The sequence below is a fragment of the Bradyrhizobium sp. USDA 4503 genome (genome assembly GCF_054055815.1).
This window is the reverse complement of sequence record NZ_JBSRXS010000001.1, coordinates 4473081-4581381: the sequence shown is the minus strand read 5'-3', so window position 1 is coordinate 4581381 and position 108301 is coordinate 4473081. Positions and strand designations below refer to the sequence as shown.

The window sequence follows — 108301 nt, the reverse complement described above, 5'->3', positions numbered from 1 at the left end:
GTAGGGGATACCCGTGATTGATGCAGGTCAAGGGGGTTTTGGCTAAACGCCGCCCGTGAGATCGAACGCTATGGCGCCACGATCTCCGTCGTGTTCGCCTCGCTGGTCTACGCCGCGATCACACCATGGCTCGGCGCGATTTCCGCGGCGGTTCGCGCACGCCTACGCGCCGGTGTTCTTCGACGCGAGTCTCACGGTCGCCGAGAAGATCGCGCGGTGGCGGAGACAGCCTAGTGTTTCGCTGTAGCTCGTGACCACGATGATCACAATGTCACTGCTGGCGGTCGCGGTGGTGAGCGTGGGGTAGGTATCTTGTGCGCGCTGTTGAGGCGTCGTGAAGTTGGCGCCTCAAAGCGATCTGTTTTTGCGCCATGTCGGGCCTAGTCGGAGGCAGTCGAGGACAGAAATTCTTCCGCCTGTGCGCGCGTTGGAAACCGACCAAGTTCGCGATAGTCCGGACTGTGCTCGGCCGAGTCCGGTGACCGAATAGCAACGAATTCGTCACCTTCCTGCGCGACAAGCTCAGTCAAGTCTTCGCTGTTGAATGGCGACATATGCCGTGCGCCGCAATGCGGGCAATCGTCATCGCAAGTGCAAGACCACTCATCAGTCCAGATGTCCCCACAGCGCGCACATCGGTAGAGATTCAGAAACCAGGCCATGTCGACGCCTCACGATTTTAGTCGGTAATTGCCTCGCGACAAGAACTCGATGAATCCACGATCACGCAAATACTGGAGCTGCTGGCGTATCTTCGGCCGGACGTTCTGATTGCCCGGATACAGGTCGCCAAGATGACGCTCGAAGGCATAGACGTCGTCAAGCGTGAAATCGCGCTTGCCTGGATTCAAAGAATTCATCGTCAGTTAAAAGCGCGCCTTCTTGTCTTGCATGTTGACGAAGAAAGCCACCTCGAAAAGCAATTGCTAGTCTTCTTTAAGGAGGAAGACGTTCGTCGTATCAATGATCTGCTTTCTGAAGTCAGAACACTCGTGAGAGACAACGCCGATTTGTCGGGCGACCACAAGCGGCGACTCCTTAGGATTGTAAACAAATTTCAAGCAGAGCTTGAGAAGTCAAAAAGCAGCTTTCGAGTGATTCTTGACGGGTTTGTGGAAGCTAGCGAGGCCCTCGGAGAGGCGGGACAAAAGGTCAAGCCCGCCTTTGATCGAATTCGTGAGATACTGGGTATTGCGGAAAAGAGTTTTGGTGAGAATCCTCAAATTGAGGGGCCTTCAGAACCGAAGCAGCTTCCTGCTCCCAACGAGGTAGTTCCTGGCGAGGACGAATAGAAAAGGTTGCTCTACCGCTTCTTCCACCCGCCCCGCTTGCCTGGCGCGCCGCCGCTCGACCGCGGCGACGGGCCGAACTCCGGCCCCGACTGCCGCGAGTCGGTCGGCTGGATGATGCGGCTCGTGGTGCCGAACGGCTTGGCGGGCAGCGCGCCGCTGGGGCGGAAGGGCAGCGATTCCGGGCCGTGCATCTCGTCGAGATCGGGCTTGTGGATGCGTGAGCCGGACTTGCCGCCGCGGCTCGCCTTGAGCGAGGTCTGCGCCGACTTGTTCTTCAATGCGCTGACCGGCAGGTTGGCGGCATCGCCGTATTTTCTTGTGCCGGCATAGGCGCCGGCCTGCTTCTGCACGTTGCGCTGCTTGGCGGTGGGGTCGTCGACCACGGCCATCTCGGTGGCGCGCAGCCGCTTGACCTCGTCGCGCAGTCGCGCGGCCTCCTCGAAGTTCAAATCGGCCGCGGCCTCGCGCATCCGCGTTTCGAGATCGCTCAGCACGGCCTCGAAATTATGCCCGATACTGATGACGTCGTCGGCGATGCCGCCGTCGCCGATCTCGACCAGCACGTGGTCGCGCTCGTAGACGGAGTTGAGGATGTCGCCGATCGACTTCTTCACGCTCTCCGGCGTGATGCCGTTGGCCTCGTTGTACTCGACCTGCTTCTCGCGGCGCCGCGTGGTCTCGGCCATCGCGCGCTCCATCGAGCCGGTCATGCTGTCGGCATAGAGGATGACCTTGCCGTCGACGTTGCGCGCGGCGCGGCCGATGGTCTGGATCAGCGAGGTTTCGCTGCGCAGGAAACCTTCCTTGTCGGCGTCGAGGATCGCGACCAGCGCGCATTCGGGAATGTCGAGGCCCTCGCGCAACAGGTTGATGCCGACCAGCGCGTCGAATGCGCCGAGTCTGAGGTCCCTGATGATCTCGATGCGCTCGATGGTGTCGATATCCGAGTGCATGTAGCGGACGCGGATGCCCTGCTCGTGCAGATATTCGGTGAGGTCCTCCGCCATGCGCTTGGTGAGCACCGTGATCAGCGAGCGATAGCCGGCCGCCGCGGTGGCGCGCACCTCGCCGACGAGATCGTCGACCTGGGTGCGGGCAGGGCGGATGTCCACGGGAGGATCGATGAGGCCGGTCGGACGGATCACCTGCTCGACGAACACGCCGCCGCTTTCGTTCAGCTCCCAGCCGCTCGGCGTCGCCGACACCGCAACCGTCTGCGGCCGCATCATGTCCCACTCCTCGAAGCGGAGCGGCCGGTTGTCCATGCAGGAGGGCAGGCGGAAGCCGTATTCGGCGAGCGTCGCCTTGCGGCGGAAGTCGCCGCGGAACATGGCGCCGATCTGCGGCACGGTGACGTGGCTCTCGTCGGCGAAGATCAGCGCGTTGTCCGGTACATATTCGAACAGCGTCGGCGGCGGTTCGCCGGGGCGGCGCCCGGTGAGATAGCGCGAATAGTTCTCGATGCCGGCGCAGCTTCCGGTCGCCTCCATCATCTCGAGATCGAAGGTGGTGCGCTGCTCGAGTCGCTGTGCCTCCAAGAGGCGGCCCTGGTCGTTGAGCTGGTCGAGGCGCTGCTTCAACTCCGATTTGATCGACTTGATCGCCTGCACCAGCGTCGGGCGCGGCGTCACATAGTGCGAGTTGGCGTACATCTTGATGAATTCGAGCTCGTCCTGCTTGTGGCCGGTGAGCGGATCGAACTCCTCGATCGTCTCGATGGTGTCGCCGAACAGGTTCACCCGCCAGGCGCGGTCCTCATAGTGCGCCGGGAAGATGTCGATGACGTCGCCGCGGACGCGGAAGGTGCCGCGGGTGAAGTCGGCCTGGGTGCGCTTGTACTGGAGAGCAACGAGGTCGGCGATGAGCTGCCGCTGATCGATGCGCTCGCCCTTCTTCAAGGCGAAGGTCATCGCGGTGTAGGTCTCGACCGAGCCGATACCGTAGATGCAGGACACGGAAGCGACGATGATGACGTCGTCGCGCTCGAGCAGCGCGCGCGTCGCCGAGTGACGCATGCGGTCGATCTGTTCGTTGATCGAGGAATCCTTCTCGATATAGGTGTCGGTGCGCGGGACGTAGGCTTCCGGCTGGTAGTAGTCGTAATAGCTGACGAAATACTCGACGGCGTTGTCGGGGAAGAAGTTCTTGAACTCGCCATAGAGCTGGGCGGCCAGCGTCTTGTTCGGCGCCAGGATCAGCGCCGGGCGCTGCGTCGCCTCGATCACCTTGGCCATGGTGTAGGTCTTGCCCGAGCCGGTGACGCCGAGCAGCACCTGGGTGCGGTCGTTGCGGTCGATGCCCTCGACCAGCTCGGCGATCGCGGTCGGCTGGTCGCCTTTCGGCTGGTAGTCGGACTTGATCTCGAAGCGCACGCCGCCTTCGGATTTTTCCGGGCGCGGCGGGCGGTGCGGGGTCCACACCCGCATCGAGCCGTCGTCCTTGCGGAATTCCGGGCGGCCGTCGCGGATCAGGTTCTCCAGCGCGTCGGCAGTCGCCTTGACGCCGAGCGCCTCCATCTTGCTGCGCGGCGGCCGCGCCAGGGCTTCGTCGTCGTCCTCGGCGGTCGGCAGGCCGAGCTGCCGCGCCAGTTCCGGATCGAGGGTCGGGATCGTGGCCGAGGTTCCGTAATTGGCCTGCGGGGCCTCCTCGAGCCCGGAAGCATCGCGCTTCGCGACGCCCTCGCTGGTCTCGCGCGTCGACGCCCGCGCGCGATGCGCGGCGGCCTCGCCGCCGGCGCGACGGTCCCAGGAATTGTCCGGCGGCGGCTGCAGGCCGGTGCCCGAACCCATGCCGGCATCGCCGCGGTTGATCGCCGGATTGAGCAATTCGGCAAGCGCGGGCCCGATCGGGAGGACCTCGGGCCGGTGTGCTTTGGATTTGGGGGTTTTGCCGGGCTTTTTCGGAGTGTTCGGTGTCTTCGCCATGCCCCGAATATGGGACGAGTCCGGCAGCGAGAAAAGGGCAAACGGCGGCCGGATCGCTGCTCGGGCAAGGCTGCTGACAGCAGGGTGTCAGCAGGCGGCGGCTTCGCGGCCTTTACGCCCGCGGCAGGTCGACGATGTCGAGATGGATCCCGCCGCAGCCGTCGCAGCGCATGGTCCAGTATTCGGCGGCGCGGCCGGGGATCACGCGCAGCAGCGAAAGCGATGCGGCACATTCCGGGCAGCTGGTGCGGACCTGCGCCGGCCAGACCGGATCCGGCTCGCATTGCGGGACGGCGGCGACCACGACGTTACCGGTCACGCCGACGCTTCGGCCGCCGGCATTGTCATGCCATAGCGTTGCGGGAACCGGTCGATAGCCCGCTTCGCGTCGGCGATCGCCGCATCCGGATCGGACCACGCAAAGCCGATGTCGAGCGTCGGAAACAGCATGCCATCGATGACGACCGGCCTTTGATCGACCCGTTGAACCCTGGCGTGCCATTGCCCCTTCCCCACTTCGAACGACTTGATCTCAAAACCGCTGTAAATCATGTGCGACCTCGAAATGCCCTTCTCAAAGGAAGCACGAGCGCGTTGCGCTAAATGTGAAGCAGTTCACAACTCGCCGGGTTTATTTCCGCGCAGCAAAGGAACCCGGAGCTAGCCGCGGCCGGCGATGTGGTCGGCGAGCACCGCGGCATCGTCGCCGACGCCTGACAGGAACGAGGATTTCATCTTCGACAGCCATTGCAGGCCGAGGAAATAGAGGCCCGGCACTTCGGAGACGCCATGGCGGTGGCGCGGGGCCCCGGCGGCATCCAGCACCGGTATGTCGATCCAGTTCAGATCGAGACCGTAGCCGGTGGCCCAGATCACGCTCCTGATCCGCGCGGCGCGCAGGTCGATCGCGTCGAGCGGCGCGGTAAGGCACGGCGGATTGGGCAGGCGGAGGCGCGCCAAGGGATCATCGGGATGATCGAGGCCGCGCGCCGCGACGAAGTCGTCGACGATCCCGAGGAACGTCGCGTAATAGGCGTCGCCATTGGCGATGTTGGCGGCGAGATCGGGCGCGATCTCGAGCACGCCGTCGCGCGCCGCCGTCACGCGGCCGAGCAGGGTCACGCCGCCGGCGGCGAAGCGGCGGAAATCGACGGTGTGGCCGCCATGGGCGCCGGAAATCACCGGCAGCAGCCGCGACGGGCCGCGCTGCTCGACCGGCGTCCGGTCGATGCCCATCTCGGCCAGCCACCAGATCAGATCGCGGCCGCGATAGCGGCGCGGCAGGCGGTTGTGATGTCCGACCGAGAGGAAGACCTCGCGGCCGGCGCGCATCAGCTCTTCGGCGATCTGCGCGCCCGAGGCGCCGGCACCGACCACCAGCACCGCGCCGTCAGGCAATTGCGCCGGATTTTTGTAGCCGGCGGCATCGATCTGGAACAGGCCGGGATGCTTGCGCAGCAGCGCGGGCCGCAGCGGCCGTTGATAGGGACCGGTGGCGATGACGACGTTGCGGGCTGCAATGCTGCCGCCGGCAAATTCGGCGAGGAAACCGCCGGCGTCGTGGCGCAGCCTGGTGACCGCGACACCGCAGCGGATCGGCGGCGCGACGAACGCGGCGTAGTCCTCGATGAAGGCGATGATGGCGGCGGTGTCCGAGAAGCCGTCGGGATCGCTGTGCGGAAACGCGAAATCCGGCAGCCGCACCGACCAGTTCGGAAACTGGAACATGAGGCCGTCCCAGCGTTCGCTGCGCCAGCGCTCGGCGATGCGCCCCCGCTCCAGCACCAGATGGGCTATGCCGCGCTGCTTCAGCCGATGGCTCATGGTGAGCCCGGCCTGGCCGCCGCCGATCACCAGCGTATCGACGGTCTCGTCAGGCACTGCGCGATCCCTTGCGGCGGGCCGCGGGCTCCGCCGCGGCGCGGATGATCCAGCGCCGGAACGCGGCGAAATCGCGCTGTTCGGCGTGGAAGCCGCGATAGACCAGATACCAGCGCATGCCCTTCGGCACGCTGAGCGCAAACGGCGCCACCAGCCGGCCGGCGGCGAGATCGTCGTCGATATAGGGCCGGATGCCCATCGCGATGCCGAGCCCGTCGCTAGCTGCCTGCAGCGCCTGGCCGTAAAACTGGAATTCCGGCCCGCGCGCGGTCAGGCGCGGCACGCCCGCGGCCTTCAGCCAGGACGGCCAGTCGTCGGGCGAATGCGCGACGCGGATCAGGCTCGGGCCCTTGAGGTCGGCGGGGCGCTTCAGGGTGTTGGCGAGCCGCGCCGTGCACACCGGCATCAGATCGGCGGCGAACAGCGGCTCGGCGACGAGGCCCGGCCACTGGCCGTCGCCGAGCTGGATGCCGCAGCTCCAGTCGTCGGCGAACGGCACCGCCATGCCGCCGGTCGTGATCCGCACCTCGATGTCGGGCTCCGCTTTGCGGAACTCGGCGAGGTGCGGGATCATCCATTTCAGCGCAAAGGTCGGTCCGACGCCGACGGTCAGCACCCGCGCGCTCGCGGATGCCGTGACCTGCGCGGTGAGGCTCGCGAGCGCGTCGAAGATCGGCGTCAGCCCGCCCTGATAGGCGCGGCCCGCCGGCGTGGTGACGAGGCGGTTGGCCTTGCGCTCGAACAGCGCGACGCCGAGCCGCTCCTCGAGCAGATGCACCATCCGGCTGATCGCGGCGGCCGAGACATTGAGCTCGCTGCCCGCCGCCGCGAAGCTGCCGGTCCGCGCCGCGGCTTCGAACGCCTTGATGCCGTTGAGAAAGAGCAGCCGCCGCATGAACCCTCAGGAAAACTGATGCAAGGTCAAGATAACTCAGTTTGCCGGAAGAGGCCAAGCGGCGCAGAAATACCGGAGACAATGAATCCCTGCTGATCCCGGCGAGGACCACATGACAGAGACCACAGACGCCCTGGTGCTCGATCTCGTGGAATGGGTGGCGCGCGGGCCGCGGCGCTATACCGAGGTGCTCGAAGTCTGGCGCACCTCATGCCCGCGGCTGACGATCTGGGAGGACGCCGTTGACCGCGGCTATGTCGCGCGCCGTCCCTCGGTTGAGGGCATGCGGGTAACGGTGACGGAAACCGGTGAGACATTCTTGCGCGCGCATGGGCGGATACATTGAGTCCGGCGATTTGTCCGATCCGCCTGCCGAACTGCTTTCTTCACCTCACCCGCAAGCGGGAGAGGGGGCGCAGTATTGACGCGGCTGGAATTGCCAATCTCTGATGTCAGCGTACCGGTTCGGCGAGCCGTGGCCGGATGATCTCGACCATCCGGTCGGCTGATGTCCCCGGCGGAAAGAAGCCGAGATAATTGCCCTCGCGGTCCATCAAATAGATGTAGGCGGTGTGATCGACGGTATAGTCGCCGGCATCCTTCAGCGGCACCCGCGCGAAGTAGACCTTGTAGGCATCAGCGAGCTTGCGGATCGCATCACCGCTGCCGGTCAGTCCGATCAGGCGCGGGTGGAACATCGGCACATACTCCGCGAGGTGGGCCGCGGTGTCGCGCTCGGGATCGACCGTGATGAAGATCGGTTGCACCTGGTCGCCGTCGCGGCCGAGCTTGTCGAGCGCCAGGGCGATCGCCTGCAGATCGGTAGGGCAGATGTCGGGGCAGGTGGTGAAGCCGAAATAGATCAGCATCAGCTTGCCGCGAAACTCCTTGTCGGTGCGTTCATGGCCGGCCTGATCGGTCAGCGCGAACGGGCCGCCGACCGGCTCCCTGTTCCACATCAGGATGTCCATGATCTCGGCGGCCGAGCGCGCCGATTGCGGCGGCGCATCGGCGGCCAGCACCGGCGCCAGCGTCAGCCACAGGCCGGCGCCGGCGAATGCCAGGCCCGCGCCAGCGAATGCCAAGCCCGCGCCAGCGAATGCAATGACGCGCAGGATCGGCGCGATCATATGCCGAAGGAGAGGCGGCTGCCCGTCGTCGTGACCAGCACCTTGTCGCCCATCTGCGCGGTCGCCTCCTGCACGAAGTTGAGCCCGGAGCAGTGCATCGGGATCAGCACGTCGGGGTCGAGCTTCCTGATCTCGGCGACCACCTCGGTGAGGTAATCCTTCGGCGCCGGCCCGAGATGGAAACCGCCGACGATGGCGTGCACCTTCTGGATACCGGAGACCTCCTGCGCCTGCTTCACCGAATTGACGATGCCGACATGGCCGCAGGACGAGATCACGACGAGGCCGAAGTCCCGAACGTTGAAGCAGGTGGCGTGCTCATGGATGTGCTCGTCGGGCACGATCTTGCCGTCCATCTCGGCCGGCAGATAGTGGCTGGCGTTGCAGCCGAGCCCGTCCTTGATGCCGAACTCGACCCAGGTCTGCGGCAGCACGCGCTCGATGCTGCGGCGGGTGATCTTGCCGGTGGTGAAGGCGTGGCCGGCGATCACGGTCGGGGTCTCGCACAGCACCGTGGTGACGCGCTGCGCCGCGAGCTGGCGGCGATCGAGCGTGCCGAAATCGTTGAACTGGCCCTTGGTCGGCGTTGCGCTGACGCGGTGGCAGAAATTGTCCTCGCCGCCGGCATAGAGCTTCACGTCGGCCGGCAGCTTGTCGCGGAACTTGTCGAGGAAGCCGTTGAGGCCGCCGAAATGGTCGTAATGCCCGTGGCTCACGATCAGCCCATCGAGCTTCGCCGGATCGACGCCGACCAGCGCCATGTTGTTGAGCAGCACCTCCGGCGTGTAGCCGTAGTCGAGCATCAGCGTGCGCCGTGCGCCCTTGGCTTCCGACTCGAGCCACAGCGACAGGCCCCATTCATTGTGCAGCGACTTCTGGTAGTCGGCGGAGCGCGGCGGCGGCGCGATGGTGACGCCGCCGGCCTGCTTCGGCTTGAAGAACAAATCGAAGCTGGAATCGACCAGCACGCGGATCGAGAGCTTGTCGACGGTCGGCACCTCGATCGGTGCGGCGCTCGCGATCTCGACGCAGGAGAAGGCGCCCGCGGCTGCGGCGCCGGCGAGCGCCGCCGAACCTTTCAGGAAATCACGTCGTGCCAAATCCCGCGTCATCGCAATCCCCCGTGTTTTGAAAACTTTTCAATACCAAACACGTTGAGCCTAGGAGCAATCGGGACGCGGCTCAATCGGGCACTTGCGCTGCTTGCAGATCACATTCGCGCGCGGTGCAATGCGGGCGCCATTGACTTGGGTGCGGTTATGCGTCCAACTCCATGCATTCGCATCTTTCTCGCCGATGCACGACATCGGCAGTCCCTGGCAATGCAGGATCACGCCCATGATCGACCTTCACTACTGGTCCACGCCGAACGGTCACAAGATAACGATGTTCCTTGAGGAAACCGGATTGGAGTACAGGATTTTCCCGGTGAACATCGGCAAGGGCGATCAGTTCAAGCCGGATTTTTTGCAGATCGCGCCGAACAACCGCATCCCCGCAATCCTCGATCACGCGCCGAAGGGCGGCGGCAAGCCGCTACAGCTGTTCGAGTCCGGCGCGATCCTGCTCTATCTCGCCGAGAAGACCGGACAATTCCTGCCGGCCGATATCCATGGCCGCTATGACGCGATCCAGTGGACGTTCTGGCAGATGGGCGGGCTCGGGCCGATGGCCGGGCAGAACCACCATTTCCGCAACTACGCCGTCGAGAAGCTGCCTTACGCGATCGACCGCTATGTCAACGAGACCAACCGGCTCTACGGCGTGCTCAACAAGCGGCTCGCCGACCGCGAATTCGTCGCCGGCGACTACTCGATCGCCGACATGGCGAGCTATCCCTGGGTCGTGCCCTACAAGAACCAGGGCCAGGAGATCGACGATTTCCCGCATCTGAAGCGCTGGCTGGAGACGATCGGCAAGCGCCCGGCGACCGTGCGCGCCTATGCCAAGGCGAAGGAGGTCAATCCGAATTTCGGCCAGCCCGCGATCCGCACCGAGGAAGAGCGCAAGTTGCTGTTCGGGCAGACCGCGGCGGTGGTGCGGTAGGGCGAACTCCTCCGTCATTGCGAGGAGCGAAGCGACGAAGCAATCCATCTTTCCGCGTATGCGGGTCGATGGATTGCTTCGCTTCGCTCGCAATGACGGATGTAGCACGCGCGGGTTTTCAAGCCCCGACATACCTCGCCAGCCGCCGTTCCTTCCACGCCGCGAGCCCCTCGGCGAGATCGCGGCCCGGCACCAGCGCGGCGAACTGCTCGCTCTCGACCAAAAGGCCCTCGGCAATCGGCATGTTGAGCCCGCGCGTCACAGCGGTGATGGTGCCGGCGACGGCGCCGGGCGAATGCCTGGTGATGCGGCCGGCGAGCTCGCGCGCGGCCGTCAGCAATTGATCGTGCGGCACGATCTGATTGACCAGCCCGATCTCACGCGCATGCTCGGGCGGAAACGGATCGCCTGCGAGGAGCAGCTCCAGGGCGCGCTTGCGTCCGGCCAGCCGCGGCAGCCGCTGCGTGCCGCCGAAGGTCGGGGGCATGCCGAGCTTGATCTCGGGTTTTGCAAATAGCGCGCGGTCGCTGGCGACAGCGAGATGCACCGCCTCGGTGATCTCGCAGCCGCCGCCGAAGGCGAGCCCGTTGATCGCGGCGATCACGGGCTTCTTGAATGCCTCGAGCCGCGCGGTCATGGCCTGGCCGCGGCGGACGAAGTCGCGCACCGCGACGGCGGAGCCCTGCTTGACGCTCTCGGAAAACTGCTTGATGTCGGCGCCGGCCGAGAAGGCCCGCTCGCCGGCCCCGGTCAAAATCACGGCGCGCACCTCAGCGTCGCCCTCGATGCGGTCGAGCGCGGCCATCAGCTGATCGATCAGCGCGTAGTTCAGCGCGTTGAGCTGCTCCGGACGGTTCAGGGTGATCAGGGCGATCGTGTCGGTGATCTCGAGCAGGATGGGGGCGGGCATGATGCAGTCTCCAGTGTCGGGCCGAATGTAGGGCCAGCCGCAATTTGTGTATATTCACTGGTTAGTATACATACGCGCCATGCCCAGACCCTCCGAGCCCACCCGCGAGCGCATCGTCCAGGCGGCGAGCGCGCTGTTCTACAATGAAGGCATTCGCCGCGTCAGCGTCGACGAGGTCGCCGCCAAGGCCGGCCTCACCAAGCGCACGCTGTACTATCACTTCAAGAGCAAGGACGATCTGGTCGCTGCCTATCTCGCCGCGCGCGACCAGCCCAATCTCGCGCTGTTCCGAAAGTGGTTCGCGGAGGCCGAGGGTGGCCTGCCGGTGAAGGTCGAGGCGATCTTCAGGAACCTCGCGCGCTCGGCGCGGCATCCGAAGTGGAAGGGCTGCGGCTTCCTGCGCACCTCCGCCGAACTCGCCAACATGCCCGGGCATCCCGCGATCAGGATCGGCGCCGCGCACAAGAAGAAGTTCGAGGACTGGCTGCGCGCGACCTTCGCGGAGCAGGGCATCGCCGATCCGCTCAAACTGGCGCGGCAGATCCTCTTGCTGCTGGACGGATCGTTCGCCGTGGTGCTGCTGCATCGCGACCCGAGCTACATGGAGACCGCCGGCGAGGCCGCGCGCACACTGATCGAGACGGCGCTGGGGAAGCAGGGCGTAAGCGGGGTTAGGACATGACGAGAGTAGGTTGAATGGTAGTCGCGAAGGCGGTGCGCTCCCTGCCCCGCAAGCGGGAGAGGTGCAGCAGCCTGCGGCGAGACCGTCTCGCAATGACGGCTAAAGCGCGCCGCGCTCCTGCAGCAGCGCCAGCACGGCGTTGAGATCCGGCAGCACGGCCGCGCATTTCGCGTGGGTCTCATCTGTCGGCGGCGCCATGTCCGGCACCATCAGCGTGATGGCGCCGGCGGCGTGGGCGGCGGCGACGCCGTGGTTGGAGTCTTCCACCGCGATGCAGGACGCCGGCCTCACGCCGAGCCGCGCGGCGGCCTTGAGATAGAGCTCGGGATCCGGCTTGCCCTGCGCGACATCGTCAAGCGTCAGCAGCGTGTCGAAGCGCGCGCGGATGCCGGCGAGGGTGAGGTTGCGTTCGGCCGAACGGCGCGATGACGAGGTGACGATCGCCATCGGGCGCTCCGCAAGCGCGAGCGCATCGAGCAGAGCGAGCGTGCCTGATTTGAGCGGCAGGCCCGACCGCATCATCCGATCGCGATGTTCGAGAAACGCTTGGTTGACGTCCGCGAGCGGAAACGCCGCGCCGTAATGGTCGCGCAGCATCGCCTCGCAGACCGGGCCGGGAAGCCCGACCATGGAGTGGCACAGCGCGACGACGTCGTCGGTGTAGCCGCACACGTTCAGCGCCGCGACCAGGCTGTCGAAGTAAACCTTCTCGGTGTCGAGCAGCGTGCCGTCCATGTCGAGCAGGACGGCGTCGACGGTCCAGCGTGCGTTCACGTGGCGCTCACCGCTGCTTGCTGTTCCGCGAGCTTCCGCAAGCATGCGGGGCACAGGCAGTCGCCGCCGTCGGTCGGCATCGGCAGGCGAAAACTCTCATCGCAGCACCAGCATGCTCCGGTGAGCGAGCAGGAAAATTCGCTGCCGCATGCCGTGCAGGCAAGCTGGCGCGGAGATGCTGGTTTGGAACGATCGTTTGACGAGAGGTCCATTCTAACCGCGATTTAATGCGCGAATTAATCTCGGGTTCATCCCGGACCGCGCTATGATGCCAGGCAACTGATATAGCCGGGATAGGCCGTTAAGGGAATTCTGATGGCCCGTGATTCGCAAGCCGCGCTGGTTGCCCTCAACCGGTTTGGATTCGGTGCCCGCGGCGGGGCGTCCGGCGACTTCATCAACGCCGCCTCCGATCCGCGCGGTTTCGTGCTGGCGGAACTGGCGCGTCCGAACGGCGCGCTGCTCGAAGTGCCGGGCCTGCTCTCGACGCCGGAGCTCGGCAAGCAGGTGTTCGACTATCAGTTCGAGATCCAGCAGGCGCGCAATGCCGCGAAGGTCGCGCAGCAAGGCGCGAGCGAGACACCGCCGCAAGGGTCCGACGCAAAGCCGGCGCAGCGGCGCAATCTGTCGCTGTCCACGGCCGCCAAGGAGATCGCCGGCAAGGATCCGGCGATGCAGGCGCAGGGCGCCGATGGCGCCAACGCGGCGATGACGCCGTCGGCTCCGATGCAGCCTCCGACGATGCAGACGGTGGCTGGTCCGCCCAAGCCGCCGGCGCAACCGCTCAACATCATCCAGAAGACGTTCCGCGCCGAGGCGCTGGCGCGCCTGCAGCGCGGCGTGGTCGCCGATTGCGGCTTCGTCGAACGGCTCGTGGTGTTCTGGTCCAACCACTTCTGCGTCTCCGCCAACAAGGGCGCGCTGGCGCGGATGTGGGCCGGCTCGTTCGAGCGCGAGGCGATCCGTCCGCATGTGCTCGGCCGTTTCCCGGACATGCTGAAGGCCGTCGAGCAGCATCCGGCGATGCTGTTCTTTCTCGACAACCAGCAATCGCTCGGCCCGGAGTCGCGCGCCGGCATCAACCGCAATCGCGGCCTGAACGAGAATCTCGCGCGCGAGATCATGGAGCTGCATACGCTCGGCGTCGGCGGCGGCTACACCCAGGACGATGTGACGGCGCTGGCGCGCGTCATCACCGGCTGGACCTTTGCCGGCCGCCGTGGGCAGTTAGGTGTGCCCGGCAGCTTCGTGTTCAACGCCAATGCGCACCAGCCCGGACCGCAGCAGGTGCTCGGCAAGAGCTACGCGCAGGCGGGCGTCGCGCAGGGCGAGGCGGTGCTGGCGGACATCGCGCGGCATCCCTCGACCGCAAAATTCATCGCGACCAAGTTCGCGCGCCACTTCGTCGCCGACGATCCGCCGCCGGCGCTGGTGGCGAGGCTGCAGGATATGTTCACGAAAACGGACGGCGATCTCAGGGCGCTGGCCACCGCGCTCGTCCAGTCCAGCGAGGCCTGGCAGGCGCCGCTGACAAAGATGCGTTCGCCTTACGAATTCCTGGTCGCCTCCGGCCGCCTGCTGGCGCGCAATCCCGAGGATCCGAGCCGCTATCTCAATGGCCTCAATGTGCTCGGCCAGCCGCTGTGGTCGCCGGCCGGGCCGAACGGATTTTCGGACACCGCCGCGGCCTGGGCGGCGCCTGAAGGCATCAAGCTCAGGCTCGACATTTCGGCGCAAGTCGCCTCCCAGCTCGCCGACCGGTTCGACCCGCGCGACCTGCTCGAGCTCATTGCCGCCGATGCAGCCTCGCCCGAGACGCGGCGCACCATCGAGCGCGCGGAATCGCGGCAGCAGGCGCTGGCGCTGCTGTTGATGTCGCCCGAGTTCCAGAGGAGATGACGATGGAATGCTCCGAGAGCCTGATGCTGCAGGCGACGTCGCGGCGCGCGCTGCTGCTCGGCGGCGCCTCCTTTGCGGCCTGGGCCTACCTCCCGAAATTCGCGCGCGCCGCCGATGGCCGCGATCCGCGCTTCGTCACCATCATCCTGCGCGGTGCACTCGACGGCCTCGCCACGGTCGCACCGGTCGGCGATCCTGATTATGCCGGCTTGCACGGCGCGATCGCGCTGCGCCCCGATGGCCCGAACGCGGCGGTGATGCTGGATCAGTTCTTCGCCCTGCATCCGGCGATGCCGGAATTTTCGCGGATGTATCGCGCCAAGCAGGCCGCGGTGGTTCATGCGGTGGCGACCTCCTATCGCGATCGCTCGCATTTCGACGGTCAGGACGTGCTGGAAAGCGGCTTCCCCGGTCCGGGCCGCGTGCAGTCCGGCTGGCTCAATCGCGCGCTGGAAGCCTTGCCGAAAGGCGAGCGGGTGACGAGCGCGCTCGCGGTCGGCCCGACCACGCCGCTGGTGCTGCGCGGCGCGGCGCCGACCGTCGGCTGGGCCCCGAGCGCGCTACCGCAAGCCGCCGACGACACCGCGATGCGGCTGCTCGATCTCTATCAGCACCGCGATCCGGCGCTGGCGAGCGCGCTGACGCAAGGCTTGCAGCTCGAGAAGCAGGCGCAGGGCGAGGAGATGAAGCCGAAGCCCGGGGCGGGCGGCGTGGCGGCGATGCGCCTCGTGGCGCGGGGCGCCGCGAAATTGATGGCGGCCGATGACGGCCCGAGGATCGGCGCGCTCGCCTTCGACGGCTGGGATACCCATGCCAATGAAGGCGGGCCGGTCGGCCGCCTCGCGCAACTGCTCGGCGGCCTCGACGGCGCGCTGGCGGAATTCCAGAGCGGCCTCGGCGCGCGCTGGCGCGACACCGTGATCGTGGTCGCGACCGAGTTCGGCCGCACCGCGCGCATCAACGGCACCGAGGGCACCGACCACGGCACCGGCACCATCGCGCTGCTCGCCGGCGGCGCGGTGAATGGCGGCCGCATGATCACCGACTGGCCCGGCCTCAAGCCCGCCAATCTCTACCAGGCCCGCGACCTCGCCCCGACCACCGACCTGCGCGCCGTGATCAAGGGCGTGCTGCACGACCAGTTCGGCCTCGGCGAGCGCGTGCTGGCCGATGCCGTGTTTCCGGACAGCGCCCCGGTAAAGCCGATGAAGGGGCTGGTGGCTTGACTTCCTCGACCTCTCCCCGCTCTTTGCGGGGAGAGGTCGGAAGCGACGCATCGCGTTGCTTCCGGGTGAGGGGCAGGGCAATGCGTGGCCGCAAGGAAACACCTATCCGACTCGCGAAAGGGCTGCGCGCCAATCAAACGGACGCGGAGACCGTGCTTTGGAATCGCATCCGCAATCGCCAGATTGATGGCCATAAGTTCGCACGGCAGGTGCCGGTCGGGAGTTACATTTGCGACTTCGTCTGCCGCGAGCGACGGCTCGTGATCGAAGTGGATGGCGGTCAGCACGCGGACTCAGCTGCAGACGTGGTCCGGGACTGGTATCTCACCGGGGAGGGCTATCGCGTGCTTCGCTTCTGGAACAACGATGTGCTCGGCAACGTCGAGGGTGTGTTGATTACAATTCAGACTGAGTTGCGCGGATAGATGCCCCTCACCCCGACCCTCTCCCCGTGAAGGACGGGGACAGGGAGCGGAGAGAGTGCCGTTCGCTTCACGCCTTCGTTATCCCATCGATCTCCGCCATCTCCTCCGCGGAGAGCTTCCAGCTGATCGCCTTGACGTTCTGCTCGATCTGCTCGGGACGCGTCGCCCCGGCGATGACGCTTGCGACTTGCGGGCGGGCGGCGAGCCAGGAGAAGGCGAGCTCGAGCATGGCGTGGCCGCGCTCCCTGGCAAACGCCTGCAGCTTCTCGACGATGTCCTCGTTGCGCGGCGTGACGTAGCGATCCTTCAGGGCCGGCGCCTTGGCGAAGCGGGTATCGGCGGGTGCAGCGGCGCCGCGCTGGTACTTGCCGGTCAACAGGCCGCTGGCGAGCGGGAAGAACGGCAGCAGGCCGAGATTGTATTGCTGCGCCGCCGGCAGCAGGTCCTTCTCGATGCCGCGCACCAGGAGGCTGTATTCGTCCTGGCAGGACACGAAGCGGTTCATGTTCATCTGGCGCGCGACGTACTCGGCTTCGGCGATCCGCCAGGCCGGGAAGTTGGAGTTGCCGATGTAGCGCACCTTGCCCTGGCGGACGAGATCGTCGAGCGCGCGCAGCGTCTCGTCGATCGGGGTGAGCGGATCGTAGTCGTGCTGCTGGTAGAGATCGATATAGTCGGTCTTCAGGCGAGTGAGGCTCGCTTCGACCGCCGACATGATGTAGCGCCGCGAGGCGCCCTGCTTGGTGCCGTCGGTCGCCATCGGCTTGGAGAATTTGGTGGCGAGCACGATGTCCTTGCGGCGGTCGCCCAGCACGGTGCCGAGCACGGTCTCCGAGCCGCCCATGCCGGCATAGATGTCGGCGGTGTCGAACAGCGTGATGCCGAGATCGATCGCCTTGTGGATCACCTTGCGCGAGGTCTCGAGGTCGGTGCGCTGGCCGAAATTGTTGCAGCCGAGGCCGACCGCGGACACGCGCAGCCCAGAGCCGCCGAGATTACGAATTTCCATGAGACAATCCTGTGGGATAGGCGAGCGGTGCCGCGTATTGTGACAAGCACACTAGGGCCCGGCAAGGTGCCGTCCTACCGCCGATGACGCATGACGATGTCGCAAAATGAGATGCCGCAAAAAAAAGCGGTCCCGGTCAGACGCGGCGACTGACGGGGACCGCTTGGCGAAGATCTGAGACGGGGGGCCTGATCTGCGCGAGCGGAAGCCTAGCCGGGCTTTGTAACGTGCCGGTGACACCTCTGTTCAATCCACAGGCCGCGAAGATCCGCTCAGACAATCTTGCGATAGATGACGAAGCCCGGCTTGTCTGCGACCTTGTCATAAAGCTGCATCGCGGTGTGGTTGGTCTCATGCGTCTGCCAGTAGACGCGTGGCGATCCCGCGAGCCTGGCCTGCGCGTAAACCCCGTTGATCAACGCGCGGCCAACGCCCTTGCCGCGTGCGGCTTCGCTGGTGAACAGATCCTGCAAATAGCAGGTTGGCGCGATCGCGGTGGTCGAGCGGTGAAACAGATAATGCGTCAGCCCGAGCAATCTGCCGCCGGCGTCGGCGACCAGCGCGTGCACCGGCTCATAGGCATCGAAGAAGCGTTCCCACGTCATCGCGGTGATCTCGGGCGCGAGCGCGGTCGGCCCGGATCGCTCATAGAAAGCATTGTAGCCGTCCCACAGAGGAAGCCACTGGGCGTAGTCGTCGCGGGTGATGAAGCGGATGGTGACGTCGTCGGCCATGGACATCCCTGGATGATCCTGCGGTTGCGGGCGATGCCTCGGCACCGCTCGCAAGGTTCTACCGTCGCTATCTCGCAGGATCAATTGCGGACGAGGTCGCGCCTCACTCGGCGGCGCGCAGCAGCCGCGCCAGACGGCGCTCGCGCCCGGCGCGCTGGGCCCGATATTCATCGGCCTTGGCGGGATCGTCGGTGTGCCGCACGAGGTCGGTGACCGGCGTGTAGCTCAGCATGCGGCCGCCGTCCGGCAGTGCGGTGCAGCTGAAGCGCAGCACCTGGCCGTCGGCGAGGTTGAGATTGATCGGCGTGGAGTCGCCGGCGCGCATCATCGCGATGCGCTCGGCGATGAATGCGCTCAGCTCGTCTTCCGGCAGTTCATAGGCGCCGGTGTCGCGGCCGTGATACATCAGCGCGACGAAGGGCGGCTTGCTCTCGGCCTGCGCATCCGACAGCGCGAAATAGTCGCGGAAGGCGCGGTTGATGAATTCGGCGCGGGTGTCGGCGTCGAGCAGCACGATGCCGATGTCGACCTGGTCGAGCGCGGCTGCGAGCCGCTCCGCGGTGGCGTGATGCTGCTGGTCCGCGGCAAAGGCGTCGATCCATTTCTGCCGTAGCATTCCGGTGATCACGGCGGTGCCGGCCGCGGTCGCCGCCAGCATCAGCATCCGCGCGACGTCGGCGGTGTCGTAACCGGGCAGCGCGCGATGATTGAGGAAGAACAGCGCCGAGGCGGCCACCGCGATCGCGGCGGAGATCAGCCCGGAGGTGATGCCGCTGATCGAGCTCGCAAGCGCCACGATGCAGACGAACAGCGGCGCGGGATTGGGGACGGCGACAACGAGGCGATCGAGCAGGAAGGCGGCGGATGCCGTGATCGCCGTCAGGGCCGGACCTGAAATTGCACGCCAGTCGAACCGCATGCGCGTTCTCGCTATCTATCAAACGAACGATAAAGCCGCAGTTTGACGACAGGGCCGCAACCGCGCCGGCATTTCCTTCCCGACCGTTAAGCGGGCGTTGCGGGGGCCGAACCAGCTTTCGCTGCTTTCAAATCAAATGATATGCAGATCGGCACGGAACCCGGTTCCGTGCCTGCGGGTTACCGCGTGCTTTGCTTGCAAGAGGACATTCGATGCCCGCCATTTCGCCGTCGCTGCTGCCGATCCTGATGCTGTTCGCCTCGAACGTCTTCATGACCTTCGCCTGGTACGGCCATCTCAAGTTCAAGGATCACTCGCTCCCCATCGTGATCCTGGTGAGCTGGGGCATCGCCTTCTTCGAATACTGGCTGGCGGTGCCGGCCAATCGCTGGGGCAGCGCGGTCTACTCGGCGGCGCAGCTCAAGACCATGCAGGAGGTGATCACGCTGGTCGTGTTCGCCGCCTTCTCGGTGTTGTACCTGAAGGAGCCGCTGGGCTGGAATCACGCGCTCGGATTTGCCTTCATCGCCGCCGGCGCGTTTCTGATCTTCCACAAATGGGGCTAATGCTTCACCTCGCCCCGTGTGCGGGGAGAGGTCGGAACGCATCGTTAGATGCGTTCCGGGTGAGGGGGACTCTCCGCAAATGCAGCGATCTCCGAATACGCGGAAAGAGCCCTCACCCCAACCCTCTCCCCGTAAGAACGGGGCGAGGGAGCACACTGCCGCCGCGGTTCGACCTGATCTCATTGCGCTTTAGTGGTGCGGGGCCGGCTTGGCGGTCGGCGTCGTGACATGCGCGGGGCGTGCGCGGTCTTCGCCTTGCGTGCCGGTCACGATCAGGAGCGATGCCGCCAGCAGGATCGCCGCCGACAGCGTCACGGTCACCAGTCCGACGGGGGTCTTCATCATGTCGCGCCGCTGTCTCTCCCGCGCCTTGCCGCGGATCAGGTGCCAACCGGAAATTGCTTGATTACGCCGGGATCGCCGTTGCCATGGTGATGTTGCTCGACAGCACCGTCACGGCGACGACCAGGCACAGCGTCAGCGCGCCGAGCGCGAGCGACGCGGCGATCGCGTTCGTCAGCCGGGTTGATGCCACCGGGGCAGGGCGGCCATCGAAGCCTGCCGTGCCGGACCACCGTTTCATGGTCTAAATCCCTCAGGCCGCGAGCGAATCACTCGCGACATCCGCGCGAATCTGCCGGTTGTCACCGGCAACATTGCGGCGGCGGCGCCGTCCAAAAATGGCTAAAATACGGCGGTGGCGCGAGTTTTGCCCGTTATTTGGGCAGTTTCCCCGTTATTCCCTGGATTCACACCCGGCCGTTCAGACGCCGGCCGCGAGGCGAGGCTCAGGCTCGGCCTCGGTACCAGGCTGCCAGTCCATCGAGACAAATCCGGGGGTCTGCTCGACCCGCTTGAGCCAGGCGCGGATCGACGGAAAGGTCGCCAGGTCGAAGTCGCAGCGGTCGGCGACGTGGGTGTAGCCGTAAAGGGCGATGTCGGCGACGGTGAGCTGTCCGGCGGCGAAATAGGCGTGTTCCTTGAGGTGATTTTCCATCACCTGCAGCGCCGCATAGCCGCGCTCCATCCAGTCCTCCAGCGCGTGCGTCTGCAGGTCGCGTCCGCCCTTGACCAGCGACAGCCAGAAATAGGCGGCGCCGATGTTCGGCTCCAGCGCGTGCTGCTCGAAGAACATCCACTGCAGCGCCTCGGCGCGCTCGATCCGCGACTCCGGCGCCAGCGGCGTGCCGATCGCGACATACCAGAGGATGGCATTGGACTCGGCGAGATGGCGGCCCTCGGCGACCTCGAGCAGCGGCACCTGGCCGCTCGGATTCTTGGCCAGGAATTCCGGGGTGCGGCTCTCGCCGCGCAGGATGTCGATCTCGATCGCCTCGTACGGCGTGTTCAGCACGGCAAGCGCCAGCCGGACCTTGTAGCTGTTGCCGGAGCGCTGCATCGAATAGAGCTTGTACATTGCGTCGTGGTTCATTCGGTCAGGGAGACGGTACGCTTAAAAATTGCGCGGCCTGTCACACCGCAACGCCGCTAAACAATGATGCTGACGGGGGTGCGTCGCAAGCCCTGCAGTGTGGAAAAAGTCGAAACGTCTACTGCACTGCACACGTGCAGAACGATTCCATCCACACGGCAGAACAACTCGGATCACGCCTGCGCGACGCTCTGCACGGTGCCGGTCGATCGCCAAGGTCGCGACCATGGCCGGCGCGCTGAAATTCACAAACCTTAACGCGCGTCCTTGGCGGCACGACGCGCGCCGGTCTGCGTTGACGACCCGCCGTTAGCGCTGTCAGGCAGGTTGCCGCGCGGCATTGTCCTCGGAGCAATCCGCGCTGGCGCATGCCGCCGATAGGCCCCGCCGGCAAGACCCGAGCGGGCTTGCCGGATATGAGTCATCCGGTGCCGGAACTTGCGGAAAATTGCGCGTGCCGCGAGCCATGCGCGAAAGTTTTCGTGCTTTACCGCCAAGCTTCTTGCGGTGCAGCGGCGACAGGCCTAGGGTGCCGCGATCCCATTCAAATCAAGTCGTGGCCCTACGGCTCACGACGTTTGCCAGGAGATGATAATGGCCTTCCTGTCCGCTGCGCTCGACCGTGTGAAGCCGTCCGCGACGATCGCGGTCACGGACAAAGCACGCGCGCTGAAAGCCGCGGGCCGCAACGTCATCGGCCTCGGCGCCGGCGAGCCTGACTTCGATACGCCCGCCAACATCAAGCTCGCGGCGATCCACGCGATCGAGGCCGGCAAGACCAAGTACACCGATGTCGGCGGCATTCCGGAGCTCAAGGAAGCCATCATCAACAAGTTCGCGCGCGAGAACGGCCTGACCTACAAGCCGAACCAGGTCATCGTCGGCACCGGCGGCAAGCAGGTGCTCTACAACGCGCTGATGGCGACCATCAATCCGGGCGATGAGGTGATCATCCCGGCGCCGTACTGGGTCAGCTATCCCGAGATGGTGGCGCTCGCCGGCGGCGAGTCGGTGCCGGTGGTTTGCCCGGCCTCGACCGGCTTCAAGCTGCGTCCGGAAGATCTCGAGAAGGCGATCACGCCGAAGACCAAGTGGGTGATCCTGTGCTCGCCGTCGAACCCGACCGGCTCGGCCTATACGAAGAGCGAGCTCAAGGCGATCACCGACGTGCTGGTCAAGCATCCGCATGTCTGGGTGATGACCGACGACATGTACGAGCACCTCGTCTATGACGACTTCGTCTTCACCACGGCGGCGCAGGTCGAGCCGAGCCTGTACGACCGCACGCTGACCGTGAACGGCGTGTCGAAGGCCTACTGCATGACCGGCTGGCGCATCGGCTATGCCGGCGGCCCGGCGCAGCTGATCAAGGCGATGGCGACGATCCAGTCGCAGTCGACCTCGAACCCGTCATCGATCGCGCAGTGGGCGTCGGTCGAGGCGCTCAACGGTCCGCAGGACTTCATCGCCGCGAACAACAAGGTGTTCAAGGAACGTCGCGACCTCGTGGTGTCGATGCTCAACCAGGCGAGCGGCATCGAGTGCCCGCGGCCGGAAGGTGCGTTCTACGTCTATCCGTCCTGCGCCGGCACGATCGGCAAGAAGGCGCCGTCGGGCAAGCTGATCGACAACGACGAGGCGTTCGTCACCGAATTGCTCGAGAGCGAAGGCGTCGCCGTGGTGCAGGGATCGGCATTCGGGCTCGGACCCGCGTTCCGCATCTCCTACGCGACCAAGACCTCCGATCTCGAGGATGCCTGCAAGCGCATCCAGCGCTTCTGCGGTAATCTGCGGTAGTTCGATCCGAACTTAAAGAAACGCTCCCGCACCTGGTGCGGGAGCGTTTTTGTTTGTGCGCCGAAATCGCGCCAGTAGATTCGACGAGTCAAATCACATCCAGCTCACCTCACGCGCGTGTGTGCGAACATCGATGCCACACGCGGGAAGTTTTTACGGCCGCTTTGCGCACTGCCTTGTTTTGGACACGAGCCTTCCTTCCTGTCCGCCGCGCGAATTCAGTTCAGTTCACCTTGCGGAGACAGATAATGCGACTTTCGACCCTCACCCTTGCAGCGCTTGCGTTGCTGGCGCCGTTCGCCACCGCCAACGCGGCGCCTCAGGTTCAAGCCGGGGTCCTGCAATGCCAGGGCGGCGAGAATGTCGGCTTCGTTGTCGGCTCTGTCGCGCGCCTCGAATGCGTGTTCCAGAGCGGCGGCCGTCGGCCCGAGCCCTATGTTGCGACCGTGAAGCGGATCGGCGTCGACCTCGGCGTCACCGCGACGACCCAGCTCGCCTGGGCCGTGAGCGCGCCGACCACCCAGCTCCCGCGCGGTGCGCTGGCCGGCAGCTACGGCGGCGTCGGCGTCAACGCCTCGGTCGGCCTCGGCGCCGGCGGTAACTTCCTGTTCGGCGGCCCGAACAATGCCTATGCGCTGCAGCCGGTCAGCGTGCAGGGCCAGACCGGCCTCAACGTTGCGGCCGGCATCGCCGGGATCGATCTCGAGCCGGTCGCCTACGGCGGTCCGCGCCGTCATCATCGTCACCACCGTCATCATCACCACCACTAGATTTTGTTTTGACGCGTTTTCTTCACGCGAACCGGTATCCACTTCGCTCGAAAACGCTCTAAGCTGGTCGGTGTCCGATCAAAGAGGCCCGCGAAAGCGGGCCTCTTTTTTTGTTGTCTGTTGTTTGCTGTCCGTTGCTCGATCAATCGGCAGACCCTGAGGAACATAGCAGCGCCGCAACATCTCCTGACAATCGGTGGCGGGCACCGCAAATTCTGGCTGGACGTTCGATGTTGTGGCATAGGATGCGAACGGCGCCGCAGACACGGCGCCGTTCGGTTCTCTGCTCGCGTCATGCCTCTCAGCCGGAGACTTCCCAACATGCGTCGCTTCACTCGCCTCGCCGGTGCTGCCATTGCCACGCTGACCGCAATCGTTGGCGCCAGCGCCCAACAGCCGATCCAGCGCGTGCAGGTCGGCGTCCTTGAATGCCGCGGCGGCGCGAGCGTTGGCTTCATCGTCGGTTCCGTGACCCATCTCGGTTGCGTGCTCCGCGCCAATGGTCTGCCTGAGGATCGCTACATCGCGACCATCCAGAAGGTCGGCATCGATCTCGGCATCACCCAGGAATCGGCGCTGGCCTGGGGCGTCTATGCGCCGGTGGAGCGGCTCGGGCCGGGTGCGCTCTCCGGCAACTATGCCGGCGCGCAGGGCAGCGCGACGCTCGGTGTCGGCGTCGGCGGCAACGTGCTGGTCGGCGGCTCCGACAACACGATCGCCCTGCAGCCGCTCAGCGTGCAGGGCCAGGTCGGCATCAACATCGCCGCCGGCCTCGAGAGCCTGGAGCTGCGTCCGGGCCGCTAACGCGCGCCCGTGCGGTTGATCAGCTTGCCGAAGAAGCCGCTTGCTTCTTCGGCAACGATCCCGGGCGCCTCGGCGTGAACATAGTGCCCGGTCTCGACGAACCTGATCGAAGGTTCGCTCCAATAGTCTCCCAACCTGTCCGACCATTCGGGCGCGATCAACGGATCGCGGCGGCCCCAGAGAAAGCGCGACGGCACGTCGATGCGCGGCTGCGCCGGCAGCTTGCCTTCCAGCCAGAGCCGGCGATTGGGCGCGGACGAGAGATACCAGTCGAAGCCGCCCTGGATGTTGCCCGGCTTCATGAAGTTGTCGACATAGGCTTCCAGCAGGTCGCCGAACACCGCGGGATCGTCGCCCGACCAGTGGTCGAGGAAATGCCGGAAGTAGAGCCGGCATGACTCGCGCGAGCTTCCGACCAATTGCGCGGCCCATGGCAGCTGCTGGAAGTATTGATACCAGACCTCGATCAGGTGGCCGGGCTGGCCGTAGCGATGGCCGAGGCCCGGATAGGGCGTGCAGAGATAGAGCGTGCCGATCAGCCGCTGCGGATGTCGATGCGACATCGCCTGCATGACGTAGGCGCCGAGATCGCCGCCGATGACGCCGAAGCGCTGATAGTCGAGCGCGTCCATGACGGCAAACATATCCAGCGCGTGGCGCTCCGCGGTGGCGGACGCATCGGGCCCCGTTGTCGGCTTGCCGGTGTCGCCGCAGCCGCGCAAGTCGGGCGCGATCAGTTCAAAACTGTCGCCGAGGCGCAGCATCAGCGGGCGCCACACCAGCCAGAACTCCGGCCAGCCGTGAAGCAGGAGCAGCGGCGGCCCTTTGCCGAAGCGCGCGACATTGACGCGCAAATCGCCGATATCGATCTTCTGTTGCGTAATGCCTGCCGCGGCTGCTTCTGCGAAGGCTTTTTCCAGCGCCGTCATGGGGACTCCCTTTGCTTTGTCGCAGGCTGTCCGCGTTCGCGCGTCCGGTCCAATACTCGTTCGATACGGTTGCAGAGCTATTGCGTATGACTGACGGCACCCGCCGCCGTGCTATACCGACGGCATGGAATTGCGACATCTCAGATATTTCGTGGCGCTCGGCGAGGAATTGAACTTCACCCGCGCGGCCGAGCGGCTGCACATCGCGCAACCGCCGCTAAGCCAGCAGATCCGTCAGCTCGAGGACGAACTCGGCGTGACGTTGCTGCAGCGGAATAGCCGTCCTGTCAGGCTCACCGAGGCGGGCGAGCTGCTGCTTGCGCGCGCCCGCTCCCTGCTCGCAAATTTCGAGGCCGCGGTTGCGGACACGCGGCGCGTCGGGCGCGGCCAGGCCGGCAAGCTCGCGATCGGATTCGTCGGCTCCGCGATGTTCGCCGGTCTGCCCGATATCATAGGCAGCTATCGCGACGCCTGTCCCGACGTCGAGCTCGTGCTTGACGAGATGCTGGCGGCCGAGATTGCCGAAGCGCTGCGGCGACGCCGGATCGATGTCGGCTTCGCACGCCCGGCGCTATTGCCGGAGGCGGGTCTTGCCCAGCGCCTGATCCTGGAGGAGCCCTATGTCGCGGCGTTGCCGCGCGCGCATCCGCTTGCCGAGAGGGACGACATTGCGCTTGCCGAATTGTCCGATGATGCCTTCGTGCTCTATCCGGCGCGGCCGGAGCCATCGGTCACCGGCCTGATCGTCGCCGCGTGCCAGGCCGCCGGATTCACGCCGCGACTCGCGCAGGAGGTGCTGCATCTGCAAACCGCGATTGGCCTGATCGCCGCCGGCGTCGGTGTATCGCTCGTCCCGGAGGCCGCGGCACGCGCGCAGACCGGTCGCGGCGTGGCGTATGTCCGCTTGGCCGCGCCGGCGGTTACGGCGCCGCTCACGATTGCGTGGCGTGAAGAAGATGTCTCGCCCGCCGTGCAACGCCTGCTCGACCTTGCGATACGCTGGCGCGAGATTTCTCCGGGACTTGCGCGAAGGAACTGACGCAGCGGATGCAATTGTCCGGACGATGGCTCGGAATTGCAAACCTCCGCGACGCCGCACCGCAGCGACGTTTTCCCGCTTGCCAAATGTCAAGCGCAGGCAGAGCATAAACGGTCGCCGACCCAATCATGGGCCGAGCTCCAAAACGAGGAGGCGGCAATGGGACAAGACGTCAGAAGTCCCCGAGGTCCACGGTGCATCGCATTGGTGGGCCCTTTCCAAAGCGGTAAAACCACACTTCTGGAAGCGATCCTGGCGCGCACTGGCGCCATTAAAACTGCCGGCAGCGTCGATGCCGGAACCTCCGTCGGCGATGCCAGCCCCGAGGCGCGTCAGCACAAGATGGGCGTAGGCCTGACCGCCGCCACCACCACCTTTATGGGGGACAGCTACACCTTTATCGATTGTCCCGGCTCGATCGAATTCGCGCACGATATGCGTGCAGCGTTGCCGGCGGTCGATGCCGCGGTCGTGGTCTGCGAAGCCGACGAGAAAAAGCTGCCGCAGCTGCAGATCATCCTGCGCGAGCTCGAGGAGCTCGGAATTCCCCGTTTCCTGTTCCTGAACAAGATCGACCGCGCCAACAAGCGCGTCCGCGAGACGCTTGCGACGCTGCAGCCGGCCTCGCGCGTGCCGCTGGTGCTGCGCCAGATCCCGATCTGGAACGGCGATCTGATCGAAGGCTTTGTCGATCTCGCGCTGGAGCGCGCCTTCGTCTATCGCGAGCACAAGCCGTCGGAGGTGATGGCGCTCGAGGGCGGCAATCTCGATCGCGAGAAGGAAGCCCGCTTCTCGATGCTGGAGAAGCTTGCCGACCATGACGACGCGCTGATGGAGCAGTTGCTGGAGGATATCCAGCCGCCGCGCGATGCCGTGTTCGACGATCTCGCCCGCGAACTGCGCGATGGGCAGATCTGTCCGGTGCTGCTCGGCGCTGCGAGCCGCGAGAACGGCGTGCTGCGCCTGATGAAGGCGCTGCGCCATGAGGCGCCCGGCGTTGCCGAGACCGCCGATCGGCTCGGCATCAAGGATCAGAAGGATGCGCTGGCCTACGTGTTCAAGACCGTGCACTTGCAGCACGGCGGCAAGCTGTCGCTGGCGCGCGTGCTTGCGGGCCGGCTCGACGACGGCGCGACGCTGCAATCCTCAAGCGGCGAGAGCGGACGCGTCTCAGGCATCCTCGCGGTCTCGGGCGGGCATGACAGCAAGCGGCCGCAGGCCGAGGCCGGCGACACCGTCGCGCTCGGCAAGCTCGATGCGATCAAGACCGGCGATACGGTCTCGAGCGGCAAGACGGCGCCGGCCTCGCTGGTCAAGGTCGAGCCGGCCGCGGCCGTGCTGTCGATCTCGATTGCCGCGACCGACCGCAAGGACGATGTCAAGCTCGGCCAGGCGCTGCTGCGGCTGAACGAGGAAGATCCCTCGCTGACAATGATCCAGAACCCGCGCACCCACGACACCGTGCTGTGGGGGCAGGGCGAGATGCATCTGCGCGTGGCGCAGGAGCGGCTGAAGGACCGCTACGGCGTCAACGTCAAATCGCATCCGCCGGCGATCGGCTATCAGGAGACCATCCGCAAGCCGATCACCCAGCGCGGCCGGCACAAGAAGCAGTCCGGCGGCCATGGCCAGTTCGGCGACGTCGTGCTCGACATCAAGCCGAAGCCGCGCGGGTCAGGCTTCGAATTCCACGAGAAAGTGGTCGGGGGCGCGGTGCCGCGCAACTATATCGGCGCGGTGGAAGAGGGCGTTGTCGACGCGCTGGCGCGCGGCCCGCTCGGCTTCCCCGTGATCGACGTCGACGTCACGCTGACCGACGGCTCCTATCACAGCGTCGACTCGTCCGATCTCGCGTTCCGTACCGCGGCGCGGATCGGGGTCAGCGAAGGGTTGCCGCAGTGCCAGCCGGTGCTGCTGGAGCCGATCCATATGGTCGAGATCGTCTGTCCGACCGACGCCACCGCCAAGATCAACGCGATCCTGTCGGCGCGCCGCGGCCAGATCCTCGGCTTCGACACCCGCGACGGCTGGATCGGCTGGGATTGCGTCCGCGCCACGATGCCGGAATCGGAGATCGGCGACTTGATTGTCGAACTGCGCTCCGCCACCGCCGGCGCCGGCACCTTCACCCGCCAGTTCGACCGCATGGCCGAAGTGACGGGCCGCGCCGCCGACCAGATCATCGCCGCGCATCGCGACGCGGCGTGATCGAATTGTCATTCCGGGATGGTCCGAAGGACCAGACCCGGAATCTCGAGATTCCGGGTTCGATGCTGTCGCATCGCCCCGGAATGACGGGCCAAGATAGCGCCCGTGATTCCCTTCCTATGAGGCAGTTTCCGCCAGCATGCTTGAATCCCGCCGTAACCTGGCGCTGGCCTGCGCGCTCAGCGCAATGGCCGGCTATGTCGACGGCATCGGCTATCTGCATCTCGGCGGGCTGTTCGTCTCCTTCATGAGCGGTAACTCGACGCGGCTTGGCGTGACGCTGGCCGAGGGGCATTGGCAGCACGCGCTGGAAGCGCTGGAGCTGATCGTGCTGTTCGTCGCCGGCGCCGCAGCCGGCAGCCTGATCGTGCTCAGCGCGCTGGTGCATCGCCAGCCCCTGCTCCTGCTCATCGAGGCGTGGCTGCTCACGGCGGCGGCGGTGGCCTATGCCTATGGCCTGTCGAACGCCGCGGTCGCCGCCATCGTGCTGGCGATGGGGCTCGAGAACGCCGTATTCCAGCTCGAAGGCGGGGCCGGGCTCGGCCTCACCTATGTCACCGGGGCGCTGGTGAAGGCCGGTCAGCTGATCGCCGCCGCGCTCACAGGCGGTGCGGGCTGGGCCTGGCTCCCGAACCTGCTGCTGTGGGCGGCGCTGGTCGCGGGCGCGCTCGCCGGCGGGCTGGCCTATGGCTGGATCAACCTCGCCGCGATCTGGTTCGCCGCAGCCGCCGCGTTCGCCCTCAGCGCGCTGGTTGCCGCAACCGCGAAGCGGACGCATTGACAGCGCGCCCGCCTTGGCCGATGTCACGATCATGACGTCCTCAAGCAAAACCCGCGCCGCGTGCCTGATCGGCTGGCCCGCCGCGCATTCCCGCTCGCCGTTGATCCATCATTACTGGCTGCGCACGCTCGGCATCGAGGGCGGCTATGTGATCGAGGCGGTGCCGCCGGAGGACTTCAAGGATTTCCTGTTCCGCCTGTCGCTGCGCGGCTTCGTCGGCGCCAACGTCACCATTCCGCACAAGGAGCGCGCGCTGGCGCTGTCGGCACCGGATGCGCGCGCCCGCGCCGTCGGCGCCGCCAACACGCTGTGGTTCGCCGATGGCGAGCTGCGCTCGACCAACACCGATGTCGAAGGCTTCATCAACAATCTCGACGCCTGCGCGCCCGGCTGGGACAAGACGGAGGACGCGCTGGTGCTCGGCGCCGGTGGCGCGGCACGTGCGGTGGTGTTCGGCCTGATCGAGCGCGGCATCGCGCGCGTGCATCTGGTCAACCGCAGCATCGATCGCGCCCGCGCGCTGGCCGAGCAATTCGGCGCGCGGGTTCATCCCGCGACATGGGACGCGGTTGATAAGCTGCTGCCGCGCGCCGGCCTGCTGGTGAATACCACCTCGCTCGGCATGCATGGTCAGCCCGCGCTCGAGGTCGATGTCGGTCTGCTGCCGCAACACGCGGTCGTTTCCGATCTCGTCTATGTGCCGCTGGTGACGCCGCTGCTTGCGGCGGCAGAGGCGCGTGGTCTGAAGACCGCTGATGGACTCGGCATGCTGCTGCATCAGGCGGTGCGCGGTTTCGAATTGTGGTTCGGGCGGCGTCCGCAGGTCACGCCGGAACTGCGCACGCTTGTTGAGGCCGATCTCACAAAGACTTGAGGCCTGGAATAGCATCTCCGGAACGGGGTCTGGTGTTAGTCCCCCCGCGTTCCCTCCCGGAGATCAGTCATGCCTGCCAGCCGCTCCCATCTCATTCGGCCGTTCATCGCGCTTGCGATGGTGACGGTGTCCACGCTCTACGCGCTCGCGCAGCAGCCGCCGACACCGACGCGGGTGCGTGGAACCGTCGAGAGCGTCGACGGCGATACGCTCGCGGTGAAGTCGCGCAGCGGCGAGGACGTCAAGCTGCACATGGCAGGCAACATGGTGGTGCTCGGTCTCACCAAGATCGCGCTGTCCGACATCAAGGTTGGTTCCTTCATCGGCACGACCACCGTGCCCGGCCCCGACGGCACGCCGAAGGCGGTCGAGGTGCACGTCTTCCCGGAGAACATGCGCGGCACCGGCGAAGGCTCGCGGCCGTACGATCTGAAGCCGAACAGCAGCATGACCAATGCGACCGTCGCGCAATCCGTCGTCAGCAATGACGGCCACACATTGCTGGTCAAATACAAGGACGGCGAGAAGAAGGTGGAAGTCGCACCCGATACACCGGTCGTGACCTATGTTCCCGGCGACAAGGCGGACCTGAAGGCCGGCGCCAAGGTCATCGCTTTCATGAAGAAACTGCCGGACGGCTCGCTTGAGACCGACCGCGTCAGCGTCGGCCGCGACGGCCTTACGCCGCCGATGTGACGCACAATGTCATCCCGGGGCGATGCGAAGCGTCGGGATATCGAGATTCCGGGTCTGGTCCTTCGGACCATCCCGGAATGACGATCTGAACGGGCTACATCAGAACACGCGAGCGCATCACCTGTCCGTTATCGCAGTAACAGTTCCCTCGTCCGGCGCGTAGTTGTCGTGTGAGCCGTCGCTTCCGCGAGGAGTTGTGGCTTGCACGGAATACCACCAACTCCCCGGTGTTCCCTGATTCGCCAGCCCAACCCATGAGGGACACCATGCCGAAATCGACGCTGTTCGCCGCATTGCTTCTTGTTGCCTTTGCCTCGGCTGCATCCGCGCAGCAGCCGCCGGCGGTGCGTATCCGCGGCACCATCGAGGCCGTCGACGGCGCGATGCTGTCGATCAAGTCGCGCGACGGTGCCGACATGAAGGTGCGGACCACTGACAACGTCGCGGTGTTCGGCGTCGCCAAGACCGATCTGTCGGAGATCAAGCCCGGTTCCTATATCGGTGTCACCGCGATGCCCGAGCCCGACGGAACGCAGAAGGCGATCGCGGTTCACATCTTCCCGGAGAACCAGCGCGGCGCCGCCGAAGGCTTCCGCCCCTGGGACCTGCGCGCCAATTCGACCATGACCAACGCCACCGTCGCCGAGACCGTGAAGGGCACCGACGGCCAGAACATCACGGTGAAGTACAAGGACGGCGAGAAGAAAGTCGTGGTGCCGCCGGGCACCCCGGTCGTCACCTTCGTCGCCGGCGACAAGTCGGAGCTGAAGCCGGGCGCCAAGATCATCATCTTCGGCGCGCTGAAGAAGGATGACGGCACGCTGGAAGCCAACCGCGTCAATGTCGGCCGCGACGGGATTGCGCCGCCGATGTGAGGCAGAGCAGGCTCCGCTGTCGTCCCTGCGAAAGCAGGACCCATAACCACAGGGTTGAGTTGTTGAAGCGCGCTGTCGCCGCGGCGTTGCGAAACGACGGCCATCGGTGGTTATGGGTCCCGGGTCGCGCTTCGCTTGCCCGGGACGACGTGTTGAGAGAGGCTGCCGCTCCGCGCTAAACCGCCAGCACGTGATCGTCGATCTCGGCGATGGTGTTGACGCCGCACAGTCCCATCGTGGTGGTGAGCTCCTTGCCCAGAATATCGATCGCCTTGGCGACGCCTTCCTGGCCGCCGGCGCCGAGGCCATAGGCATAGGCGCGGCCGATCATGCAGGACTTCGCGCCGAGCGCGAGCGCCCGCATGACGTCCATGCCGGTGCGGATACCGCCGTCGAACATGATCTCGAGCTTCGAGCCGACCTCATCGACGATCTCCGGCAGCACCTCGATCGAGGACGGCGCGCCGTCGAGCTGGCGGCCGCCATGGTTGGAGACCACGATCGCCTGGGCGCCGGTCTTGGCGGCAAGCTCGGCGTCCTCGACGTCGAGGATGCCTTTAAGGATCAGCTTGCCCGGCCAAATGCTGCGGATCCAGTCGATGTCCTTCCAGTTCAGCGAGGTGTCGAACTGCGAGGCGGTCCATTCCGACAGTTTCGTCAGATCCTCGGTGCCTTTGACGTGGCCGGCAATGTTGCCGAAGGTGCGGCGCTTGCCTTGCAGCACGCCTGATACCCAGGCGGGCTTGGTCGCGAAGTCGATCAGCTTCGACAGTGACCATTCCGGCGGCACCGTCATGCCGTTCTTGATGTCCTGGTGGCGCTGGCCGATCACCTGCAGGTCGACGGTCAACACCAGCGCCGAGCATTTCGCCGCGATCGCGCGCTCGATCAGCGACTTGATGAAGCCGCGGTCCTTCATGACGTAGAGCTGGAACCAGAACGGCTTGTCGACGGCGGCGGCGATGTCCTCGATCGAGCAGATCGACATCGTGCTCTGGGTGAAGGGAATGCCGGCCGCCTGCGCGGCGCGGCAGGCATAGATCTCGCCGTCGCCATGCTGCATGCCGAGCAGGCCGACCGGCGCCAGGATCAGCGGCATCGCGGCCGGCTCGCCGAGGATCGTGGTCGCCAGGGTGCGCTTGGACACATCGACCAGGATGCGCTGGCGGAACTTGATCTGCTGCAGATCTTCCGAATTCGCGCGCAGCGTGTCCTCGGTGTAGGAGCCGCGGTCCGCATAATCGAAAAACGCCTTCGGCACCCGGCGCTTGTGCAGCTGGCGCAGATCTTCGATGCAGGTAATGTGCTTCATGGACGGTCCCGGCCCTTCTTCTGTGTCGCAAGTTCGATATCGCGAGCCTTGTTTTAGGCAGCAAGTCTTGCGGGTGTTCGATCTTGCCGTCATCTAGCATGGATGGGAGGCCTGCCAAATCGAAGACGGATGGGAGAGCGCGATGACCCAATCAGGCTCCAAACCGAAAGCAGACGAGAACGCCGAGAAGCGCCGGCTCGACGAGGCCCTGGAAGAGGGGCTGGAGGAGACGTTTCCCGGTTCCGACCCCGTCAATGTCACCCAGCCGGCCCCCAGCAAGGGCGACCAGCACGTCAAGCGCAACGGCAAAGGGTAGGGGACGGCGTTCGTTCCCCAGGTTGCCGAAAGAGTAATAATGTTATATCTTTCAGTGCCTTAATGTAGAGGCACGGGGTTTAGCCCCGGTAATGATTCATCATATTTTTTGAAGTCCTTTTAGCGCCTGGCAGTCTATAAGGCCGATGCACGCTAGACTGGTAGGCGTTCAGGACTCTCTCGCCGGGTGGTTCGAGAGGTCCGTCTTGGGGGTTACATGAGCCGCAAATATTTCGGGACCGATGGAATTCGGGGCCGCGCCAATGGGCTGATCACGCCGGAGCTCGCGCTCAAGGTGGGGCAGGCCGCAGGGTTGGTGTTTCAGCGTGGCGATCATCGCCATCGCGTCGTGATCGGCAAGGACACGCGGCTGTCCGGCTACATGATCGAATACGCCATGGTCGCGGGCTTCACCTCGGTCGGTATGGACGTGCTGCTGGTCGGCCCGATGCCGACCCCGGCGATCGCGATGCTCACCAAGTCGATGCGCGCCGATCTCGGCGTCATGATCTCGGCGTCGCATAATCTTTTCGAAGACAACGGCATCAAGCTGTTCGGCCCGCAGGGCTTCAAGCTGTCGGACGATGTCGAGAAGCAGATCGAGCAGCTGCTCGACGAATCGCTCGACCGCCGCCTGGCGCAGAGCGCGAGCCTCGGCCGCGCCCGCCGCATCGACGGCGTCCATGACCGCTACATCGAATTCGCCAAGCGCACGCTGCCGCGCGATCTCTCGCTCGACGGCCTGCGCGTCGTGGTCGATTGCGCCAATGGCGCCGCCTACAAGGTGGTGCCGGAAGCGCTGTGGGAGCTCGGCGCCGACGTGGTGCCGATCGGGGTCGAACCCGACGGCTTCAACATCAACAAGGAATGCGGCTCCACCTCGCCGGAAGCGCTGTCGCGGAAGGTGCGCGAGATGCGCGCCGACATCGGCATCGCGCTCGACGGCGATGCCGATCGCGTCATCCTGGTCGACGAGCGCGGCCACATCGTCGACGGCGACCAGCTGCTCGCGGTGATAGCGCAGAGCTGGAAGGAGGAGGGGCGCCTCGCCAAGCCCGGCATCGTCACGACCGTGATGTCCAATCTCGGGCTGGAGCGCTTCCTGCAGGGCCTCGGGCTGCAGATGGTCCGCACGCCGGTCGGCGACCGCTATGTGCTCGAGCAGATGCTGAGCGGCGGCTACAATCTCGGCGGCGAGCCGTCGGGCCATATCATCATGTCGGACTATTCGACGACCGGCGACGGTTTCGTCGCGGCACTGCAGGTGCTGGCCGTGGTGCAGAAGCTGCGCCGCCCGGTGTCGGAGATCTGCCGGCGTTTCGACCCGTTGCCGCAAATCCTGAAGAACGTGCGCTATCGCAGCGGCAAGCCGCTCGACGACGCCGAGGTCAAGTCCGCGATCACCGACGGCGAGAAGCGCCTCAACGGCCATGGCCGTCTGTTGATCCGCCCCTCCGGCACCGAGCCGGTGATCCGCGTGATGGGCGAGGGCGACGATCGTATCCTGGTGGAAGAGGTCGTCGACAACATCGTCAGCGCACTCGGCCACGCCGCCGCGGCTTAAGCCCCGTCCGGCCTCGTCAGCTCGTGATCCTGAGGAGCGCGCCCTTGCGCGCGTCTCGAAGGATGCACGGCCCATTGTCGCAATGTGGCGAGCGCCGGGCCGTGGACCCTTCGAGACGCGCGGAGCCTGTCATCGGGCCGCGCTTTGCGCGGACCCGTTGGCGCTCCTCAGGGTGACGGGGATAGAGTTTGGCCGCCGGCTGGCCACACAGCGCATCGCTGCCATCGGCTAACGCAACTGGTTTGCCTCACCTCCGCGTCGTACGACACGGAGGTATTTTTGCGAATCTGTCCGGGAATGCTGCATTGAACAAACCCGTCGTGAGCAAACAGGCGCTGGGCGAGCCGGTGGCGGTGCCGGAGCTGACGGCCGCGAAGGTTGCCGCCGCTGCGGGGCCGGCCTATGTCGTGCTTGCCGGCATCAGCTTCTCGCACTTCCTCAACGACACGATGCAGTCGCTGATCGCTTCGGTCTATCCGATCCTGAAGGACAATTACGCGCTCGACTTCGCGCAGATCGGCATGATCACGCTGGCGTTCCAGTTCACGGCGTCGCTGCTGCAGCCGCTGGTCGGGCATTTCACCGACAAGAAGGCGCAGCCGTTCTCGCTTGCGATCGGCATGGGCTTCACCTTTTTCGGTCTGTTGCTGCTCAGCGTTGCGCATACCTATGGGGTCATCCTGATTGCGGCTTCGCTGGTCGGCCTTGGCTCCGCGGTGTTCCACCCGGAATCGTCGCGTATCGCGCGGCTGGCGTCAGGCGGACGTTACGGTTTCGCGCAATCGGTGTTCCAGCTCGGCGGCAGTTTCGGCACCTCGATGGGGCCGGTGCTCGCAGCACTGATCGTGGTGCCGTTCGGTCAGCCCTCGATCGCCTGGTTCTCCTCGATCGCGTTCCTTGCCATCGTGATCCTCTGGCGCATCGGCGTCTGGTACAAACCGCAGATATCGGGCAAGAAGACGGCCGCCAGCGCGCGGCATCCCGACCATCCGGATCAGCGGCGCGTGAAGATCGCGCTCATCGTGCTGGTCGCGCTGCTGTTCTCCAAGCAGCTCTATGTCTCGAGCCTGTCGAGCTATTACATCTTCTATCTGATCGACCGGTTCGGTGCCTCGACGCAGGCGGCGCAGCTCTATCTGTTCGTCTTCCTTGCCGCCAACGCCGCGGGTGCGTTCATCGGCGGTCCGCTCGGCGACCGCTTCGGCCGCAAATACGTGATCTGGTTCTCGATCCTCGGCGCGCTGCCGTTCACGCTGGCGCTGCCCTATGCCGGCCTGTTCGCCAGCGCCGTGCTGACGGTGGTGATCGGTTTGATCATCTCGTCGGCGACGTCGGCGATCATCGTGTTCGCGCAGGAATTGATGCCGCATCGCTTCGGCATGATCTCTGGCGTGTTCTTCGGCGTCGCCTTCGGGATCGGCGGTCTCGGCGCCGCCGTGCTCGGCAAGCTCGCCGACCACACCTCGATCGCCTTCGTCTATCAGCTGTGCGCCTTCCTGCCGGCGATCGGCCTGCTCGCGGTGTTCCTGCCGAGGATGCCGCGGGCCGTGCGCTGAACGCCCGGCCGCGGACGCGACGCCCGCGTTAAGCATTCGCTAACACACCCGGCCCGCGTGCCTTGCGAACGGCGCGGATGCGTCAACGCTTCATTAGCACTTTTGGCGGGATCGCGATGTTTCGTCGCCAACCTGCGTCATTTATGGACCCATAAGCGACAGCCGCAGAGAAAGGTGAGAGAAAATCAACCTTAAAAATTAGGGTTAAGTGCCGCTTAAACATTTCCTGCCATCGTCCGGGCCGTGAGTTTCAGACGTGGGGCTTTCGTGTCGCCTCACTTGGCCCAAAAGGACGAAGCCAATGCGTAGCGTAAAGACCCTGATTGCCGCCGGTGCGGCATCTCTGTTGTCCTCGGCGGCGTTCGCCGCCGACATGCCCATCATGCCGCCACCTCCGATGGCGTATGCTCCTCCGCCGGTCCAGGATTTCGGCGGCTGGTATCTGCGCGGCGACATCGGCATGACCAACACCCAGGCCAAGCTGCACGTCAACGCCTACGACACACTGCCGGCCGGCACTGCCTTCAACCAGTATGGCCACGGCTTCGACGGCGGCGTGCTCTACGGCATCGGCGTCGGCTATCAGTTCAACAGCTGGTTCCGCGCCGACATCACCGGTGAGTATCGCTCGAAGGTGAGCTTCAACGGCACCGATTTCTTCACGTTCCCCGGGCCCAGCCCGCTGAGCGACGCCTATCATGGCGGCATCCAGAGCTGGGTTGGCCTCGTCAACGTCTACGCTGATCTCGGCACCTGGGGCTGTTTGACCCCGTTCATCGGTGCCGGTGTCGGTGCCGCGACGATCAAGACCTCGGCCTTCTCCGACGTCGCGACGTTCCCGAGCGGGTCGGGCCTCACCAGCTCCTTCATCGCCGATGGCGCCACCAAGACCAACTTCGCCTGGGCGCTGCATGCCGGTGTCGCCTACAAGGTCACCAACAACTTCACGGTTGAACTGGCCTATCGCTACCTCGACATGGGCACTGCCGCCCACGGCCAAGGTCACTTCTTCGACGGCACGCCGGCCGGTCCCTCGAGCTTCCAGTACCGCGACATCACCTCGCAGGACGTGAAGCTCGGCGTGCGCTTCAACTTGCCGTGCTGCGACGTGCCGCCGCCTCCGCCGCCGCTGATCCGCAAGGGTTAATTTCGGGCCTTCACGGTTAACGATTGCAACGGCGCGGGACCATCCCGCGCCGTTTTTCTTTGCCGCGTCATGTCGCGAACTTGCCGCGTCATGTCGCGCACTTCTGCAACTTGCATGCTCGAAAACGGGCGGCGACAACGATTGGTTAAGGTTAACAGGCGATGATCAGCGCGAAATCGGTGCGGTGGATGGAGCGTTGCAATGCGTAGGTTGGTGCTGGCGGCGATGATGATTGGAACGGTGACCGGCGCGCAGGCTGCCGACCTGCCGGACTTTCCGATCCTGCGCGGCTCCTATGTCGATGCACCGAGCAGGAGCGGGAACTGGGAAGGATGGTACGTCGGCGGCCAGATCGGCTATTCCTCCGGCGACATCGATTTCAGCCACGCGCCAAGCGCGATGACCTCCTTTATGCTGCGCGAGAGCGTTCTGGCCGACCCGGTTTCGGGTTGGGCCCTGCTGCCGAAGAACCATGCGCAGAGCAACGGGTTCGGCGCGTTCGTCGGCCGCAACTGGCAATGGGACGACGTCGTGCTCGGCGTCGAGGCCAACTACAATTACCTGAACGGCCTCGAAAGTTCGGCGGGCGACTCGATGACGCGGCAGATCGTGAATCCCAAGGGCGAGACTCCTCCGAGCGGGCACACCTACACCTACAACACCACGTTGTCGGGGAGCGCCGCCTTGCAGGTCAAGGACGTCACGACCTTCCGTGGACGCGCCGGATGGGCGGCAGGCAACTTCCTGCCTTACATGTTCGGCGGTGTTGCGGTGGGACGCATGTCCGTGTCGCGTTCGGCGACGGTGTCGTTTGACAAGTACGATGCCTGGGCCGAGACCCAGACGGTCGGCAACAACACCGTTACAATTCAGCATAACGACTACCTGGGCTCAGGCAGCGCCGCCCAGACGGAGCAGCGGGTGAACAACTATGCGGTCGGCTGGACCGCGGGCCTCGGCCTTGAATATTGCGTGGTCGGCGGGTTGTTTCTCCGCGGCGAGTGGGAATATGTGCGCTTCGCGGCGGTCAAGAATATCGCCGTCGACATGAACACCTTCCGGGTCGGCGCCGGCTACAAGTTCTGATCGCCGCTGCCGTAGCCGGCGACGGTTGACAGACCGGGGAGCGACTGCTGCTCTGTCGCCTCACGGTCGGAGCGCGATCACATGAAAATCTACGGCGACGCCAATTCAGGCAACTGCCTGAAGGTGAAATGGGTGTGCGACAGGCTGGCGCTGCCGTACACATGGGTCGAGATCGACACCATGAAGGGCGGCAGCCGGACCGCGGAATTCCTCAAGCGAAACGGCTGGGGCCAAGTGCCGACGATGGAGCTGGATGACGGCCGCACGCTGGCACAATCCAACGCCATCATCCGCTATCTCGCGCGCGGCAGCGACCTGATCCCGAGCGATCCCTATCGCGCGGCGCAGATGGATGCCTGGATGTTCTGGGAGCAGAACAGCCACGAGCCTTATGTGGCCGTCTGCCGCTTTCAGGCCGTGTATCTCGGCAAGGCCATCTCGGAGATCGATCCGAATCTCATCAAGCGCGGCTATGTCGCGCTCGATCATCTGGAGCGGCATCTTGCGGGGACGCAATTTTTGGTCGGAGACGCGTTCTCGCTCGCCGACGTCTCGCTGCTCGCCTATACCCGTGTCGCGGAGGATGGCGGCCTCGAACTCGCGCGCTATCCCGTGATCCGTCGCTGGATCGCCGATGCCGAGCGCGTGCTCGCGCTGCCGCCGGTCCGCTGACCTCAGGTGAATGCCGCCATGACTGAAGCTTCATCCATCACGATCCGCCGCGCTCGCCGCGAAGACGTCGCCGCCATCGTCGGCATGCTTGCGGACGATCCGCTCGGCAGTGCGCGCGAGCGGATCGAGGATCCGCTGCCGCAAAGCTATTACGAGGCCTTCGCGCGGGTCGAGCGTGATCCCAATTTGCAGCTCGTCGTCGCCGTCGACGGGGACGGCGTCGTCGTCGGCTGTCTGCAACTCGCGGTTCTGCCGGGCATCAGCTCGCAAGGCGGCTCGCGCGGCCTGCTCGAGGACGTTCGCGTTGCAAAGCATTGCCGCAGCCGCGGCATCGGCGAGAAGCTCGTGCAGTGGGCGGTCACGGAGGCGCGCGCGAGAGGTTGCATGCTCGTCGAGCTGCTGACGCATCAGACGCGGGTCGATGCGCAGCGCTTCTATGAAAGGCTCGGGTTCGCGCGCAGCCATGTCGGGATGACGATTCGCTTTTGAAACGCGTGCAAGAAGTTGTGCCATCTACCGGGCAATACCTGCAGCAGCGGATAGTCTGCGATCCGGTTAACAGCCAATAAACTAAGCCGGTCTCCGTGATTTTACGGGTCGGAACGAGTCCGGTATGTCGGACGTCTCCCACGGGGCGGCGGGCAACTGGGGATTGGAATGTCGGATTATTCGATCGTGCGGGTCGGCAACGAATACATCGTGCAGGCCGGCGAGAAGCGCATTCTGAAAGTATCGAGCCGGCGCAGGGCAGTTAAGATCATGACTCTGGCGGCAGATTTACTCGATCAGGAGACGATCCAGCACGTCGAGGACGCCCCATCAATCAGCCGTGATGCCCGGATTGTTCCAGACGAGTCTGAACTTTCTTGACGTTTGGGTACCTTTCCACTATCCCCGACCGCGGGAAACCTCTCCCCACCGAGAGGCAGCTATCTGGAAGGGTAGATTATGACTGCAGCGAAGCCCGCTTCGCGGCCTGAAGTGCCGCATTTTTCCTCCGGCCCCTGTGCCAAGCGCCCCGGCTGGAACCCCAACAATCTCAAGGACGCTGCCCTCGGCCGCTCGCATCGCGCGAAAGTCGGCAAGGCCAAGCTCAAGCTCGCGATCGAACTGACGCGCGAGGTGCTTGAGGTGCCCGCCGATTACAAGATCGGCATCGTGCCGGCGTCGGACACCGGCGCGGTCGAGATGGCGCTGTGGTCGCTGCTCGGCGCGCGGCCCGTCACCACGCTCGCCTGGGAATCCTTCGGCGAGGGCTGGGTCAGCGATATCGTCAAGGAATTGAAGCTGAAGGACGTCACCAAGCTCAATGCGGCTTATGGTGAAATCCCCGATCTCTCCAAGGTCGATCCGAAGTCGGATATCGTCTTCACCTGGAACGGCACCACCTCGGGTGTGCGCGTGCCGAACGCTGACTGGATCAGCGCGGATCGCGAAGGCCTGACGATTTGCGACGCGACCTCGGCCGCCTTCGCGCAGCCGCTCGATTTCGCCAAGCTCGATGTCGTCACCTTCTCCTGGCAGAAGGCGCTCGGCGGTGAAGCCGCGCACGGGATGCTGATCCTGTCGCCGCGCGCGGTGGAACGGCTCGAGACCTACAAGCCGGCCTGGCCGCTGCCGAAGATCTTCCGCCTCACCAAGGGCGGCAAGCTCAACCAGGGCATCTTTGAAGGCGAGACCATCAACACGCCGTCGATGCTCTGCGTCGAGGACTATCTCGATGCGTTGAACTGGGCGAAGTCGATCGGCGGCCTGAAGGCGCTGATCGCCCGCGCCGATGCCAACACCAAGGCGCTCGCCGACTGGAAGGCGAAGACGCCCTGGATCGACTTCCTGGCCAAGGATCCCGCGATCCGTTCCAACACCTCGGTGTGCCTCAAGTTCACCGATCCCGCGATCACCTCGCTTCCATCGGACGCACAGGCCGACTTCTGCAAGAAGCTGGTCGCGCTGGTGGAGAAGGAGAACGCCGGCTTCGACTTCGCGTATTACCGCGATGCGCCGGCGGGTCTGCGGATCTGGTGCGGCGCCACCGTCGAGGCCAAGGATGTCGAGCTGCTGACGCAGTGGATCGACTGGGCGTTTGCCGAGACCAAGGCAGCGTTGCCCAAGGCGGCATAAGTTTTCTCTTGTCACCTCTTCCCGTTCTTACGGGGAGAGGTCGGATCGCTCGGCAGCGCAATTGCGCGCCTGAGCGATCCGGGTGAGGGGCCCTTTCGGCTTGTTCCTCGCTCGTGGCTGCCCTCACCCCAACCCTCCCCGCAAGAGCGGGGAGAGGTAGAAGTGATCAGAGACTTCACCAGATCGGTCCAGGAGACCCGCCCGCGGCAGGGCAAAGGAACAATCGAGATGACAAAACCCAAAGTTCTGATTTCCGACGCGCTGTCTCCCGCCGCCGTCCAGATCTTCAAGGATCGCGGCGTCGAGGTCGACTTCCAGCCCAACCTCGGCAAGGACAAGGAAAAGCTCGCCGAGATCATCGGCAATTACGACGGCCTCGCGATCCGCTCGGCCACCAAGGCGACCGCCAAGCTCATCGAGAAGGCGACGAGGCTCAAGGTGATCGGCCGCGCCGGCATCGGCGTCGACAATGTCGAGATCCCGGCCGCGACCGCCAAGGGCATCATCGTGATGAATACGCCGTTCGGCAATTCGATCACGACCGCCGAGCACGCGATCACGCTGATGCTGGCGCTGGCGCGCGAGATTCCGCAGGCCGACGCCTCGACCCAGGCCGGCAAGTGGGAGAAGAACCGCTTCATGGGCGTCGAAATCACCGCCAAGACCCTCGGCGTGATCGGCTGCGGCAATATCGGCACGATCGTCGCCGACCGCGCGCTCGGCCTGCGCATGAAGGTGATCGCGTTCGATCCGTTCCTGTCGCCGGAGCGCGCCAAGGACATCGGCGTCGAGAAGGTCGAGCTCGACGATCTCTTGAAGCGCGCCGACTTCATCACGCTGCATACGCCGCTGACCGAGAAGACCCGCAACGTGATCGATGCGGTCGCGATCGCCAAGATGAAGAAGGGCGTGCGCATCATCAACTGCGCGCGCGGCGGCCTGGTCGACGAGCAGGCGCTGGTCGACGCGCTGAATTCCAAGCATGTCGCGGGCGCCGCCTTCGACGTGTTCGTCGAGGAGCCGGCGACCTCGAACGTGCTGTTCGGCCATCCCAACGTGATCTGCACCCCACATCTGGGCGCCTCCACCACCGAGGCGCAGGAAAACGTCGCGCTGCAGGTCGCCGAGCAGATGTCGGACTATCTGTTGTCGGGCGCGATTTCCAACGCGGTCAACTTCCCCTCGATCACCGCGGAAGAGGCGCCGAAGCTGAAGCCGTTCATCGAGCTTGCCGAGAAGCTCGGCTCGTTCGCCGGCCAGCTCACCGAGAGCGGCATCCTCAAGACTGAGATCACCTATGAGGGCCACGTCGCCGAGATGAAGATCAAGGCGATCACCTCGGCGGTGCTGTCGGGCCTGCTGCGGCCGATGCTGGGCGAGGTCAACGTGGTCTCGGCGCCGGTCGTCGCCAAGGAGCGCGGCATGGTGGTGGACGAGGTCGTCCGCGCCGCGCAGAGCGACTATGAAAGCCTGATCACGGTCACAGTCACCACCGAGCGTCAGGAGCGTTCGGTGTCCGGCACCGTCTACGCCGACGGCAAGCCGCGTCTCGTCGACATCAAGGGCATCCGTGTCGACGCCGAGTTCGGCAAGTCGATGATCTACGTGACCAACGAGGACAAGCCGGGCTTCATCGGCGCGTTCGCGAGCCTCTTGGGTGATGCGAAAATCAATATCGCGACCTTCCATCTCGGCCGCGTCAAGCAAGGCGGCGATGCCATTGCGCTGGTCGAGGTCGACGGCGCGGTGCCGGCGGAGCTGCTCGCCAAGGTACAGACACTGCCGCAGGTGAAGCAGGCCAAGGCACTGACGTTCTGAGCCGCTGACGTTTTAAAGGCGCTGGCGTTTCAAACGCTGTTTGAGCGGTCCTCGTCATCGCCCGGAACGCCCGGCATGACGGAAGGAAGATACCGCTCAAGCAGTCCATATTCCGATCTGCGGAACATGACGCCGTCTCCGGTCCCGGAGGCGGCGTTTGTCGTTCCGGGGCGTCCGGTATTGCTGTTGCGCCCGCCGAAAAATGTGTACGAACGGGCCACGACGCGCCACAATGACCGTCATCTCAGAGGGAGAAAACAATGCGTGAAGCCGTAATCGTTTCCTACGCGCGCACCGGCCTGGCAAAGTCCGGCCGTGGCGGATTCAACATCACCCCGCCGATGTCGCTCGCCGCGCACGCCATCAAGCACGCGGTCGACCGCGCCGGCGTCGACAAGGAATATGTCGAGGATTGCTATCTCGGCAATTGCGCGCATGGCGCGCCGAACATCGGCCGCCAGGCGGCGCTGCTCGCCGGCCTGCCGAAGTCGACCGCGGGCGTCTCCGTGAACCGCTTCTGCTCGTCGGGCCTGCAGACCATCGCGATGGCCGCCAACTCGATCCGTTCCGACGGCTCCGATTGCATCGTCGCCGGCGGCGTCGAGAGCATCTCGATTCCCGGCGGCGGCTCGCCGAAGGAATCGATCGATCCCGAGCTGCTCAAGACCGCGCCCGACATCTTCATGGCGATGATCGATACCGCCGACATCGTGGCCGAGCGCTACAAGCTCAGCCGCGAATACCAGGACGAGTATTCGCTGGAGTCGCAGCGCCGCATGGCCGCCGCGCAGCAGGCCAACAAGTTCAAGGACGAAATCGTCCCAATGAAGACGAAGATGAAGGTGGTCGACAAGGCGACCAAGGCCGAGTCGATCGTCGACTACGTGGTCGATCGCGACGAGTGCAACCGCCCCGAGACCACGCTGGAGGGCCTCGCCAAGCTCGAGCCAGTCAAGGGCCCGGGCAAGTTCATCACCGCCGGCAATGCCAGCCAGCTCTCCGACGGCGCCGCCGCCGTGGTGCTGATGGAGGCCAAGGACGCCGAGAAGCGCGGCCTCAATCCGCTCGGCCGCTTCGTGGCCTGGGCCTCGGCCGGCTGCGAGCCCGACGAGATGGGCATCGGTCCGGTGTTTGCGGTGCCGAAGCTGCTCAAGCGCCACGGCCTGAAGGTGGACGACATCGATCTCTGGGAGCTCAACGAGGCGTTCGCCAGCCAGTGCCTCTATTCGCGCGACCAGCTCGGCATCGATCCCGAGAAGTATAACGTCAATGGCGGTTCGATCGCGATCGGCCATCCCTTCGGCATGACCGGCGCCCGGCTCACCGGCCACCTGCTGCAGGAAGGCCGTCGCCGCAAGGCCAAGTGGGGCGTCGTGACCATGTGCATCGGCGGCGGCCAGGGCGGCGCCGGCCTGTTCGAGATCTACAGCTAAGCGCGATCGACACTGATCGTGTGCGAACGAGCGGCCCGGCGGCAACGCCGGGCCGCTTTTCATTTGGAGCCGGCTAGCTCGCCGGTGAGGTAAGCGCGCGCTCGTCAAACTCGAGCGAGGCAATCAGTTCGAGCGTCTGCCGGAGATCGGCGGCCTGCCTTGCGCCGAAGGCGGTCTCGAAGCGCTCCTGCGCCTTGAGCCATGCGGCCTGTGATTCCTCGAGCCTGGCTTCGCCGCGCTTGGTGAGCCGCACCAGCCGGCTGCGCCGGTCGCTCTTGTCGACGGTGATGGTCAACAGACCGTCGCGCTCGAGCGGCTTGAGGTTGTGGTTCAGCGCGGTGCGGTCGAGCACCAGGGCTGCGGCAAGCTCGCCCATCGTCGGCGCGCCCGACCGCCTGACATAGACCAGAATCGCCCGTTGCGTGCCGCGCAGGCCGGATGTCGCAAGGACCTGATCGTAGAGCTGCGACACCCGCCGCGTCGCCTTGCGCAATGCCGTGAGATTACACCGGCTGGGCTCCGTTTTCGCCATCGCTGCCTCCGAGGACTTGACAGATACATGCATATGCACCTAATGGCAATAGATGCATATGCACGTATTTCGGAGGGTGTGATGTCGGAGGTAGAGGCGGAGACCATCGATCTGGTCGTCGAACCTGATGCGCGGCCGCAGTCCGGCGTCGCCACCGCAACCCCGCGCCAGGTGCTTGCGATCGTGTCGGTCGGAATTTGCCTCGCCAATCTCGATCTGTTCATCGTCAATGTCGGGCTGTCGAACATCGCGCAGGAATTTCGCGCCGCCTCGCTTGAGGATTTGTCCTGGATCCTCAATGCCTACGCCATTGCCTACGCGGCGTTGCTGGTGTTCTTCGGCCGGCTCGCCGAACGCCACAGCCGCAATCTCAGCTTCCTGCTCGGCGTCGCGCTGTTCACGGCCGCGTCGGCGGCATGTGCGCTGGCCTCCAGTGTCGAGTTCCTGGTCGTCTCCCGCGTGGCGCAAGCGGCCGGTGCGGCATTGATGACGCCAACCTCGATCGGCCTGCTGCTGGCGTCGTTTCCGCCCGAGCAACGCGCCGGGGCGGTGCGCACCTGGACGGCGATCGGCGGCCTTGCCGCCGCACTGGGCCCGCTCGCGGGAGGCGTGCTGGTCACCTTCGACTGGCGCTGGATCTTCATCGTCAATGTCCCGATCGGCGTCGTCGCACTGATCGTCGGCTGGCTGAAATTGCCCGAAGTGCCCGGTCACGACGTGCCGCGTCCGAGTTCATGGGCTGCGCTGCTGGTGACCTCCGGTATCGGTGCGCTGACATTTGCGATCGTGAAGGCGAACGATTGGGGATGGAGTTCGCGCGGCGTCGTGCTTGGCTTTGCCGTCGCGACCGTCTCGCTCGCCGCCTTCGCGTGGCATTGCCTCAGATCGAGGAATCCCTTCGTCGATCCTGCGCTGTTCGCGGTCAGGCCGTTCACCGGCGCGTCGTTGGTGATGGCGCCTTATTCGGCGGCCTTCGGCGCCATGCTGCTGTCCTGCGCCTTGTGGGAGCAGACGGTATGGGGCTGGTCGGCGTTGAAGACCGGCCTTGCGATCGCTCCCGGCCCGCTGATGGTGCCGATCACCTCGCTGCTGTTTGCCGGCCGGCTGATTGCGCGGTTTGGCGCCGCGGCCGTCGTCTCCGCCGGAATCCTGCTGTTCGCGGCCGGCCTCGCGATCTGGGCGACGCTGCTCGGGGCCGACCCCAATGCGCCTGCCGTCGTCGCGGGCGTGATGCTGATCGGTATCGGCGTCGGGCTGACCTTTCCGACCCTGATGGGCGTCGGCGCCGGCGCGCTGCCGCCGTCGTCGTTTGCCACCGGCTCCGGCGTCATCAACATGATCCGGCAGGCGGCACTGGCGATCGGCGTCGCGATCTTTGTGGCGATCCTTGCAACGCCGGTCTCGATGACCGAGCGGATCGCAGCGTTTCAGCGCGGCTGGTGGATCATGATCGCGATCACCTTGGCCGGCTTCGTGCCGAATTATCTGTTCATCCGGCGCAAGGCAGATCGCTAACGCCCGAAAGACATCGCCGCGCCATGCGGCAGCCGCGGCGGCGCCATCGTCGCGCCGCAGGGAAACCTCAATCGAACCAGTCCCTTCCTCGCTGCGTCTCACCACGAGAAACGGCGCGCAGTCGAGCCCGGCGCGCCGTTCGTCTCGCGCGCGATGCGGCGTTTTTTTCCGGAGGGATGTCATGTGTAGGATTGCGAATTATCTTGTGACCACCAGCCTGGTGCTGGCGGGTGCGCTGGTTGCCGGGCCGCTGCAAGCGGCCAATCTCGATGCGGCCTCGCAGGTCGATGCCGTGACCGTCTATCCCGATGGCGCGAGCGTCACCCGCGTCATCACGCTGGATCTGCCTGCCGGCGACAACACCCTCATCGCCAGGGATTTCCCGATCGGGCTCGATCCGTCCTCGCTGCGGGTCGAAGGCGAGGGCGGAGCGAAGCTCACGATAGGCGCGATCGACACCAAGCTGCCGGGGCCGCTGCTGCCGCAAAATCTCTCCGAGATCGACAAGCGCATCGAGGCGCTGAACGATCAGCGCGCCGATTTGCAGGGACTGATCAGCGCGGCCGAGGCGCGGCGCAAATTTGCCGAGCGGTTTGCCGAGGCGTCACCCGCGGGCCTCGGCGAAAAGGGCGAGGCGCGTCCGCTCAGCGAGTGGCGCGCGGCGTTCTCGGCGGTGGCCGACGAGGTCGCAACCGCCGACAGCGCGATCCGTGACGCCGAGCGCAAGATCCGCGTGATCGACCGCGACCTTGCGCAGCTCGCAGCCGATCGCACCAGCAAGCCGCCGAGCAAGGTCGAGGTGCGGATCGATGTCGCCTCGCAAGCGGCGACCAAGGCGACCTTGCGGGTCACCTATGCGGTTCCCAACGCGCGCTGGACGCCGCTCTATGACGCCCGGCTCGACACCGGCGCCAAAGACCGCAAGCCCGCGATCGAACTGGTGCGCCGCGCTGAGATCACCCAGTCGACCGGCGAGGACTGGTCGAACGTGGCGCTCGTCGTCTCCACCGTGCGGGTCGCGCGCGGCGGCAATGCGCCCGACCTCCGCTCGCTGATCGTGCAATATCCGCAGCCGCCGCGACCGCTGGCGAAGCTTTCGGGAGAGGCCAGCATGCGGTCGCGCGAGGCGCTGGCACCCGCGCCGGCCGCCGACGCGGTTCAGCAATTCCGCTTTGGTGGGGGACGCATGGACGAACTGGAAGCCACCGCCGAGGTCGGCGCCTTCCAGGCCACCTTCAAGATTCCCGGCCGCGTCAGCGTTGCCGCCAATGAGGGCGCGAAGAGCCTGCGCATCTCGACGGCGACCATCACCCCCGATCTCGCGGTTCGCGCCGTTCCGGTGATCGACCCGACCGCGTTCCTGGAAGCGAGCTTCGTGCAGGCCGACGATGCGCCGTTGCTGCCGGGGCAAATCTCGATCTACCGCGACGGTATCTTTGTCGGCCGCAGCCGGATGGCCACCGCCGCCAAGGACGAGACAGTGCGGCTCGGTTTCGGCGCCGACGACAAGGTCAAGATCGAACGCACGGTGGTGAAGCGCAACGAGGGCTCCGCCGGCCTGATCGTGACCACGTCGAAGACCGACGAGCGCGCCTTCAAGACCACGGTGCGCAACGGCCACGACTTCCCGATCAAGGTCGCGGTCCAGGATCAGCTCCCGGTCAGCGAGAACGACGATATCGTGGTGGAGATGCTGCCGTCGTCGACGCCTGCCACGACCACCAATCTGCGCGACAAGCGCGGCGTGCTGGAATGGGCGTTCGAGGCCAAGGCCGGTGATATCAGGGACATCAATTTCGCCTGGCGAATGCGCTGGCCCAAGGACAAGGGCGTCGTGATGGTGCCGGCGGGCTAGAGCCCGTGCCGGGGCTCTAGCGTTGTTGCTTGACGCGTTTTCTTCACGCGAACCGGAACCCACTTCGCTTGAAAACGCTATGAGGACCTGCGTCATCTGCCGATGACAACCCTGCCGATCTCGGGCATCACTTTGCCAAAGGCAACAAAGCCTGAGATCGGGAGGATCCATGAGCTACCAGCACATCATCGTCGATGATCCGCGTCCGCGCGTCCGCCGCATCACGCTGAACCGCCCCGAGAAGCGCAACGCGCTGAACAATCGCCTGCGCGGCGAGATCTTCGAGGTGCTGGAGCAGGCCGACCGCGATCCCGAAATTTCGATCTCGATCCTGCGCGGCGCCGGACCCTGCTTCTCGGCGGGCTACGATCTCTCCGCCGACAATCGCGTCGACCAGCCCTATCACTCGGCATCCGGGCCCGGCCAATGGTCGCGCCATGTCGTCGAGGGCTGGTTCTCGATCTGGGATCTCGCAAAGCCCGTGATCGCGCAGGTGCACGGCTATTGCCTCGCCGGCGGCACCGAGCTCGCGACCGCCTGCGACGTGGTCTACGTCGCCGACGACGCCCAGATCGGCTATCCGCCGGTGCGGCTGATGAGCCCGCCCGACATGCAGTATCACCCGTGGCTGGTCGGCATGCGCCGTGCCATGGAATTGATGCTGACGGGCGACGCGATGTCCGGCCGCGAGGCCGCCGAATGGGGCTATGCGACCCGGTCGTTTCCCCTCGCCGAGCTGGAGACGAAGACGCTGGATTTCGCCGAGCGCGCGGCCAAGGTGCCGATCGAGCTGCAGCAGCTCAACAAGCGTAGCGTCCACCGCGCGATGGAAATCATGGGCGCCCGCGCCGCGATGCGTGCCGGCACCGAGATCCAGGCGCTGGCCTTCACGACCGAGGCCAGCAAGGCCTACATGGCTTCCGCCGCGACGGCGGCAGCGTGAAGGCCCAGCTCGACCAGCGCGACACGACGTTCGGAGATTACCGGACGAAGAAGGAGTGACGATCACGGAAGCCGCGCGCTGAGCTGTATCACCGTCACCCTGAGGAGGCCGCAAAGCGGCCGTCTCGAAGGGCGGCGGCCCGGCTGTCTCCGCGCGGCTGCATCGGTGGCCGTGCATCCTTCGAGGCTCGCCCAGCGGCGCAATTGCGCCGCAAGGCTCGCACCTCCAGCGACAAAGGCGTAGCCTTTGCGCGGGGATGACGGAATGGCCGTCGTGCCGGGATGAGCATCACGCTATCCGCATATTCGCTGTCATGCCCCGCCTTGAGCGGGGCATCCAGTACGCCGCGGCCCATCCACTAAGTTCGGACGTCTCTGCAATACCGGGTCGCCCGGCCGAGCCGGGCAACGACACGCGTGTGATCGGCGAAAGCAGCCCTTCACTTCGCCTTCAGGAACTCGCCGACCTCGAGCAGCACGAACTCGTCGTCATCGGCCTTGTTCGGGTCGCGGCTGGAGGAGAACGGCAGGTTGTTGTCGTTGCCGACGATGATGTGGGTCTCGTCGACCCGGTCGACATTCTCGATGGTGAAGAACGGGAAGGTGTAGACGCCGTCGTTGAGCGGCTTGCGCGCCTTCTTGTTCGGATCGCGGATCTTCATCAGGTCGATATAGGCGATCTTGCGCACCGGCTTGCCGACATTGGCATCGGACAGCTCGATCTTGTAGACGCGCTTGAACTTGGCGAGGTCAGGAAAACAGTTCTCGCCGCGCTGGCCTTGCGGGCAGGCCTTGTCGGCGGTGCCTTCGCCATTGTCGCGCTCGATCACGAGGCCCTGGGCCGGATCGATCATGTTGAAGTCGCCGATCGCATTGCCGTTCTGCTCGAACGCATATTGCCAGTAGCGTCCAGTGAACTTCTCCGCCGCGACGTCGAATTCCAGGATGCGTGAGGCCTCCTTGCCGTCGACCTTCTCCCAATCCTTCTTGTCGGCATCCCACAGCGGCCCCTCGAGCAGGCCGTAAAGGAACTTGCCGTCCTTGGAGGAAGCAAAACCTTCATAGCCCTTGGAGCGGCGCAGGTTGACGTTGGTGTAGCTGGCGCCGGGCGCGCCTGGCGACTGCACCGCCCAGTGATCCGGCGAGCGCACCGGCTTGCCGTCGGCGACGGTCTCGAACACGGCGAGGATCTTGCCGGTCTTGTCGGCCTTGAGGATGTAGGGCCCGAATTCATCGCCGATCCAGAAAATGTCGTTGATGATCTGGAAGCCTTCGGTGTCGAAATCGGCACCGGTCAAATAGCGCTTGGCGGTGTCCTCGTGGACGATGCGGAACGGCACCTTCCTGTCGGGATCGTGCAGGAACACCGTCTCCTGACGCTCGATCTTGCCGCTCGCCCAGTCGATCTTGTGCCGGTTCAGGTACAGCATCGAGTCCGCCGAGTTGTAGCGCGAGCCCATGCCGTTGTCGGTGATCACCCAGAACGAGCCGTCGGGCATCACCTTGATGCCGGAATGGCCCTGCAGCGGCTGGCCCTTGAACGGCAGCGACACGCCGGTCGGCCGCTCGTACGATTTGCCCATCACGGTGCCGATGGCGTCGACGCGCTTGCCGGTGGTGTATTTGCCCGAGGTCTTCAGATCATCAGGGGCGTCGGCGGGCGCGTCGATGAAGCTCTCCGCCGGCATCACGGCGTGTCCCGCCAGCGTCGCCGGGAATTCGCCCTCACCCTGCGCGAATGCCGATGTGGCGAGCAGGATCGAGGCGACGGAGCAGAGCAGGGACAGGCGCATGGTTGATCTCCCAAAGGATAAACGATGCGGTGTTCTCCGAGCCGCCTGTTACAGCCGGCTGACAGTTTTGTGAACCGCGGATGTTGCGGCGGGATAAGGCTTGCGGCGTTACGTCGCCTTGCCCGCCGGCTGCATCGTCTGCGGCAGCAGGAACGGCACGCCGTTTCCGGTATAGGCGATCGCAGCGTCGATCTCGAAGATCTCGCGCAGCGTCTCGGCCTTCATCGCCGCCGTACGGTCGCCGTCGACGGCAAGCCGGCCGCGGTGCAGCAGCAGGATGCGGTCGGCGAACCGCATCGCGAGGTTGAGGTCGTGCAGGATCGCGATCACCGCGGTGCCGCGGGCGGCGCGCCGCCGGGCCGTTTCGACCAGGTCGATCTGGTGGCGCAGATCGAGGCTCGAGGTCGGCTCGTCCAGCAGCAACAGTCCCGGTCCATGCAGCGCTTCGCCGCAGGCGAGCTGCACCAGCACGCGGGCGAAATGCGCCCGCTGCTGCTCGCCGCCGGACAGTGTCGGCAATTGCCTGAAACGGAAACGCGCGAGCCCGACCTCGTCGAGCGCCGCCTCGACCAGCGCGCGCGCCACGGCACGCGGGCTTTCGCCGGCGCCCATGCTGACGATTTCCTCGACGGTGAACGGGAAGGTGACGTTGACATGCTGCGACAGCATCGCGCGGTGCTGCGCCAGCGCGCGCGGTCGGTAAGTTTGCAGGTCGCGCTGCCTCAGCCTGATCGCCCCGCGGGACGGACGCAGGTCGCCCGACAGCATCCGCAGTAGGGTCGATTTGCCGGCGCCGTTGGGACCGACGATCGCGACCATCTCGCCGGCGCCGATCTGCAGCGACACCGCATCGACCAGATCAGTGCCGCCGACCGTCATCGATACCGACTGTGCTTCGAGCAGGGCCGTCATAGCGACACCAGCCCGCGCTGCCGCAGCAGCATGGCGAGGAAGAACGGCGCGCCGATCGCTGCCGTCAGGATACCGATCGGCATTTCCGCGGGTGCCACGATGGTGCGCGCCACGGTGTCGGCGCCGACCAGGAGGATGGCGCCGAGCAGCGCGGAGGCCGGCAGCAGCAGCCGATGCGCGGGCCCGATCACCAGCCGCAACAGATGCGGCACCACGATGCCGACGAAACCGACCACGCCGCAGACCGAGACCGCGACCCCGGTCATCGCCGACACCAGCACGATCGAGATCCGCTTCAGCCGTTCGACGTCGACGCCGCTGTGGAACGCCTCCGCCTCGCCGAGCACCAGCACGTCGAGCCCGCGCGCGATCGAGAGGCAGGCGGCCAGCGCGACCGCCAGCACCGGCGCCAGCGCCGTGAGCTTGCTCCAGGTCGCACCGCTGAGCGAGCCGAGCAGCCAGAAGGTGATGTCGCGAAGCTGGCGATCGTCGGCGACGAACACCAGAAGGCCGATGCCGGCATTGGCGATCGCGGCGATCGCAAGCCCGGCCAGCAGGAAGATCGCGATCGATGTCCGGCCGCCGCGGTTGGCGATGCCGTAAAGCACGACGGTCGTGATCAGCGAGCCGGCAAAGGCCGCGATCGGCAGCAGCTGGTGTTGCAGGAAGCGCAGACTTTCGCCGAGATGGCTGTCGGTGAACACGATCGCGGCCGCCGCGGCAAACGCGCCGCCGGAGGAGACGCCGACCAGCGCGGGGTCGGCGAGGGGATTGCGGAACAGGCCCTGCATGATCGAGCCTGATACGGCAAGGAGGCCGCCGACCATCGCCGCCGCCGCGATCCGCGGGATGCGGATCGACCACACCACGAGTTGGTCGCGTGCGAGCAGCGGGTTGGCGACACGATCAGCCCAAAGCCCAAGCGCCGCCGGAAGCCGAGCCATTGGAATGCCGGCAGCCCCGACCGTCAGGGCGACGAGGGCGGTGCCTGCGAGCGCCGCAAGCAGGCAGAGCAGGGTGAGTGTCGCGGCCGGCCGCAGCGACATGCCGGCGCGCCGTCGTTTCGCACGCCGGCGGCGTTCGGCCAGCACGCTCATTGCCGGCAATTCGCGGTCAGCGCTGCCGGCTTGAAGTAGTCGGCCTCCGGCGCCAGCGCCGGATAAAGCTTGACCGAGAGGTCGCGTGCCGCGGCCGCGGTGCGCGGTCCGAAGCCGAGCAGATAAAGGCCTTCCATCGAGATGAAGGCCTTGTTGGCCGCGACCGGCGTCAGCGCGAAGGCCGGATGCGCGAACACGGCATCCGACGTCAGCGAATCCTTGCCGCGATCGATCGACAGCACGACATCCGGTTTCGCCGCCACGATGGCCTCGTCATTGACCGGCTTGTAGCCGTCGTAACCATCGATGGCGTTGACGCCGCCGGCAAGCCGGATGATCTCGTCCGCCGCGGTCTTGTGGCCCGCCGCCATCGCCCGGCCGTTCAACAGCGACATCACGAACATCACGCGCACCGGCTTCGTTACCTTGGCACGCAGCGCGCGCAGTTGCGCGAGATCGCTCTCCACCGCCGTGGTCAGGCAGGCGGCGCGCGGATCGGCGCCCATGGCGTGGCCCACCAGTCTGATCTTCTCGACCAGCCCGGCCTCCGAGAACGTCTCCGGCACCAGCACCAGCGGCACCTTGGCCGCCTCGAGCACGTCCATGGTCTCCTTCGGCCCTGAGCCCTGCACCGCGAGCACCAGCGACGGGTGCAGGCCAAGCACGCCCTCCGGCGACAGCTGACGCATGTAGCCGACGTCGGGCTTCTCGCGCAGCGCAGCCGGCGGGTAGAGGCTGGTCGCATCGACGCCGGCGATGCGGTCCTCGAAGCCGAGGGCGTAGAGGATCTCGGTGATCGCGCCGCCGATCGAGACGATGCGCGACGGATTGTCGATCACGACGTCGCGGTCGCGCGCGTCATGCACGGTGATGCCCTCGGCCGTCACGGCTTCGATCGGCAGCAGGCAGGAGAAGGCGAGCAAAGCGAGCGTGCGACAAATTGTCATCGGGGCCGTCACTTGGTCAGGATCAGCTTGTTCTGCGAGGTCAGCCGCAACCGGTAATGTTCTTCGCCGTGCATGATGATGATCTCGCGCTCCGCAGCGAACAGGTCGCGGCTGTCGAGACGATTACCGCGCATGATCAGCGTTTTGGCCGCGCCGGATGCAGGCTCGGTCTGCTTTCCGGCTGCGTCGATATTGTCTTCGGAAGCTGCGGACATATTGTGGTGCTGCGCCTGCGAAAATTTTCAAATGGTGTTTGCTTGTATAAGCGGACGAAGGCGCATTCCAACGGCGGCACTTTACAATCGATATAAACAGCGCTGCCGCATTCTTGACCGTTTTGTTGCCGGCTCGTAACCAATCCTCACGCGAGGCAAGCGGTGGCTTGATCGCGATGTAGCCAGCAAGCCGCTCGTCAGAGAGCGCACGCCAGCCAAACCAGAAAAGCGATGATCAGGCTGGGGCTAGAATGGCTGACGGGGCTAGGGTTTCGCGCGCCCTGATTTTGGGCGCGTTGGTATTTTCATTTGTGGCAGCACTGCCGGAACGCGGCTTCGCGCAGACCGCCGATCCGTCGGCGGCGCGTCCTTCGACCGAGCGGCCGAAGCAGGCCAAGCGGAAGCCGAAGCCGGCGGCCGAAGCTCAGGCGGCGCCGGCGGCGATGAACGCGCGGGCGCAGATCGGCGCGGTGCCGGTGCAATCGCTCGACACCATCACGGCGGTGGCCTCCAAGACCGAGGAGCGCGCGATCGATGCGCTGGCGCCGGTCAGCTCCGTCACGCTGGAGAAGATCCAGGGCCTGCAGCCGAACCGGCTCTCGGACATATTCTACAACGTGCCCGGTGTCTCGGTTCAGGAGCGCGGCGACGATCCGGCGACCGTCATCAACATCCGCGGCTTGCAGGATTTCGGCCGTGTCGCTGTTGTCGTTGACGGCGCGCGGCAGAACTATCAGCGCACCGGCCACAACGCCAACGGCTCGTTCTTCCTCGATCCCGAATTGATCGGCGGCGTCGACGTGGTGCGCGGCCCGACCGCGAACATCTACGGCTCCGGCGCGATCGGCGGCGTGGTCTCGTTCCGCACCAAGGATATCGACGACGTGGTGCGTCCCGGTGAGCGCTGGGGTGTCGACATGTCGGGCTCCTACGGCACCAACAAGGACCGCGGCATGGGCTCCGTGTTCGGCGGTGTACGCGTCGATCCGAATGTCGATGTGTTCGGCGGCGCGGTTTATCGCACCCAGGGCAATTACAAGGACGGCGCGGGCACCGAGATCGGCAACACCGGCAACGATATCGCGGCCGGCCTGATGAAGGTGACGTTCCGCCCGGCCGAAGGCCACGAGTTCAAGATCGGCGGCATCTTCCAGGACTACCAGTACAATATCGGTCAGCCGAACCGCGGCCCGACCACGACGGCGGCGCCGCTGGCGGCAATCGCGGGCTCCTCGGTCTACGCTTCCGACGCGAAGAACTACACGGGCACCTTGAGCTGGCGATATTCCAAACCCGGCGACATGCTGTTCGACTGGAACATCTCGGTCTACGGCAACCGCACCGACAACGACCAGGTCAAGACCTACAACAACCGCATCACCACCGGCGGCGGCGTCTGCACGCTCGCCAATCCCGGCAACAACATCTCCGGCTGCGTCGGCGACAAGCGCGGCTATTTGCTGGATACGGTTGGTGTCGACGTCAACAACACCTCGCGCTTCAATTTCGGCGACTGGCGCAACGCCGTGACCTACGGTTTCGACGCCTTCCGCGACGATGTCGAGACGTTCGATTCGCGCGGCAATTCCAACATCACGACGCCGGGCGGCCAGCGCACCGTGTCCGGCGGCTTCGTGCAGCTGAAGCAGAACTATTCGACCTGGCTCGAGCTGATCAGCGCTGTCCGCTACGACCATTACGAACTCAATTCGATCAACACCACGACCAGTGGCGACCGGCTGTCGCCGAAGATCACGCTCGGCGTCACGCCGGTTGCCGGCTTCACGCCCTATGTCAGCTATGCCGAAGGCTATCGCGCGCCGTCCATCACGGAGACGCTGATCGCGGGCGGTCACGCCACCGGCGGCGGGCCGGCGCTGTTCAACTGCCCTGACGGCACCAGCGGCCTGTTCTGCTTCCTGCCCAATGCAGCGCTGCGGCCGGAGGTCGGCAAGAACAAGGAAGCCGGCATCAACCTGAAATATGACGGCATCTTCAACGCGAGCGACTCGTTCCGCGGCAAGGTCAACGTGTTCCGTAACGACGTCGACGGCTATATCGACCTCGTCGCCTCGGCGCCGACCCTGACGCCGTTCGGGCGGTTCAGCCAGTTCTACCAGTACCAGAACATCGCCCACTCCCGCATCGAAGGCTTCGAGCTCGAGACGATGTATGATGCAGGCGACTGGTTCGTCGGCGTCGCCGGCCATCTGATCCGCGGCCGGAACACCCAGACCAATGTCGGGCTCGCCACCATCACGCCGCGCAAGGTGACGACGACGGGCGGCGTCCGCCTGCTCGACCGTTCGCTGATCGTTGCTGCGCAATGGTCCTCGTTCGGCGCCAACAACGACCTGCCGGCGGGCTATCTGCCCTCGACCGGCTACGAGCTCGTCAACCTCTATCTGACCTGGAACGCCACCAAGGACATCACCTTCACGGCATCGGTCGACAACCTCTTGAACCAGTACTACCGGCCTTATGCGATCCCGGGCTCCTCGACCGACGGCACGACGCAGAACGACGTGCTGTTCTCGAGCCCCGGTCCGGGCACCGTTTACAAGGCCGGACTCAGGATTCACCTAGGTGGAGCGTAACGCGAGACGCCGATCATTCCATCCAGGTTGCTCCGGCCGCGCTGGTGCCCCCAGCGCGGCCTTGGCGTATTCCTTGGCGCGTTCATGTTATTAACGAGATCAACCGGCAGGATCCCGGCATCCGCCGTCAAACAGGAGAGAGTTTTCATGTTCATCGCAATGAACCGGTTCCAGGTGATCAAGGGCAAGGAGCAGGCGTTCGAGACGGTCTGGAAGACGCGCGAATCCTATCTCGGCGATCTGCCGGGCTTCATCGAATTTCATCTGGTGAAGGGCCCCGAGGCCGAGGACCACACGCTCTATGCGACCCATACCGTCTGGGCCAGCAAGGCGGCGTTCGAGGACTGGACGAAATCCGATGCGTTCCGCCGCGCCCATTCGCGCGCCGGCAACGAGACCGGCGGCAGCCTCTATCTCGGCCATCCCAAATTCGAGGGTTTTGAGGTTCTGATCACCGAGCGCGCGAAGAGCCCGGCATGACGGAGACGGCCGCGCAGAACGCGGAGCTTGCGGGATTGAAGGCCTATATGGCCGACAATCCCGGCACGCTCATCGAGGACGTCGCGCGCGAGCGCAAGGTGACGCCGCGCGCGGTGCTCGAGGCGCTCCCCGAGAGCATGGTGCGGATCGGCGCCGGTGAATTTGCCGCCGCGATGCAGGACATCGCGGAGTGGGGCGAGGTGACGCTGATCGTGCATACCGATGACGCAATCTTCGAGTTCACCGGCGCCATTCCGAACGGCGCGGTCGGTCGCGGCTATTTCAACCTGATGCAGCCGAAGGGCCTGCACGGCCATCTGAGGCACGATCGCTGCGCGGCGATCGCGTTCGTCGAGCGGCCCTTCATGGGCAAGGTGTCGGCGTTCATCGCCTTCATCAATCGCGACGGCGGCATCATGTTCAAGGTGTTCGTCGGCCGCGACGAGACGCGCGCGCTGCGTAGCGATCAGCTGGTGCGCTTTCATGCGCTGGCGGACCGCCTCGCACCGAACGCGGGCTGAAGATTTCTTCTCCCTATCCCCGCTTGCGGGGAGAGGGTCGGGGTGAGGGGACCCTCCGGGCACCGTGCTCGTGGAGAGTCCCCCTCACCCGGCTCGCAACTTGCGATGCGATCCGACCTCTCCCCGCAGGCGGGGCGAGGTGAGATGCGGTTGGAGGTGAGTATGCTAATTCGCACGTTTGGCAGAAGTAGCCAGCTATCAATCGTCGTCCAGTTGATTGCGGTCGTGACTGCATCTCTCCCAAGCAGTAGCCTTGCCGCATCCGACGCCGCACTGCTGCCGCGCAACCTCTCGCCCTGGGGCATGTTCGAAAGCGCCGACATCGTCGTGAAGGCGGTGATGGTTGGGCTCGCCTTCGCCTCGCTCGTCACCTGGACGATCTGGCTCGCCAAGACCGTCGAGATCCGCCGCAAGACCGCGCTCGCCCGGCAGCGGATCGGCCTCCTTGAGCGCGACACCCAGCTTGCCGAGGTCGAGCAGGCGAGCCGCGACGGCAGCGATGCGGTAGCGCAGATCGTGCAATCGGCCTCGCGCGAGGCTGCGCTGTCCGGCGGGATGTTCGACGACGGCTTCAAGGAGCGCATCGCGCTGCGGCTGGAGCGGGTCGAGGCGGCGATGTCGCGGCAGATCGCGCGCGGCACCGGCGTATTGGCGACGATCGGCGCCACCGCGCCGTTCGTCGGCCTGTTCGGCACGGTATGGGGCATCATGAACGCCTTCATCGGCATCTCCGAGGCCCACACCACCAATCTCGCGGTGGTCGCGCCCGGCATCGCCGAGGCGCTGCTTGCGACCGCGCTCGGCCTGGTCGCCGCGATCCCGGCGGTCGTGATCTACAATCACCTGACCCGTTCGATCGCGTCCTACCGCGCATTGCTCGGCGACGCCTCCGCCATGGTGATGCTGCTGGTCAGCCGCGAGGGCGATCGCAGCCTGTTCCGGCTGGCACGCGCTGCGGAGTAGGCGATGGGCGCGAAGCTTGGCACTGGCGGCGCATTCGGCGGCCGGCGTCGTGGCGACGACGATCTGGTCGAGGCGCATGAGATCAACGTCACCCCGTTCATCGACGTGATGTTGGTGCTGCTGATCATCTTCATGGTGGCGGCGCCGCTCGCGACCGTCGATCTCGGCGTCGATCTGCCGGCCTCGACCGCCGAGCCGCAGCCGCGGCCGGACAAGCCGGTGTTCGTCACCGTGAAGTCCGATCTCTCCGTCGCGGTCGGCGAGGACGTGATCGCGCGCGAGACGCTGACGTCGACGCTCGATGGCGCCACACAAGGCAGGAAGGACGAGCGCATCTTCCTGCGCGCCGACAAGGCGGTCAGCTATGGCGATCTGATGGAGGTGATGAACCTGCTGCGCAACGCCGGCTATCTCAAGATTGCGCTGGTTGGCCTCGACGGGCGTAGCTGATCCATGAATGCGTACGCGCTTCATGATGCGGGCGGCGAGATCTGGCTGCGGCGCTGGGGCCTGTCGGTGGCTGTGATCCTGGCGGCGCATGCGGCAGTGCTCGCGGTTGGCATGAGCTGGGTCCCGGCGCCGCCGCCCGGCGTTGCGGTGCCGGCGGTGCTGGTCGATCTGACGCCGATCACCTCGGCGCCGGAGATTTCGGAGACCGAGCTGCCGCCGGGGCCGGCAATGCAGGAGGCCGACGCGTCGCCGCCGGAGCCTGCCGCCGCGCAGCCAGTGCCGCAGGAGATCGCGCCGACGCCGATGCAGGAGAAGCCCGACGTCGTCGCGCCGCCGGAACAGAAGCCGCAGATCACGCCGCCGAAACCCGAGCCCGCGAAAGTCGTTCCGGAGACGAAGGTCGAACCGGTCAAGCCGAAAGTGGTTCGTCGGGAAGCAAAGCAGCCGTCCGAGGCAACCCCGGCACCGCGCACCATCGCGCCAAGCCGCGCCGAACGGCAGGGGCCGGCAGCATCCGCGATCAGCGCCGGCGCAGCCGCGTCAGCGATCGCCGCTTATAACGCCCGCGTCCGCGCGCATCTGTTGCGCTTCCATTCCTATCCCGCAGGCGGCAACGGCCAGCGCGGGGTGGTCCGCCTGGTGTTCACGCTCGGCCGCGGCGGGCAGGTGCTGTCGAGCCATCTCGGCGGCTCCTCCGGCAATCCGACCTTCGACGCGCGCGCGTTGGCGATGGTGCGCCAGGCCCAGCCGTTTCCGGCGTTTCCGTCCGAGATCACGCAGGGCTCGATGGGCTTTTCCGTGCCGGTCGCGTTCGTGCCGCGGTAGTGCGCGACCTCGTTGAGAGAGGCCGCACATCTATTCCCGTCATCCTGAGGTGCGAGCCTTGCGGCGCACTTGCGCCGCTGGGCGAGTCTCGAAGGATGTACGGCCCGGCTGCTGGCCGTCGATTCTTCGAGACGCGCTTCGCGCTCCTCAGGATGACGGGGATAGATTGAGTTCGCTTCAATACGCCGGAAGCTCCGTTACTCCTTCACCGCCCCCGTCAGCGACGACACGTAGTAGTCGACGAACAGCGAGTAGAACAGCGCGACCGGCAGCGAGCCGAGCAGCGAGCCGGCCATCAGCGCGCCCCACTGGTAGACGTCGCCGGTGACGAGCTCGGTCAGGATCGCGACCGGCACCGTCTTGTTGGCGCCGCTCTGGATGAAGGCGAGCGCGTAGATGAACTCGTTCCAGGACAGTGTGAAGGAGAAGATGCCGGCCGAGATCAGGCCGGGCACCGCGAGCGGCAGCGTGATCCGCCACAGGATCTGCAACCGCGTCGCACCGTCGACCAGCGCGCATTCCTCGAGCTCGTAGGGGATCGACTTGAAATAGCCGATCAACAGCCAGGTGCAGAACGGCACCAGGAAGGTCGGATAGACCAGGATCAGCGCCAGCGGAGAATCGAACAAGCCGAACTGCACGATCACGGTGGCGAGCGGAATGAACAGGATCGACGGCGGCACCAGATAGGCGAGGTAGATGCCGAGGCCGACATAGGGACTGCCGCGGAAGCGCAGCCGCTCGATCGCGTAGGCGGCGAGCGTCGAGGCGAACAGCGACAGGAAGGTCGAGCCGATCGCGACCAGCATGGTGGTCTTCAGCCAGCGCGGATAGGCCGTGTCGAACAACAGATGCTTGATATGCGCGAGCGTCGGCGAGGTGATCCAGAACGGATTGTGCTCCTTGTAGTTCAGCAGCTCGGCGTTCGGTTTGAACGAGGTGACCGCCATCCAGTAGAACGGAAACAGCAGGATCAGGATGAAGCAGGCGAGCGGCAGATAGATCATCACCACGCGCCGGGCGCGGGAGTCCCACGCCATCGTATCGGGCGTGGCGCTGGCGACGTTGGAGGATTGGGCTGCAACGTCAGTCATTGGCTTCTCCCTGCTGCCATTTGCGGCGCGCGAGGCCGAAGTAGCTGAACAATGTTGCGAACACCAGGAACGGGATCATCGAGACGGCGATCGCGGCACCCTCTCCGAGCTCGCCGCCGGCGATGCCGCGCTGGAACGCCAGTGTCGCGAGCAGATGGGTCGAGTTGACCGGCCCGCCGCGGGTGATGGCGTAGACCAGCTGGAAGTCGGTGAAGGTGAAGATGATCGAGAACGTCATCACGATCGCCAGGATCGGCATCATCATCGGGAAGGTGATGTAGCGGAAGCGCTGCCAGGAGGTGGCGCCGTCGAGCATCGCCGCCTCGTAGAGCGAGGGCGAGATGGTCTGCAGCCCCGCCAGCAGCGAGATCGCGACGAACGGGATGCCGCGCCAGATATTGGCGGCGATCAGCGAGAACCGCGCCGGCCAGGGCGAGCCGAGGAAGTCGACATTGCTGTCGCGCCAGTGCAGCACGTCGACCAGGAGATAGGAGATGATCGAGAACTGCGGATCGTAGATCCACCAGAACGCCAGCGCGGAGAGCACCGTCGGCACGATCCACGGCAGCAGCACGATGGCGCGGATCAGGCTCTTGAACGGAAAATGGTTGTTGAGCAGCAGCGCCAACCAGAAGCCGAGCGCGAACTTTCCGAAAGTTGCGATCGCGGTGTAGAAGATCGAATAGAACACCGCGTTCCACCACAAGGGATCCTTGAGCAGATACTGGAAGTTCTCAAGTCCGATGTAGATGCCGCGCTGGCCGATCGTGGTGTCGGTGAAGGCGAGCCAGATGCCGAGGCCCAGCGGATAGGTGAGGAACACCAGCAGCAGGCCGATCGCGGGCGCAAGGCACATCACGATCAGGAACGGCTTGTAGTCGAACAGGCGCGCGAGCCAGCCCGGCTGGTGCAGCGCCGCGCCGCGTGAGGGGAGGGTGGTGACAGACATCAGGTTCTTGTCTCGGTCCGACTTCCAGGGGCATTCCGGGATGGTGCGTTAGCACCAGACCCGGAATCTCGAGATTCCGGATTCGACGCTACGCATCGCCCCGGAATGACAGCGGCTTGAGGTCGATCTTACCGGCCCTGCCGCCGGAAGTACCGCTTGGCGCGCTGTTCGGCTTCGGCGGCTGCGGCTTCGGGCGTTGCGGCATCGGTCGCGACCGAGGCGCACATCTGCACCAGCACATAGTCGGCGTTGACGGCGCCGGTCGCGGTCGAGATCGGCCCCTTGTAGCCGTTGTAGTAGGGGCTCCGCATCGTGTCCTTGAAGATCGCGACCTTGGGGTCGCTCGACCACACCGCGGCGTCGGCATAGGCCGCCAGCGGCTGCGACCAGTAGCCGGAGTTGGCGTTGAGCCACGGCTCGTACTGTTCGTGCTCGAGCATGAACTGCAGGAACGCCTTCGCGGCGTTGGGATACTTGCTGTGCTTGAACACCATTGCGTTCAAGGTCAGGCCGGACATCGGAGAGGTGGGAGCCAACCCCTTGATCAGGAACTGATGCGCGGTGTCGTCGGCGATCGCCTTGGTCGCGGGATCGTTCTTCAGCGAGAAATACAGCGAGACGCCGTTTGCGGTCAGGCCGATCTCCTGCGACGAGTAAGCGCGGTTGTTGGAGACGTCGTTCCAGGACGGGGTGCCGGCGATGAAGGTCGGATAGAGTTCCTTCAGATATTTCAGCGCCGCGATCGTCTCCTTGCTGTTGATGATGATGTTGCCTTCCTCATCGAGCAGCGCGGCGTTGTGCGACCACAACAGCCAGTTGGCGAAGCCGTTGCCGTCGCCGACCGCGTTGCCGAGTGCGAAGCCCGCGGGCTTGCCGGCCGCCTTCAGCTTCTTGCAGAGGTCGAGGAAGCCGGCGTGGTCCTCCGGCACCTTGTCGAAGCCGGCGGCGTTGACCAGCGACTTGCGGTAGACCAGCGGGCCGCCCGAGGCGCCGAACGGCAGGCCGACCCAGCTCTTCGACTTCGAGCGCATGCCGTATCGGCGCGCCAGCGTGAGCCATCCGCCATAGCGCTTGTCGAGATAGTCGGCGACATCGGTCAGCTCGATCAGCTTGTCGATATAGATGTGCGGTGCGTCGCCGAAGCCGATGATGATGTCGGGGCCGGCGCCGGAGTTCGAGGTCACGGCGGTCTGCTGGTTGATGTCCTCCCAGCCGACGAAGTCGACTTTGATCTCCACGCCGGTCTTGTCGGTGAATTTCTTGGCATTGGCGCGGAACACGTCCTCGTCGGCCTGGACGAAGCGTACCGGCCGCAGCATGCGCAAGGTGGCGTCCTTTTCGATCGGCAGCGACGGCGCCGCCACGTCGGCTGCCTTCACCTTCGACGCCTCCTGCGCCGAAGCGCCGGTAACCGCCAGCGCCGCCGCGGAAGCCCCCAGCACCAGCGCGTCGCGACGCGTGATCTCGTACTTCATGTCGTTCGCACTCCCGTTCTTATTGTTTCGTTGTTTTTTCCTTCCCGGCGTTTGGCCGCCGGTGAAGGTGTCTTGGTCTCGGCGCCTGCCGCGCAAAGGGCCCGCAAGAGACGGGCCCCGCACGAAAAACGCATTCCCGCCCTAGCTGTTCGGACCGCGATCCATGCTGACGGGCTGCCAGCGGCGCAACGCGGTGTTTTGCAGCACCGACGGGTTGACGCAGCTTACCGGCCACATGCCTTGCAGCACTAGTGACAATTCGTAGCCCACCCGGCGCTTGCGCGCCTCGTCAAAACGTGCCGACGCCGACGCGACATGGGCGGTCAAGGTAACATTGTCCATCCCGAGCATCGGATTGTTGTGCGACGGCGGCTCCTTTTCCAGCACGTCGAGCGCGGCGTGGGCGATCCAGCCCTCTTGCAGCGCCTTGATCAGCGATTCCTCGTCGACCGTGGCGCCGCGGCCGGTGTTGATGAAGATCGCCGACTTTTTCATCTGGCGAAAATGCTTCTCGGTCAGCATGTGGTGCACTTCGGGCCGCGCCGGGGCGTGCATCGAGACGAAATCCGACTGAGACAGCACCTCCGACAGCGTCGAGGGGATCACGCCGTGGTCGTACATCAGGGTTTCCTGGATGAAGGGATCGTAGGCCACCATCCTGAGGCCGAACGGCGCGGCGCGCTTGGCCACAGCGCGAGCGACCCGGCCGAACGAGATGAAGCCGAGCGTCTGGCCCATCAGGCGCGGAATCTTCAAAAGCGCCGGACGGCCCTCGGCCCAGCGGCCGGTGCGCACCATCTTGTCCTGCTCGATCAGGCGGCGGAAGCCGGCGAGCAGCAGCATCATGGCGTGGTCGGCGACCTCCTCGATGAAGGTGTCGGGAATGTTGGTGACGGGGATGCCGCGGGCGGTCGCGGCCTTGACGTCGACCGAGTCGACGCCGACGCTGCCGAGCGTGATCACCTTGCAGTTCTCGAGCGCGTCGATGACCGCCTTGGTGATCGGCATGCCCTTGGCGTAGATCGCGTCCGCGGTGCGTGCCGCCGCGATGAATTCGGCCTCGTTGGCCGGCGCCTCGACGATCTCGGCGCCGATCGGATCGAGCGCCTCGCGCTCATAATCGTAGCCGCCGCCGGCGACCGTGAAGCTCGCGCCCTTCGGCGTGACCACCCTGAATTTCGACATTGTCTGCTCCCGATGTGAGTCTGCTGTTCTTGCTTCTTGCTGGTTTGCTTCTTGATCTTGATTCTTCTTGCTTCTTGGAGCGCGGCTGGGTCGCCGCCTTCCCATGCTTGTACGCGAGCCGCGCTGTTCTCTCCACAATTGCCGGTTGGTCCGCGGCCTGATTCTCCGGGCTTCTACGGGGAACCTCCGTAACCATCAGGTAAAGGGTCTCACATTACGGTGCGCGGAATCAATCCGCCAATCGCGTCGCGTTCCCCGCCTCTTCTGGAGACCCCCGTGAAGCTGTCAAATCTGAAGATCACCCCCAAGCTCGGCATTCTGGTGGGGGTGACCCTCCTTGGCCTGTGCACGGCCGGCATCCTCGCCGGTCACCTGATGCAGCGGGAGATGATGAATGCGCGCATCGACCAGGCCAAGGCCATCGTCGAGATGGCGAAGAACATGGCGGCGGGCCTGAAGAAGGATGTCGACGCCGGCAAGCTGACCAAGGAAGCGGCACTGGCCGAGTTCGGCAAGCGCGCCAACACCCTGACCTACGACAACGGCGCCGGCTATCTGTTCGGCACCGACTACAGCGGCATCACGGTGCTGGCGCCCGATCCGAAGCAGGTCGGAACCAATCGCATGGACATCGTGACCAATGGTCGCAAGCTCTCGCAGGAACTGATGGACGGCGTGAAGGCCAAGGGCGAGATCCTGCTGTTCTATGATTATGTGAAGCCCGGCCAGGAGACGCCGATCCGCAAGCTCGGCTACGCCGTCGCGGTCCCCGGCTTCGATATGTATCTCGGCACCGGCGCCTATCTCGACGATATCGATGCCAAGATGCGGCCGATTGCCTGGCTGCTCGGCCTCGCGATCCTCGGCATCGGCATCGTTTCCGGCTCAGTCGCCTGGCTGATCGGCCGCAGCATCTCCCGTCCGCTCAACCTGCTCGGCGCCCGCATGCGCGACATCGCCGACGGCAAGCTCGACGGTGACATCCCCGGCGTCGGCCGCGGTGACGAGGTCGGCGGAATGGCGGCCACGGTTCAGGTCTTCAAGGACAACGCGGTTCGCGTCCGCGGCCTGGAACAGGCCGAGGCCGAGACCAAAGCACGCGCGGAGGCCGAGCGCCGTGGTGCGATGGAGAATATCGCCAACGATTTCGAGCGCAGCGTGAACGGCATCGTCCGCACGGTGGCCTCCGCCGCCGCCGGCATGCAGACCACGGCGCAGTCGATGACCGCGACCGCAAGCGACGCCAGCGCGCAGGCCGCGACCGTCGGCGCTGCGTCCGACAGCGCCTCCAACAATGTCGGCACCGTCGCCGCTGCCGCCGAGGAGCTCTCCAGCTCGGTTGCGGAGATCTCCCGCCAGGTGGCGCGCTCCAGCGAGGTCGCGAGCCAGGCGGTGGCCGATGCCGAGCGCACCAACGCGACCGTGCAGGCGCTCTCCACCGGCGCCGAGAAGATCGGCGAGGTGGTCAAGCTGATTCACTCGATCGCGGCTCAAACCAACCTGCTCGCGCTCAACGCCACCATCGAGGCGGCGCGCGCCGGCGAATCCGGCCGCGGTTTCGCGGTGGTCGCCTCTGAAGTGAAGGCGCTGGCCAACCAGACCGCGAAGGCGACCGAGGAGATCTCGGCGCAGGTCGCCGCGATGCAGGCGTCCACCGGCGAGGCGGTGACCTCGATCGGCGGCATCACAGCGACGATCGCGCAGATGAGCGAGATCACCGCCTCGATCTCGACCGCGATCGACCAGCAGGGCGATGCGACGCGCGAGATCGCGCGCAACATCCAGCAGGTCGCGGCCGGCTCGAGCGAGATCTCCGCCCATATCGGCGGCGTCACGTCAGCGGCCGCCGCCACCGGCACCGCGGCCGGCGACGTGCTGTCGAATGCCCGCGAGCTCGACACCCAGTCCGGCATGCTGCGCAACGCGGTCGACGAGTTCCTGCAGAAGGTGCGCGCGGCGTAAGGTTTGTAGGCCTGCCCAAACGTCATTGCGAGGAGCGTAGCGACGAAGCAATCCATCTTTCCGTGCATGCGGATCGATGGATTGCGTCGCTTCGCTCGCAATGACCGGGGCCTACTGCTTCTCGATTCCGGCGTCGGCGATCAGCTTCTCCCACAGCACGAGCTGCTCCTTGAGGAATGCCTCGAACTCCTCGGGCGTGCCGGAGAATGCCTCCATGCCGCGCTCGGCGAGTTGGCTCTTGATGTCCGGCCGCTCGACGATCTTGCGGATCTCCGCATTCAGCCTGACCACGACGTCCTTCGGCATGTTGGCGGGGCCGAGATAGCCCTGCCAGGAGGTGATATCGAAGCCCTTCACGGTGTCGTCCATCGTCGGCAGGTCCGGCAGCAGTGCCGACTTCCGCTTGGTGGTGACGGCGAGCGGCTTCAGCACCTTGGCGTTGACGTGCGGCAGCCCGGTCGGCACGTCGATGAACATCATCGAGATGCGGCCGGCGATGACGTCGGTCAGTGCCGGCGGTGAGCTCTTGTAGGGCACATGCAGCAGGTCGATGCCGGCGAGGCGCGCGAAGGTCGCGCCGGAGACGCTCGCCGATGACGAGCCACTGGCGTAGCTGTACTTGCCCGGCTCCTTCTTGGCGAGCGCGATCAGCTCGGCGACCGAGTTCGCCGGGATGTCCGGATGGATCACCAGCATGAAGGGCAGGTCGCCGGTGCGCGCGATCGGCGTGAAATCCTTGATCGGATCGTAGTTCATGGTCTTGAGCAGATACGGATTGGCCGAGTGCGTCGTGTTCGTGGTGACGAACAGCGTGTAGCCGTCGGGGGCGGAGCGGGCGACATAGTTCGCCGCGATCGAGCCGTTGGCGCCGGCCCGGTTGTCGATCACCATGCCGACGCCGAGCGCAACGCCGAGCTCCTTGGAGATCAGCCGCGTCGTGGTGTCGGTGCCGCTGCCGGCGGCAAACGGCAGCACCAGCGTGATGTTGCGGGTGGGATAGGTCTGGGCAAGTGCCGCCCCGGATATCGCCGCAAGCGCGGCGGTGGCTGCGGCCGCCAGGCAGCAGTATCGTCTCAATCCCATGACCATGTCGTCGTCCCCCCGCGCAGGCCCTGAACAGGCCCATTGCGGCCGAAGCTAACCCGGCCGCCATGGCCGCGGAAGCCGTGCCGGGAGCAGCCTTTCGCCGCATGGCCACTCCCGGGCCGTCGCAGGGGCACGCTGCCAAAAATATCGAAAACAACCCCATGCAAAGGAGCCGGTGGCGGCCGGTGCCCGACCAGGCTTGACACGTCGGGCAAATCAGTGTCATATTTCTAATATTCCGAAAGTCGGCCGTGAGTGCGTTACGATCCCGCCGGAAAGACCTGCGCGACGTGAAACGCCTTGGTGGTGATGAGCCACCGGCCGTCGATCCGATGAAACACCAGATGATCGATGAAGCCGGTTTGGCCGGCCCTGACGCGCACCTTGGCGATGGCCAGGTCGGACGCGGTCTGGTCGATGCTGATGATGGCCTCCTCGCGCGGCGATTTCATCGACGCCGGCGAGGGACGGCTGCGGATGAAGTCGCGGAATTCGGCGGCCGAGCGCACCGTGTGCCTGCCGTCCCGGATGCCGTGCACGATGCAGGCATCGGCGAAGACGTCGCGGAACCGGCTATCGTCGACGTCGTACATCAGGTTGAAATATCCATCGATCGCGGATGCGATGGCCTGGATGTCGCTCATTGCAAAATCTCCTTGGCGGTTGATGTGGCGGTGGCCGCACCGGATCGAACCGGTGATCTGCGCCGACAGTGGCCGATATGGTGGCGGAGTGCTACGACTGGGCGGTCATCTCTTGGATGACTGAAAGGCATCGGCATGGACGAAGTTGACGGTCGGCTGGTTGGCGGCCTGGTGGTCCTCGCGGCGCTGGCGGATGCGCGCAGTTTTGGCCGGGCCGCCGAACGGCTCGGCATGACGCAATCCGGGGTCAGCAAGGCGATCGCCAAGCTCGAGGCGCGCCTCGATGCCAGGCTGGTTCACCGCACGAGCCGCGCCGTCGAGCTCACCGAGGAAGGACGCGCGCTGTGCGAGCGGGTTGCTGCGCATCTGGCCGGGATCGGCGAAGCGGCGGCGGAGACCTCGAAATCGCGCGATGCGGTCCGCGGCAGGTTGCGGGTCAATGTTGACCCGCTGTTCTCCCGCATGGTGCTGTCGCCGAAGCTGAGCGAGTTCCTGCTGCAGAATCCAGGCATGGAGCTGCGTATCGAGACCCGCGACCGGATCGCGGATCTGGTCAGCGACGGTTTTGATCTGGCGGTGCGTTTCGGCGAGCCGGTGCCGTCGGCGCTGATTGCGCGCCGCGTGCTCGATGCGCGCGTGCTCACCGTGGCCTCGCCGATCTATCTCGAACGACACGGCCGGCCGCTTGATCCGCGGGAGCTGGCAAGCCGCGACCATCAGTGCATCCATGCAATCGATGCGGCGACCGGGCGTCCCTTCGATTGGGAGTTTCGGCGCGGCAACGAGGTCGTGCCGGTCGCGGTCAACGGGCGGCTCACCGTAACCGATTCAGGAACCAAGCTCGGCGCTTGCCTGGCCGGCTTCGGCATCGCGCAGGTGATCGATCTCGGCCTCGACGATCACCTGAGGAGCGGCGCGCTGATCGAGCTGTTTCCGGACTGGCCCGACGAGTGTTTTCCGCTCTACGTCTATTACGCCTCGCGTAACCACGTGCCGGCGAAGGTGAGGCGGTTTATCGACTTCATCACGGACACGCTGGCGGCAAAGCCATATTCGCCACGCAAATCCGCCGGCTTGCGCAAGGTCAGCTAGCCATCTCCTCGGCGTCTGCTAGAGCGGGATGGGTTTGGTTGGATTGGCTTGGCGCGCTCTCGGTTCACCTATCCCGTTGGGGAGAGGTCGGATTGCGCCTGGCGATGCGAAGCATCGTCCAGTGCAATCCGGGTGAGGGCTCTTGCTCTCTCGATAGATGGTGCTGTCCTAGGACGCAGCGCGGACCAGGACACCCCGACCGTTAAGCATCCGGACGATTTGTTTACCTTTGATTCACTCAAGTTAATTGACTGGCACACGCTTTGATTCGATCATTCCCGCACTGGGCAAGGCGGTTTCATTAAGGACAATTTTTTCAGGCCCAGAGGGGCTAGCCCGATTACCGACGCGGCGGCTCGGCAAGCAATGGAATGAGGAGCGGCCTCAGCATCACCTCCAAGGGTGCTGGGGCCGTTTCTTTTGCCGTTAGGCAGTTCGCTGACTTGCCTATGCGAATGCGGTGGCTCGGAACCGGGCGCAGACTGGGCGCCATGTTCAGGCTCAGCCACTACGATGGCGTCGAGTACACCTTTATGGCGTTGGCGGCGATATCGTTCGTAGCGCTCATCGTAGGCGTCGGCGTCCTGTTGTCGGCGTCCTGTTTATGTGATGAACCTGTCATCTCATGGATTGATCCAACCGCCTTGGCCTCAGCGTGTACCCCCTCGCCGGGGCCATTTCTTTGGATAGGAACGGCCGACGTGGATCCCGGTTACCGCAACGTCCATTGCTGACTACCTGCCCACAGCGCATGGACGAATCCACGGGAAATCGGCCCCAGCCAGTCGCCTCGCTGGGGCTGCTTCTTTGGAGCGCTCCCAAGAGCGCCCACCGTCGATTACGGTGAAGTTGCGCGTTACGCGCAAAGTGAAAGAGGCCATCAAACTGGGGCGGTCTCGATCTCAAACAAATAGAACGATGGCAACCAGAGCGATGGGGCTCAGCCCCAACGCTACAATGCTCGCCCTATAAAGTAGGTCACTAGTCATGATACAACCCCTGCGTGGGGTTGAAATCTAGCTCGGGATGACTGGCGACCAAAGTGCAGTTTGTGCCACTGCTAGGAAATTAATCGTGCGCTGGATGAGAATAGGCCGCCAGCTGAGGCGGCCTTACTTGCCGTATGCCCGCGACTGTCATTTGCACGCCGAACACCGCGCGGCTTGTTCGGCATCGGTTTGATGGCGGTCCACTCGTAGTCGCTGAGTTCGCAGCGCATGCTCCGAGGCTCCGGTTTTCGGAGCTTGAATCACGTCTCGGGCAGCGCCATCAACTGGCAACGCCCCGTGCCGTTTCGCTAATGCTCTGAATTGACTTCCGCTTTCGGCGGCATAGCGGACTGGGCCGGACTTGCTACTGGCTCGACCCGGTCGCGGATGACCCGCAACGGACTTTAGGAACGCCCCGGGCCGATAGGAACAATCCATTCCGCATGGCTTTTACGTGCGATGGACGATCTGCTCAAGCGCGCCGACCGCGCTATTGAGGATAGCTATCGCGTCAAGGAAGAAGCGATAGAGCACCTTATACGGGCCCAAAGGGTAGCCCGGGAGGTGAGAGCTACTATCGTTCGTGCCGAAAGCGCTAGGTCCCGCTATCGTCAGCTTGGGCTGGAAACGGCTGAGAGGCAGGGCGCGTTTCAGGAAAATCCTGCGGGTACCTCACCTTCCGATCAGCGGGACTGAAGCCCAATAGTCGTCGCGCGGATATTTGGTCCAGCAGGCGTTTATGCGCTGCAGAAACAGCCTCCGCCAGCTGTCTGGAACGCTGTATAGCGGCGTCGGCACGCGCGAACAGTGTCTCAAGGTCCTGTGCCATGCCAGATAACGCGGGGGGGGGGCGCCGTTCCGGCGAAGGCGCCTCAAGTGAACTGCCGCCCGCTTCGCTGTATTCAGTGCCCTAATTCCAGTAAAGTGCCCTTGTCGTCGGCGGCGGTTCCGCGTCCCCCCGACTGGGGCCGGTCGCGCTTCCGCCTACGACAGGGAGCGCCGGGATGGTGTTGCCAGGTTTCCGCTTTTTCCGTCTCTCGTCTCTCGACAGAGAGCACGACGCTCGTCACCTGGCGTCGGGACGCGCAGCCATTACGCTGGGCCGCAAAGTGCTTTCGGAAAATCCTCGACCAAACATTCCAAAAACCAAGCAGCGCGAGATCAAAAAACCATCACCTCAGCAGCCTGACGGCTTTCGGATGCAAGCGGCTGTCGATAGAAAAAGGAAGGCGCAGGAGCGGCGCTCTTTTGAGCGGCAACAGCTATCTATTGCCAATAAACACGTAGCGAAGGCTGAATGCGTGATCAGGGAGCAAGTGGCCTTGATCGAGAACCTACGATGCAGCGGCCAAGACACGAAGCTCGCGGAGGAAACGTTGCGGGTGTTCGAGGCCAATCTACAGGTAATGCAAGAACACCGCGAGCTTATCGTTAGGGCCATCGAGGAGACCGAGGAAGGGCTTCAAGGCAACCTTGTTAGTTGGCCAGCTCCCGCATGGGGAAAACAGGGAGCCGATTCGGCCGAACCGTAACGTCCGGTGATCAAGCCAGCCCCTCGTCGATCTGCTCAATCGTTTTGACAATTATCGCTCGATGCTCACGCAGCGTCTTTAGATTGTGCTCAAAGCCCGTGAGCATCTCCTCCGCAACTTTGGTGTCGTGACGTTCCGCCCGCAAATTATCAAGTAAAAGTCGTTGCTTCGTGATGTGTTGCTCGGCGGTCGCGATATGCCTGTCGGACTGCGCAAGGTGTTCGACTTCGGCTTGTCGATCCATGTTTTAGCTCCACGACGCCCATCTTCAAACGCGTCCACGGAGATGTCGTTCCTTTGGGCGGTACGTCAAAATGTGCCGAAGTTGCCTATTGGCCCATCGCGTCATTTAGCTGCGCTGCAGAATTTGGTCGCTATCGGTGCTATAGCAGACTTTGGCAAGCTGTCCGCCCGGCAGATTTATGGGTTCACGGCCTCGCGCTTCGCCGATGTCTTGGCGGACCCTTGGCGCGAGGCGATGATGACGCCGGCGAGCACCAGCGCGTAGCCGATCAGATGGAACGGCGCGAGCGTCTCGCCGAGCAGCAGGATCGCCATCGCCGAGCCGAACACCGGCACCAGATGGAAGAACGGCGCGGCGCGGTTCGGGCCGATCAGCGCGACGCCGCGGTTGAAGAACAGATAGGCGAGCGTGGACGGGAAGATCAGCACATAGGCGAGCGTTGCGCCGGTCAGCAAGTCGAACTTCAGCGTCACGCCGTTGGCGAACTCCCAGGCCGCCACCGGCAGCAGCATCAGCGCACCGCAGCAGGTGGTGAACGAGATCAGCGAAAGCTGATGGATCTTCGGTCGCCGCGGGATCAGCGCCGAATAGAGCCCGAACGATACCAGCGAGGCGCCGAACATGATGTCGCCGCGGTTGAAGCTGATGCTGGCGAGCGCGGAGAAGTCGCCGCGCAGGATGATGGTCAGCACACCGGCCAGCGAGATCGCGATGCCGGCCAGCTGCGCCGGCGTCAGCCGCACGCCGAACAGGATCAGTGACCACAGCGCCACGAACAGCGGCCCCGCCGACTGGATCAAGAGCGCGTTGAGCGCCTCGGTATACTGCATCGCCCAGTAGGAGATCGCGTTGTTGAAGGCGAAGCCGACCGCGGACAGCAGCAGCATCAGCGGCAGGGCGCCGCGCAGCTTCGGCCAGTCCAGCTTCAGATGCGGCCAGGCGAACGGCAACAGGATCAGGAAGACGCCGAACCAGCGGATCGTGGTCAGCGTGACCGGCGGCACATGGCTGCCGACATGCCGCGCCAGCACGATGTTGGCGGCCCAGAACAGCGATGTCAGGCTGAGCAGCAGATAGGGCTGGTTATTGAGCCAGCTGAGCGGCGAGCGGCGTGGGGTTGTGGCAGGTGCGGGCAAGGTGGTCATTATCGGGCGGATGTTGTGCCCGAATCCGGCGCCGCGACAAGACGAAAGAGCGGATTGGAGCCATGCGCGGGGGCTCAATCTGACGCGGAAGCCACACTGCCGCGGAATAACAGAACCCGTCATCCTGAGAGACCGTGAATGAATGCCTCTCGATGCCGCAACATACTCGATGTCGTCCCGGCGAAAGCCGGGACGACGAGCGGAGAGATTGCGCTGCATCCTTGCCTATCTCTGCGGCCCCGACAGCGAGATGTCGCGCTCGGCGCGAAACACGTTGCTGTAGAGATTGGCGATCCATTGCCGTCCGCTCGAGGTGATGTTGAGGTAGCGGATCGCCTTCTGCACATGCGGTGCGACGCTGTCCCAGTAGAACCGCGGATAGCGGTCGACGAGATCGGCCGGCGAATCGTAGCCGAGCTGGCGGTTCAGTCCGGCCTCCTCGAATTCGATGTACAGCGCGTTGGCCTTGCGGATGTAGTGGGGATCGCCGAGCTGGCCGATCAGGTCGGCCGCGCGCAGCAGGGTGGCCTCTTCGCCGAAATCCTCATCGTCATCAGGCGCGCTCAGCGGAAAGCGGGTGCCTTCGATGGCACGCACGATGCGCTCCTTGTCGAGCAGGGTGACGCCCTTGAGCCGCTCCATCACGAAGATCTTGGAGCGGTCGACGTGGTAGGACATCAGCGCCGCATCCGACGAGCCGCGCGGCAGGATGATCTTGCGGCCGTCGGCCTCGACCAGATAGCCGTCCTGGCCGTCGGCCTCGAACAGCCCGCGCACATAGCCGATGTCATGGGTGAGGCAGGCGATGATGACATGGGCATAGTCTTCGGCGCTCATATGCGAGTGCAGCGCGCGGCCGCGCAGGATGTCGTGGCCGGCCAGCGTCACCAGCATGGTGTGCTCGACATTGTGATAGAGCGCGTCGCTGTTGCCGATGCATTCGAGCGCGATCCGGGCGATCGAGGGCACCATTTCCACCAGCTGGGTCTGCGAAGAGCCGAACCGGCGCTGCATGTACTCGCCGAGGAACTTGCCGAGCGCGTCGGCCGCTAGTTCTGGAAGGGTCATCACGGCCTTGACCTCCGAGAGCTGACCTGAGCTTACGGCTCGGCGGTATTTCAGGCTAGTCCCGCGATGTGACATAATCGTTGCGGCCGGACCGATGTGGCGGGAGTGACGGGCTTTGGGCGGGAGCGGGTGATGGGTGTCGATCTCTTGAACGTCAAAGGCCTGAACGAGCTGGACCGCGAGGCGCCGGTCGTGATGGTCAATCTGATGCGGTTTCGCGCGCGGTCGCTCGACGGCGACGGCTCGGGCTGGGATGCCTATTTGCGCTACAGCGCGCTCACCGTCCCGATGATCAAGGCGCGCGGCGGCACGCTGTTGTGGACCGGCAGCGCCGAGACTGTCGCCCTCGGCGAGCCGGCCGGCCAGAGCTGGGATTATCTCGCGCTGGTCTACTACCCGAGCGTCGCCGCCTTCATCGACATGATGACCTCGGCCGACTACGAAGACCGCTGCGACCCGCATCGCCGCAACGGCTGCGAGGAGCACGTCATCATCGCGACGCGCGAGGCCTACAGCAAGTTCAAGGTGGGGTAGCCGACGAACCCGGCTCCCATCCCGTCATTGCGAGCGTAGCGAAGCAATCCATTTCACCGCGTAGTGGAGCGATGGATTGCTTCGTCGCTAACGCTCCTCGCAATGACGGTTGACAGTGACCCTCAGGATGATGGGTTTGCGAGCGGCTGCAGCGCCGCGTGGCAGGCGCTCTGCACGACACGGCAGACATCATCGCTCGACCGCCCCGCGCTCAGCGATGCGAAGGTCGGATAGCTCGTCAGCGCGAAGATCAGGTCGACGGCGTCGCTGCGAGCTTGCTGTGACGCGCCCTTGCCCGCGATGCGGTCGATCAATCCGGTGACGCCGCGGCGGCGGCGCTCGTTGCGCTCACGCACGGCCTCGGCGAATTCGGGATCGGTCGCCATCGCGTCGTGCAGCCGGCCGACCGCGGAATCCCGGCTCCAGAATCCGCAGAAGATCTCGACCATCCGGTCGAGCGCGGCGCGCGGATCGGCCATCGTCATGGCGTCGGCGAGCTGGTGCAGCCCGCCATGGCGCGCGATCTCGTCGAACACCGCCTCGAGCAGCCCGCGCCGCGAGCCGAACTGGTTGTAGACGGTCAGCCGGGTCACGCCGGCCGCCTTGGCCACCGTATCCAGCGAGAAGCGCGCGATGCTCTCGTCGCGCAATGTGCGCGAGGCGGCCTCGATCACGCGCTCGCGGGTCTCGGCGGCGGCAGCGCTGCGCGCCGGGCTCACATAGCTGCGCGGCGGCATCGGTTTGCCTTGCTTTCGTCAGATTGACTATACATTATGTATATTTAATTTTCCAATGCCATCCGGAGCGACATCATGCAGACCGCCCTCATCATAGCGCTGTCCCTTCACGTCCTGTCATCGGTGTTTTGGGCCGGCTCGAGCTTCACCCTGGCGCGCACCGGCGGCCTCGGCGGCGAAAAGCTGCTGTTTCCGCAAATCGGCGCCGCGACGGTCGCGATCGTGACCGGCGGCACGCTCTGGCGCCTGGTCCACGAAGGCTCGTTCGGGCTGTCGGAGCAGGTTCTGGCGGGCGGCGCGATCGCGGCGCTGGCCGCGATCGCCGTGCAGGTCATCGTCGGCGGCGGCGCGGTCCGGCAGCTGCGCAGCAGCGCGGGCGATACCTCAGCCGCGCGCTCGCGCCTGGCGGTCGCCCAGCGCATCGCCGCCGCCCTGCTCGCGATCACCGCGCTGTGCATGGGCGCGGCGCGCTATGCGTGAGCCTGAAGTCTTTCCCGTTCCGATAGAATCGCAACGGGGCTCTAAAGCGCGATGAGATTGGGTTGAATCATCATCGCGCTTTAGCTCCTTGTATGAGCATGATCTTTTCGGAAAACCGCTTCGCACTTTTCCGGATCATGCTTTGGACTCTTGTTGTGACGCGTTTTCTTCACGCGAACCGGTATCCACTTCGCTCGAAAACGCTCTAGAACTTCCGCACCAGGTCCGGAGTGATCTCCTTCAGGCTGCGGATGCCGAGCAACGCGAGGTCGCGGTCGATCTCGGCATGCAGCAGCGAGATTGCGCGCGCCACGCCGGCCTCGCCGGCGACCACGGCGGCATAGAGGAACGGCCGGCCGATCCAGACGAAGTCCGCACCGAGCGCCAGCGCCTTGATCACGTCGGTGCCGCGGCGGATGCCGCCATCGACCATCACGGTCATGTTGCCCTTCTGCGCCGCGATCTCCGGCAGCGTGCGCAAGCCGGAGACGGTGTAGTCGAGCTGGCGGCCGCCATGGTTGGAGACCATGACGCCGTCGCAGCCATGCTCGCGCGCCAGCCGGGCGTCTTCCGGCGCGATCAGCCCCTTGACCACGAGCTTGCCGGGCCAGCGCTTGCGGATCAGCTCGACATGCTTCCAGGCCAGCTGGTCGCGGCTGCCGATGTTGCGCATCAAATTCTTGGACAGCACCGGCGGGCCCTGCTTGGCGTCCATGTTCTCGAAATGCGGCATGCCGTGGTTGAACACGGTGCGCGCCCAGGTGTTGAGCAGCCAGTCGGGATGGGTGATGGTGTCCCAGAACACCCGCGGCGTGATCTCGAGCGGCACCTGGAAGCCGTTGCGGATATTGTTCTCGCGGTTGGGCGGCACCGGCACGTCGGCGGTGACGACGAAGGTGTCGTAGCCGGCGGCGGCGACGCGGTCGACCAGCGGCTCGATCCGCTCGGGAAGGCCGGCGAGATAGGCCTGGTACCAGGCCGAAGGATTGGCGGCGCGAACGTCCTCCAGCGTGATCAGCGAGGAGGCCGACAGGATCATCGGGATGTTGGCGGCAGAAGCGGCGCGCGTCAGCACGATGTCGCCGCGATAGGCGCAAAGCGCGGACGAGCCCATCGGCGGAATGCCGAACGGCGAGGCGTAGGTCTTGCCGAACAGCGTCGTGGTCTGGTCGCGGCCGGAGACGTCCTGCAGCACCCGCGGCACGAAGCCGTATTCCTCGAACGCCCGGCGATTGTCGGTGCGGGCCATATCGGTCTCGGCGCCGCCGGAGATGTAGCCGTAGAGGAATTTCGGCAGCAGCCGGCGCGCCTGCGGCTCGAAATCGTCGAGCGTGAGATAGCGCCGCAGATGCCGGGGTACGGCGGGTGCAGCGCGGTTGACGGTTACGGGAGGCGGAGAGGGGGCTGCGGTCCGGTCGTGCACGTTGAGCGTTTCCGTTGTTCTTGGTTCTTGGTCGGAAGGCCAGACTAGAGCATGATCCGGAAAAGTGGATACCGGTTTTCCGAAAAGATCATGCTCAAACAAAGAGATGAGATCATGATGCGATTCCATGGAAACGCATCATGATCTAGCGCCTGCCGGCGGGCCCGACAAATTTCTCGTTGAACTTGTTGACGGACTGGCTGACGTCGCTGAGCGTCTTGCGGGTCTCGGCGATCATGGCGCCGGATTTCTTGTCGAAGCTCTGGATCAGCTCGCGCAGCGAGATCACGGTCGGCAGCAGCTCGCCGCCATATTTGTCGCTGCCGAAGCTTTTCAGGAACTTGTCGGCCGAGTTCATCTTGGCGTCGACCGCGCTGATGCCGTCGTCGGCGGCGTCGATGAAGCCGGCGATCAGCTCGCCATTGCCGGACAGCGAGTTGGTGAAGTTCTCGAGCCCGAGCAGCGAGTCCTTGATGTCGGCCTCGTTCTCGCTGATGACGCGGTCGACATTGCGCAGCGCGACCCGCAGCTTCTCCTGGATCCCCATCGTGCCTTCGGCGTCGGCCGTCAGTTCGGGAATGCCGTCGGCGCCGAGCGTCGGCGGCGGCGCATCGTCGGTGCCGCCGGTGAAGGATATCGAGGCGATCCCGGTCAGGCCCTGGAATTCGAGGCCGGCCTGGGTATCCTTCTTGATCGGGGCGTTGCCTTCGATCCGCGTCATCGCCACCACGCGGTGCCGGTCGAGCCTGATCGAGACCACCTCGCCGATCCGCACGCCGGCGAAGTTGACGCTGCCGCCGCGGCGCAGGCCGGAGGCCGAGCCCTCGAAGATGACGCGGAACGGCACCATCCGCTTGATGCCGGCATAGCGCTGATAGCCCAGCCAGCCGCCGAGCGAGCCGGCGATCAGGGCCAGCGTCAGGGTGCCGATCAAGAGATTGCTGGCGCGCGCCATGCGTAAAACCCGTCTGCGAAGCAGACCCTAGGAGATAGCGGATTTGCCGCCGATAGTCACCGCGGGCTTTCCTTACCTCGCCCCGCTTGCGGGGTCGAGACGAGCGAAGCTCGCTCTTAGAGGTCGGATCGCATGCAGCGCAGCGGAATGCGGTCCGGGTGAGGGGAGTCTCCGCGCATTCGTCTCTCGCCGTCCTCGCGGAGCGAGCCCCTCACCCCAACCCTCTCCCCGTAAGAACGGGGAGAGGGAGAGGAGAATTACGCGCTCTGCTTCCGCGATGCCGCGAAGACGCCGGCCAGCACCAGCGCGAAGCCGATGAAGTGGAAGGCCTGCGGATGCTCGCCGATGAACACGATCGACATGATGGTGCCGAACACCGGAACCATGTGGAAGAACGGCGCGGCGCGGTTGGCGCCGATCAGCTGCACACCGCGGTTGAAGCACAGATAGGCCAGTGTCGAGGGGAACACCGCGACATAGAACAGCGACAGCAGATTGTTGATCGTGAGCTGCATCACCGGGCGCGCGCCGAGTTCCCAGATGTAGAGCGGGATCAGGACCAGCGCGCCGCAGCCGAAGGTGAAGGCGGCGACCGACAGGCCGTGGATTTTAGGCCGCTTCAGGGTCAGTACCGAATACAGCGCGAAGATCACCAATGCGACGATGAAGATCAGATCGCCCTTGTTGAACTCGATCTTCGACAGCGTCGTGAGATCGCCGTGCAGCAGGATCACCAGCACGCCGGCGAGCGACAGCAGCACGCCGAACAATTGCGCCAGTGTCAGCCGCGCGCCGAGCAGGATCAGCGACCACAGCGCGACCACCAGCGGTGCCGCGGATTGCAGCAGCAGCGTATTGAGCGCCTGGGTGTGCTCGAGCGCCCAGTATTGCAGCGTGTTGAAGGCGCTGATGCCGGTGATCGACATCAGCACCATGATGCCGAGATTGTTGCGGATCACCGGCCAGTCGCGGACGAGGTGCTTCCAGGCAAACGGCAGGATGATCAGGAATGCCGCCGACCAGCGCAGGAACGACAGCGTCACCGGCGGAATGTGGCCGGCGGCGAGGCGGCCGACGATCGCATTGCCGGCCCAGCATGTCGCGGTGATGCAGAGCAGCAGATAGGGCTGGTTGGCGATCCAGGAGCCGGCCGCAGGCGTTGATGTGGTGGAATCGGAGGCAGACATGAAGAGGGCCCGGGTTCACGACGCCGCGGCCTGCCCGGCTGGCACCGCCGGGCCGGTATGGATCTCCCCGGCTCGGATCACAGACACGGATTTCGTCATTCCATCAATGGGGATAGACGCATCGCGACCATGCGCGAAGGCCCCTTCACCAAGGCGGCATGACGGCGCCTGGCCGGGCCAGCCCCGCGCCGGTCGCGCAGGGGATCGAACATTTGGTCCTAGCCGGTCTCCGGCGGCCTAGTCTGGCGCTTGACGATCTGCTCGGCGAGCTCGATCAGGATCCGCTTGGTGTCGGGGTCCTGCACGTCGCGAAACACCCGCAGCATGCGCAGTTCGAGCAGGGACTGCAGCGATTCCGCCGTCTGGCCGGCCTGCGCCAGCGCTGCCGTGACCGGCCGGCGGTTGAGGATGTCGGCGGCGATTCCGAGCATCTCGGCGACCGTCGCCAGGCGACCGGCATCGATCTTCACCGTGCCGTCGACGCCGTTCTTTTGCAGAGAGGCGCCGGCGCACAGGATCTCGGCGAGATCCGCCTGTGACAGCCCGATGGCGCGCCAGCGCGCCTGCACCAATTGGTCGATTTGGTCGTCCTGTGATGTGCTCATGATGCGTTCAGACCATCTCCAGCTAGGTCCGTGGACAGCATTTCCGCTACAAAAGTTGGTAGCAAATGAACCGGCGGTTCGTCGCGATGGGACTTCTACGGATCATGCGGCTGGACAACGGGTCCTGCCGTACCGGGCAACGTGCAGGATGATCGGCGCCTCGACGCCGGCCGGGCAGTCGCGCCGGACGAGCACCGGAGTGCGCACCCTGGTCTGGGATGCTCGCATCAGCGTCATCCGGCCACGGCCCTTATTATCAAGACCGTGCGCGAATGCAATCAGGGGGCGATCGGGAAGATGAACCCAACCGGATGTGTGACCGCGCCACATATCGCGGTGTCTGGTCCTGGCAGGGCGATGCGGTCGGCATGGCGGCAGCCCCGGGAGCGCCGCCATGGCTGCGCGGCGCCGCTCACAAATCGATGATTCCGAGCGCGATGCTCTTGGCCACCCCATGGGTCTTGTTGGATGCCTCGAGCTTGCGCAGCGCCTGCTTGATGAAGCCTTCCACCGTCTCCGGCGAAATGCCGAGGATCTGCGCGGTGTCGGCCACGGTCTTGCCGCGCGCCGCCCAGGCGATCACTTCCTTCTCCCGCCCGGTGAGCTTGATGGTTTCGGCGGCGTCCGCGGGCTTGAGGATGGTCGGCGCGTTGCGCTGGTCGCGGTTGACGATGTCCATCGCCCGCTGCACCCAATAGATCATCAACAGATGCAGTTCATGGCGATGGCAGACGAACAGCTTGTCGAAGTCGCGCGGCTCGTCTTCCCAGAAGAACACCGTCGAGCTCGAATGCACCGCGCCGAGCCGGTCGCGATAGTGGAAGGGAACGACGAAGCCGTCCTTGAATCCGAACTCCCGGGCGGCATCCATCGTCTTGACCTCGGGCGGTCGCTTGCGTCCGCTGCGCTCCGGCAGCTTCAGGCTGCTCCAGCTGAACGGCGTGTTGGTGCGTCGTGACCGCGCCAGCGCCGGATCGGCATGAACGAACTCGTTCTGCACATACGCCCGCTTCCAGGCATCGGGAAATGTGCCGATATGATAGGGCAGATCAAGGTCGGGCCGGCCGGCATCGACAAAGGCAAAGCCCGAGAAGCCGTAATTCTGGACAACGCGATGCAATGACGAGCTGAGCTCGTCGATGGTATCCGACGCCTCGATGGTCGAAATCGCGTCTACCAGGCCCATTGACGAAAACCCCCGGTTTTAGGGGGTACCACAGTTAACCCCTTTTGTTCCAGATGTTCCCGCATTTGGAGGAAGGGACAAATGCTTCATTCATTGGACGGCTACCACGCCCTCATTACCAGGGAAAAGCTTGATCCGGCGCATGTCGGGGCGATGTTGCGGCTGCGCAAGCGCCTGTTCGTCGACCATTGCGGCTGGCTTCTGACCACGGTCGGGGATGTCGAACGCGATCAGTTCGACTGCTGGTATACCGAGCACTGCCTGTTGTTCTCCGGCGTCGAGCTCGTCGGCGGCTTCCGGGCTATCCGCACCGATTATCCCTATCTCACCAAGTCGGTCTTCCCGCAGCTTGCGCTGCGTCGCTTTCCGAGCAGCCGCGACGCCTGGGAGATCAGCCGTTTCGGCGTGCTGCCGAACGTTGCGAGGTCGCAGGCCGCACGCGTGACCTACGCGCTGATGTTCCGCTTCGCCGAGCTGCGCGGAGCGAAGGCGCTGGTGGCGCTGGCCGACCTCTCCTATGAGCGTTTTCTCACCCGCATGGACATCCGCACCCGCCGCTACGGCCCGCCGCAGGTGATCGGCAATGATCGCATGGGCCGCCCGCTGACGGCGCTCGCCGGAGAAATTCCGCTCGGTCTCGCCGCCAATCCCGGCCTGACCAAATTCCTCGATCTTGGACGGCAATTGGAGATCCACGATGCTTCACATGTTCTCGGACGTTCGAGCATTCCAGCGTGATCCGCTGCGTCTGCTGCTGACGCGCGGCAACGAGTCCGCGCTGGGGCTGGTGCCGTTGCAGCTCGGTCCCGCGCCGGTGTTCCTGGTGAACGATCCGGATCTGCTGCGCCCGATTCTCAAGGCGCCGGAGACCGACATCGGAAAGGGCAAGCTGATCAAGAAGCTGACGCCGGTGCTCGGCCGCAGCTCGCTGATGCTGAGCGGCGAGGAGCACAAGCGGCGCCGAGCGGTGCTGCAGAAGCACATGGCCAAGGGCAGCGTCGAGAAATTCCTGCCGCATATGTGCGCCGAGATCCGCGCGGTCGGCGCCAGCCTGGCGCGGCTCGGATCGTTCGATCCGCACCATGTCACCGCGATGCTGGCGCTGCGGACGATCTGCGTCGCGATCTTCGGCTCCCAGGTGATGTCGTCCGGCGACGAGGAAGCCCTGGTTCAGGCGGTGGGCGCGATCGAGGACGATCTTGCGGAAGAGATGTTCCGCGCATTGCCGTTCGGTCCGGTGGCCTGGTATCGGCGGCGCAAGAACCGGGTCTGTGCCAAGCTTGCGATGTCGACGGTGGTGCAACGTCTGCGCAGCAAGGCCGGCTCGAGCAGCGCGCTGCGCGATCTCGAGGCGCTCGGTCTGACCGATCGCGATCTCGAGGACGAGATCCTGACATTGCTGCTGGCCGGCCATCACACCACAGGTTCGACTGCGGCGTGGATGTTCTACCAGATGGCCACCAATCCCGCCCTGATGGACGAGATTGCCGACGAGGCGGCGGAGTGCCTCGGCGACGACGGCGAGCTGCGGCTCGAGGCGGTGAAGCGCGCCAATCTGAGCGCGACGTTGGTCAAGGAGGTCTGCCGGCTCTACCCCAGCGCCTGGTGGTTCTCCCGCGAGGTGATGCAGCCGGTGACGATCGGTGGGCGCGATCTCAAGGTCGGCACCTCGCTGTTGATCTGCCCCTGGCAGCTGCAGCGCGATGGCAGGCATTTCGAGGATCCGGACCGCTTCCTGCTGACGCGGCGCTACAACACCGACGCCTACATCCCGTTCGGCGCCGGTCCGCGCGCCTGCGCCGGGATGGGGGTTGCGATGCTCGAGCTGCAACTGCTCGCGCTCGAGATCGCCGCGGCCTATCGCTTCACCGGCGTCAGCCCGAATCCGGCGCCGTGGCCGAAAGCCTCGGTGACGCTGATTCCCCCGCCGATGACCATCGACATCGAAATCCGCGAGATGCGCCCGCGCATCCCGCATCTCGGCGACGAAGCCGAGCATCTGCCGTACATCCCAACCGTGGGTGCGGCGTCCATCAGCACACTACAATCGGTATCCCAATGACAACTCAGCTAACAACGGCCAGCGCCGGGCAAAGGGCCATGGATCAAGTGCAAATGCGCAGTTTGCGCGACGTCATCGCTGTCTTGATCGAGCAGCGCAGCATCGTGAGGGCGGCCGGCGCAAGCTTCGCCGCGCATCTGCTCGACCTCGCGATCATGCAGCTGCGGCTCAACGTCAACGATATTACGGCGGAGGAATTATCCGGTCTGTCCGACTTCGTCGGCGCGGAGTTCATGAGGGACAAATCCTCGCATTGATCGCGGCGACCGGTCTTCGGATCAGTCTTGCGCAGGATCGGTCTCGCGTAGGTTCAGTCCTGCGTCGCCACCAGCGGCTTCATCGTGGCGCCGGCGGCAAGCGCGGCGTCGTTCGGATCGATCTCGATCTGCAGGCCGCGCTGGCCGCCATTGACGAAGACCGTGACGTGGGTGAGGGCGGTCTCGTCGATCGCGGTCGGCACCTTCTTCTTCTGGCCGAACGGGCTGATGCCGCCGACATGATAGCCGGTCAGCCGCTCGGCATCGGCCGGGCGCATCATCCTGGCCGACTTGCCGCCGAGGGCGGCGGCAAGTTTCTTCATGCTGACCTCGCAGTCGGACGGCACCACGGCGCAGACCGGTTTGCCGTCGACCTCCGCCATCAGCGTCTTGAGCATGCGATTCGGGTCGACGCCGAGCGCCTCGGCCGCCTGCAGCCCGATGCTCTCGGCGCTGGAATCGTAGACATAGGTGTGAAGCTTGAAGGCAATGCCGAGCTTGCGCAGCGCCATCGTCGCTTGGGTGGAATTGGGCATGGACCCTGCCGGTTAATCTAGGTGAATGATCGCCGTAATAGGAGCTGCGATCAATCCACAGCAGATCCAGCGTCACGTTGCCGTAACATTAAATTCCCGCCAGCCCGGCGCAGCCGGGCGCAGCATGGAATTTAATGGGGATATCAAAGGGTTGTAGGTCGTCTAAAAGGCGTAAACGAGCCCCTTCTTGCTTGCGCAGCCGAGCCGCTTCCTTTATCCGGTAGGCGCCTTGCGTGCGCGCGGCCGGGCGCCGCGATTTAGGCTGGGCATATCAATGCAGGTCGCTGTGGGCGGACGCGTTTTCGCCGCGATCATGGTCTGAAACACCTGAAGGGAACATCTTCGCAATGGCCAATGTTGTCGTCGTCGGCGCCCAATGGGGTGACGAAGGGAAGGGCAAGATCGTCGACTGGCTGTCGGAACAGGCCGACATCGTCGTGCGCTTCCAGGGCGGCCACAATGCCGGCCATACGCTCGTGATCAATGGCGAGACCTACAAGCTGGCGCTGCTGCCCTCCGGCGTGCTGCGGGCGAACAAGCTCGCGGTGATCGGCAATGGCGTGGTGTTCGATCCGCAGGCCTTCCTCGACGAAGTCGCCAAGCTGAAGGGGCAGGGCGTCGCGGTCGGACCGGACAATCTGCGGATCGCCGAGAACGTCACGCTGATCCTGCCGCTGCATCGCGAGCTCGACGCCTTGCGCGAATCGTCCAACGCCATCACCTCGATCGGCACGACCCGCCGCGGCATCGGCCCGGCCTATGAGGACAAGGTCGGCCGCCGCGCCATCCGCCTGATGGATCTCGCCGACCTCGACACCCTGCCGCACAAGATCGAACGCCTGCTGGCGCATCACAATGCGCTGCGCCGCGGCCTCAACCTCGCGGAGATCGACGGCAAGAGCATCCTGAGCGAGCTGTCGGCGATGGCGCCGAAGCTATTGCCCTATGCCGAGACGGTGTGGCGGCTGCTGGACCTCAAGCGCCGCGAGGGCAAGCGCATCCTGTTCGAGGGCGCGCAGGGCGCGCTGCTCGACGTCGACCACGGCACCTATCCCTATGTGACGTCGTCCAACACGGTGGCGGCGCAGGCCGCGACCGGCACCGGCCTCGGCCCGGGCGCGGTCGGCTATGTGCTGGGCATCTGCAAGGCCTACACCACCCGGGTCGGCCAGGGTCCGTTCCCGACCGAACTGAACGACGAGATCGGCGAGGAAATCGGCCGTCGCGGCAAGGAATTCGGCGTCAATACCGGGCGCAAGCGCCGGGTCGGCTGGTTCGATGCCATGCTGGTGCGACAGACTGTCCGCACCTGCGGAATTGCCGGGCTGGCGCTGACCAAGCTCGATATTCTCGACGGGTTCGACAGCATCAAGGTCTGCATCGGCTACAAGCTCGACGGCAAGGAAATCGACCATCTGCCGGCGGGCGAGGGCGCGCAGGCCCGGGTCGAGCCGATCTATGAGATCATCGAGGGCTGGAAACAGCCGACCGCCAATGCGCGGTCCTGGGCGGACCTGCCGGCCCAGGCCATCAAGTACGTTCGCCGGGTCGAGGAACTGGTGGGGTGTCCGATCGCCCTGCTGTCCACCAGCCCGGAGCGTGAAGATACTATTCTGGTACAGAATCCGTTCGAGGCTTAACGGGATATTACCTATATCCCTCCAATTGTGTGGAAATGGCTGACTACTACCCGCTGATCGCCCGTGCCATCGCCGGATTGGACCCCAACGCCCCCGGCGAAGCCCGCCGTGCGCTGTATGCGCGGGCGCGAACGGCGTTGATCCAGCAGCTCCGCGGCGTGCAGCCGCCGCTCTCCGAGTCCGAGATCACCCGCGAACGGCTGTCGCTGGAAGAGGCGGTTCGCAAGGTCGAGTCCGAGGCCGCGCAGCGCGCCCGCGAGGCCTCGCGTCCCGGTGGCGCTGCCGCTGTCCGCGGCAGCCGCGCCAATGCCCGGCCGCCCGAGCCCGGTCCCGCCGACACTGCCGCGCGCCCGCGGCCCCCGGCCGAACCCCGTCCGCCGCGCAATCTGCGCCCCGACGCGCCGCCGCCGGCCCCGCCGCGGCCGCAAAACCCGCCGGTCCCGCCCGAGACCCAGGCGCCGCCGGCCCGGCCGGGCCCGCCCCGCCGCGGTCCGGAAGGCGCGCCGCCGCCGGTGCCGCCGGCCGCGCCGGGCGTGCGCGGCTTCCGCGACATCACCGCCGATGCTGACGATCTCGGCCGTGCCGCGGCGCAAGCCAGCCGCAACGCGCGCAAGACCTACGCCAACGTGCCGTCGCCCTCGCCGGAATTCGATCGGCTCGAGCCGAGCCTTGAGAATCGCGGCGGCGATCCCGAGGCGCCGTATTCCTACGACGAGTCGATCGAGGAGGCCGAGCGCTACACCCCGCAGCCGCCGCAAGGTCCGCCGCCGCAGCGGTCGCGGGCCGGCAACGGCGAGCGCGAGCCGAAGAAGCCGCCGCGCGTCGGGTCGATGTTCCCGTTCAAGACCGCGATCGTGATCGGCATCCTGCTGATCCTGGTCGGCACCGGCATCCTGTTCCGGCAGCAGGCCATGACCCTTGTCAGCAGCCTGTTCAAATCCTCGGCCCCGGTCGAGGCGCCGAAGGATGCCGCGTCGACGCCTGCGAGCAAGAAGATCACCGACCGCGTCGGCCAGCCCTCGTCGTCGGGCGAGACGGTCGCCCCGGTGGCGCAGCGCGTGGTGCTGTATGACGAAGACCCGTCGGATCCGAAGGGCAAGCAGTATGTCGGTTCGGTGGTCTGGCGCACCGAGCAGGTCAAGGGATCGGGCAACCAGAAGCCCGACATCGCCGTGCGCGCCGACATCGACATTCCCGATCGCAAGTTCAAGATGACGATGTCGTTCCGCCGCAACACCGATTCATCGCTGCCGGCGAGCCATACCGCGGAATTGACCTTCATCCTGCCGCAGGACTTCGCCAATGGCGGCGTCGGCAACGTGCCGGGCATCCTGATGAAGTCCAACGAGCAGGCGCGCGGCACGCCGCTGGCCGGGCTCGCGGTCAAGGTCACCGACGGCTTCTTCCTGGTCGGCCTTTCCAATGTCGACGCCGACCGCTCGCGCAATCTGCAACTCTTGAAGGAGCGCTCGTGGTTCGACGTGCCGCTGGTCTACACCAACCAGCGCCGCGCCATCATCGCGATCGAAAAGGGCGCCCCCGGCGAGCGAGCCTTCAACGAGGCGTTCGCGGCGTGGGGTGAGTAGCGGCCCTAGCTCTCGCCCCGGTCGCCAGCAATGTCGTCGCCCGGCTTCGTCCGGGCGATTCCGTATCGCAGCAAGATCAGCGGCTGTTGCAGCGCATCGACGTGCAGAGCTCCGGAACATCGCCGCGACTTTCGATTTTTCCCTAGAACCGTCGCGCGACCGCGTTACACTTGGTTGACGTCGGGCAAGGGCACGCCATGAAACGCTATCTGATCTTCGCAGCCATCGGGCCGTTCATCGGCGGCTTCCTGCTGCTGCTCATGACCACCTATCAGTCCGGCTACTGGACCGAGACCAGCGGCGGCGAGGTGACCAAGCTGCTCGTCGTGTTCGTGAAGTCGCTGCAATACAATTATCTGTTCGGCATCGTGCCGTCGCTGATGTTCGGTGCGATCGACGACATCCTGATGCATGTGAGGCGGATCGCGCCGGTGGTGCGGATGCTGCTCGTTGGTGCGGTGGCGTTCGTCGGCGCGGCGTTGACCTACGCCTCGCACGGCTCCGAAAGCGGCGCGGTGCAGTTCATCCTGTACGGAATGGTCGGCTTCATCCCGGGCGTGATCACGTCCTGGCTGGCGCACAAATATGCCGAAGAGCTGCACGCGCCGGCGCAGCCGGCTTCCCAGCATTAGGGCAGGTGCTCAGTACCAAGGGAAAAGCAGAAGTCGCGTTCGGCGACTTCTGACCCAACCGCGAAATGAGCACGTCGCGATCGGACAAGGGCCGCGCTCAACGCCCGGCGCGGAATAGATCGCCCCTTGCAGTAATCGTATCAGCGCGCGAGACGCCGGAGGTCCGGCTACCTTCACACAACTGTCACATCATCGTCATGCAAACGTAGTCCCAATGTCATGTCCGCGTTCGTCCTCGCGACCCGCGGCCGCCCGGGGCAGTGGCGATGCCGATCCCGGGCCTGCTCCATTCTGTGTTCGCGCATTTATTTCAGCCGTTGCTGCAGACGACCGGGACGTACGGGATCTGCGTTTCGGATTCGGGGAAAGGAATTTCGAGTGGCAGATGCAAGCTTCAGCCTTCTGACGGGCAACAGTATCGAAACGCGCCTGGTCCGAGCCGGCGGCATTATTTTTCGCGAGGGGGAGCAGGCCAACGAGCTCTTCGTGATCAAGAGCGGCTATGTGCGCATTCAGGTCGGCAACAAGACCATGGCGGACCTCGCGCCTGACACGATCTTTGGCGAGATGGCGTTGATCGACAATGGGCCAAGGAGTGCGACCGCCACGGCGCTCACGGATGTCGAACTCGTCCCGGTCTCGGAAAAGCAGTTTCTCTTCCTCGTGAGCCAGACGCCGCATTTTGCCCTGAAGGTGATGAGGACGCTGGCGCAGCGGCTCAGAACGATGAACAAGGGCGTCTACTGAAGCGAGCACGGCAGAGCGTCGAGGTAACAGGCCTTGAAGGTGACACAGTGGTAATGTGACGCAACTTGAACCGCCTGCCTGCGTTACCATGTGATGGCCATGACCGAGGACGACATCTTCACGCCCCACGCCGCGCGATCGCGGCCGCCCTTTGGCGGCGCGCAGGCGCGCGGCAAGGTCATCGACCAGGACGGGCGCGAGCTCGCCGATGGCCCGCTGCATCCGCAGTTCCAAGGTTTTCAGGAAGGCTTTCAGTTCGACTTCCGCAACTCCACCGCCAACCCGTTCGGCAATCTGACTCGCGAGCAGCGGCTGCAGCGGCTGGAGACGATCGCAAAGTTGCTCGACGTCGCCTTCATCGTGCCGGGCACCAATGTGCGCTACGGCATCGACGGGCTGATCGGCCTGATCCCGGTGGTCGGCGATATCATCACCACCGCGATCTCGCTATGGCTGGTGCGCGAGGCCCGGTTGCTGGGCGCGCCCTGGCACATCACTGCGCGGATGCTCGCCAACGTCGCCGTCGACGGCGTGATCGGCATGGTGCCGGTGGCGGGCGATGCCTTCGACGTCATGTTCCGCGCCAATATCCGCAATGTGCGGATGCTGCGGCGCTGGCTCGACAAGCAGCCGAGATTGTGACCCTCAAAAACAAAAGCCCCCGGATCGATCCGAGGGCTTTTCGTTGAGCGAAGAGCAGAAAGCTTATGCGGCGTCAGCGTCGGTCTGGCTGGCGGCCGGGCGCGGACGACGCGGCAGCGGGAAGGCCTCGCTCTCATAGAGCGAGCGGATGCCGTTCTGGTCGAAACGGGCTTCCTCGACCTGGAGATAGGCGCCGTTCAGCGAGTCCGCCGGCAGCTGCTCCATCGCGAACTGCACGGCCTCGGCAGCGGTGCCGAAACGGCGGTAGGCGAAACCCGCCCGCTTCTTCTTGCGGATCGCGGCGGGGAACAGTTCGGCGGATGTGTTATAGTTGAACGGACGCAGGGGACGCATGGTCGACGACCTCTTGTGTTCTTTTCAGTTGGCGTTGCGAAAGGGATTTTGGGGGACGGCGGCCTATTATCGGCGGCGCGCCGTACATGTCATTTCGACCCCTAATATAGGCCTCTTTGACAAAAATGCGACCCCAGAAGAGCCCCTGACAGGGCACATGCTGAATCCGCGCATAGCACCGGCACCGGCCAGATAAGTCATTTTGTTTCAATGACTTATGGCTCTCAAATCTTGTCGAGCCAGGCCAGGATCGCGACCACGATCAAAATCACCCCGAAAAGGCCCATTCCGGAGTGGCCGAGGCCATAGCCATAGCCGCGAATTCGGCCGCTATAGCCGCCCAGCAGGATAATCAGCAAAAGGATGATGAGGATCAGTCCAAGCGACATGGCGCCCTCCTCAGAACAGGCGGCAGCCGCACGGCGAGACGCCTACGGCCCCCGCGAATACCGAGCAAAGCACATTCCGGCCTGCGAGTCGTTAAGGCCGTTTGCCGATCACGAGGATGTTGTAGGTCGCCGAAGCCAAAACAAAGCCCCACGCGACCGGCCTGTTGGTCGCGTGGGGCGCGGTGTAGTGGGCGCCGTTACTTCTTCTCGTCGAGCTTCAGCGCCGCCGAGTTGATGCAGTAGCGCAGGCCGGTCGGGCCGGGGCCGTCGTTGAAGACGTGGCCGAGATGGCCGTCGCATTTCGAGCACAGCACCTCGGTGCGGATCATGCCGTGGCTCATGTCGCGCTCCTCGTCGACATGGCTCTCGACCGCGGGCTTGGAGAAGCTCGGCCAGCCGCAGCCGGAATCGAACTTCTGGTCGGATTCGAACAGCGTCTGCCCGCAGCCGGCACAGACATAGGTGCCCTTGCGGGGATCATGCTCGTATTCGCCGGTGAAGGGCCGCTCGGTCGCTTTCTCGCGCAGCACGGCGTACTGCATCGGCGTCAATTCCTTGCGCCACTCGGCCTCGCTCTTGCGGACCTTGCCGTCGGTCTTGGTATCGGACATGGAAACTCCCTTGTTGGTTGTCATTGCGAGGAGGGAAGCGACGAAGCAATCCATCTTTCCGCTTGCCGCGGCATGGATTGCTTCGCTTCGCTCGCAATGACGGGAAGCGTCGCCTCAGTTGGTGACCTTGGTGCTGCCCACCAGCGTCGGCTTCTCGATGTAGTTCTCCGCGAAGATCTTCTTCAGGTTCTCGACCTTCGGGATGTCGTTATAGGCAATATAGGGTTGGTTCGGGTGCAGCGTCAGATAGTCCTGGTGGTAGCCCTCCGCCGGATAGAAAGCCTCGAGCGCGCCGACCTTGGTGACGATCGGCTTCTTGTAGACCTTGGCGGCGTTGAGCTGGGCGATATAGGCGTCCGCCACCTTCTTCTGCTCGTCGCTGGTGGTGAAGATCGCCGAGCGATATTGCGTGCCGGAATCCGGGCCCTGCCGGTTCAGCTGGGTCGGGTCGTGCACGACGGAGAAGAAGATCTGCAGGATCTTGCCGTAGGAGATCTTCTGCGGGTCGTACTTGATTTCGACGGACTCGGCGTGGCCGGTGGTGCCGGTCGAGACCTTCTCGTAATCGGCGTTCGCCTTGCTGCCGCCGGAGTAGCCGGACACCGCGCTGACGATGCCGGTGGTGTGCTGGAATACGCCCTGCACACCCCAGAAGCAGCCGCCGGCCAGCACTGCGGTCTTGATGCCGGATTCCGGCGCGCTCGCGGCCGGCGCCGGGATGATCACGGCGTCCTCGGCGGCAAGCGAGGGCGCAACGGCAAAAGCTGTGACGGCCAGCGCGCCGATCGCGGCGGCGCACAGCGAGAGGCGGCTGAGGGAGCTTTTGGGCATGGGTTCCTCGTGGGATCGCAATTGGGGCCAGTCTAGAGCGGGAGCCGGCATTGGCCAATCAGGCCGGGTGGCTCCGACGCTTCAAAATACGGGAGAGGAGGCGTTTTGTTACGGCGCCGGCCACACGGTTTCGTGAGGGAAATGCTGGGGATATGGCGCAATCTCTCCTCCCGTCGTCCCGGCGAAAGCCGGACCCATAACCACAGGATTGAATTGTTAGAAGGCTGTGGCCCCAGCGTCGTGCAACAATGACCTTCGGTGGTTATGGGTCCCGGCTCCCGTGCGCAATTGCGCACTAGGCCGGGACGACATCGGGTATGTTGCGTCATCGAGAGTCATACATTCACGGTCTCTCAGGATGACGGGTCTACAAGTGCGCGGCACGTCACACCACCACGCTCAGCCGCTTCGCCGCCCGCGTGATCCCCGTGTAGAGCCACCGCGCGCGCGAGTCCTGGAAGGCAAAGCTCTCGTCGAACAGCACGACGTCGTCCCATTGCGAGCCCTGCGACTTGTGCACGGTCAGCACGTAGCCGTAGTCGAACTCGTCATAGGGCTTGCGCTGCTCCCACGGCACGCCCTCGACGCCGCCGTCGAAGCACTCGCCGCGCACCGAGACCTTGGTGACCTTGTAGCCGAAATCCTCGTCCGGCATCACGCGCATGGTGATGATCCTGGATTTGGACTGCGCGCGCGCCTTGACCCGCCACAGGCCGCCGTTGAACAGGCCCTTCTTGCGGTTGTTGCGCAGGCAGACCAGCTTGTCGCCGGTGACCGGCAGCGGATCCTCGATGTTCTGCCGCTGCCGCACCCGCATGTTGTAGGCGCGGCGGGTGTTGTTGCGGCCGACCAGCACCTGGTCGGCGCTCATCACGCGGTCCGGATCGAGCTCCTTGCGCGACACCACCTCGCTCTCGCCATGGCGGCCGATCTCGAGCTCGCGACCCTCGCGGATATCCATCGACATCCGCACGATCGGATCGTCCTGCGCCTGGCGGTGCACCTCGGTCAGCATCGCGTCGGGCTCGGCATCGGTGAAGAAGCCGCCGCCCTGGATCGGCGGCAATTGCGCGGGATCGCCGAGCACCAGCAGCGGGCAGTCGAACGACATCAGATCGCGGCCGAGCTCGGCATCGACCATCGAGCACTCGTCGATCACGATCAGCTTCGCCTTCGATGCCGGCGCATCGTCCCAGAGCTCGAAGCTCGGCTGCTCGACGCCGGACTCGCGGGCGCGGTAGATCAGCGAATGGATCGTGGAGGCGCTGTCGCAACCCTTGTTGCGCATGACGAGCGCCGCCTTGCCGGTGAAGGCCGCGAACTTCACCTCGCCGTCGACGCCTTCGGCGATGTGGCGGGCGAGCGTGGTCTTGCCGGTTCCGGCATAGCCGAACAGGCGGAACACCGGCGGCGTGCCATTCTGGCCGGGCTTGGCCTTCAGCCAGTCGGCGACGGCTTTCAGCGCAGTGTCCTGATGCGGCGTGAAGGTGGTCATGGGCTTTCGGAAGAGTGAGCGCGCGACCGATAGCGCCGCGACTCGGGCCAGCACAAGCTAAACATTCATGCGTTCCGATCAAGCCGTCTCCCGCTGCGCGGAATTGGGGTTTCGCCCCCGAGGCTAGACTTGATCCGGAGCGCCACTAGACTGCCCCAAAACAACAAGCGGTCGAGACCACGACAAGTGGTCGAGCAAGCGACCTTGGGAGTGACTCCATGAAATTCGGCATCTTTTACGAGCTGCAACTGCCGCGCCCCTGGAACGACGGCGACGAGCTCAGGCTCTACCAGAACGCGCTGACGCAATTGGAAACCGCCGACCGGCTCGCTTACGACTACGCCTGGGTCGTGGAGCACCACTTCCTGGAGGAATATTCGCACTCGCCGGCGCCGGAATCCTTCCTTGCCGCGGCGAGCCAGCGCACCAAGAACATCCGGCTCGGCCACGGCATCTTCCAGCTCACCACCAATCATCCCGCCCGCGTCGCCGAGCGGGTCGCGGTGCTCGATCTCTTGAGCAACGGCCGCTGCGAGTTCGGCATGGGCGAAAGCGCCTCGATCACCGAGCTGACGCCGTTCGGCCGCGACATGGAGACCAAGCGCGAGGTGTTCGAGGAAGCCGTGCAAGCGATCTTCCCGATGTTCAGCAAGGTCGGCACCGAGCATCACGGACAATATTTCGATATCCCGCTGCGCAATGTCGTTCCGAAGCCGGTGCAGAAGCCGCATCCGCCGCTCTGGATGGCGTGCTCGCAACTGCCGACCATCGAACGCGCCGGGCAGAACGGGTTTGGCGCGCTCGGCTTTCAGTTCGTCAGCGCCGAGGCGGCGCATGCCTGGGTGCACGCCTATTACAACGCGATCACCAAGCGGCTGAAGAAGCTCGCCGACTACGAGATCAATCCGAACATGGCGCTGGTCTCGTTCTTCATGTGCGCGAAGACGGACGAGGAAGCGCGCAGGCGCGCCGACGGCGCAACCTTCTTCCAGTTCGCGCTGCGCTATTACGGCCAGGCACAGAACCGGCAGCGCCCGGCGCCCGGCACCGTCAACATGTGGGACGAGTACAACAAGTGGAAGCGCGACAATCCGGAGGCGCAGGAGGCCGCGCTGCGCGGCGGCCTGATCGGCTCGCCGGAGACCTTGCGCAAGAAGCTGCGGCGCTTCCGCTCGTCGCATATCGACCAGGTGATCCTGCTCAACCAGGCCGGCAAGAACACGCATGAGCACATCTGCGAGTCGCTCGAGCTGTTTGCGAAGGAAGTGATGCCGGAGTTCCAGCAAGATCCCGAGCACGATGCCTGGAAGAAGGGCGTGCTCGACGGCTCGATCCAGCTCGAGGAGATCGACACCCAGGCGTTCACCGACCGCTATGGTAAACTCGCGGTCAATGTCGGCTCGAAGGCAGCAGCTGCGGGCTGATCGATTGCTGGAGCACCGGCTCATAATCAGAGCCGATGTTCCAGCTTCTTGTTGGACGCGTTTTCTTCACGCGAACCGGTACCCACTTCGCTCGAAAACGCTTCTGTGCAGCGACCTCGCGTTTCCGTGAGGAAAATAATTCGCTACATGCGATCCGCGCCTTAAAAGAAACGGCACGCGCGATGCCTGCACCGAAGTGCAGGTATCGCTATTTTTGTGCGGCGCTCGACAGCTTCATTCGCGCGCCCCATCATGCTGACATCGCATGATCGTGCAGCGCGATAGCGCGCTTGATCGTCAGGAGAGTTTTGGAATGAAGCGTCGTGAGTTCCTCCAGCTGTCGCTCGTCACAGCCGCCGCCGCTGCGCTGTCACGCGGTGCGCAGGCGCAGGCGGACGCGAAGGAAATTCGTATCGGCTACCAGAAGAACGGCGTGCTCGTTATCACGCGCCAGCGCGAGGCGTTGGAAAATCATTTCAAGCCGCAGGGCATCAGCGTGAAATGGGTCGAGTTCTCCTCGGGCCCGCCGATGATGGAAGCGATGAATGTCGGCAGCGTCGATTACGGTGCGGTCGGCGATTCCCCGCCGATCTTCGCGCAGGCCGCGGGCGCGGCCATCGTCTATGCCGCGGCGCAGCCCATCATCAACGGGTCCGGCATCCTGGTGCCGCAGAATTCGGCGATCGCGTCAATCGCCGATCTCAAGGGCAAGCGCGTCGGCTTCACCAAGGGATCGAGCGCCCATAACGTCGTGATCCAGACGCTGGAGAAGGCCGGGCTCACCTATGACGACATCACGCCGGTCTATCTGACGCCGCCCGACGCCGGTCCGGCTTTCGCCAATGGCGGCATCGATGCCTGGGCGATCTGGGACCCGTATTTCGCGATCGCCGAGACCAAGCAGAACGGCCGCATTCTGGTCAAGACGCGCGACATCACCAAGACCAACTCGTTCTACATCGCCAACCGCGACTTCGCCCGCAATCGCGGCGCGATCCTGCAGCAGATCGTCGATGTCACGACGTCGAGCGCGGCATGGGCGCAGGCGCATCCCGATGAGGTCGCCAAATCGCTGGCCGCCGTCACTGGCGTGCCGCTCGATATCCAGACCATCGCGGCGAAGCGGGCGGGCTTCTCGGTCGGACCCGTGACCGACGACATCATCGCGACCCAGCAGGGCGTCGCCGACCGCTTCTTCAAGCTCGGCCTGATCCCGAAGCAGATCGCGATCCGCGACATCGTCTGGCGCAATCCCCAGACCTGATCGGCTCGCGTTTGGTCATTTCAATGCAGAGGATAGTCCCATGACGCGTTTATTTCGACGCTGGGTCGCCCGCGCGGTGCTGTCGCTCAGCATCGTCGCCGCAACCGTCAGCGCCTCCTACGGCCAGGAGAAGGTGGTCCGCATCGGTTACCAGAAATACGGCAAGCTGGTGCTGCTCAAGAGCAAGGGCTCGCTCGAGGAAAAGCTGAAGGCGGTCGGCACCAAGGTGGTGTGGACCGAGTTTCCGTCCGGGCCGCCGCTGCTCGAGGCGCTCAATGTCGGCGCGATCGATTTCGGCAACACCGGCGAGGCGCCGCCGATCTTCGCGCAGGCCGCCGGCGCGCCGATCCAATATGTTGCCTACGAGCCGCCGGCGCCGAAGGGCGAGGCGATCCTGGTGCCGAAGGACAGCGCGATCAAGTCGGTCTCTGACCTGAAGGGCAAGAAGGTCGCGCTGAACAAGGGCTCCAACGTCCACTATCTGCTGGTGAAGGCGCTGGAGAAGGCCGGCGTCAAATATTCCGAGATCGAGCCGGTGTTCCTGGCGCCGGCCGATGCGCGCGCGGCGTTCGAGCGCGGCGCGGTCGATGCCTGGGTGATCTGGGATCCGTTCCAGGCCGCGGCGGAGGCCGCCACCGGCGCCCGCACGGTCGCCGACGGCACCGGCATCGTCGCGAACTATCAGTTCTACTTCGCCTCGAAGAAATTCCTGCAGGCCGATCCGAAGATCGTCGAGCTCGTGCTGGCGCAGCTGAGCGAGGTCGACGACTGGGCCAAGGGCGATATCCACGCCGTTGCCGAGCAGCTGGCGCCGAGCATCGGCCTGTCGGTGCCGGTGGTCGAGGTCGCGCTGAAGCGGCAGGCCTACGGCATCAAGCCGGTCACCGATGCGGTGGTCGCGGACCAGCAGCAGGTTGCCGACACGTTCTTCGCGCTCGGCCTGATCCCGAAACAAATCAAGATTTCCGACGTCGCATGGAGGCCGGGCACGTGAGCACCCCAACCAACGCCAACATCCTCTGGTTCCTGCCGACCCACGGCGACAGCCGCTATCTCGGCACGTCGATCGGCGGCCGCGAGGTGAACTTCAATTATCTGCGCCAGATCGCGCAGGCCGCGGATCAGCTCGGCTATTACGGCGTGCTGCTGCCGACCGGGCGGAGCTGCGAGGATTCCTGGGTGGTGGCCTCTGCCGTCGCGCCCTGGACCGAACGCCTGCGCTATCTCGTGGCGGTGAGGCCCGGCCTGCAGTCGCCGAGCGTCGCCGCACGGATGACCGCGACGCTGGACCGGCTGTCGAACGGCCGCCTTCTGATCAACGTCGTCACCGGCGGCGATCCGATCGAGAACAAGGGCGACGGCATTTTCCTCGATCATGACGAGCGCTACGCGGTGACCCGCGAGTTCCTCAACGTCTACAGCGATCTCCTGGCGGGCAAGACCGTCAATGTCGAAGGCAAGCACATAAGGATCGAGGACGGCCGCCTGCTGTTCAATCCGGTGCAGTCGCCGCGGCCGCCGCTGTATTTCGGCGGCTCCTCGGATGCCGGCATCGACGTCGCGGTCGACACCGTCGACAAATATCTCACTTGGGGCGAGCCGCCGGCGCAGGTCGCCGAGAAGATCGCCAAGGTGAAGGCGGTGGCGGCGCAGCGCGGCCGCAAGCTCTCGTTCGGCATCCGCCTGCATGTGATCGTGCGCGAGACCAATGCGGAAGCCTGGAAGGCCGCCGACGAGCTGATCCAGTACGTCACCGATGACACGGTGGCCGCCGCGCAAAAGATCTTTGCGCGGATGGATTCGGTCGGCCAGCAGCGCATGGCGCAGCTGCATGGCGGCCGCCGCGACAAGCTCGAGATCAGCCCGAACCTGTGGGCCGGCGTCGGCCTGGTGCGCGGCGGGGCCGGCACCGCGCTGGTCGGCGATCCCGAGACCGTCGCCGCGCGGATCAAGGAGTATCAGGAGATCGGCGTCGATACCTTCATCATGTCGGGCTACCCGCATCTCGAGGAAGCCTATCGCTTCGCCGAATTGGTGTTCCCGCTGTTGTCGCTGGCGCAGGGCGGCAACGTGACGCCGATCCGCGTCAACACCGGGCCGTTCGGCGAGACTATCGGCAACGACTACCGTCCGCAGAAGCAGGCATCGCAATCATGAGCTTGATCGATTCACTACCACGCCGCAAAGCGTTTTCGAGCGAAGTGGATGCCGGTTCGCGTGAAGAAAACGCGTCAAAGCAAAAATCTGGAGCTCCGTTCCGATCCCATCGGAACGGAAACAGCTCCAGCGCACCAAAACTTCCGAAGGTCGACGGCCTGATCCCCTGGATCGTGCCGCTGGCGATCGTGCTGGTGTGGCAGCTCGCCTGCGTCACCGGCTACGTGCCCTCGCGGGTGTTGCCGGCGCCGACCGACGTCGCGGTGGCGGGATGGAAGCTGCTATTGTCCGGCGAACTGGTCCGCAACATCTGGGTCAGCTTCTGGCGCGCCTCGATCGGCTTTTTGATCGGCGGCGGCATCGGCTTTGCCTTCGGCCTCGCCAACGGGCTGTCGCAGCTGTCGGCAAAGCTCACCGACACCACCTTGCAGATGGTGCGCAACATCCCGCATCTGGCGCTGATCCCGCTCGTCATCCTGTGGTTCGGCATCGACGAGTCGGCCAAGCTGTTCCTGGTTGCGCTCGGCGTGTTCTTCCCGATCTATCTCAACACGCTGCACGGCATTCGCACCGTCGACCCGCAGCTGATCGAGATGGGCCGCATCTACGGTATGACCGACGGTGAGCTGTTCCGCCGGGTGATCTTCCCGGGCGCGCTGCCCTCGATCTTCGTCGGGCTGCGCTTCGCGCTCGGCATCATGTGGCTGACGTTGATCGTCGCCGAGACCATCGCGGCCTCGTCGGGCCTCGGCTACATGGCGATGCAGGCGCGCGAGTTCATGCTGATCGACGTCGTCGTGCTCTCGATCCTGATCTACGCCTTGCTCGGCAAGCTCGCCGACAGCGCCTCGCGGGCGCTGGAGCGGCTGACCCTGTCGTGGCATCCCGCCTTCCAGAAGAAGTGAGAATGAGAATGCAAGAAGCGCTTCGTTTCGAAACCGCTGAAGCCGAGCCGGTCGACCGCACCGAGATCGTCGCGAAGGCGCGGCAGTTGCGGCGCGTGCCGGAAGGCGCGGCCCGCGGCCTGTCGCTGACCATCCGCGGCCTGCGCAAGGCGTTCGGCGACAACGAGGTGCTGCGCGGCATCGACCTGCACATCCCGGCCGGCCAGTTCGTCGCGATCGTCGGCCGCAGCGGCTGCGGCAAGAGCACGCTGCTGCGCCTGATCGCCGGCCTCGACGCGCCGACGGCGGGAACCATCGCCTTCGGCGAACAGCCGCGAGCGCAGGACGTCCGCGTCATGTTCCAGGAGCCGCGGCTGCTGCCCTGGGCGCGGGTGCTGTCCAATGTCGAGGTCGGGCTGGGGCGCGAGCGCTCGTCTGCTGATGCACAGGCGCGCGCCGAGCGCGCGCTGGTCGAGGTCGGACTCGGCGACAAGCGCACGCAGTGGCCGTCGGTGCTCTCGGGCGGGCAGAAGCAGCGCGTCGCCCTGGCGCGGGCGCTGGTCAGCCAGCCCCGCGTGCTGGCATTCGACGAACCGCTCGGCGCACTCGACGCGCTGACCCGGATCTCGATGCAGCAATTGCTGGAACGGGTTTGGCGCGATCAGGGCTTTACCGCGATCCTGGTGACGCACGACGTCGCCGAGGCGGTCGCGCTCGCCGACCGCGTGCTGGTCATCGAGGACGGCCGCATCGCCGAGGATGTCGCGATCGACCTGCCGCGGCCGCGCCGGCGCGGGTCGGCCGAACTCGCCGCGCTGGAGGGCGAGATCCTGAAGCATTTGCTCGAAGGCAGCGAAGACAGTCTGTGAGGTCGCCATGAATTCCATCGTCCGCAATGTTTCGATCGAGCCCGCGGTTGCGGCCGCCGAATTCCGCGGCGCGATGCGTCACCTCACCGGCGGCGTCAGCGTGATCACGGCCGGTCGGGGCAAGGATATCTCGGGAATGACGGTGACCTCGGTGTCGTCGCTCTCGGTCGAGCCGCCGTCCTTGATCGTCAGCATCAACCGCGCGGCCTCGTCATGGCCGCTGATCGCACGCCATGGCGTATTCGGCGTCAATATCCTGGCCGCGGATCAACGCGACATCGCCGAGCGCTTCACCGGCAAGGGCGGCCTGAAGGGCGCGGACCGCTTCACCGGGGCCGAATGGACGACGCGGGCGTCAGGCGTCCCGCTGCTGGTCGGCGCGCTTGCCGCGGTTGATTGCGAGGTCGAGGAGACCATCGAACGGCATTCGCACGTGATCGTCATCGGCCGCGTGCTCGACGTGATCGCGTCCGAGCGTACCGCCGCGCTGGCGTATTGGCACGGCGAGTATGTCGCGCTCGACCATGAGGAAGACGCCGCACGGCTGGCTGAGGTCAGCCTGCCGTCGCGTCATGTTCATGTGCGAGGGCCGCGTTAGCGCGCCGTGCTTATCCGGATCGGACTTTAGAAAACTGCGCTCAGCGATGCCGGGCTGTCGATGATCACATTGCTGCCGCGGACGCCAGCCCATACAGCCTGGACGGTCTGAGCTGCATTGGCCAGCGGAATGCCAACGACGAGTGTGGTCGGGATACGGCCAAAGCTCGACGGGGTCTCGTTATAGGTGAAGCTTGCGACGACCGGCGAGACCGTGCCATTGACGGTGACTCCGAACACGCCGCCCGGAATATCATTGCCCGTGGCGTAGGGATTCGGAACGTTAAGGGTGATGATCGCGGTGGTGCCGACGCCCTCCGGAATCGTCAGGCTGAGGCCTTGCATCGGCGTTAAAGTCGCGGAGGTCGTGGACAGGGTGCCGCTGGTCTGCGCATAAAGGGCCATATCACTCTCCAGTTGTCTAAGTTGTAAATGCAATAGGAGATTGAATAAGGCAACCTGCCGCAAGATTCAAGGGATGAACGGCACCGAGGCCGGCGCGGCTTGTCGGCCGTGGCGCTTTCCCAATCGGCGCATTAAATGGCGCGGATGTTTCGGAGAGGTGACGGTTCGATGAAGCGCGTGGGAACCTGGCTGTTCTACATCGTCGGTGCGATCGCCGTCGCCTATCTTGCGCTCTATGCCTATGTGACGTTCACGGGCCGCGACATCACGCCGGGCGATCCGATCCGGATCTTCCGCAAGCCCGACGCGCCCAGCTATTCGTGAGGCGAGGCAAGCGGCGGGACTTGCCGCCACCAGGGTTTCTCAGCCGGCGTTCGCCATGCGCTGATAGTCGGGCGCGCCGTTGCCGGCCGGGGTGATCGGAATGCCGCCGTCGGCGTATTCGTTCAGCTTGTTGCGCAGCGTGCGGATCGAGATGCCGAGGATGTTGGCGGCATGGGTGCGATTGCCGAGGCAGTGCTTCAGCGTTTCCAGGATCAGGTCGCGCTCGACATCGGCGACGGTGCGGCCGACCAGCGCGCGGGTGACCTGCTCGGCGGCCAGCGTAGCGTGCGCGACCGCGGGCGCGGTCTTGGCAAGGTCGAGGCGGTCGCCGTCGGGGGTCAGGATCGCGTCAGCGCCGATCTCGTCGCCCTGCGCCATCAGGACCGAGCGATGGATAGTGTTCTCGAGCTCGCGGACGTTGCCCTGCCAGCGGTTCGCGGTCAGGACGCGGCGGGCATCAGTCGAGATCGGACGCACCGGCATGCCGTTGGCCTCGGCATATTTCCTGGCGAAGTGCTGCGCCAGCTCGAGGATGTCGGCCGGGCGGTCGCGCAGCGGCGGAATCTTCAGGTTGACGACGTTGAGGCGGAACAGCAGGTCCTCGCGGAAGGTGCCTTCGCGCACCGCCTCCGAGAGGTTGCGGTTCGAGGTCGCGATGATGCGGATGTCGACCGGGACCGGCTTGGTGCCGCCGACGCGGTCGATCACGCGCTCCTGGATCGCGCGCAGCAGCTTGGACTGCAGCCGCACGTCCATCTCGGAGATTTCGTCAAGCAGCAGCGTGCCGCCGGTCGCTTCCTCGAACTTGCCGATGCGGCGCGCCACCGCGCCGGTGAAGGCGCCCTTCTCATGGCCGAACAGCTCGGATTCAAGGAGGTGCTCGGGGATCGCGGCGCAGTTGATCGAGATGAACGGCCGCTTGGCGCGGGCCGAGCGGGAATGGACGTAGCGCGCCAGCACTTCCTTGCCGGTGCCGGACTCGCCGGTGATCATGACGGAGGCATCCGAGCCCGCGATCTGCTGCGCCAGCTTGATTACCCGGCCCATCGCCTCGTCGCGGTAGATCAGATCGCGCGCGTCGTTGGCGACCGCGGCCAGCACCGCTGCGATCAGCTCGGGGTCGGGCGGCAGCGGGATGTATTCCTTGGCGCCGGCATGGATCGCGGCGACCGCGGCGCGGGCGTCGTTGGAGATGCCGCAGGCGACGATCGGCACGTGGATGTGCTCGGCTTCGAGCCGCATCACGAGGTCGCGGATGTCGAGGCCGACATCGACCAGCAGGAGGTCGGCGCCCTTGCCGCCGCGCAGCACGTTCATCGCCTGTTCGGCGGCCTCGGCGTGGGTCACCGAGGCGCCGTTGTCCATCGCGATCTTGGTCGCGGTCGTGAGCTGGCCCTTCAGGGTGCCAACGATGAGAAGCCGCATGATGATCTCCTGTTTGTCTGGTCGCGCAGGTCCCGCGCGTGACCGCCTGAGTTGTTAAGAGCGTTCTGCCTTGATGATTTCGGTCATGGTCACGCCGAGCTTGTCTTCCACCAGCACCACTTCGCCACGCGCCACCAGGCGGTTGTTGACGTAGATGTCGATCGCCTCGCCGACGCGGCGGTCGAGCTCGAGCACGGTGCCCGGTCCGAGCTTCAAGAGGTCGCCGACGTCCATCTTGGAGCGGCCAAGCACCGCCGAGACCTGCACCGGCACGTCGAACACGGCCTCGAGATCGGCCGCGATGCGCGCGGCATGTTCGTCTTCGTTGTAGCCGATGTCGTCGATGGTGGGCGCGTCGGCGGAGTTGAGATCGGGAAGCGGGACTTGGGTGTCGGTGTCGGTCATGGTTCAGCCCTCAATCGCCTTCAGCCGGCCTGGCCGCGGGACGCCAGATAGCGCCCGACGAGTTCGTTGATCTTGCCTTCGATCGCGGCGCGTTCCAGCACGACGCCGCCATCGGCCCATTCGATCCGGCAGTCGCCGGTCGCAATCGTCGGTTCGGCCAGGATCACCAGCCGGCCCTGAAAGCCGGAATGCGCCGCCATCCGCTCGATATTGTCATGCGCCGCCTTGTAGAGCGCGTCGTTGATGCGGACCACGAGATGTGGCGTCGCCACCAGATGCGAGAAGCAGTCGGAGACCAGCGCGGTGATCTCGCCGAGCGGCTCGCGCGCGATCAGCTCGGAACAAAGCTTGCGGGCGACCGCCACCGCGACGTCCACCGCCTCGGTCTCCATCCGCGTCTCGATGCCGGCGAAGCGCGCCGCGATGCCCTTGATCGCGGTGCCGATCTCCTCCAACGCCTGCGCGGCGCGGCGGTCGCTCTCGACCTTGGCCTCGCGCAGCGCGGCCTCGTAGCCGGCGCGATAGGCCCGCGCCTCGGCGTCGGCGACCTTCTGCGCGACCTCGGCCGGCGTCGGCGCGCGTTCGCGTGCGCGGTCCGGCGCCGAGAAATCCGTGTCGAACAGGAATTTTGCGGGCGCGGCCATCAATACACCAACTCGTCGTCGGCGCGGTTCTTGGTCAGCGTGATCTCGCCGCGGGCGGCGAGATCCTTGGCGAGGTTGACCAGAAGGGCCTGGGCCTCGTCGACGTCGCGCAGCCGCACCGGGCCCATCGCGGCCATGTCGTCCATCAGCATCTTGCCGGCGCGCGAGGACATGTTGCCGAGGAAGAAGCTGCGTACCTCCTCGTTGGCGCTCTTCAGCGCGACGCCGAGCTTGTCCTTGTCGATGTTGCGCATCAGCGTCTGGGCCGAGGCGGTATCGAGCTTGATCAAATCGTCGAAGGTGAACATCAGCGCCTTGATGCGCTCGGCGGATTCGCGGTTTTCCTCTTCCAGCGAGGTGATGAAGCGGGTCTCGGTCTGGCGGTCGAAATTGTTGAAGATCTCGGCCATCACCTCATGGGCGTCGCGGCGGCGGGTCTGCGACAGGTTCGACATGAACTCGGTGCGCAGCGTCTGCTCGACGCGCTCGATGACTTCCTTCTGCACGGCTTCCATCCGCAGCATGCGGCCGACCACGTCGAGGGCGATGTCCTCGGGCAGGATCGCGAGCACGCGCGCGGCGTGCTCCGGCTTCAGCTTCGACAGCACCACGGCGATGGTCTGCGGGTATTCGTTCTTGAGGTAGTTGGCGAGCACCTCTTCCTGCACGTTGGAGAGCTTCTCCCACATGTTGCGGCCGGCCGGGCCGCGGATCTCGTCCATGATGCCGGAGACGCGCTCGGCCGGCAGGTATTGCTGCAGCAGCCGTTCGGTGGCGTCGAAATTGCCCATCAGCGCGCCGGAGGCCGACATCCGCGAGACGAATTCCAGCATCAAGTCCTCGACCACGTCGGCTTCGACGGTGCCGAGGGTCGACATGTGGACCGACAGCTCGCGGACTTCCTCGTCGTCGAGCATCGACCAGATCTTGCCGCCATACTGCTCGCCGAGTGCGAGCATCAGGATTGCCGCGCGCTTGGGGCCGGGTAGCGGCTTGCCCTTGGGCCGGGCGCTTTGCCGGTTCGCCAGCGTCGAGAGGACGGTGGCGATGTCGTTGGCGTTGGTGGTCTGGGGTACGGCGGCCATGTCAGTTCTCTACCGGCTCGCTCAGCCATTGACGGACGATGGAGACGGTTTCGTTCGGATTGCGTTCGGCGAGCTCGCCGACCCGGTGCACGGCCTGGGCGTGGACCTGGCCCTGGATCTGGGCGACGTCGATCAATTGCGCTGCGCCGCTGCCGCTCGGGATCAGCGCCTGACCCGGCGTTGCGGCGCTCTCGGCATGGGCTTCCGCCAGCGCGGGCATGCCCGCGCCGGTCAGCGCCGGAATGACGTCGGCCGCCACGATGCGCTTGACCAGCGGGCGGACCACCATGAACAGCACGACGAGGCCGAGCATCATCATGACGCCGAGCTCGATGACGTACATCACGTCATCCTTGGTGAACTGCAGCATGCCGAGCAGGCCGGTCGGCTCGGCGATCGGCTGCGCGGCGGGCGGCTCGGCGAAGCGCAGGTTGACGACCTCGACCTGGTCGCCGCGCTTCTGGTCGAAGCCGATCGCGGAGCGGACCAAAGCGGCGATGCGGTCGAGCTGCTCCTTGGTGCGGTCCTGATAGACCAGCTCGCCTTTTTCGTTCTTGGAGTAGCTGCCGTCGACCAGCACCGCGACCGAGATGCGGTTGACGCGGCCGGCCTCGGTCACCTCGGTCTTGGTGGTGCGGGAAATCTCGTAATTGTTGGTCTCTTCGCTCTTCTTGCTCTGGTCGCGGGCGCGGGCGGCGTTGTCCTGGTTCTGGCTGCCCGGCAGCTCGTTGGCGACGGTGACCTGGCCGGAATTGTCGGCGGTGAGGCTACTTTCCTCGCGGGTCTGGGTCGAGCGCAGCACCCGTCCTTCGGGATCGAACTTGTCCGAGGTCTGGGTGATCTTGTTGTAGTCGAAGTCGGCGGAGAGCTGGACGCGGGCGCGGCCGGCGCCGACCACCGAGGAGACGATGTCCTCGACCTGCTTGCGCATCCGCTTCTCGAAGGCGGCGCGGCGCTCGTCGCCGACCGCGGCGTCGGCATCGGACTGGGCGCCGTCGGCGAGCAGTTGCCCGGCCTCGTCGACGATCGAGACCCGCTGCGGCTTCAGCCCGTTGACCGCGGAGGCGACGACGTGGCGGATCGCCCGGATCTGCTGCGGCTCCAGCGCGCCGCGCACCCTGAGCACGATCGAAGCTGATGGTTCAGGCGTCTCGCGCGAGAACAGCGGCTTCTCCGGCAGTACCAGATGGACGCGCGCGGCCTGGACGCGGTCGATGGCGCGGATGGTGCGGGCGAGCTCGCCCTCCAGCGCCCGCAGATGATTGATGTTCTGGACGAAGCTCGTGGTGCCCAGGGCATCCGACTTGTCGAAGATCTCGTAGCCGACGCCGCCGCCCTTGGGCATGCCGCCCTCGGCGAGCTTCATCCTGAGCCGCGTCACCTTGTCCTTCGGCACCATGATCGCAGCGCCGTCATTGCGCAGCTCGAACGGGATCGCCTGGCGCTCCAGCTCCTTGATGATTCCAGAAGAATCCTCGGTCGACAGGTCGGTGAAGAGGGTGGTCATCTGTGGCGTCGTGACGCGCATGATGACGAAGGCGAAGAAGCCGATCAGAGCCGCGGTGACCGCAACCATGGCCGCGAGGCGGGCCGCACCAAGACCTCTCAGGAAAGCAACCAGACTTTGCACCAACGGCCCCCAGGGATTCGGCCCGCGCGGGTCCGACTGGGCAAATATTGCCTAGGGTATGGTTTCCATATGGTTAACGAAGGTTAAGGACCGCGGCAAAATCGCGGACATGAAAAAAACCGGCTTCGCAAGGCGAGGCCGGTTTTCGTCAAATGCCACAGGATCGGCGCCGAATTACTGCCGATATTGCTGGATTCGGGTGGTGCGCAGCCCGGCCAGACCGTGCTGGTCGATCGAGAACTGCCAGGAAAGGAATTCATCGACGGTCAATGTGTAGCGGCTGCAGGCCTCCTCGAGGGAGAGCAGGCCGCCGCGGACCGCAGCGACGACTTCGGCCTTGCGGCGGATGACCCACCGTTTGGTACCGGGGGCCGGCAAATCCGCAATCGTTAACGGGCTGCCGTCAGGCCCGATGACGTATTTCACCCTCGGGCGATGGGGTTCTGTCATGGCGTACTCACAAACTCTCAACCACTGAACTCGCAAGGGGTAAGCTACGCCTCCCGGTTTAAAATTTGCCTAAGCCCAAGCGTTCAATACGAATCTCGTTGGAACGGCCGGGAACAGGCGGGTCTGCCCGCCGGCAGGCACACCGGCGCGCGGCGCAATTCGCGGTTCGGCGCGCTCAGATCGTGGGGCGCAGGGGACCGCGCGCCAGCGTCAGCAAGGCGTCGGCGAGCGCCTCCGAGGCCTTGTCCGGCCGTCTTTTCTCGTAGATGGCGAATTCTAGATCGGGAAGCGGCGGCAGGCCGTCGCCAATTCCGAGAACGCGCAGGCCCGTGGTGACCGCGCTGAGCGGCAGCGGGGTGACGGCAAGTCCCGCGACGGCGGCGGCACGGACGCCGGTCAGGCTCGGGCTGGTATAGACGATCTCCCAGCCGAGCTCGCCGTCGCGCAGCGCGGAGAGTGCGGCGTCGCGCGACACCGATCGTTCGCGGTACAGCGCCAGCGGCAGCGGCGCGCCGGGAACGAGATCGAACGTTTCCGCCGCGGTCCACACCAGCGGTTCGCGCCACACCAGACGGCCTTTCGACGTTCCGAGCGGCCGCTTGGCGAACACCAGATCGAGCCGGCCCGCATCGAGCTGCTCGATCAGTTCGGCGCTGACACCGATCTGCACCTCGAGCTTGACCCCGCGATGCAGCGCGGCGAAGCGGCCCAGCGCCGACGGCAATGAGCCGCCGGCGACTTCCTCGACCACGCCGAGACGAACCGAGCCGGACAGCCGCGGCGCCACCAGCCGCTGCCGCGCCGCTTCCTCGAGCTGCAGCAAACGCCGCGCATCGCCGAGCAGCATCTCGCCTTCGTCGGTCAGCGCGACGCTGCGCGTCGTGCGCCGGAACAGCGGCCGCCGGGTCTCGAGCTCGAGCCGCTTGATCTGCTGGCTGATGGTCGACTGGGTCAGATGCAATTGCTCGGCGGCGCGGTGGAAGCCGCCGCAATCGGCGACCGCGACGAAGGCCCGCAAAAGTTCGAGGTCGAGCATCGATTAATCCATATCTGTAATCAATCATATTATAGAATATCGTTTCTATTATCAATTCCGCCCGCCTACCTTCGCTTCAGATGATCAAGCAAGGAGAGGCCATCATGTCGGAGACGACACCACGAACCGATCGCACGGCGCGCCTGGCGCGCGCGCGAACTGT

General features: G+C 65.1%; 114 protein-coding genes (1 of these 114 running past the window's edge). 60 read left to right on the top strand and 54 right to left on the bottom strand.

Annotated features, from left to right (window positions below; genetic code table 11):
* Positions 1 to 671: 671 nt before the first annotated feature.
* Positions 672 to 860 carry a hypothetical protein gene (locus ACVMIH_RS22175; RefSeq protein WP_456863358.1) on the bottom strand — a complete coding sequence of 63 codons (189 nt, stop codon included), beginning with the start codon at positions 858 to 860 and terminating at the stop codon, positions 672 to 674.
* On the opposite strand from ACVMIH_RS22175, the gene ACVMIH_RS22170 reads away from it, so the two are divergent.
* On the top strand, positions 795 to 1292 hold the full coding sequence (locus ACVMIH_RS22170; protein WP_456866710.1) for a hypothetical protein: 498 nt from the start codon (positions 795 to 797) through the stop codon (positions 1290 to 1292). The genes ACVMIH_RS22175 and ACVMIH_RS22170 overlap by 66 nt on opposite strands.
* Positions 1293 to 1303: 11 nt before the next feature.
* On the opposite strand, the gene uvrB is transcribed toward ACVMIH_RS22170, so the two are convergent.
* From uvrB to ACVMIH_RS22145, 5 genes are all read right to left on the bottom strand, one after another.
* A complete protein-coding gene (gene uvrB, locus ACVMIH_RS22165) occupies positions 1304 to 4216 on the bottom strand; it encodes an excinuclease ABC subunit UvrB (RefSeq protein WP_076829859.1) in 2913 nt (970 codons plus the stop codon).
* Between the two features lie 112 nt (positions 4217 to 4328).
* Positions 4329 to 4535: a hypothetical protein gene (locus ACVMIH_RS22160; RefSeq protein WP_371852155.1), complete on the bottom strand. Its 207-nt coding sequence runs from the start codon at positions 4533 to 4535 to the stop codon at positions 4329 to 4331.
* Complete coding sequence (locus tag ACVMIH_RS22155; RefSeq protein WP_038377734.1) at positions 4532 to 4768, bottom strand: hypothetical protein; 237 nt, start codon at positions 4766 to 4768, stop codon at positions 4532 to 4534. The genes ACVMIH_RS22160 and ACVMIH_RS22155 overlap by 4 nt, the downstream gene beginning before the upstream one ends.
* A 108-nt stretch (positions 4769 to 4876) precedes the next feature.
* Entirely contained in the window at positions 4877 to 6097 is a 1221-nt protein-coding gene (locus ACVMIH_RS22150) for an NAD(P)-binding domain-containing protein (RefSeq protein ID WP_456863355.1), read from the bottom strand.
* Positions 6090 to 6992, bottom strand: coding sequence for a LysR substrate-binding domain-containing protein (locus tag ACVMIH_RS22145; RefSeq protein WP_069276582.1), 903 nt, complete (start codon positions 6990 to 6992; stop codon positions 6090 to 6092). Before ACVMIH_RS22145 ends, ACVMIH_RS22150 begins: the two co-directional genes overlap by 8 nt.
* Positions 6993 to 7104: 112 nt before the next feature.
* On the opposite strand from ACVMIH_RS22145, the gene ACVMIH_RS22140 reads away from it, so the two are divergent.
* On the top strand, positions 7105 to 7338 hold the full coding sequence (locus ACVMIH_RS22140) for a hypothetical protein (RefSeq protein WP_057019043.1): 234 nt from the start codon (positions 7105 to 7107) through the stop codon (positions 7336 to 7338).
* A gap of 106 nt (positions 7339 to 7444) precedes the next feature.
* On the opposite strand, the gene ACVMIH_RS22135 is transcribed toward ACVMIH_RS22140, so the two are convergent.
* From ACVMIH_RS22135 to ACVMIH_RS22125, 3 genes are read right to left on the bottom strand one after another with little or no spacing between them, the layout of a single operon-like run.
* Positions 7445 to 8122 carry an SCO family protein gene (locus ACVMIH_RS22135; protein WP_456863352.1) on the bottom strand — a complete coding sequence of 226 codons (678 nt, stop codon included), beginning with the start codon at positions 8120 to 8122 and terminating at the stop codon, positions 7445 to 7447.
* Positions 8119 to 9234 (bottom strand): MBL fold metallo-hydrolase, encoded by a 1116-nt coding sequence (locus ACVMIH_RS22130; protein WP_456863349.1) that lies wholly within the window; start codon positions 9232 to 9234, stop codon positions 8119 to 8121. The genes ACVMIH_RS22135 and ACVMIH_RS22130 overlap by 4 nt, the downstream gene beginning before the upstream one ends.
* A gap of 48 nt (positions 9235 to 9282) precedes the next feature.
* Positions 9283 to 9462 (bottom strand): hypothetical protein, encoded by a 180-nt coding sequence (locus ACVMIH_RS22125; protein ID WP_456782613.1) that lies wholly within the window; start codon positions 9460 to 9462, stop codon positions 9283 to 9285.
* Between ACVMIH_RS22125 and ACVMIH_RS22120 the strand changes: the two genes are divergently transcribed.
* Positions 9461 to 10168: a glutathione binding-like protein gene (locus ACVMIH_RS22120; protein ID WP_316399154.1), complete on the top strand. Its 708-nt coding sequence runs from the start codon at positions 9461 to 9463 to the stop codon at positions 10166 to 10168. The genes ACVMIH_RS22125 and ACVMIH_RS22120 overlap by 2 nt on opposite strands.
* Before the next feature lie 118 nt (positions 10169 to 10286).
* On the opposite strand, the gene ACVMIH_RS22115 is transcribed toward ACVMIH_RS22120, so the two are convergent.
* Entirely contained in the window at positions 10287 to 11078 is a 792-nt protein-coding gene (locus tag ACVMIH_RS22115; RefSeq protein ID WP_316399153.1) for a crotonase/enoyl-CoA hydratase family protein, read from the bottom strand.
* A gap of 79 nt (positions 11079 to 11157) precedes the next feature.
* Between ACVMIH_RS22115 and ACVMIH_RS22110 the strand changes: the two genes are divergently transcribed.
* Complete coding sequence (locus ACVMIH_RS22110; protein WP_057019048.1) at positions 11158 to 11760, top strand: TetR/AcrR family transcriptional regulator; 603 nt, start codon at positions 11158 to 11160, stop codon at positions 11758 to 11760.
* A gap of 99 nt (positions 11761 to 11859) precedes the next feature.
* On the opposite strand, the gene ACVMIH_RS22105 is transcribed toward ACVMIH_RS22110, so the two are convergent.
* Entirely contained in the window at positions 11860 to 12534 is a 675-nt protein-coding gene (locus ACVMIH_RS22105) for an HAD family hydrolase (protein ID WP_456863347.1), read from the bottom strand.
* Positions 12535 to 12849: 315 nt separating this feature from the next.
* On the opposite strand from ACVMIH_RS22105, the gene ACVMIH_RS22100 reads away from it, so the two are divergent.
* The 3 genes from ACVMIH_RS22100 (at position 12850) to ACVMIH_RS22090 (ending at position 16084) form a co-directional block, all read left to right on the top strand.
* A complete protein-coding gene (locus ACVMIH_RS22100; protein ID WP_456863344.1) occupies positions 12850 to 14433 on the top strand; it encodes a DUF1800 domain-containing protein in 1584 nt (527 codons plus the stop codon).
* Positions 14430 to 15659 (top strand): DUF1501 domain-containing protein, encoded by a 1230-nt coding sequence (locus ACVMIH_RS22095; RefSeq protein ID WP_456863342.1) that lies wholly within the window; start codon positions 14430 to 14432, stop codon positions 15657 to 15659. Before ACVMIH_RS22100 ends, ACVMIH_RS22095 begins: the two co-directional genes overlap by 4 nt.
* Before the next feature lie 80 nt (positions 15660 to 15739).
* Positions 15740 to 16084, top strand: coding sequence for an endonuclease domain-containing protein (locus tag ACVMIH_RS22090; protein WP_057015131.1), 345 nt, complete (start codon positions 15740 to 15742; stop codon positions 16082 to 16084).
* A gap of 67 nt (positions 16085 to 16151) precedes the next feature.
* Here ACVMIH_RS22090 and ACVMIH_RS22085 read toward each other — a convergent pair whose 3' ends face one another.
* The 3 genes from ACVMIH_RS22085 to ACVMIH_RS22075 all read right to left on the bottom strand — a co-directional run bounded on the left by ACVMIH_RS22085 (position 16152) and on the right by ACVMIH_RS22075 (position 18746).
* The gene (locus ACVMIH_RS22085) at positions 16152 to 17093 is read right to left on the bottom strand and encodes an aldo/keto reductase (protein ID WP_253625425.1); all 942 of its coding nucleotides are present in this window, start codon (positions 17091 to 17093) and stop codon (positions 16152 to 16154) included.
* Positions 17094 to 17365: 272 nt separating this feature from the next.
* Positions 17366 to 17827 carry a GNAT family N-acetyltransferase gene (locus ACVMIH_RS22080; protein WP_057015132.1) on the bottom strand — a complete coding sequence of 154 codons (462 nt, stop codon included), beginning with the start codon at positions 17825 to 17827 and terminating at the stop codon, positions 17366 to 17368.
* A gap of 103 nt (positions 17828 to 17930) precedes the next feature.
* On the bottom strand, positions 17931 to 18746 hold the full coding sequence (locus ACVMIH_RS22075) for a PAS domain-containing protein (RefSeq protein WP_076829885.1): 816 nt from the start codon (positions 18744 to 18746) through the stop codon (positions 17931 to 17933).
* Positions 18747 to 18958: 212 nt separating this feature from the next.
* Between ACVMIH_RS22075 and ACVMIH_RS22070 the strand changes: the two genes are divergently transcribed.
* Positions 18959 to 19312: a DMT family protein gene (locus ACVMIH_RS22070; RefSeq protein WP_028336063.1), complete on the top strand. Its 354-nt coding sequence runs from the start codon at positions 18959 to 18961 to the stop codon at positions 19310 to 19312.
* Positions 19313 to 19501: 189 nt separating this feature from the next.
* Here the strand turns inward: ACVMIH_RS22070 and ACVMIH_RS22065 are convergent, their stop codons facing one another.
* The 3 genes from ACVMIH_RS22065 to ACVMIH_RS22055 form a co-directional block, all read right to left on the bottom strand.
* The gene (locus ACVMIH_RS22065; RefSeq protein ID WP_168859260.1) at positions 19502 to 19657 is read right to left on the bottom strand and encodes a hypothetical protein; all 156 of its coding nucleotides are present in this window, start codon (positions 19655 to 19657) and stop codon (positions 19502 to 19504) included.
* Between the two features lie 61 nt (positions 19658 to 19718).
* A complete protein-coding gene (locus ACVMIH_RS22060) occupies positions 19719 to 19895 on the bottom strand; it encodes a hypothetical protein (protein WP_456863340.1) in 177 nt (58 codons plus the stop codon).
* Between the two features lie 180 nt (positions 19896 to 20075).
* Positions 20076 to 20729, bottom strand: coding sequence for a glutathione S-transferase family protein (locus ACVMIH_RS22055; RefSeq protein WP_057015955.1), 654 nt, complete (start codon positions 20727 to 20729; stop codon positions 20076 to 20078).
* Between the two features lie 609 nt (positions 20730 to 21338).
* Here ACVMIH_RS22055 and ACVMIH_RS22050 point away from each other — a divergent pair.
* The 3 genes from ACVMIH_RS22050 to ACVMIH_RS22040 all read left to right on the top strand — a co-directional run bounded on the left by ACVMIH_RS22050 (position 21339) and on the right by ACVMIH_RS22040 (position 24115).
* Positions 21339 to 22541, top strand: coding sequence for a pyridoxal phosphate-dependent aminotransferase (locus ACVMIH_RS22050; protein ID WP_028340563.1), 1203 nt, complete (start codon positions 21339 to 21341; stop codon positions 22539 to 22541).
* A gap of 248 nt (positions 22542 to 22789) precedes the next feature.
* Entirely contained in the window at positions 22790 to 23311 is a 522-nt protein-coding gene (locus tag ACVMIH_RS22045; protein WP_057015953.1) for a DUF992 domain-containing protein, read from the top strand.
* Positions 23312 to 23632: 321 nt separating this feature from the next.
* Positions 23633 to 24115 (top strand): DUF992 domain-containing protein, encoded by a 483-nt coding sequence (locus tag ACVMIH_RS22040; protein WP_168859258.1) that lies wholly within the window; start codon positions 23633 to 23635, stop codon positions 24113 to 24115.
* Here ACVMIH_RS22040 and ACVMIH_RS22035 read toward each other — a convergent pair.
* Entirely contained in the window at positions 24112 to 25044 is a 933-nt protein-coding gene (locus tag ACVMIH_RS22035; protein WP_456855299.1) for an alpha/beta fold hydrolase, read from the bottom strand. The two genes, ACVMIH_RS22040 and ACVMIH_RS22035, sit on opposite strands and share 4 nt — an antisense overlap.
* Positions 25045 to 25168: 124 nt before the next feature.
* Here ACVMIH_RS22035 and ACVMIH_RS22030 point away from each other — a divergent pair, with 124 nt between their 5' ends.
* The 6 genes from ACVMIH_RS22030 to ACVMIH_RS22005 all read left to right on the top strand — a co-directional run bounded on the left by ACVMIH_RS22030 (position 25169) and on the right by ACVMIH_RS22005 (position 31517).
* Positions 25169 to 26083, top strand: coding sequence for a LysR substrate-binding domain-containing protein (locus ACVMIH_RS22030; protein WP_456855300.1), 915 nt, complete (start codon positions 25169 to 25171; stop codon positions 26081 to 26083).
* Positions 26084 to 26242: 159 nt separating this feature from the next.
* Positions 26243 to 28291 (top strand): elongation factor G, encoded by a 2049-nt coding sequence (locus ACVMIH_RS22025; RefSeq protein ID WP_253606878.1) that lies wholly within the window; start codon positions 26243 to 26245, stop codon positions 28289 to 28291.
* 139 nt (positions 28292 to 28430) lie between these two features.
* Complete coding sequence (locus ACVMIH_RS22020; protein ID WP_057015948.1) at positions 28431 to 29072, top strand: YoaK family protein; 642 nt, start codon at positions 28431 to 28433, stop codon at positions 29070 to 29072.
* Positions 29073 to 29103: 31 nt separating this feature from the next.
* A complete protein-coding gene (locus ACVMIH_RS22015; RefSeq protein WP_456855301.1) occupies positions 29104 to 29946 on the top strand; it encodes a shikimate dehydrogenase in 843 nt (280 codons plus the stop codon).
* A gap of 117 nt (positions 29947 to 30063) precedes the next feature.
* Positions 30064 to 30642: a hypothetical protein gene (locus ACVMIH_RS22010; RefSeq protein WP_194295382.1), complete on the top strand. Its 579-nt coding sequence runs from the start codon at positions 30064 to 30066 to the stop codon at positions 30640 to 30642.
* 266 nt (positions 30643 to 30908) lie between these two features.
* Positions 30909 to 31517 (top strand): single stranded DNA-binding domain-containing protein, encoded by a 609-nt coding sequence (locus tag ACVMIH_RS22005; protein WP_057015947.1) that lies wholly within the window; start codon positions 30909 to 30911, stop codon positions 31515 to 31517.
* Between the two features lie 175 nt (positions 31518 to 31692).
* On the opposite strand, the gene ACVMIH_RS22000 is transcribed toward ACVMIH_RS22005, so the two are convergent.
* Positions 31693 to 32829 carry an alpha-hydroxy acid oxidase gene (locus ACVMIH_RS22000; protein ID WP_016846679.1) on the bottom strand — a complete coding sequence of 379 codons (1137 nt, stop codon included), beginning with the start codon at positions 32827 to 32829 and terminating at the stop codon, positions 31693 to 31695.
* Between the two features lie 142 nt (positions 32830 to 32971).
* Here ACVMIH_RS22000 and ACVMIH_RS21995 point away from each other — a divergent pair, with 142 nt between their 5' ends.
* From ACVMIH_RS21995 to ACVMIH_RS21945, 11 genes are all read left to right on the top strand, one after another.
* Positions 32972 to 33145, top strand: coding sequence for a hypothetical protein (locus ACVMIH_RS21995; RefSeq protein ID WP_162832399.1), 174 nt, complete (start codon positions 32972 to 32974; stop codon positions 33143 to 33145).
* A gap of 216 nt (positions 33146 to 33361) precedes the next feature.
* Positions 33362 to 34708, top strand: a complete 1347-nt coding sequence (gene glmM / locus ACVMIH_RS21990) for a phosphoglucosamine mutase (protein WP_016846677.1) — start codon at positions 33362 to 33364, stop codon at positions 34706 to 34708.
* A gap of 305 nt (positions 34709 to 35013) precedes the next feature.
* Positions 35014 to 36264 carry an MFS transporter gene (locus tag ACVMIH_RS21985; protein WP_456863337.1) on the top strand — a complete coding sequence of 417 codons (1251 nt, stop codon included), beginning with the start codon at positions 35014 to 35016 and terminating at the stop codon, positions 36262 to 36264.
* A 301-nt stretch (positions 36265 to 36565) separates the two neighbouring features.
* Positions 36566 to 37411 carry an outer membrane protein gene (locus ACVMIH_RS21980; RefSeq protein WP_057017933.1) on the top strand — a complete coding sequence of 282 codons (846 nt, stop codon included), beginning with the start codon at positions 36566 to 36568 and terminating at the stop codon, positions 37409 to 37411.
* Between the two features lie 201 nt (positions 37412 to 37612).
* Positions 37613 to 38497, top strand: a complete 885-nt coding sequence (locus ACVMIH_RS21975; RefSeq protein ID WP_456863334.1) for an outer membrane protein — start codon at positions 37613 to 37615, stop codon at positions 38495 to 38497.
* Between the two features lie 81 nt (positions 38498 to 38578).
* Positions 38579 to 39169: a glutathione S-transferase family protein gene (locus ACVMIH_RS21970; protein WP_057017935.1), complete on the top strand. Its 591-nt coding sequence runs from the start codon at positions 38579 to 38581 to the stop codon at positions 39167 to 39169.
* An 18-nt stretch (positions 39170 to 39187) separates the two neighbouring features.
* A complete protein-coding gene (locus ACVMIH_RS21965) occupies positions 39188 to 39658 on the top strand; it encodes a GNAT family N-acetyltransferase (RefSeq protein WP_057017936.1) in 471 nt (156 codons plus the stop codon).
* A 168-nt stretch (positions 39659 to 39826) separates the two neighbouring features.
* On the top strand, positions 39827 to 40039 hold the full coding sequence (locus ACVMIH_RS21960; protein WP_057017937.1) for a hypothetical protein: 213 nt from the start codon (positions 39827 to 39829) through the stop codon (positions 40037 to 40039).
* A gap of 78 nt (positions 40040 to 40117) precedes the next feature.
* Positions 40118 to 41290 carry a phosphoserine transaminase gene (locus ACVMIH_RS21955; protein WP_057017938.1) on the top strand — a complete coding sequence of 391 codons (1173 nt, stop codon included), beginning with the start codon at positions 40118 to 40120 and terminating at the stop codon, positions 41288 to 41290.
* Positions 41291 to 41518: 228 nt separating this feature from the next.
* The gene (gene serA / locus ACVMIH_RS21950) at positions 41519 to 43108 is read left to right on the top strand and encodes a phosphoglycerate dehydrogenase (protein WP_057017939.1); all 1590 of its coding nucleotides are present in this window, start codon (positions 41519 to 41521) and stop codon (positions 43106 to 43108) included.
* 260 nt (positions 43109 to 43368) lie between these two features.
* Positions 43369 to 44541, top strand: coding sequence for a thiolase family protein (locus ACVMIH_RS21945; RefSeq protein WP_057017940.1), 1173 nt, complete (start codon positions 43369 to 43371; stop codon positions 44539 to 44541).
* Between the two features lie 73 nt (positions 44542 to 44614).
* On the opposite strand, the gene ACVMIH_RS21940 is transcribed toward ACVMIH_RS21945, so the two are convergent.
* Entirely contained in the window at positions 44615 to 45073 is a 459-nt protein-coding gene (locus tag ACVMIH_RS21940; protein WP_076830085.1) for a MarR family winged helix-turn-helix transcriptional regulator, read from the bottom strand.
* A gap of 81 nt (positions 45074 to 45154) precedes the next feature.
* Between ACVMIH_RS21940 and ACVMIH_RS21935 the strand changes: the two genes are divergently transcribed.
* The 3 genes from ACVMIH_RS21935 to ACVMIH_RS21925 all read left to right on the top strand — a co-directional run bounded on the left by ACVMIH_RS21935 (position 45155) and on the right by ACVMIH_RS21925 (position 49386).
* Positions 45155 to 46588, top strand: a complete 1434-nt coding sequence (locus ACVMIH_RS21935; protein ID WP_253589067.1) for an MFS transporter — start codon at positions 45155 to 45157, stop codon at positions 46586 to 46588.
* A 181-nt stretch (positions 46589 to 46769) separates the two neighbouring features.
* Positions 46770 to 48443, top strand: coding sequence for a mucoidy inhibitor MuiA family protein (locus ACVMIH_RS21930; RefSeq protein ID WP_253589068.1), 1674 nt, complete (start codon positions 46770 to 46772; stop codon positions 48441 to 48443).
* Between the two features lie 169 nt (positions 48444 to 48612).
* Entirely contained in the window at positions 48613 to 49386 is a 774-nt protein-coding gene (locus ACVMIH_RS21925) for an enoyl-CoA hydratase-related protein (RefSeq protein ID WP_456855302.1), read from the top strand.
* 439 nt (positions 49387 to 49825) lie between these two features.
* On the opposite strand, the gene ACVMIH_RS21920 is transcribed toward ACVMIH_RS21925, so the two are convergent.
* The 5 genes from ACVMIH_RS21920 to hemP all read right to left on the bottom strand — a co-directional run bounded on the left by ACVMIH_RS21920 (position 49826) and on the right by hemP (position 54349).
* Positions 49826 to 51178, bottom strand: a complete 1353-nt coding sequence (locus ACVMIH_RS21920; protein ID WP_057015588.1) for an esterase-like activity of phytase family protein — start codon at positions 51176 to 51178, stop codon at positions 49826 to 49828.
* Between the two features lie 108 nt (positions 51179 to 51286).
* Complete coding sequence (locus ACVMIH_RS21915) at positions 51287 to 52090, bottom strand: heme ABC transporter ATP-binding protein (protein ID WP_456855303.1); 804 nt, start codon at positions 52088 to 52090, stop codon at positions 51287 to 51289.
* Positions 52087 to 53187 (bottom strand): FecCD family ABC transporter permease, encoded by a 1101-nt coding sequence (locus ACVMIH_RS21910; RefSeq protein ID WP_456855304.1) that lies wholly within the window; start codon positions 53185 to 53187, stop codon positions 52087 to 52089. Before ACVMIH_RS21910 ends, ACVMIH_RS21915 begins: the two co-directional genes overlap by 4 nt.
* Positions 53184 to 54134 carry a heme/hemin ABC transporter substrate-binding protein gene (locus ACVMIH_RS21905; protein ID WP_076829927.1) on the bottom strand — a complete coding sequence of 317 codons (951 nt, stop codon included), beginning with the start codon at positions 54132 to 54134 and terminating at the stop codon, positions 53184 to 53186. Before ACVMIH_RS21905 ends, ACVMIH_RS21910 begins: the two co-directional genes overlap by 4 nt.
* A gap of 8 nt (positions 54135 to 54142) precedes the next feature.
* Entirely contained in the window at positions 54143 to 54349 is a 207-nt protein-coding gene (hemP, locus tag ACVMIH_RS21900) for a hemin uptake protein HemP (RefSeq protein ID WP_057015592.1), read from the bottom strand.
* Positions 54350 to 54600: 251 nt separating this feature from the next.
* On the opposite strand from hemP, the gene ACVMIH_RS21895 reads away from it, so the two are divergent.
* From ACVMIH_RS21895 to ACVMIH_RS21870, 6 genes are all read left to right on the top strand, one after another.
* Complete coding sequence (locus ACVMIH_RS21895) at positions 54601 to 56946, top strand: TonB-dependent hemoglobin/transferrin/lactoferrin family receptor (RefSeq protein ID WP_456863331.1); 2346 nt, start codon at positions 54601 to 54603, stop codon at positions 56944 to 56946.
* Between the two features lie 147 nt (positions 56947 to 57093).
* On the top strand, positions 57094 to 57426 hold the full coding sequence (locus tag ACVMIH_RS21890) for an antibiotic biosynthesis monooxygenase family protein (RefSeq protein ID WP_021080657.1): 333 nt from the start codon (positions 57094 to 57096) through the stop codon (positions 57424 to 57426).
* Positions 57423 to 57947 carry a heme utilization cystosolic carrier protein HutX gene (gene hutX, locus ACVMIH_RS21885; protein WP_456855306.1) on the top strand — a complete coding sequence of 175 codons (525 nt, stop codon included), beginning with the start codon at positions 57423 to 57425 and terminating at the stop codon, positions 57945 to 57947. The genes ACVMIH_RS21890 and hutX overlap by 4 nt, the downstream gene beginning before the upstream one ends.
* Positions 57948 to 58172: 225 nt before the next feature.
* Positions 58173 to 58910 carry a tonB-system energizer ExbB gene (gene exbB, locus ACVMIH_RS21880; RefSeq protein ID WP_375167051.1) on the top strand — a complete coding sequence of 246 codons (738 nt, stop codon included), beginning with the start codon at positions 58173 to 58175 and terminating at the stop codon, positions 58908 to 58910.
* 3 nt (positions 58911 to 58913) lie between these two features.
* On the top strand, positions 58914 to 59360 hold the full coding sequence (gene exbD / locus ACVMIH_RS21875) for a TonB system transport protein ExbD (protein ID WP_076829938.1): 447 nt from the start codon (positions 58914 to 58916) through the stop codon (positions 59358 to 59360).
* 3 nt (positions 59361 to 59363) lie between these two features.
* Complete coding sequence (locus ACVMIH_RS21870) at positions 59364 to 60185, top strand: TonB family protein (RefSeq protein ID WP_456855307.1); 822 nt, start codon at positions 59364 to 59366, stop codon at positions 60183 to 60185.
* A 197-nt stretch (positions 60186 to 60382) separates the two neighbouring features.
* Here the strand turns inward: ACVMIH_RS21870 and ACVMIH_RS21865 are convergent, their stop codons facing one another.
* The 4 genes from ACVMIH_RS21865 to ACVMIH_RS21850 form a co-directional block, all read right to left on the bottom strand.
* Positions 60383 to 61225, bottom strand: a complete 843-nt coding sequence (locus tag ACVMIH_RS21865) for a carbohydrate ABC transporter permease (RefSeq protein WP_016840579.1) — start codon at positions 61223 to 61225, stop codon at positions 60383 to 60385.
* A 46-nt stretch (positions 61226 to 61271) separates the two neighbouring features.
* Positions 61272 to 62228, bottom strand: coding sequence for a carbohydrate ABC transporter permease (locus ACVMIH_RS21860; RefSeq protein ID WP_026193343.1), 957 nt, complete (start codon positions 62226 to 62228; stop codon positions 61272 to 61274).
* Positions 62229 to 62356: 128 nt separating this feature from the next.
* Positions 62357 to 63703, bottom strand: coding sequence for an ABC transporter substrate-binding protein (locus tag ACVMIH_RS21855; RefSeq protein ID WP_057015596.1), 1347 nt, complete (start codon positions 63701 to 63703; stop codon positions 62357 to 62359).
* Positions 63704 to 63844: 141 nt separating this feature from the next.
* Positions 63845 to 64888, bottom strand: coding sequence for a C-terminal binding protein (locus ACVMIH_RS21850; protein ID WP_028340530.1), 1044 nt, complete (start codon positions 64886 to 64888; stop codon positions 63845 to 63847).
* A gap of 276 nt (positions 64889 to 65164) precedes the next feature.
* Here ACVMIH_RS21850 and ACVMIH_RS21845 point away from each other — a divergent pair, with 276 nt between their 5' ends.
* The gene (locus ACVMIH_RS21845; RefSeq protein ID WP_456863328.1) at positions 65165 to 66850 is read left to right on the top strand and encodes a methyl-accepting chemotaxis protein; all 1686 of its coding nucleotides are present in this window, start codon (positions 65165 to 65167) and stop codon (positions 66848 to 66850) included.
* A 111-nt stretch (positions 66851 to 66961) separates the two neighbouring features.
* Here ACVMIH_RS21845 and ACVMIH_RS21840 read toward each other — a convergent pair whose 3' ends face one another.
* Both ACVMIH_RS21840 and ACVMIH_RS21835 read right to left on the bottom strand, forming a co-directional pair.
* Positions 66962 to 67933: a Bug family tripartite tricarboxylate transporter substrate binding protein gene (locus ACVMIH_RS21840; RefSeq protein ID WP_229160502.1), complete on the bottom strand. Its 972-nt coding sequence runs from the start codon at positions 67931 to 67933 to the stop codon at positions 66962 to 66964.
* 263 nt (positions 67934 to 68196) lie between these two features.
* On the bottom strand, positions 68197 to 68580 hold the full coding sequence (locus ACVMIH_RS21835; protein WP_456782594.1) for a nuclear transport factor 2 family protein: 384 nt from the start codon (positions 68578 to 68580) through the stop codon (positions 68197 to 68199).
* 135 nt (positions 68581 to 68715) lie between these two features.
* Between ACVMIH_RS21835 and ACVMIH_RS21830 the strand changes: the two genes are divergently transcribed.
* Both ACVMIH_RS21830 and ACVMIH_RS21825 read left to right on the top strand, forming a co-directional pair.
* Positions 68716 to 69672, top strand: coding sequence for a LysR family transcriptional regulator (locus ACVMIH_RS21830; RefSeq protein WP_076829948.1), 957 nt, complete (start codon positions 68716 to 68718; stop codon positions 69670 to 69672).
* Positions 69673 to 71665: 1993 nt separating this feature from the next.
* On the top strand, positions 71666 to 72193 hold the full coding sequence (locus ACVMIH_RS21825; protein WP_253589081.1) for a hypothetical protein: 528 nt from the start codon (positions 71666 to 71668) through the stop codon (positions 72191 to 72193).
* A gap of 10 nt (positions 72194 to 72203) precedes the next feature.
* Here the strand turns inward: ACVMIH_RS21825 and ACVMIH_RS21820 are convergent, their stop codons facing one another.
* The 3 genes from ACVMIH_RS21820 to ACVMIH_RS21810 form a co-directional block, all read right to left on the bottom strand.
* Positions 72204 to 72437: a hypothetical protein gene (locus tag ACVMIH_RS21820; RefSeq protein WP_253589082.1), complete on the bottom strand. Its 234-nt coding sequence runs from the start codon at positions 72435 to 72437 to the stop codon at positions 72204 to 72206.
* A 176-nt stretch (positions 72438 to 72613) separates the two neighbouring features.
* Positions 72614 to 73582, bottom strand: a complete 969-nt coding sequence (locus ACVMIH_RS21815; RefSeq protein WP_253638666.1) for a DMT family transporter — start codon at positions 73580 to 73582, stop codon at positions 72614 to 72616.
* Positions 73583 to 73807: 225 nt separating this feature from the next.
* Positions 73808 to 74653, bottom strand: coding sequence for a metal-dependent phosphohydrolase (locus ACVMIH_RS21810; RefSeq protein ID WP_253638667.1), 846 nt, complete (start codon positions 74651 to 74653; stop codon positions 73808 to 73810).
* Between the two features lie 129 nt (positions 74654 to 74782).
* Here ACVMIH_RS21810 and ACVMIH_RS21805 point away from each other — a divergent pair, with 129 nt between their 5' ends.
* A complete protein-coding gene (locus tag ACVMIH_RS21805; RefSeq protein ID WP_456782591.1) occupies positions 74783 to 75184 on the top strand; it encodes a DUF1330 domain-containing protein in 402 nt (133 codons plus the stop codon).
* Between the two features lie 122 nt (positions 75185 to 75306).
* On the opposite strand, the gene ACVMIH_RS21800 is transcribed toward ACVMIH_RS21805, so the two are convergent.
* Positions 75307 to 75921, bottom strand: a complete 615-nt coding sequence (locus ACVMIH_RS21800; protein ID WP_253625434.1) for a TetR/AcrR family transcriptional regulator — start codon at positions 75919 to 75921, stop codon at positions 75307 to 75309.
* A gap of 75 nt (positions 75922 to 75996) precedes the next feature.
* Here ACVMIH_RS21800 and ACVMIH_RS21795 point away from each other — a divergent pair, with 75 nt between their 5' ends.
* On the top strand, positions 75997 to 76401 hold the full coding sequence (locus ACVMIH_RS21795; RefSeq protein WP_456855308.1) for a hypothetical protein: 405 nt from the start codon (positions 75997 to 75999) through the stop codon (positions 76399 to 76401).
* 205 nt (positions 76402 to 76606) lie between these two features.
* On the opposite strand, the gene ACVMIH_RS21790 is transcribed toward ACVMIH_RS21795, so the two are convergent.
* The 5 genes from ACVMIH_RS21790 to ACVMIH_RS21770 all read right to left on the bottom strand — a co-directional run bounded on the left by ACVMIH_RS21790 (position 76607) and on the right by ACVMIH_RS21770 (position 81757).
* Positions 76607 to 77824 (bottom strand): alpha-hydroxy acid oxidase, encoded by a 1218-nt coding sequence (locus tag ACVMIH_RS21790; RefSeq protein WP_456855309.1) that lies wholly within the window; start codon positions 77822 to 77824, stop codon positions 76607 to 76609.
* 145 nt (positions 77825 to 77969) lie between these two features.
* Positions 77970 to 78779 (bottom strand): MlaD family protein, encoded by an 810-nt coding sequence (locus tag ACVMIH_RS21785; protein WP_057015610.1) that lies wholly within the window; start codon positions 78777 to 78779, stop codon positions 77970 to 77972.
* Between the two features lie 257 nt (positions 78780 to 79036).
* Positions 79037 to 79966: a DMT family transporter gene (locus ACVMIH_RS21780; RefSeq protein ID WP_028343500.1), complete on the bottom strand. Its 930-nt coding sequence runs from the start codon at positions 79964 to 79966 to the stop codon at positions 79037 to 79039.
* A 218-nt stretch (positions 79967 to 80184) separates the two neighbouring features.
* A complete protein-coding gene (locus ACVMIH_RS21775; RefSeq protein ID WP_456863325.1) occupies positions 80185 to 80571 on the bottom strand; it encodes a hypothetical protein in 387 nt (128 codons plus the stop codon).
* A 412-nt stretch (positions 80572 to 80983) separates the two neighbouring features.
* A complete protein-coding gene (locus ACVMIH_RS21770) occupies positions 80984 to 81757 on the bottom strand; it encodes a helix-turn-helix transcriptional regulator (RefSeq protein ID WP_016842683.1) in 774 nt (257 codons plus the stop codon).
* An 81-nt stretch (positions 81758 to 81838) separates the two neighbouring features.
* Between ACVMIH_RS21770 and ACVMIH_RS21765 the strand changes: the two genes are divergently transcribed.
* Genes ACVMIH_RS21765 through ACVMIH_RS21755 form a run of 3 tightly spaced genes read left to right on the top strand, consistent with a single transcriptional unit; the run spans position 81839 to position 84076 of the window.
* The gene (locus ACVMIH_RS21765) at positions 81839 to 82495 is read left to right on the top strand and encodes an acyl-homoserine-lactone synthase (protein WP_456855311.1); all 657 of its coding nucleotides are present in this window, start codon (positions 81839 to 81841) and stop codon (positions 82493 to 82495) included.
* Positions 82455 to 83819, top strand: coding sequence for a cytochrome P450 (locus ACVMIH_RS21760; protein ID WP_456855312.1), 1365 nt, complete (start codon positions 82455 to 82457; stop codon positions 83817 to 83819). Before ACVMIH_RS21765 ends, ACVMIH_RS21760 begins: the two co-directional genes overlap by 41 nt.
* A gap of 53 nt (positions 83820 to 83872) precedes the next feature.
* Positions 83873 to 84076 carry a hypothetical protein gene (locus ACVMIH_RS21755; protein WP_244558900.1) on the top strand — a complete coding sequence of 68 codons (204 nt, stop codon included), beginning with the start codon at positions 83873 to 83875 and terminating at the stop codon, positions 84074 to 84076.
* A gap of 53 nt (positions 84077 to 84129) precedes the next feature.
* Here the strand turns inward: ACVMIH_RS21755 and ybaK are convergent, their stop codons facing one another.
* Complete coding sequence (gene ybaK, locus ACVMIH_RS21750; protein ID WP_076829980.1) at positions 84130 to 84612, bottom strand: Cys-tRNA(Pro) deacylase; 483 nt, start codon at positions 84610 to 84612, stop codon at positions 84130 to 84132.
* A gap of 347 nt (positions 84613 to 84959) precedes the next feature.
* On the opposite strand from ybaK, the gene ACVMIH_RS21745 reads away from it, so the two are divergent.
* The 5 genes from ACVMIH_RS21745 (at position 84960) to ACVMIH_RS21725 (ending at position 89859) form a co-directional block, all read left to right on the top strand.
* A complete protein-coding gene (locus ACVMIH_RS21745) occupies positions 84960 to 86252 on the top strand; it encodes an adenylosuccinate synthase (RefSeq protein ID WP_076829982.1) in 1293 nt (430 codons plus the stop codon).
* 35 nt (positions 86253 to 86287) lie between these two features.
* A complete protein-coding gene (locus ACVMIH_RS21740; protein WP_456782586.1) occupies positions 86288 to 87838 on the top strand; it encodes a hypothetical protein in 1551 nt (516 codons plus the stop codon).
* A gap of 197 nt (positions 87839 to 88035) precedes the next feature.
* Positions 88036 to 88470, top strand: coding sequence for a DUF5413 family protein (locus ACVMIH_RS21735; RefSeq protein ID WP_028343492.1), 435 nt, complete (start codon positions 88036 to 88038; stop codon positions 88468 to 88470).
* A gap of 378 nt (positions 88471 to 88848) precedes the next feature.
* Positions 88849 to 89217: a Crp/Fnr family transcriptional regulator gene (locus ACVMIH_RS21730; protein WP_244558901.1), complete on the top strand. Its 369-nt coding sequence runs from the start codon at positions 88849 to 88851 to the stop codon at positions 89215 to 89217.
* A gap of 93 nt (positions 89218 to 89310) precedes the next feature.
* Positions 89311 to 89859 (top strand): DUF4112 domain-containing protein, encoded by a 549-nt coding sequence (locus ACVMIH_RS21725; protein ID WP_456855313.1) that lies wholly within the window; start codon positions 89311 to 89313, stop codon positions 89857 to 89859.
* Between the two features lie 63 nt (positions 89860 to 89922).
* Here the strand turns inward: ACVMIH_RS21725 and ACVMIH_RS21720 are convergent, their stop codons facing one another.
* The 5 genes from ACVMIH_RS21720 to ACVMIH_RS21700 form a co-directional block, all read right to left on the bottom strand.
* On the bottom strand, positions 89923 to 90213 hold the full coding sequence (locus tag ACVMIH_RS21720) for a hypothetical protein (protein WP_016844322.1): 291 nt from the start codon (positions 90211 to 90213) through the stop codon (positions 89923 to 89925).
* A gap of 224 nt (positions 90214 to 90437) precedes the next feature.
* The gene (locus tag ACVMIH_RS21715; protein WP_016844323.1) at positions 90438 to 90602 is read right to left on the bottom strand and encodes a DUF3309 family protein; all 165 of its coding nucleotides are present in this window, start codon (positions 90600 to 90602) and stop codon (positions 90438 to 90440) included.
* 197 nt (positions 90603 to 90799) lie between these two features.
* The gene (gene msrB / locus ACVMIH_RS21710) at positions 90800 to 91213 is read right to left on the bottom strand and encodes a peptide-methionine (R)-S-oxide reductase MsrB (RefSeq protein ID WP_057017314.1); all 414 of its coding nucleotides are present in this window, start codon (positions 91211 to 91213) and stop codon (positions 90800 to 90802) included.
* Positions 91214 to 91327: 114 nt separating this feature from the next.
* The gene (gene msrA / locus ACVMIH_RS21705; protein WP_456855314.1) at positions 91328 to 92044 is read right to left on the bottom strand and encodes a peptide-methionine (S)-S-oxide reductase MsrA; all 717 of its coding nucleotides are present in this window, start codon (positions 92042 to 92044) and stop codon (positions 91328 to 91330) included.
* Between the two features lie 385 nt (positions 92045 to 92429).
* Entirely contained in the window at positions 92430 to 93539 is a 1110-nt protein-coding gene (locus ACVMIH_RS21700; RefSeq protein WP_456855315.1) for an ATP-dependent DNA helicase, read from the bottom strand.
* A gap of 218 nt (positions 93540 to 93757) precedes the next feature.
* On the opposite strand from ACVMIH_RS21700, the gene ACVMIH_RS21695 reads away from it, so the two are divergent.
* The 8 genes from ACVMIH_RS21695 to ACVMIH_RS21660 all read left to right on the top strand — a co-directional run bounded on the left by ACVMIH_RS21695 (position 93758) and on the right by ACVMIH_RS21660 (position 100735).
* A complete protein-coding gene (locus tag ACVMIH_RS21695; RefSeq protein WP_456863322.1) occupies positions 93758 to 94963 on the top strand; it encodes an LLM class flavin-dependent oxidoreductase in 1206 nt (401 codons plus the stop codon).
* Positions 94964 to 94998: 35 nt separating this feature from the next.
* Entirely contained in the window at positions 94999 to 95232 is a 234-nt protein-coding gene (locus ACVMIH_RS21690; protein WP_456863320.1) for a hypothetical protein, read from the top strand.
* Between the two features lie 44 nt (positions 95233 to 95276).
* The gene (locus ACVMIH_RS21685; RefSeq protein WP_456863318.1) at positions 95277 to 96227 is read left to right on the top strand and encodes a sulfonate ABC transporter substrate-binding protein; all 951 of its coding nucleotides are present in this window, start codon (positions 95277 to 95279) and stop codon (positions 96225 to 96227) included.
* A gap of 40 nt (positions 96228 to 96267) precedes the next feature.
* Positions 96268 to 97221 carry a sulfonate ABC transporter substrate-binding protein gene (locus ACVMIH_RS21680; RefSeq protein ID WP_456863315.1) on the top strand — a complete coding sequence of 318 codons (954 nt, stop codon included), beginning with the start codon at positions 96268 to 96270 and terminating at the stop codon, positions 97219 to 97221.
* Positions 97203 to 98384: an FMNH2-dependent alkanesulfonate monooxygenase gene (gene ssuD / locus ACVMIH_RS21675; RefSeq protein WP_456863313.1), complete on the top strand. Its 1182-nt coding sequence runs from the start codon at positions 97203 to 97205 to the stop codon at positions 98382 to 98384. Before ACVMIH_RS21680 ends, ssuD begins: the two co-directional genes overlap by 19 nt.
* A 158-nt stretch (positions 98385 to 98542) precedes the next feature.
* Positions 98543 to 99289 carry an ABC transporter permease subunit gene (locus tag ACVMIH_RS21670; protein ID WP_057017321.1) on the top strand — a complete coding sequence of 249 codons (747 nt, stop codon included), beginning with the start codon at positions 98543 to 98545 and terminating at the stop codon, positions 99287 to 99289.
* Positions 99290 to 99297: 8 nt separating this feature from the next.
* Positions 99298 to 100137 carry an ATP-binding cassette domain-containing protein gene (locus ACVMIH_RS21665; protein ID WP_456866536.1) on the top strand — a complete coding sequence of 280 codons (840 nt, stop codon included), beginning with the start codon at positions 99298 to 99300 and terminating at the stop codon, positions 100135 to 100137.
* A 7-nt stretch (positions 100138 to 100144) separates the two neighbouring features.
* Positions 100145 to 100735 (top strand): flavin reductase family protein, encoded by a 591-nt coding sequence (locus ACVMIH_RS21660; RefSeq protein WP_229192165.1) that lies wholly within the window; start codon positions 100145 to 100147, stop codon positions 100733 to 100735.
* Positions 100736 to 100761: 26 nt separating this feature from the next.
* Here the strand turns inward: ACVMIH_RS21660 and ACVMIH_RS21655 are convergent, their stop codons facing one another.
* Positions 100762 to 101139 carry a hypothetical protein gene (locus ACVMIH_RS21655; RefSeq protein ID WP_016844337.1) on the bottom strand — a complete coding sequence of 126 codons (378 nt, stop codon included), beginning with the start codon at positions 101137 to 101139 and terminating at the stop codon, positions 100762 to 100764.
* 168 nt (positions 101140 to 101307) lie between these two features.
* Here ACVMIH_RS21655 and ACVMIH_RS21650 point away from each other — a divergent pair, with 168 nt between their 5' ends.
* Positions 101308 to 101463 (top strand): hypothetical protein, encoded by a 156-nt coding sequence (locus ACVMIH_RS21650; protein ID WP_028333460.1) that lies wholly within the window; start codon positions 101308 to 101310, stop codon positions 101461 to 101463.
* Between the two features lie 39 nt (positions 101464 to 101502).
* On the opposite strand, the gene flbD is transcribed toward ACVMIH_RS21650, so the two are convergent.
* The 7 genes from flbD to ACVMIH_RS21615 all read right to left on the bottom strand — a co-directional run bounded on the left by flbD (position 101503) and on the right by ACVMIH_RS21615 (position 108138).
* Positions 101503 to 102888 carry a sigma-54-dependent transcriptional regulator FlbD gene (gene flbD, locus ACVMIH_RS21645; RefSeq protein WP_076830007.1) on the bottom strand — a complete coding sequence of 462 codons (1386 nt, stop codon included), beginning with the start codon at positions 102886 to 102888 and terminating at the stop codon, positions 101503 to 101505.
* Between the two features lie 54 nt (positions 102889 to 102942).
* Complete coding sequence (gene fliN / locus ACVMIH_RS21640; RefSeq protein WP_028333458.1) at positions 102943 to 103293, bottom strand: flagellar motor switch protein FliN; 351 nt, start codon at positions 103291 to 103293, stop codon at positions 102943 to 102945.
* Positions 103294 to 103313: 20 nt separating this feature from the next.
* Positions 103314 to 103937: a FliH/SctL family protein gene (locus ACVMIH_RS21635; protein ID WP_456863310.1), complete on the bottom strand. Its 624-nt coding sequence runs from the start codon at positions 103935 to 103937 to the stop codon at positions 103314 to 103316.
* The gene (gene fliG, locus ACVMIH_RS21630) at positions 103937 to 105022 is read right to left on the bottom strand and encodes a flagellar motor switch protein FliG (RefSeq protein WP_018273552.1); all 1086 of its coding nucleotides are present in this window, start codon (positions 105020 to 105022) and stop codon (positions 103937 to 103939) included. The genes ACVMIH_RS21635 and fliG overlap by 1 nt, the downstream gene beginning before the upstream one ends.
* 1 nt (position 105023) lies before the next feature.
* A complete protein-coding gene (gene fliF, locus ACVMIH_RS21625; protein ID WP_168857544.1) occupies positions 105024 to 106652 on the bottom strand; it encodes a flagellar basal-body MS-ring/collar protein FliF in 1629 nt (542 codons plus the stop codon).
* 174 nt (positions 106653 to 106826) lie between these two features.
* Positions 106827 to 107102 carry a CtrA inhibitor SciP gene (gene sciP / locus ACVMIH_RS21620; RefSeq protein ID WP_002714638.1) on the bottom strand — a complete coding sequence of 92 codons (276 nt, stop codon included), beginning with the start codon at positions 107100 to 107102 and terminating at the stop codon, positions 106827 to 106829.
* Between the two features lie 175 nt (positions 107103 to 107277).
* Complete coding sequence (locus ACVMIH_RS21615) at positions 107278 to 108138, bottom strand: LysR substrate-binding domain-containing protein (protein WP_057017327.1); 861 nt, start codon at positions 108136 to 108138, stop codon at positions 107278 to 107280.
* An 80-nt stretch (positions 108139 to 108218) separates the two neighbouring features.
* Here ACVMIH_RS21615 and mdcA point away from each other — a divergent pair, with 80 nt between their 5' ends.
* On the top strand, positions 108219 to 108301 hold the start of the coding sequence (mdcA, locus tag ACVMIH_RS21610) for a malonate decarboxylase subunit alpha (protein WP_456863308.1). It continues 1573 nt past the right edge of the window; the window shows 83 of its 1656 coding nt (coding positions 1-83); the start codon lies at positions 108219 to 108221; its stop codon lies off the right edge, out of view.

What these genes read in the sequence shown, in the direction of transcription:
- ACVMIH_RS22060 (WP_456863340.1), bottom strand. Translation starts at nt 19,895, where the DNA reads ATGAAACGGTGGTCCGGCACGGCAGGCTTCGATGGCCGCCCTGCCCCG.
- ACVMIH_RS22115 (WP_316399153.1), bottom strand. Translation starts at nt 11,078, where the DNA reads ATGCCCGCCCCCATCCTGCTCGAGATCACCGACACGATCGCCCTGATC.
- ACVMIH_RS22080 (WP_057015132.1), bottom strand. Translation starts at nt 17,827, where the DNA reads ATGGCCGACGACGTCACCATCCGCTTCATCACCCGCGACGACTACGCC.
- ACVMIH_RS21785 (WP_057015610.1), bottom strand. Translation starts at nt 78,779, where the DNA reads ATGGCGCGCGCCAGCAATCTCTTGATCGGCACCCTGACGCTGGCCCTG.
- ACVMIH_RS21820 (WP_253589082.1), bottom strand. Translation starts at nt 72,437, where the DNA reads ATGGATCGACAAGCCGAAGTCGAACACCTTGCGCAGTCCGACAGGCAT.
- ACVMIH_RS21775 (WP_456863325.1), bottom strand. Translation starts at nt 80,571, where the DNA reads ATGAGCACATCACAGGACGACCAAATCGACCAATTGGTGCAGGCGCGC.
- ACVMIH_RS21840 (WP_229160502.1), bottom strand. Translation starts at nt 67,933, where the DNA reads ATGGGATTGAGACGATACTGCTGCCTGGCGGCCGCAGCCACCGCCGCG.
- ACVMIH_RS21665 (WP_456866536.1), top strand. Translation starts at nt 99,298, where the DNA reads ATGCAAGAAGCGCTTCGTTTCGAAACCGCTGAAGCCGAGCCGGTCGAC.
- ACVMIH_RS21935 (WP_253589067.1), top strand. Translation starts at nt 45,155, where the DNA reads ATGTCGGAGGTAGAGGCGGAGACCATCGATCTGGTCGTCGAACCTGAT.
- ACVMIH_RS21615 (WP_057017327.1), bottom strand. Translation starts at nt 108,138, where the DNA reads ATGCTCGACCTCGAACTTTTGCGGGCCTTCGTCGCGGTCGCCGATTGC.
- fliN (WP_028333458.1), bottom strand. Translation starts at nt 103,293, where the DNA reads ATGACCGACACCGACACCCAAGTCCCGCTTCCCGATCTCAACTCCGCC.
- ACVMIH_RS21800 (WP_253625434.1), bottom strand. Translation starts at nt 75,921, where the DNA reads ATGCCGCCGCGCAGCTATGTGAGCCCGGCGCGCAGCGCTGCCGCCGCC.
- ACVMIH_RS21725 (WP_456855313.1), top strand. Translation starts at nt 89,311, where the DNA reads ATGGCCATGACCGAGGACGACATCTTCACGCCCCACGCCGCGCGATCG.
- ACVMIH_RS22045 (WP_057015953.1), top strand. Translation starts at nt 22,790, where the DNA reads ATGCGACTTTCGACCCTCACCCTTGCAGCGCTTGCGTTGCTGGCGCCG.
- ACVMIH_RS22010 (WP_194295382.1), top strand. Translation starts at nt 30,064, where the DNA reads ATGGTGACGGTGTCCACGCTCTACGCGCTCGCGCAGCAGCCGCCGACA.
- ACVMIH_RS21965 (WP_057017936.1), top strand. Translation starts at nt 39,188, where the DNA reads ATGACTGAAGCTTCATCCATCACGATCCGCCGCGCTCGCCGCGAAGAC.
- ACVMIH_RS21905 (WP_076829927.1), bottom strand. Translation starts at nt 54,134, where the DNA reads ATGACAATTTGTCGCACGCTCGCTTTGCTCGCCTTCTCCTGCCTGCTG.
- ACVMIH_RS22085 (WP_253625425.1), bottom strand. Translation starts at nt 17,093, where the DNA reads ATGGAAATTCGTAATCTCGGCGGCTCTGGGCTGCGCGTGTCCGCGGTC.
- ACVMIH_RS21695 (WP_456863322.1), top strand. Translation starts at nt 93,758, where the DNA reads ATGAAATTCGGCATCTTTTACGAGCTGCAACTGCCGCGCCCCTGGAAC.
- glmM (WP_016846677.1), top strand. Translation starts at nt 33,362, where the DNA reads ATGAGCCGCAAATATTTCGGGACCGATGGAATTCGGGGCCGCGCCAAT.
- ACVMIH_RS21830 (WP_076829948.1), top strand. Translation starts at nt 68,716, where the DNA reads ATGGACGAAGTTGACGGTCGGCTGGTTGGCGGCCTGGTGGTCCTCGCG.
- ACVMIH_RS21890 (WP_021080657.1), top strand. Translation starts at nt 57,094, where the DNA reads ATGTTCATCGCAATGAACCGGTTCCAGGTGATCAAGGGCAAGGAGCAG.
- ACVMIH_RS22000 (WP_016846679.1), bottom strand. Translation starts at nt 32,829, where the DNA reads ATGAAGCACATTACCTGCATCGAAGATCTGCGCCAGCTGCACAAGCGC.
- ACVMIH_RS21780 (WP_028343500.1), bottom strand. Translation starts at nt 79,966, where the DNA reads ATGTCTGCCTCCGATTCCACCACATCAACGCCTGCGGCCGGCTCCTGG.
- hutX (WP_456855306.1), top strand. Translation starts at nt 57,423, where the DNA reads ATGACGGAGACGGCCGCGCAGAACGCGGAGCTTGCGGGATTGAAGGCC.
- ACVMIH_RS21835 (WP_456782594.1), bottom strand. Translation starts at nt 68,580, where the DNA reads ATGAGCGACATCCAGGCCATCGCATCCGCGATCGATGGATATTTCAAC.
- ACVMIH_RS22050 (WP_028340563.1), top strand. Translation starts at nt 21,339, where the DNA reads ATGGCCTTCCTGTCCGCTGCGCTCGACCGTGTGAAGCCGTCCGCGACG.
- ACVMIH_RS21655 (WP_016844337.1), bottom strand. Translation starts at nt 101,139, where the DNA reads ATGGCCCTTTATGCGCAGACCAGCGGCACCCTGTCCACGACCTCCGCG.
- ACVMIH_RS21755 (WP_244558900.1), top strand. Translation starts at nt 83,873, where the DNA reads ATGCGCAGTTTGCGCGACGTCATCGCTGTCTTGATCGAGCAGCGCAGC.
- ACVMIH_RS22175 (WP_456863358.1), bottom strand. Translation starts at nt 860, where the DNA reads ATGAATTCTTTGAATCCAGGCAAGCGCGATTTCACGCTTGACGACGTC.
- ACVMIH_RS21925 (WP_456855302.1), top strand. Translation starts at nt 48,613, where the DNA reads ATGAGCTACCAGCACATCATCGTCGATGATCCGCGTCCGCGCGTCCGC.
- flbD (WP_076830007.1), bottom strand. Translation starts at nt 102,888, where the DNA reads ATGCGGCTTCTCATCGTTGGCACCCTGAAGGGCCAGCTCACGACCGCG.
- ACVMIH_RS21680 (WP_456863315.1), top strand. Translation starts at nt 96,268, where the DNA reads ATGACGCGTTTATTTCGACGCTGGGTCGCCCGCGCGGTGCTGTCGCTC.
- hemP (WP_057015592.1), bottom strand. Translation starts at nt 54,349, where the DNA reads ATGTCCGCAGCTTCCGAAGACAATATCGACGCAGCCGGAAAGCAGACC.
- ACVMIH_RS22125 (WP_456782613.1), bottom strand. Translation starts at nt 9,462, where the DNA reads ATGGGCGTGATCCTGCATTGCCAGGGACTGCCGATGTCGTGCATCGGC.
- fliG (WP_018273552.1), bottom strand. Translation starts at nt 105,022, where the DNA reads ATGGCCGCCGTACCCCAGACCACCAACGCCAACGACATCGCCACCGTC.
- ACVMIH_RS21960 (WP_057017937.1), top strand. Translation starts at nt 39,827, where the DNA reads ATGTCGGATTATTCGATCGTGCGGGTCGGCAACGAATACATCGTGCAG.
- ACVMIH_RS22130 (WP_456863349.1), bottom strand. Translation starts at nt 9,234, where the DNA reads ATGACGCGGGATTTGGCACGACGTGATTTCCTGAAAGGTTCGGCGGCG.
- ACVMIH_RS22140 (WP_057019043.1), top strand. Translation starts at nt 7,105, where the DNA reads ATGACAGAGACCACAGACGCCCTGGTGCTCGATCTCGTGGAATGGGTG.
- ACVMIH_RS21995 (WP_162832399.1), top strand. Translation starts at nt 32,972, where the DNA reads ATGACCCAATCAGGCTCCAAACCGAAAGCAGACGAGAACGCCGAGAAG.
- ACVMIH_RS21760 (WP_456855312.1), top strand. Translation starts at nt 82,455, where the DNA reads ATGCTTCACATGTTCTCGGACGTTCGAGCATTCCAGCGTGATCCGCTG.
- msrA (WP_456855314.1), bottom strand. Translation starts at nt 92,044, where the DNA reads ATGCCCAAAAGCTCCCTCAGCCGCCTCTCGCTGTGCGCCGCCGCGATC.
- ACVMIH_RS21740 (WP_456782586.1), top strand. Translation starts at nt 86,288, where the DNA reads ATGGCTGACTACTACCCGCTGATCGCCCGTGCCATCGCCGGATTGGAC.
- ACVMIH_RS21915 (WP_456855303.1), bottom strand. Translation starts at nt 52,090, where the DNA reads ATGACGGCCCTGCTCGAAGCACAGTCGGTATCGATGACGGTCGGCGGC.
- ACVMIH_RS22040 (WP_168859258.1), top strand. Translation starts at nt 23,633, where the DNA reads ATGCGTCGCTTCACTCGCCTCGCCGGTGCTGCCATTGCCACGCTGACC.
- sciP (WP_002714638.1), bottom strand. Translation starts at nt 107,102, where the DNA reads ATGACAGAACCCCATCGCCCGAGGGTGAAATACGTCATCGGGCCTGAC.
- ybaK (WP_076829980.1), bottom strand. Translation starts at nt 84,612, where the DNA reads ATGCCCAATTCCACCCAAGCGACGATGGCGCTGCGCAAGCTCGGCATT.
- exbD (WP_076829938.1), top strand. Translation starts at nt 58,914, where the DNA reads ATGGGCGCGAAGCTTGGCACTGGCGGCGCATTCGGCGGCCGGCGTCGT.
- ACVMIH_RS21765 (WP_456855311.1), top strand. Translation starts at nt 81,839, where the DNA reads ATGCTTCATTCATTGGACGGCTACCACGCCCTCATTACCAGGGAAAAG.
- ACVMIH_RS21825 (WP_253589081.1), top strand. Translation starts at nt 71,666, where the DNA reads ATGGTGTTGCCAGGTTTCCGCTTTTTCCGTCTCTCGTCTCTCGACAGA.
- uvrB (WP_076829859.1), bottom strand. Translation starts at nt 4,216, where the DNA reads ATGGCGAAGACACCGAACACTCCGAAAAAGCCCGGCAAAACCCCCAAA.
- ACVMIH_RS21920 (WP_057015588.1), bottom strand. Translation starts at nt 51,178, where the DNA reads ATGCGCCTGTCCCTGCTCTGCTCCGTCGCCTCGATCCTGCTCGCCACA.
- ACVMIH_RS22025 (WP_253606878.1), top strand. Translation starts at nt 26,243, where the DNA reads ATGGGACAAGACGTCAGAAGTCCCCGAGGTCCACGGTGCATCGCATTG.
- ACVMIH_RS21955 (WP_057017938.1), top strand. Translation starts at nt 40,118, where the DNA reads ATGACTGCAGCGAAGCCCGCTTCGCGGCCTGAAGTGCCGCATTTTTCC.
- ACVMIH_RS21850 (WP_028340530.1), bottom strand. Translation starts at nt 64,888, where the DNA reads ATGTCGAAATTCAGGGTGGTCACGCCGAAGGGCGCGAGCTTCACGGTC.
- ssuD (WP_456863313.1), top strand. Translation starts at nt 97,203, where the DNA reads ATGGAGGCCGGGCACGTGAGCACCCCAACCAACGCCAACATCCTCTGG.
- ACVMIH_RS21980 (WP_057017933.1), top strand. Translation starts at nt 36,566, where the DNA reads ATGCGTAGCGTAAAGACCCTGATTGCCGCCGGTGCGGCATCTCTGTTG.
- msrB (WP_057017314.1), bottom strand. Translation starts at nt 91,213, where the DNA reads ATGTCCGATACCAAGACCGACGGCAAGGTCCGCAAGAGCGAGGCCGAG.
- ACVMIH_RS22005 (WP_057015947.1), top strand. Translation starts at nt 30,909, where the DNA reads ATGCCGAAATCGACGCTGTTCGCCGCATTGCTTCTTGTTGCCTTTGCC.
- ACVMIH_RS21635 (WP_456863310.1), bottom strand. Translation starts at nt 103,937, where the DNA reads ATGGCCGCGCCCGCAAAATTCCTGTTCGACACGGATTTCTCGGCGCCG.
- ACVMIH_RS22110 (WP_057019048.1), top strand. Translation starts at nt 11,158, where the DNA reads ATGCCCAGACCCTCCGAGCCCACCCGCGAGCGCATCGTCCAGGCGGCG.
- ACVMIH_RS22120 (WP_316399154.1), top strand. Translation starts at nt 9,461, where the DNA reads ATGATCGACCTTCACTACTGGTCCACGCCGAACGGTCACAAGATAACG.
- ACVMIH_RS21805 (WP_456782591.1), top strand. Translation starts at nt 74,783, where the DNA reads ATGGGTGTCGATCTCTTGAACGTCAAAGGCCTGAACGAGCTGGACCGC.
- ACVMIH_RS21910 (WP_456855304.1), bottom strand. Translation starts at nt 53,187, where the DNA reads ATGAGCGTGCTGGCCGAACGCCGCCGGCGTGCGAAACGACGGCGCGCC.
- ACVMIH_RS21860 (WP_026193343.1), bottom strand. Translation starts at nt 62,228, where the DNA reads ATGTCTGTCACCACCCTCCCCTCACGCGGCGCGGCGCTGCACCAGCCG.
- serA (WP_057017939.1), top strand. Translation starts at nt 41,519, where the DNA reads ATGACAAAACCCAAAGTTCTGATTTCCGACGCGCTGTCTCCCGCCGCC.
- ACVMIH_RS22100 (WP_456863344.1), top strand. Translation starts at nt 12,850, where the DNA reads ATGGCCCGTGATTCGCAAGCCGCGCTGGTTGCCCTCAACCGGTTTGGA.
- ACVMIH_RS21745 (WP_076829982.1), top strand. Translation starts at nt 84,960, where the DNA reads ATGGCCAATGTTGTCGTCGTCGGCGCCCAATGGGGTGACGAAGGGAAG.
- ACVMIH_RS21795 (WP_456855308.1), top strand. Translation starts at nt 75,997, where the DNA reads ATGCAGACCGCCCTCATCATAGCGCTGTCCCTTCACGTCCTGTCATCG.
- ACVMIH_RS21735 (WP_028343492.1), top strand. Translation starts at nt 88,036, where the DNA reads ATGAAACGCTATCTGATCTTCGCAGCCATCGGGCCGTTCATCGGCGGC.
- ACVMIH_RS22070 (WP_028336063.1), top strand. Translation starts at nt 18,959, where the DNA reads ATGCCCGCCATTTCGCCGTCGCTGCTGCCGATCCTGATGCTGTTCGCC.
- ACVMIH_RS22055 (WP_057015955.1), bottom strand. Translation starts at nt 20,729, where the DNA reads ATGTACAAGCTCTATTCGATGCAGCGCTCCGGCAACAGCTACAAGGTC.
- ACVMIH_RS22170 (WP_456866710.1), top strand. Translation starts at nt 795, where the DNA reads ATGACGCTCGAAGGCATAGACGTCGTCAAGCGTGAAATCGCGCTTGCC.
- ACVMIH_RS22095 (WP_456863342.1), top strand. Translation starts at nt 14,430, where the DNA reads ATGACGATGGAATGCTCCGAGAGCCTGATGCTGCAGGCGACGTCGCGG.
- ACVMIH_RS22135 (WP_456863352.1), bottom strand. Translation starts at nt 8,122, where the DNA reads ATGATCGCGCCGATCCTGCGCGTCATTGCATTCGCTGGCGCGGGCTTG.
- ACVMIH_RS21660 (WP_229192165.1), top strand. Translation starts at nt 100,145, where the DNA reads ATGAATTCCATCGTCCGCAATGTTTCGATCGAGCCCGCGGTTGCGGCC.
- ACVMIH_RS21975 (WP_456863334.1), top strand. Translation starts at nt 37,613, where the DNA reads ATGCGTAGGTTGGTGCTGGCGGCGATGATGATTGGAACGGTGACCGGC.
- ACVMIH_RS21870 (WP_456855307.1), top strand. Translation starts at nt 59,364, where the DNA reads ATGAATGCGTACGCGCTTCATGATGCGGGCGGCGAGATCTGGCTGCGG.
- ACVMIH_RS21895 (WP_456863331.1), top strand. Translation starts at nt 54,601, where the DNA reads ATGGCTGACGGGGCTAGGGTTTCGCGCGCCCTGATTTTGGGCGCGTTG.
- ACVMIH_RS21650 (WP_028333460.1), top strand. Translation starts at nt 101,308, where the DNA reads ATGAAGCGCGTGGGAACCTGGCTGTTCTACATCGTCGGTGCGATCGCC.
- ACVMIH_RS22035 (WP_456855299.1), bottom strand. Translation starts at nt 25,044, where the DNA reads ATGACGGCGCTGGAAAAAGCCTTCGCAGAAGCAGCCGCGGCAGGCATT.
- ACVMIH_RS21865 (WP_016840579.1), bottom strand. Translation starts at nt 61,225, where the DNA reads ATGGCGTGGGACTCCCGCGCCCGGCGCGTGGTGATGATCTATCTGCCG.
- ACVMIH_RS22015 (WP_456855301.1), top strand. Translation starts at nt 29,104, where the DNA reads ATGACGTCCTCAAGCAAAACCCGCGCCGCGTGCCTGATCGGCTGGCCC.
- ACVMIH_RS21770 (WP_016842683.1), bottom strand. Translation starts at nt 81,757, where the DNA reads ATGGGCCTGGTAGACGCGATTTCGACCATCGAGGCGTCGGATACCATC.
- ACVMIH_RS22030 (WP_456855300.1), top strand. Translation starts at nt 25,169, where the DNA reads ATGGAATTGCGACATCTCAGATATTTCGTGGCGCTCGGCGAGGAATTG.
- ACVMIH_RS21700 (WP_456855315.1), bottom strand. Translation starts at nt 93,539, where the DNA reads ATGACCACCTTCACGCCGCATCAGGACACTGCGCTGAAAGCCGTCGCC.
- ACVMIH_RS21720 (WP_016844322.1), bottom strand. Translation starts at nt 90,213, where the DNA reads ATGCGTCCCCTGCGTCCGTTCAACTATAACACATCCGCCGAACTGTTC.
- ACVMIH_RS21715 (WP_016844323.1), bottom strand. Translation starts at nt 90,602, where the DNA reads ATGTCGCTTGGACTGATCCTCATCATCCTTTTGCTGATTATCCTGCTG.
- ACVMIH_RS21945 (WP_057017940.1), top strand. Translation starts at nt 43,369, where the DNA reads ATGCGTGAAGCCGTAATCGTTTCCTACGCGCGCACCGGCCTGGCAAAG.
- ACVMIH_RS22020 (WP_057015948.1), top strand. Translation starts at nt 28,431, where the DNA reads ATGCTTGAATCCCGCCGTAACCTGGCGCTGGCCTGCGCGCTCAGCGCA.
- ACVMIH_RS22065 (WP_168859260.1), bottom strand. Translation starts at nt 19,657, where the DNA reads ATGATGAAGACCCCCGTCGGACTGGTGACCGTGACGCTGTCGGCGGCG.
- ACVMIH_RS21940 (WP_076830085.1), bottom strand. Translation starts at nt 45,073, where the DNA reads ATGGCGAAAACGGAGCCCAGCCGGTGTAATCTCACGGCATTGCGCAAG.
- ACVMIH_RS22155 (WP_038377734.1), bottom strand. Translation starts at nt 4,768, where the DNA reads ATGATTTACAGCGGTTTTGAGATCAAGTCGTTCGAAGTGGGGAAGGGG.
- ACVMIH_RS21815 (WP_253638666.1), bottom strand. Translation starts at nt 73,582, where the DNA reads ATGACCACCTTGCCCGCACCTGCCACAACCCCACGCCGCTCGCCGCTC.
- ACVMIH_RS21685 (WP_456863318.1), top strand. Translation starts at nt 95,277, where the DNA reads ATGAAGCGTCGTGAGTTCCTCCAGCTGTCGCTCGTCACAGCCGCCGCC.
- ACVMIH_RS22075 (WP_076829885.1), bottom strand. Translation starts at nt 18,746, where the DNA reads ATGCGGTTCGACTGGCGTGCAATTTCAGGTCCGGCCCTGACGGCGATC.
- ACVMIH_RS22090 (WP_057015131.1), top strand. Translation starts at nt 15,740, where the DNA reads ATGCGTGGCCGCAAGGAAACACCTATCCGACTCGCGAAAGGGCTGCGC.
- ACVMIH_RS21690 (WP_456863320.1), top strand. Translation starts at nt 94,999, where the DNA reads ATGTTCCAGCTTCTTGTTGGACGCGTTTTCTTCACGCGAACCGGTACC.
- ACVMIH_RS21855 (WP_057015596.1), bottom strand. Translation starts at nt 63,703, where the DNA reads ATGAAGTACGAGATCACGCGTCGCGACGCGCTGGTGCTGGGGGCTTCC.
- ACVMIH_RS21930 (WP_253589068.1), top strand. Translation starts at nt 46,770, where the DNA reads ATGTGTAGGATTGCGAATTATCTTGTGACCACCAGCCTGGTGCTGGCG.
- ACVMIH_RS21970 (WP_057017935.1), top strand. Translation starts at nt 38,579, where the DNA reads ATGAAAATCTACGGCGACGCCAATTCAGGCAACTGCCTGAAGGTGAAA.
- ACVMIH_RS22145 (WP_069276582.1), bottom strand. Translation starts at nt 6,992, where the DNA reads ATGCGGCGGCTGCTCTTTCTCAACGGCATCAAGGCGTTCGAAGCCGCG.